At 62.7% G+C, this 114,327-nt stretch carries 109 protein-coding genes, 1 tRNA gene and 4 pseudogenes (2 of these 114 cut by a window edge); 72 read left to right on the top strand and 42 right to left on the bottom strand.

All coding sequences use genetic code 11. From position 1 onward, the window contains the following. Positions 1-186 carry the end of a MaoC/PaaZ C-terminal domain-containing protein gene (locus E5720_RS05685; protein WP_136169835.1) on the top strand. Its footprint begins 642 nt before the window's first position, so only the last 186 of its 828 coding nucleotides appear in the window; its start codon lies off the left edge, out of view; its stop codon occupies positions 184-186. Positions 187-196: 10 nt separating this feature from the next. Here the strand turns inward: E5720_RS05685 and E5720_RS05680 are convergent, their stop codons facing one another. Further along, complete coding sequence (locus E5720_RS05680) at positions 197-970, bottom strand: SDR family oxidoreductase (protein WP_136169834.1); 774 nt, start codon at positions 968-970, stop codon at positions 197-199. 121 nt (positions 971-1,091) lie between these two features. On the opposite strand from E5720_RS05680, the gene E5720_RS05675 reads away from it, so the two are divergent. Both E5720_RS05675 and E5720_RS05670 read left to right on the top strand, forming a co-directional pair. Further along, positions 1,092-1,853 (top strand): SDR family oxidoreductase, encoded by a 762-nt coding sequence (locus tag E5720_RS05675; RefSeq protein ID WP_136169833.1) that lies wholly within the window; start codon positions 1,092-1,094, stop codon positions 1,851-1,853. A gap of 105 nt (positions 1,854-1,958) precedes the next feature. Beyond that, on the top strand, positions 1,959-3,020 hold the full coding sequence (locus E5720_RS05670; protein WP_136169832.1) for a ferredoxin--NADP reductase: 1,062 nt from the start codon (positions 1,959-1,961) through the stop codon (positions 3,018-3,020). 75 nt (positions 3,021-3,095) lie between these two features. On the opposite strand, the gene E5720_RS05665 is transcribed toward E5720_RS05670, so the two are convergent. Further along, the gene (locus tag E5720_RS05665; protein ID WP_136169831.1) at positions 3,096-4,643 is read right to left on the bottom strand and encodes a FadD3 family acyl-CoA ligase; all 1,548 of its coding nucleotides are present in this window, start codon (positions 4,641-4,643) and stop codon (positions 3,096-3,098) included. A gap of 182 nt (positions 4,644-4,825) precedes the next feature. On the opposite strand from E5720_RS05665, the gene E5720_RS05660 reads away from it, so the two are divergent. Both E5720_RS05660 and E5720_RS05655 read left to right on the top strand, forming a co-directional pair. Further along, entirely contained in the window at positions 4,826-5,740 is a 915-nt protein-coding gene (locus E5720_RS05660; RefSeq protein ID WP_136169830.1) for an SDR family oxidoreductase, read from the top strand. A 61-nt stretch (positions 5,741-5,801) separates the two neighbouring features. Continuing rightward, the gene (locus E5720_RS05655; protein WP_136169829.1) at positions 5,802-7,013 is read left to right on the top strand and encodes an acetyl-CoA C-acetyltransferase; all 1,212 of its coding nucleotides are present in this window, start codon (positions 5,802-5,804) and stop codon (positions 7,011-7,013) included. 67 nt (positions 7,014-7,080) lie between these two features. On the opposite strand, the gene E5720_RS05650 is transcribed toward E5720_RS05655, so the two are convergent. From E5720_RS05650 to E5720_RS05635, 4 genes and pseudogenes are all read right to left on the bottom strand, one after another. Then, on the bottom strand, positions 7,081-8,004 hold the full coding sequence (locus tag E5720_RS05650; protein WP_136172470.1) for a vWA domain-containing protein: 924 nt from the start codon (positions 8,002-8,004) through the stop codon (positions 7,081-7,083). A 69-nt stretch (positions 8,005-8,073) separates the two neighbouring features. Beyond that, positions 8,074-9,033 carry a MoxR family ATPase gene (locus tag E5720_RS05645; protein ID WP_136169828.1) on the bottom strand — a complete coding sequence of 320 codons (960 nt, stop codon included), beginning with the start codon at positions 9,031-9,033 and terminating at the stop codon, positions 8,074-8,076. 9 nt (positions 9,034-9,042) lie between these two features. Further along, positions 9,043-9,864: a mycofactocin-coupled SDR family oxidoreductase gene (locus E5720_RS05640; protein ID WP_136172469.1), complete on the bottom strand. Its 822-nt coding sequence runs from the start codon at positions 9,862-9,864 to the stop codon at positions 9,043-9,045. A gap of 189 nt (positions 9,865-10,053) precedes the next feature. After that, positions 10,054-10,700 (bottom strand): annotated as a pseudogene (locus tag E5720_RS05635) (NAD(P)-binding domain-containing protein); the annotation flags it as partial. A gap of 61 nt (positions 10,701-10,761) precedes the next feature. Between E5720_RS05635 and E5720_RS05630 the strand changes: the two are divergent. The 4 genes from E5720_RS05630 (at position 10,762) to E5720_RS05615 (ending at position 14,416) form a co-directional block, all read left to right on the top strand. Then, a complete protein-coding gene (locus E5720_RS05630; protein WP_136169826.1) occupies positions 10,762-11,493 on the top strand; it encodes an enoyl-CoA hydratase in 732 nt (243 codons plus the stop codon). 35 nt (positions 11,494-11,528) lie between these two features. Next, positions 11,529-12,827 carry an ammonium transporter gene (locus E5720_RS05625; RefSeq protein WP_210730019.1) on the top strand — a complete coding sequence of 433 codons (1,299 nt, stop codon included), beginning with the start codon at positions 11,529-11,531 and terminating at the stop codon, positions 12,825-12,827. A 199-nt stretch (positions 12,828-13,026) separates the two neighbouring features. Continuing rightward, positions 13,027-13,695: a hypothetical protein gene (locus E5720_RS05620; protein ID WP_136169824.1), complete on the top strand. Its 669-nt coding sequence runs from the start codon at positions 13,027-13,029 to the stop codon at positions 13,693-13,695. Between the two features lie 124 nt (positions 13,696-13,819). After that, the gene (locus E5720_RS05615; protein ID WP_247596294.1) at positions 13,820-14,416 is read left to right on the top strand and encodes an FHA domain-containing protein; all 597 of its coding nucleotides are present in this window, start codon (positions 13,820-13,822) and stop codon (positions 14,414-14,416) included. On the opposite strand, the gene E5720_RS05610 is transcribed toward E5720_RS05615, so the two are convergent. Next, positions 14,399-15,337 (bottom strand): alpha/beta fold hydrolase, encoded by a 939-nt coding sequence (locus E5720_RS05610; RefSeq protein WP_136169823.1) that lies wholly within the window; start codon positions 15,335-15,337, stop codon positions 14,399-14,401. The two genes, E5720_RS05615 and E5720_RS05610, sit on opposite strands and share 18 nt — an antisense overlap. A gap of 208 nt (positions 15,338-15,545) precedes the next feature. Between E5720_RS05610 and shbA the strand changes: the two genes are divergently transcribed. After that, positions 15,546-16,142 carry an RNA polymerase sigma factor ShbA gene (gene shbA / locus E5720_RS05605; RefSeq protein ID WP_348769846.1) on the top strand — a complete coding sequence of 199 codons (597 nt, stop codon included), beginning with the start codon at positions 15,546-15,548 and terminating at the stop codon, positions 16,140-16,142. A gap of 129 nt (positions 16,143-16,271) precedes the next feature. On the opposite strand, the gene htpG is transcribed toward shbA, so the two are convergent. Continuing rightward, on the bottom strand, positions 16,272-18,209 hold the full coding sequence (gene htpG / locus E5720_RS05600; RefSeq protein WP_136169822.1) for a molecular chaperone HtpG: 1,938 nt from the start codon (positions 18,207-18,209) through the stop codon (positions 16,272-16,274). A gap of 123 nt (positions 18,210-18,332) precedes the next feature. On the opposite strand from htpG, the gene E5720_RS05595 reads away from it, so the two are divergent. From E5720_RS05595 to E5720_RS05525, 15 genes are all read left to right on the top strand, one after another. Then, the gene (locus tag E5720_RS05595) at positions 18,333-19,433 is read left to right on the top strand and encodes an MBL fold metallo-hydrolase (protein ID WP_136169821.1); all 1,101 of its coding nucleotides are present in this window, start codon (positions 18,333-18,335) and stop codon (positions 19,431-19,433) included. A 64-nt stretch (positions 19,434-19,497) separates the two neighbouring features. Continuing rightward, complete coding sequence (locus E5720_RS05590; RefSeq protein ID WP_136169820.1) at positions 19,498-21,918, top strand: HAD-IC family P-type ATPase; 2,421 nt, start codon at positions 19,498-19,500, stop codon at positions 21,916-21,918. Between the two features lie 35 nt (positions 21,919-21,953). Continuing rightward, positions 21,954-22,142, top strand: a complete 189-nt coding sequence (locus tag E5720_RS05585) for an antitoxin (protein WP_136169819.1) — start codon at positions 21,954-21,956, stop codon at positions 22,140-22,142. 34 nt (positions 22,143-22,176) lie between these two features. After that, positions 22,177-23,814 carry a Na+/H+ antiporter gene (locus E5720_RS05580; RefSeq protein ID WP_136169818.1) on the top strand — a complete coding sequence of 546 codons (1,638 nt, stop codon included), beginning with the start codon at positions 22,177-22,179 and terminating at the stop codon, positions 23,812-23,814. Then, the gene (locus E5720_RS05575; protein WP_136169817.1) at positions 23,815-25,002 is read left to right on the top strand and encodes a lipase family protein; all 1,188 of its coding nucleotides are present in this window, start codon (positions 23,815-23,817) and stop codon (positions 25,000-25,002) included. It begins immediately after the preceding gene. Positions 25,003-25,005: 3 nt separating this feature from the next. After that, positions 25,006-25,401, top strand: a complete 396-nt coding sequence (locus E5720_RS05570; protein ID WP_136169816.1) for an MmcQ/YjbR family DNA-binding protein — start codon at positions 25,006-25,008, stop codon at positions 25,399-25,401. Positions 25,402-25,412: 11 nt separating this feature from the next. Next, positions 25,413-26,582 carry a histidine kinase gene (locus tag E5720_RS05565; RefSeq protein ID WP_168708410.1) on the top strand — a complete coding sequence of 390 codons (1,170 nt, stop codon included), beginning with the start codon at positions 25,413-25,415 and terminating at the stop codon, positions 26,580-26,582. A gap of 28 nt (positions 26,583-26,610) precedes the next feature. Then, on the top strand, positions 26,611-27,480 hold the full coding sequence (locus E5720_RS05560) for a LytTR family DNA-binding domain-containing protein (protein WP_136169814.1): 870 nt from the start codon (positions 26,611-26,613) through the stop codon (positions 27,478-27,480). After that, the gene (locus E5720_RS05555) at positions 27,477-27,842 is read left to right on the top strand and encodes a DUF485 domain-containing protein (RefSeq protein WP_136169813.1); all 366 of its coding nucleotides are present in this window, start codon (positions 27,477-27,479) and stop codon (positions 27,840-27,842) included. The genes E5720_RS05560 and E5720_RS05555 overlap by 4 nt, the downstream gene beginning before the upstream one ends. Next, the gene (locus tag E5720_RS05550; protein WP_136169812.1) at positions 27,779-29,578 is read left to right on the top strand and encodes a cation acetate symporter; all 1,800 of its coding nucleotides are present in this window, start codon (positions 27,779-27,781) and stop codon (positions 29,576-29,578) included. Before E5720_RS05555 ends, E5720_RS05550 begins: the two co-directional genes overlap by 64 nt. Before the next feature lie 209 nt (positions 29,579-29,787). Next, positions 29,788-30,087 (top strand): DUF485 domain-containing protein, encoded by a 300-nt coding sequence (locus tag E5720_RS05545; protein WP_136172466.1) that lies wholly within the window; start codon positions 29,788-29,790, stop codon positions 30,085-30,087. Continuing rightward, positions 30,084-31,715, top strand: coding sequence for a cation acetate symporter (locus E5720_RS05540; protein ID WP_136169811.1), 1,632 nt, complete (start codon positions 30,084-30,086; stop codon positions 31,713-31,715). The genes E5720_RS05545 and E5720_RS05540 overlap by 4 nt, the downstream gene beginning before the upstream one ends. 80 nt (positions 31,716-31,795) lie before the next feature. Then, on the top strand, positions 31,796-32,230 hold the full coding sequence (locus E5720_RS05535; protein WP_136169810.1) for an SRPBCC family protein: 435 nt from the start codon (positions 31,796-31,798) through the stop codon (positions 32,228-32,230). A 157-nt stretch (positions 32,231-32,387) separates the two neighbouring features. After that, complete coding sequence (locus tag E5720_RS05530) at positions 32,388-33,968, top strand: VWA domain-containing protein (protein ID WP_136172465.1); 1,581 nt, start codon at positions 32,388-32,390, stop codon at positions 33,966-33,968. A 98-nt stretch (positions 33,969-34,066) separates the two neighbouring features. Beyond that, the gene (locus E5720_RS05525) at positions 34,067-35,716 is read left to right on the top strand and encodes a VWA domain-containing protein (RefSeq protein WP_136169809.1); all 1,650 of its coding nucleotides are present in this window, start codon (positions 34,067-34,069) and stop codon (positions 35,714-35,716) included. A 14-nt stretch (positions 35,717-35,730) separates the two neighbouring features. Here E5720_RS05525 and E5720_RS05520 read toward each other — a convergent pair whose 3' ends face one another. Next, complete coding sequence (locus tag E5720_RS05520; protein WP_136169808.1) at positions 35,731-36,465, bottom strand: energy-coupling factor transporter transmembrane protein EcfT; 735 nt, start codon at positions 36,463-36,465, stop codon at positions 35,731-35,733. Further along, entirely contained in the window at positions 36,462-38,489 is a 2,028-nt protein-coding gene (locus E5720_RS05515) for an ABC transporter ATP-binding protein (RefSeq protein ID WP_247596179.1), read from the bottom strand. The genes E5720_RS05520 and E5720_RS05515 overlap by 4 nt, the downstream gene beginning before the upstream one ends. A 63-nt stretch (positions 38,490-38,552) precedes the next feature. Between E5720_RS05515 and E5720_RS05510 the strand changes: the two genes are divergently transcribed. After that, on the top strand, positions 38,553-39,005 hold the full coding sequence (locus E5720_RS05510) for a GNAT family N-acetyltransferase (RefSeq protein WP_136169807.1): 453 nt from the start codon (positions 38,553-38,555) through the stop codon (positions 39,003-39,005). A 66-nt stretch (positions 39,006-39,071) separates the two neighbouring features. On the opposite strand, the gene E5720_RS05505 is transcribed toward E5720_RS05510, so the two are convergent. Beyond that, a complete protein-coding gene (locus E5720_RS05505) occupies positions 39,072-40,469 on the bottom strand; it encodes a DEAD/DEAH box helicase (RefSeq protein WP_136169806.1) in 1,398 nt (465 codons plus the stop codon). Positions 40,470-40,725: 256 nt separating this feature from the next. Beyond that, positions 40,726-42,039, bottom strand: a complete 1,314-nt coding sequence (locus E5720_RS05500; protein ID WP_136169805.1) for an HNH endonuclease signature motif containing protein — start codon at positions 42,037-42,039, stop codon at positions 40,726-40,728. Between the two features lie 299 nt (positions 42,040-42,338). On the opposite strand from E5720_RS05500, the pseudogene E5720_RS05495 reads away from it, so the two are divergent. Together E5720_RS05495 and E5720_RS22340 are read left to right on the top strand one after the other, a co-directional pair. Continuing rightward, a pseudogene (locus E5720_RS05495) lies at positions 42,339-42,822 on the top strand (ATP-dependent Clp protease proteolytic subunit). Positions 42,823-42,856: 34 nt separating this feature from the next. Then, positions 42,857-42,994, top strand: a complete 138-nt coding sequence (locus E5720_RS22340) for a hypothetical protein (protein WP_348769863.1) — start codon at positions 42,857-42,859, stop codon at positions 42,992-42,994. Here the strand turns inward: E5720_RS22340 and E5720_RS05490 are convergent. From E5720_RS05490 to E5720_RS05470, 5 genes and pseudogenes are all read right to left on the bottom strand, one after another. Then, positions 42,947-43,093: pseudogene (locus E5720_RS05490) on the bottom strand (helix-turn-helix transcriptional regulator); the annotation flags it as partial. The gene E5720_RS22340 and the pseudogene E5720_RS05490 overlap by 48 nt on opposite strands. A gap of 146 nt (positions 43,094-43,239) precedes the next feature. Then, a tRNA-Arg gene (locus E5720_RS05485) sits at positions 43,240-43,315 on the bottom strand. Positions 43,316-43,349: 34 nt separating this feature from the next. Then, on the bottom strand, positions 43,350-45,824 hold the full coding sequence (locus tag E5720_RS05480) for an ABC transporter permease (RefSeq protein WP_136169804.1): 2,475 nt from the start codon (positions 45,822-45,824) through the stop codon (positions 43,350-43,352). Next, on the bottom strand, positions 45,821-46,519 hold the full coding sequence (locus E5720_RS05475) for an ABC transporter ATP-binding protein (RefSeq protein ID WP_136172463.1): 699 nt from the start codon (positions 46,517-46,519) through the stop codon (positions 45,821-45,823). Before E5720_RS05475 ends, E5720_RS05480 begins: the two co-directional genes overlap by 4 nt. 223 nt (positions 46,520-46,742) lie before the next feature. Then, positions 46,743-47,975: a helix-turn-helix domain-containing protein gene (locus E5720_RS05470; RefSeq protein WP_136169803.1), complete on the bottom strand. Its 1,233-nt coding sequence runs from the start codon at positions 47,973-47,975 to the stop codon at positions 46,743-46,745. Between the two features lie 352 nt (positions 47,976-48,327). On the opposite strand from E5720_RS05470, the gene E5720_RS05465 reads away from it, so the two are divergent. Together E5720_RS05465 and E5720_RS05460 are read left to right on the top strand one after the other, a co-directional pair. Continuing rightward, positions 48,328-49,215, top strand: coding sequence for an acyl-ACP desaturase (locus tag E5720_RS05465; RefSeq protein ID WP_136169802.1), 888 nt, complete (start codon positions 48,328-48,330; stop codon positions 49,213-49,215). Positions 49,216-49,378: 163 nt separating this feature from the next. Continuing rightward, the gene (locus E5720_RS05460) at positions 49,379-50,245 is read left to right on the top strand and encodes a universal stress protein (protein ID WP_136169801.1); all 867 of its coding nucleotides are present in this window, start codon (positions 49,379-49,381) and stop codon (positions 50,243-50,245) included. Here the strand turns inward: E5720_RS05460 and E5720_RS05455 are convergent. The 3 genes from E5720_RS05455 to E5720_RS05445 all read right to left on the bottom strand — a co-directional run bounded on the left by E5720_RS05455 (position 50,242) and on the right by E5720_RS05445 (position 51,936). Further along, on the bottom strand, positions 50,242-50,568 hold the full coding sequence (locus tag E5720_RS05455; protein ID WP_136169800.1) for a cupin domain-containing protein: 327 nt from the start codon (positions 50,566-50,568) through the stop codon (positions 50,242-50,244). The two genes, E5720_RS05460 and E5720_RS05455, sit on opposite strands and share 4 nt — an antisense overlap. A gap of 73 nt (positions 50,569-50,641) precedes the next feature. Next, a complete protein-coding gene (locus E5720_RS05450; protein ID WP_136169799.1) occupies positions 50,642-51,136 on the bottom strand; it encodes a dihydrofolate reductase in 495 nt (164 codons plus the stop codon). Beyond that, on the bottom strand, positions 51,136-51,936 hold the full coding sequence (locus E5720_RS05445) for a thymidylate synthase (protein ID WP_136169798.1): 801 nt from the start codon (positions 51,934-51,936) through the stop codon (positions 51,136-51,138). Before E5720_RS05445 ends, E5720_RS05450 begins: the two co-directional genes overlap by 1 nt. Positions 51,937-51,965: 29 nt before the next feature. On the opposite strand from E5720_RS05445, the gene E5720_RS05440 reads away from it, so the two are divergent. After that, complete coding sequence (locus E5720_RS05440) at positions 51,966-52,832, top strand: DNA-formamidopyrimidine glycosylase family protein (protein WP_136169797.1); 867 nt, start codon at positions 51,966-51,968, stop codon at positions 52,830-52,832. Here E5720_RS05440 and E5720_RS05435 read toward each other — a convergent pair. Next, on the bottom strand, positions 52,825-54,378 hold the full coding sequence (locus E5720_RS05435; protein ID WP_136169796.1) for a carboxylesterase/lipase family protein: 1,554 nt from the start codon (positions 54,376-54,378) through the stop codon (positions 52,825-52,827). The two genes, E5720_RS05440 and E5720_RS05435, sit on opposite strands and share 8 nt — an antisense overlap. Before the next feature lie 54 nt (positions 54,379-54,432). Between E5720_RS05435 and E5720_RS05430 the strand changes: the two genes are divergently transcribed. The 4 genes from E5720_RS05430 to E5720_RS05415 all read left to right on the top strand — a co-directional run bounded on the left by E5720_RS05430 (position 54,433) and on the right by E5720_RS05415 (position 58,175). Next, entirely contained in the window at positions 54,433-54,999 is a 567-nt protein-coding gene (locus E5720_RS05430; protein ID WP_136169795.1) for a molybdenum cofactor biosysynthesis protein, read from the top strand. A gap of 61 nt (positions 55,000-55,060) precedes the next feature. Next, complete coding sequence (locus E5720_RS05425; protein WP_136169794.1) at positions 55,061-56,254, top strand: CoA transferase; 1,194 nt, start codon at positions 55,061-55,063, stop codon at positions 56,252-56,254. Next, positions 56,254-57,189, top strand: coding sequence for a hydroxymethylglutaryl-CoA lyase (locus E5720_RS05420; RefSeq protein WP_136169793.1), 936 nt, complete (start codon positions 56,254-56,256; stop codon positions 57,187-57,189). The genes E5720_RS05425 and E5720_RS05420 overlap by 1 nt, the downstream gene beginning before the upstream one ends. Further along, positions 57,186-58,175, top strand: a complete 990-nt coding sequence (locus E5720_RS05415) for a D-glycerate dehydrogenase (RefSeq protein WP_136169792.1) — start codon at positions 57,186-57,188, stop codon at positions 58,173-58,175. Before E5720_RS05420 ends, E5720_RS05415 begins: the two co-directional genes overlap by 4 nt. A gap of 19 nt (positions 58,176-58,194) precedes the next feature. On the opposite strand, the gene E5720_RS05410 is transcribed toward E5720_RS05415, so the two are convergent. Further along, entirely contained in the window at positions 58,195-58,794 is a 600-nt protein-coding gene (locus tag E5720_RS05410; RefSeq protein WP_168708286.1) for a TMEM175 family protein, read from the bottom strand. Positions 58,795-58,879: 85 nt separating this feature from the next. Here E5720_RS05410 and E5720_RS05405 point away from each other — a divergent pair, with 85 nt between their 5' ends. After that, positions 58,880-60,283 carry an APC family permease gene (locus E5720_RS05405; RefSeq protein ID WP_136169790.1) on the top strand — a complete coding sequence of 468 codons (1,404 nt, stop codon included), beginning with the start codon at positions 58,880-58,882 and terminating at the stop codon, positions 60,281-60,283. Between the two features lie 3 nt (positions 60,284-60,286). Here E5720_RS05405 and E5720_RS05400 read toward each other — a convergent pair whose 3' ends face one another. Beyond that, on the bottom strand, positions 60,287-61,723 hold the full coding sequence (locus tag E5720_RS05400) for an NAD(P)/FAD-dependent oxidoreductase (protein WP_136169789.1): 1,437 nt from the start codon (positions 61,721-61,723) through the stop codon (positions 60,287-60,289). A 29-nt stretch (positions 61,724-61,752) separates the two neighbouring features. Between E5720_RS05400 and E5720_RS05395 the strand changes: the two genes are divergently transcribed. Next, positions 61,753-62,514 carry an SDR family oxidoreductase gene (locus tag E5720_RS05395; RefSeq protein WP_136169788.1) on the top strand — a complete coding sequence of 254 codons (762 nt, stop codon included), beginning with the start codon at positions 61,753-61,755 and terminating at the stop codon, positions 62,512-62,514. A gap of 55 nt (positions 62,515-62,569) precedes the next feature. On the opposite strand, the gene E5720_RS05390 is transcribed toward E5720_RS05395, so the two are convergent. Both E5720_RS05390 and E5720_RS05385 read right to left on the bottom strand, forming a co-directional pair. Then, on the bottom strand, positions 62,570-63,793 hold the full coding sequence (locus tag E5720_RS05390; protein WP_136169787.1) for a hypothetical protein: 1,224 nt from the start codon (positions 63,791-63,793) through the stop codon (positions 62,570-62,572). Beyond that, the gene (locus tag E5720_RS05385; RefSeq protein WP_136169786.1) at positions 63,790-64,554 is read right to left on the bottom strand and encodes a crotonase/enoyl-CoA hydratase family protein; all 765 of its coding nucleotides are present in this window, start codon (positions 64,552-64,554) and stop codon (positions 63,790-63,792) included. Before E5720_RS05385 ends, E5720_RS05390 begins: the two co-directional genes overlap by 4 nt. Before the next feature lie 60 nt (positions 64,555-64,614). Between E5720_RS05385 and E5720_RS05380 the strand changes: the two genes are divergently transcribed. Together E5720_RS05380 and E5720_RS05375 are read left to right on the top strand one after the other, a co-directional pair. Then, positions 64,615-65,226: a TetR/AcrR family transcriptional regulator gene (locus tag E5720_RS05380; RefSeq protein WP_136169785.1), complete on the top strand. Its 612-nt coding sequence runs from the start codon at positions 64,615-64,617 to the stop codon at positions 65,224-65,226. Then, positions 65,216-66,847 carry an acyl-CoA dehydrogenase family protein gene (locus E5720_RS05375; protein ID WP_136169784.1) on the top strand — a complete coding sequence of 544 codons (1,632 nt, stop codon included), beginning with the start codon at positions 65,216-65,218 and terminating at the stop codon, positions 66,845-66,847. Before E5720_RS05380 ends, E5720_RS05375 begins: the two co-directional genes overlap by 11 nt. 99 nt (positions 66,848-66,946) lie before the next feature. On the opposite strand, the gene E5720_RS05370 is transcribed toward E5720_RS05375, so the two are convergent. Next, positions 66,947-67,915: a hypothetical protein gene (locus tag E5720_RS05370; RefSeq protein ID WP_247596178.1), complete on the bottom strand. Its 969-nt coding sequence runs from the start codon at positions 67,913-67,915 to the stop codon at positions 66,947-66,949. Between the two features lie 121 nt (positions 67,916-68,036). Continuing rightward, the gene (gene pgi / locus E5720_RS05365) at positions 68,037-69,686 is read right to left on the bottom strand and encodes a glucose-6-phosphate isomerase (RefSeq protein WP_136169783.1); all 1,650 of its coding nucleotides are present in this window, start codon (positions 69,684-69,686) and stop codon (positions 68,037-68,039) included. An 80-nt stretch (positions 69,687-69,766) separates the two neighbouring features. Here pgi and E5720_RS05360 point away from each other — a divergent pair, with 80 nt between their 5' ends. After that, complete coding sequence (locus E5720_RS05360) at positions 69,767-71,218, top strand: NAD-dependent succinate-semialdehyde dehydrogenase (protein WP_136169782.1); 1,452 nt, start codon at positions 69,767-69,769, stop codon at positions 71,216-71,218. 67 nt (positions 71,219-71,285) lie between these two features. On the opposite strand, the gene E5720_RS05355 is transcribed toward E5720_RS05360, so the two are convergent. Continuing rightward, the gene (locus E5720_RS05355) at positions 71,286-71,600 is read right to left on the bottom strand and encodes a chorismate mutase (RefSeq protein WP_247596293.1); all 315 of its coding nucleotides are present in this window, start codon (positions 71,598-71,600) and stop codon (positions 71,286-71,288) included. 308 nt (positions 71,601-71,908) lie between these two features. Here E5720_RS05355 and pcrA point away from each other — a divergent pair, with 308 nt between their 5' ends. Next, the gene (pcrA, locus tag E5720_RS05350) at positions 71,909-74,383 is read left to right on the top strand and encodes a DNA helicase PcrA (protein WP_136169781.1); all 2,475 of its coding nucleotides are present in this window, start codon (positions 71,909-71,911) and stop codon (positions 74,381-74,383) included. 109 nt (positions 74,384-74,492) lie between these two features. Here the strand turns inward: pcrA and E5720_RS05345 are convergent, their stop codons facing one another. Beyond that, a complete protein-coding gene (locus E5720_RS05345) occupies positions 74,493-75,518 on the bottom strand; it encodes a M23 family metallopeptidase (RefSeq protein ID WP_136169780.1) in 1,026 nt (341 codons plus the stop codon). A gap of 245 nt (positions 75,519-75,763) precedes the next feature. Between E5720_RS05345 and E5720_RS05340 the strand changes: the two genes are divergently transcribed. The 9 genes from E5720_RS05340 (at position 75,764) to E5720_RS05300 (ending at position 88,486) form a co-directional block, all read left to right on the top strand. After that, positions 75,764-77,602 carry a hypothetical protein gene (locus E5720_RS05340; protein ID WP_136169779.1) on the top strand — a complete coding sequence of 613 codons (1,839 nt, stop codon included), beginning with the start codon at positions 75,764-75,766 and terminating at the stop codon, positions 77,600-77,602. A gap of 145 nt (positions 77,603-77,747) precedes the next feature. Beyond that, a complete protein-coding gene (gene sucC / locus E5720_RS05335) occupies positions 77,748-78,911 on the top strand; it encodes an ADP-forming succinate--CoA ligase subunit beta (RefSeq protein WP_136169778.1) in 1,164 nt (387 codons plus the stop codon). Positions 78,912-78,919: 8 nt separating this feature from the next. Then, on the top strand, positions 78,920-79,831 hold the full coding sequence (gene sucD, locus E5720_RS05330; protein WP_084347777.1) for a succinate--CoA ligase subunit alpha: 912 nt from the start codon (positions 78,920-78,922) through the stop codon (positions 79,829-79,831). Between the two features lie 491 nt (positions 79,832-80,322). Next, positions 80,323-81,249, top strand: a complete 927-nt coding sequence (locus tag E5720_RS05325; RefSeq protein WP_247596177.1) for a DUF5336 domain-containing protein — start codon at positions 80,323-80,325, stop codon at positions 81,247-81,249. 57 nt (positions 81,250-81,306) lie between these two features. Next, entirely contained in the window at positions 81,307-82,836 is a 1,530-nt protein-coding gene (locus E5720_RS05320; RefSeq protein ID WP_247596176.1) for a DUF6350 family protein, read from the top strand. Between the two features lie 37 nt (positions 82,837-82,873). Next, positions 82,874-83,515, top strand: coding sequence for a phosphoribosylglycinamide formyltransferase (gene purN, locus E5720_RS05315; RefSeq protein ID WP_136169776.1), 642 nt, complete (start codon positions 82,874-82,876; stop codon positions 83,513-83,515). After that, positions 83,512-85,065 carry a bifunctional phosphoribosylaminoimidazolecarboxamide formyltransferase/IMP cyclohydrolase gene (purH, locus tag E5720_RS05310; protein ID WP_136169775.1) on the top strand — a complete coding sequence of 518 codons (1,554 nt, stop codon included), beginning with the start codon at positions 83,512-83,514 and terminating at the stop codon, positions 85,063-85,065. Before purN ends, purH begins: the two co-directional genes overlap by 4 nt. An 86-nt stretch (positions 85,066-85,151) precedes the next feature. Beyond that, positions 85,152-86,537 carry a sigma 54-interacting transcriptional regulator gene (locus E5720_RS05305; RefSeq protein ID WP_247596175.1) on the top strand — a complete coding sequence of 462 codons (1,386 nt, stop codon included), beginning with the start codon at positions 85,152-85,154 and terminating at the stop codon, positions 86,535-86,537. Then, positions 86,537-88,486: a VWA domain-containing protein gene (locus E5720_RS05300; RefSeq protein ID WP_136169774.1), complete on the top strand. Its 1,950-nt coding sequence runs from the start codon at positions 86,537-86,539 to the stop codon at positions 88,484-88,486. Before E5720_RS05305 ends, E5720_RS05300 begins: the two co-directional genes overlap by 1 nt. Positions 88,487-88,510: 24 nt before the next feature. On the opposite strand, the gene E5720_RS05295 is transcribed toward E5720_RS05300, so the two are convergent. The 5 genes and pseudogenes from E5720_RS05295 to rpmB form a co-directional block, all read right to left on the bottom strand. Next, entirely contained in the window at positions 88,511-88,978 is a 468-nt protein-coding gene (locus E5720_RS05295) for a hypothetical protein (protein WP_136169773.1), read from the bottom strand. A 57-nt stretch (positions 88,979-89,035) separates the two neighbouring features. Next, entirely contained in the window at positions 89,036-89,959 is a 924-nt protein-coding gene (locus E5720_RS05290; protein WP_136169772.1) for an AEC family transporter, read from the bottom strand. 111 nt (positions 89,960-90,070) lie between these two features. Continuing rightward, the gene (gene rpsR, locus E5720_RS05285; protein ID WP_084347795.1) at positions 90,071-90,325 is read right to left on the bottom strand and encodes a 30S ribosomal protein S18; all 255 of its coding nucleotides are present in this window, start codon (positions 90,323-90,325) and stop codon (positions 90,071-90,073) included. A 14-nt stretch (positions 90,326-90,339) separates the two neighbouring features. Continuing rightward, positions 90,340-90,519, bottom strand: a pseudogene (locus tag E5720_RS05280) (30S ribosomal protein S14); the annotation flags it as partial. A gap of 44 nt (positions 90,520-90,563) precedes the next feature. Then, the gene (gene rpmB / locus E5720_RS05275) at positions 90,564-90,800 is read right to left on the bottom strand and encodes a 50S ribosomal protein L28 (protein ID WP_136169770.1); all 237 of its coding nucleotides are present in this window, start codon (positions 90,798-90,800) and stop codon (positions 90,564-90,566) included. Positions 90,801-90,876: 76 nt separating this feature from the next. Here rpmB and E5720_RS05270 point away from each other — a divergent pair, with 76 nt between their 5' ends. The 6 genes from E5720_RS05270 to E5720_RS05245 are packed head-to-tail and all read left to right on the top strand — an operon-like array spanning position 90,877 to position 95,331. Next, positions 90,877-92,169, top strand: a complete 1,293-nt coding sequence (locus E5720_RS05270; RefSeq protein WP_136169769.1) for a GTP-binding protein — start codon at positions 90,877-90,879, stop codon at positions 92,167-92,169. Then, positions 92,166-92,426 carry a type B 50S ribosomal protein L31 gene (locus E5720_RS05265; RefSeq protein WP_136169768.1) on the top strand — a complete coding sequence of 87 codons (261 nt, stop codon included), beginning with the start codon at positions 92,166-92,168 and terminating at the stop codon, positions 92,424-92,426. The genes E5720_RS05270 and E5720_RS05265 overlap by 4 nt, the downstream gene beginning before the upstream one ends. A 3-nt stretch (positions 92,427-92,429) precedes the next feature. Beyond that, complete coding sequence (gene rpmF, locus E5720_RS05260; RefSeq protein ID WP_136169767.1) at positions 92,430-92,597, top strand: 50S ribosomal protein L32; 168 nt, start codon at positions 92,430-92,432, stop codon at positions 92,595-92,597. Positions 92,598-92,616: 19 nt separating this feature from the next. Then, positions 92,617-93,681 (top strand): VIT1/CCC1 family protein, encoded by a 1,065-nt coding sequence (locus tag E5720_RS05255; RefSeq protein ID WP_136169766.1) that lies wholly within the window; start codon positions 92,617-92,619, stop codon positions 93,679-93,681. A gap of 40 nt (positions 93,682-93,721) precedes the next feature. Continuing rightward, positions 93,722-94,867, top strand: coding sequence for a lipase family protein (locus E5720_RS05250; protein ID WP_136169765.1), 1,146 nt, complete (start codon positions 93,722-93,724; stop codon positions 94,865-94,867). Between the two features lie 26 nt (positions 94,868-94,893). Next, complete coding sequence (locus tag E5720_RS05245) at positions 94,894-95,331, top strand: VOC family protein (RefSeq protein ID WP_136169764.1); 438 nt, start codon at positions 94,894-94,896, stop codon at positions 95,329-95,331. Positions 95,332-95,362: 31 nt separating this feature from the next. On the opposite strand, the gene E5720_RS05240 is transcribed toward E5720_RS05245, so the two are convergent. The 3 genes from E5720_RS05240 to E5720_RS05230 form a co-directional block, all read right to left on the bottom strand. Continuing rightward, a complete protein-coding gene (locus tag E5720_RS05240; protein ID WP_136169763.1) occupies positions 95,363-95,740 on the bottom strand; it encodes a hypothetical protein in 378 nt (125 codons plus the stop codon). Between the two features lie 15 nt (positions 95,741-95,755). Then, positions 95,756-96,292, bottom strand: coding sequence for a DUF3558 domain-containing protein (locus E5720_RS05235; protein WP_168708285.1), 537 nt, complete (start codon positions 96,290-96,292; stop codon positions 95,756-95,758). Between the two features lie 194 nt (positions 96,293-96,486). Then, the gene (locus E5720_RS05230) at positions 96,487-97,338 is read right to left on the bottom strand and encodes an SDR family oxidoreductase (protein WP_136169761.1); all 852 of its coding nucleotides are present in this window, start codon (positions 97,336-97,338) and stop codon (positions 96,487-96,489) included. 544 nt (positions 97,339-97,882) lie between these two features. Here E5720_RS05230 and E5720_RS05225 point away from each other — a divergent pair. The 4 genes from E5720_RS05225 to E5720_RS05210 all read left to right on the top strand — a co-directional run bounded on the left by E5720_RS05225 (position 97,883) and on the right by E5720_RS05210 (position 100,838). After that, entirely contained in the window at positions 97,883-98,791 is a 909-nt protein-coding gene (locus E5720_RS05225) for an NAD(P)-dependent oxidoreductase (protein ID WP_136169760.1), read from the top strand. A 115-nt stretch (positions 98,792-98,906) separates the two neighbouring features. Next, the gene (locus E5720_RS05220; protein ID WP_247596174.1) at positions 98,907-99,302 is read left to right on the top strand and encodes a nuclear transport factor 2 family protein; all 396 of its coding nucleotides are present in this window, start codon (positions 98,907-98,909) and stop codon (positions 99,300-99,302) included. A gap of 112 nt (positions 99,303-99,414) precedes the next feature. Then, positions 99,415-99,945, top strand: a complete 531-nt coding sequence (locus E5720_RS05215) for a nuclear transport factor 2 family protein (RefSeq protein WP_136169758.1) — start codon at positions 99,415-99,417, stop codon at positions 99,943-99,945. Further along, positions 99,942-100,838, top strand: a complete 897-nt coding sequence (locus tag E5720_RS05210; RefSeq protein WP_136169757.1) for an LLM class F420-dependent oxidoreductase — start codon at positions 99,942-99,944, stop codon at positions 100,836-100,838. Before E5720_RS05215 ends, E5720_RS05210 begins: the two co-directional genes overlap by 4 nt. A gap of 72 nt (positions 100,839-100,910) precedes the next feature. Here E5720_RS05210 and E5720_RS05205 read toward each other — a convergent pair whose 3' ends face one another. Then, on the bottom strand, positions 100,911-101,927 hold the full coding sequence (locus E5720_RS05205; protein ID WP_136169756.1) for a magnesium and cobalt transport protein CorA: 1,017 nt from the start codon (positions 101,925-101,927) through the stop codon (positions 100,911-100,913). 86 nt (positions 101,928-102,013) lie between these two features. Here E5720_RS05205 and E5720_RS05200 point away from each other — a divergent pair, with 86 nt between their 5' ends. The 8 genes from E5720_RS05200 to E5720_RS05165 all read left to right on the top strand — a co-directional run bounded on the left by E5720_RS05200 (position 102,014) and on the right by E5720_RS05165 (position 109,013). After that, positions 102,014-102,631 (top strand): trimeric intracellular cation channel family protein, encoded by a 618-nt coding sequence (locus E5720_RS05200; protein ID WP_136172458.1) that lies wholly within the window; start codon positions 102,014-102,016, stop codon positions 102,629-102,631. A gap of 55 nt (positions 102,632-102,686) precedes the next feature. After that, complete coding sequence (locus E5720_RS05195; protein WP_136169755.1) at positions 102,687-103,373, top strand: response regulator transcription factor; 687 nt, start codon at positions 102,687-102,689, stop codon at positions 103,371-103,373. Beyond that, on the top strand, positions 103,373-104,827 hold the full coding sequence (locus tag E5720_RS05190; protein ID WP_136169754.1) for a HAMP domain-containing sensor histidine kinase: 1,455 nt from the start codon (positions 103,373-103,375) through the stop codon (positions 104,825-104,827). The genes E5720_RS05195 and E5720_RS05190 overlap by 1 nt, the downstream gene beginning before the upstream one ends. Before the next feature lie 142 nt (positions 104,828-104,969). Further along, positions 104,970-106,403 (top strand): trypsin-like peptidase domain-containing protein, encoded by a 1,434-nt coding sequence (locus E5720_RS05185; RefSeq protein ID WP_136169753.1) that lies wholly within the window; start codon positions 104,970-104,972, stop codon positions 106,401-106,403. A gap of 89 nt (positions 106,404-106,492) precedes the next feature. After that, complete coding sequence (locus tag E5720_RS05180; protein ID WP_210729960.1) at positions 106,493-106,990, top strand: molybdenum cofactor synthesis domain-containing protein; 498 nt, start codon at positions 106,493-106,495, stop codon at positions 106,988-106,990. A 17-nt stretch (positions 106,991-107,007) separates the two neighbouring features. Continuing rightward, positions 107,008-107,187 (top strand): hypothetical protein, encoded by a 180-nt coding sequence (locus E5720_RS21935; RefSeq protein WP_136169752.1) that lies wholly within the window; start codon positions 107,008-107,010, stop codon positions 107,185-107,187. 552 nt (positions 107,188-107,739) lie between these two features. After that, positions 107,740-108,411 carry an MspA family porin gene (locus E5720_RS05170; RefSeq protein WP_136169751.1) on the top strand — a complete coding sequence of 224 codons (672 nt, stop codon included), beginning with the start codon at positions 107,740-107,742 and terminating at the stop codon, positions 108,409-108,411. A gap of 206 nt (positions 108,412-108,617) precedes the next feature. Next, positions 108,618-109,013 carry a hypothetical protein gene (locus tag E5720_RS05165; protein ID WP_247596173.1) on the top strand — a complete coding sequence of 132 codons (396 nt, stop codon included), beginning with the start codon at positions 108,618-108,620 and terminating at the stop codon, positions 109,011-109,013. Between the two features lie 318 nt (positions 109,014-109,331). Here E5720_RS05165 and mscL read toward each other — a convergent pair whose 3' ends face one another. Further along, a complete protein-coding gene (mscL, locus tag E5720_RS05160; protein ID WP_136169749.1) occupies positions 109,332-109,808 on the bottom strand; it encodes a large conductance mechanosensitive channel protein MscL in 477 nt (158 codons plus the stop codon). 255 nt (positions 109,809-110,063) lie between these two features. On the opposite strand from mscL, the gene E5720_RS05155 reads away from it, so the two are divergent. From E5720_RS05155 to E5720_RS05145, 3 genes are all read left to right on the top strand, one after another. Beyond that, on the top strand, positions 110,064-110,732 hold the full coding sequence (locus E5720_RS05155; protein WP_136169748.1) for an MspA family porin: 669 nt from the start codon (positions 110,064-110,066) through the stop codon (positions 110,730-110,732). 41 nt (positions 110,733-110,773) lie between these two features. Continuing rightward, positions 110,774-111,499 (top strand): MspA family porin, encoded by a 726-nt coding sequence (locus E5720_RS05150; RefSeq protein WP_136169747.1) that lies wholly within the window; start codon positions 110,774-110,776, stop codon positions 111,497-111,499. 82 nt (positions 111,500-111,581) lie between these two features. Then, a complete protein-coding gene (locus E5720_RS05145; RefSeq protein WP_136169746.1) occupies positions 111,582-112,136 on the top strand; it encodes a hypothetical protein in 555 nt (184 codons plus the stop codon). Here E5720_RS05145 and E5720_RS05140 read toward each other — a convergent pair. The 3 genes from E5720_RS05140 to E5720_RS05130 form a co-directional block, all read right to left on the bottom strand. Further along, a complete protein-coding gene (locus E5720_RS05140) occupies positions 112,108-112,770 on the bottom strand; it encodes an SAF domain-containing protein (protein WP_136169745.1) in 663 nt (220 codons plus the stop codon). The genes E5720_RS05145 and E5720_RS05140 overlap by 29 nt on opposite strands. 90 nt (positions 112,771-112,860) lie before the next feature. After that, positions 112,861-113,202 carry an FmdB family zinc ribbon protein gene (locus E5720_RS05135; protein WP_136169744.1) on the bottom strand — a complete coding sequence of 114 codons (342 nt, stop codon included), beginning with the start codon at positions 113,200-113,202 and terminating at the stop codon, positions 112,861-112,863. A gap of 171 nt (positions 113,203-113,373) precedes the next feature. Further along, a complete protein-coding gene (locus E5720_RS05130) occupies positions 113,374-113,952 on the bottom strand; it encodes a 5-formyltetrahydrofolate cyclo-ligase (protein WP_210729959.1) in 579 nt (192 codons plus the stop codon). A gap of 110 nt (positions 113,953-114,062) precedes the next feature. Between E5720_RS05130 and E5720_RS05125 the strand changes: the two genes are divergently transcribed. Further along, positions 114,063-114,327, top strand: partial view of a UTP--glucose-1-phosphate uridylyltransferase gene (locus E5720_RS05125; protein ID WP_136169743.1) — the beginning only. The gene runs 698 nt beyond the window's last position; 265 of the gene's 963 nt are visible here — the first part of the coding sequence; the start codon lies at positions 114,063-114,065; its stop codon lies beyond the right edge, outside the window.

Raw genomic sequence — 114,327 nt, 5'->3', positions numbered from 1 at the left:
AGCAGGCTCGGAGTCCATCCGGCTGACCTCGCCAGCGTGAGCGGACGCTTCGCAGCCCCGCTGTTCCCCGGTGACTCACCGGACTTGCTCTCGTGGGACGAGTCCGACGGCACCGCCTTCGAGTTGGTCCGCGACGGGCAGCCGGTCATCGCCGGAGCCCGTGCGCGGTTCCACTCGGGAGAATGAGCGACCGAGATCAGGGATGGGTTGCCAGGTAACGAGCGGGGTATTCGCCTCCTCCGTGCACGGCGAGGTCGGCACCGTTGACGTAAGACGCCCACTCGCTGGAGAGGAACAAGCACGCTCCGGCGATGTCTGCGGGAACGGCCATCCGGCCGATCGGAAGGGTACGAACTACAGCCGCACCGCCATCGTCGCCGTACACCGCGGCGGCGCTGTCGGTGCGGATCAGACCGGTCGTGATGTGGTTGATCCGCACTTTCGGGGCCCACTCCAACGCAAGGGCCTTGGTGAGCACCAGAAGACCGGCTTTGGCTGCACTGTAAGCAGCGGTTCCGGGTTGCGGATCGTGTGCGGACACGCTACCGATGTTGACGATCGAGCCACCTTCGGGTTGCGTCTGCATCACCGCGTTGGCGGCCTGCGACACATTGAAAGGTGCGAGAAGATTCAATGCCACGATCTTCTCGACGAATCGTGGTGAGACGGTTGCAGCATCGGCGTCCGGTGAGCCGCCCGCGTTGTTCACCAGCACGTCGAGTCGGCCGTGGGCTGCGAGAGCATCCTCGATCAATCCGGCGGCGTCGGCCGGGTCGCGGACGTCCGTTGCACGGAATTTCGCACTGCGTCCGTCGAAGCTCGGCAACGTCTCGGGGACTGTGCGGCCGCAGACCATTACGTCAGCACCGGCCGCCAAGAACGCGGTGGCGATTTCGAAGCCGATACCTTTGGTGCCGCCGGTGACGACGATGCTGCGATGGGAGAAGTCGAATGCTCTGGGGGTTGTCACAGTAAATCCTTTTTCGATGATGGTGGAATCGGTGAAATGCCGATTGTTGAAGAGAACACATCCGGTTATGGTCGGCAGACAAGCAGTCCGAAGAATTCAATTCTAGATATCAGGAGTGAAAATGGGAAAGCTCGACGGCAAGGTTGCACTCATCACGGGTGCGGGTCAAGGTATCGGCCAAGGTATCGCACTTGCGTTGGCAAAGGAAGGCGCGTCCATTGCCGTTGCCGGCCGCACCGAAAGCAAACTGCACGACACCTGCGCAATGCTGACCGAAATCGGAGTTCGTAGCGAAGCAGTCGTCTGCAATGTGAAAGATCGAGCGGACATCGTTGCCGCTGTGGAACAGACCGTGAGTGCTCTTGGGTCAGTGGACATCCTGGTGAACAACGCCAACGACTGCAAGCCCGGACCGATATTGTCGATTGTCGACGAAGAGTACGAAAGATCTTTTGCATCGGGGCCCCTGGCAGCCCTGCGCTTGATGCAACTGTGTCATCCACACATGAAGGCGCGTGGGGGCGGCGTGATCATCAATATGGTGACAGCGGCGTCGGTGCGCTGGGACGCGAGTAACTACGGTGCCTACGCTTCGATCAAAGAGGGAATGCGCTCGCTCACCCGGTCCGCTGCCTGCGAATGGGGCGAGGACCGAATCCGCGTTCTGGCAGTGGCCCCGCACGCGAAGACCCCGGCCCTGGAACGATGGATGGGCAAGAATCCAGAGGAAGCAGCCGAGTTCGTCGAGAGTATTCCGCTCGGACGGGTCGGCGATCCGGAAGCAGATATCGGCCGCGCCGTGGTGTTCCTCGTCAGCGATGATGCCGGCTATCTCACCGGAGCCACGATTCCTCTCGACGGCGGACAGTCGCGCTGGGGATGATTTCTCTTCCGGCCGAGTCTCGCACAGCGGGAGCGGCCGGAACAGAACTCGAGGCGAAAGTATAGTCAGCCTGGATATTTTTCGCATCGGAAAGGGCACAACGCGATGACATTGGTCGAGGCGCCGCGCAGTACACGGTCGGTGGTGGTGACAGTTGCTGCCGTAGTAGAGGAGACCGCGGACGCGCGCTCGTTGGTCTTCGACGTACCTACCGACAGTCGGGAGCGCTTGAAGTACAAGCCGGGCCAGTTTCTGACGTTGCGGATTCCGAGTGAGCGCGAAGGCTCGGTGGCGCGTTGCTATTCGTTGGCGAGTTCGCCGTTCACCGACGAACACCTCAAGGTGACGGTCAAACGCACCGACGGTGGCTTCGGTTCGAACTGGCTGTGCGACAACGTCGCTGTCGGGGATCGCATCGAAGTGCTGCCTCCGGCTGGGGTGTTCACCGTGGTGGACCTCGACGAAGACGTCGCGCTCTTCGCAGCAGGCAGTGGCATCACCCCGGTGATGTCGATCCTGAAATCGATTCTCGACCAGGGCAATGGCAAGGTTGCGCTGCTCTACGCCAATCGTGACGAGAACTCGGTCATCTTCGCTACGGAGCTACGAGAGTTGGCCGCCGAATTCGACGATCGACTGACCATCGTCCACTGGCTGGAATCTGTGCAGGGGCGACCCACCATCGGCCAACTGGCAACGCTGTCGCAGCATTGGATCGACAGACACGCATATATCTGTGGGCCCAAGCCGTTCATGGATGCCATCCACGGGTCGCTGACATCCGCCGGTGCGTCGCGAAGCAAGATCCACACGGAAATTTTCGTCTCACTGACCGGAGACCCTTTTGCGCCGGTGATCGAAGATCTGAGCGCACTCGACGCTACCGACGCGCCCGCACCTGCGTCGGTAGAGGTCGAGATCGACGGTGAATCTCACGAGATGACCTGGCCTCGTAGCTCGACGCTCGTCGACGTGATGTTGTCCAAGAATCTCGACGTTCCGTATTCGTGCCGAGAGGGCGAATGCGGTTCGTGCGCCTGCCGTGTCCTCGACGGTGAAGTAGAGATGGCGAATTCTTCCATACTCGATCCTGCCGACATCGAAGAGGGATACATTCTCGCCTGCCAAGCACGCCCGGTGAGTGACAGGCTGAAAATCGAATTCTGAGTGTGAATCGAAAAGACCGGGACGGTGGCAATTGCCACCGTCCCGGTCTTTTCGATTCACACTCCTGCTATTCGGTCACGACTTCTTCTCGCGCAATTCGTTTTTCAGCACTTTGCCCGACGCATTCCGAGGCAGAGCTCCCGTGAACTGCACCGACCGGGGTGCTTTGAAGCCGGCTAGCTTGTCCTTGCAGAAGGAGACGATCGCCTCCTCGGACAGATCGGTGCCTGGCCCCAGGACGACGTAGGCGCGGCCGACCTCGCCCATCCGCTCGTCGGGTACACCGATCACAGCTGCCTCGTACACCCCGGGAAGTCGCAGCAACATCGCTTCGATTTCGGCCGGGTAGACGTTGAATCCGCCGCTGATGTACATGTCTTTGAGGCGGTCGGTTATGTCGAGATAACCGCGGTCGTCGAGGACCCCGACGTCGCCGGTATGCAGCCATCCATCCGAGTCGATGGTCTTGGCCGTCGCCTCGGGATCGTCCAGATAACCGAGCATCACGTTGGGGCCACGCAAGAGGATCTCGTTCTGGTCCCCGATTCGGATTTCGAAACCTGCGGTGGCGCGTCCCGACGAGGTGGACACGGTGACCGGGTCGTCGTCGATGCGACACATCGTCGCCACTACCGCTTCGGTCTGGCCGTAGGCGGTGAGGACGGCATCGAAGGACAGTTCGGTCTGCATCCGTTCGACCAGAGCCACCGGGACCGGGGCCGCACCCGTGACGGCAATTCGAAGGTTGGACATGTCGTAGTGGGCACGCCGCGGGTGATCGAGAATGCTCTGGTAGATCGTCGGCGCACCGGGGAGGACGCTGATTCGCTGCTCGGACACGATGGCCATCACGGCCTCCACATCGAACACTGCCATCGGTATCACTGTGGCCCCGGCGAGTAGCGCGGTGACGAAACCTGCCTTGTATCCGAAGCTGTGAAAGAACGGATTGATGATCAGGTAGTTGTCTTCTGCGGTGAGTGCGGCGTTCTCGGTCCAGGACTGCGCCACTGACATGAGTTGACGGTGCGCGCTCAGCACGCCTTTGCTGCGACCTGTGGTGCCCGAAGTGAACAAAATATCGGAGACGGATTCGGCGTCGACCGCTGCGCTGCGCACGTCGGCCTCTGCATGGGACGCGGCGGTACCGATATCGAAGAATTCGTCCCAGTCGGTGACACCGGGTTTCGGCTGATCGGTGCCGCTCAGTGGGATTCGCACGACGAGCGGTACCTGCAACTCGGGTGCAGCCTCGCGCAGTCGATCGAGTCGATCGGTACCGAGAAAGTCACCGACCACTACGAGGGCCGCGGCGTGCACACGTTCGATGATGTCGGCGGCCTCGGTGCCGGTATAGCGGGTGTTGATGGGAACGACGACGCCGCCTGCCCAATGGGTACCGAGCGCTGCCACGATCCAGTGGTAGGTATTCGGCGACCAGATCGCAACGCGCGCACCTGCTTCGACCCCAGCGGCAATGAGCGAGGAAGCGAATGCTTCTACCTGCTCGTGCAGCTGGGCGAAGGTCAGGCTGACAGCGCCGTCGATGATCGCGAGACGGTCGGGATGGGTCTGGGCGGCGCGAGTGAGCGCTGCCGGTGTCGTGCTCGGTCCTTCGATCATTCGGCTCCTAACCTAACGCTTGCTTGGCAGATTATCCTATGGAGGAGGCTCAGCGTATTTCGTTGCCGAATGGCAGATTGAACAACCAAGCACTTGCTTGGTACGCTAACACGGCAATCATGAGAGCTGTCGGCAGCTCGACCGATCGACTTCCACGTCAGCAACGTCAAGGAGACATACACGTGAATGACATGCTCGAGGGACGCGTTGTAATCGTGACCGGAGCCGGCCGCGGTTTGGGGCGCGCACACGCTTTGGCTTTCGCGGCCGCAGGCGCCAAAGTTGTCGTCAACGATTTCGACCCAGGCAAAGATGGACGTCCGACCGGGGAGAGCCCGGCTGAGCAGGTCGTCGAAACCATTCGGGCCGCGGGCGGTGAAGCTGTGGTCAACGGAGACGACATTGCCGACTGGGACGGTGCCGAGCGGCTCGTGAACACGGCACTCGATGGCTTCGGACGTCTCGACGTTCTTGTCAACAACGGTGGATTTCTGCGTGACCGCATGCTCGCGACGATGAGCGAAGAAGAGTGGGATGCGGTCATCCGAGTGCATCTCAAAGGACACTTCGCACCGATGCGTCATGCCAGCACCTATTGGCGCGCACAGGCGAAGGCAGGCAATGCCGTCGATGCGCGCATCATCAACACCAGTTCGGGTGCAGGCCTGCTGGGCAGCATCGGACAGGGGAACTACGCGGCGGCCAAAGCCGGAATCGCGACGCTCACCATCCAGGCCGCAGCCGAGTTCGCTCGGTACGGAATCACTGTCAACGCGATCGCACCCGCTGCGCGTACGCGCATGACCGTCGGTGCGGGAGGCGCGATGGCAGAGACCATGGCGGCGCCTGAGGAAGGCTTCGACGCGATGGCGCCGGAGAACGTCTCTCCCTTGGTCGTGTGGCTGGGCAGCGCAGCTTCCGCTCATGTCACCGGAAGGGTCTTCGAGGTCGAGGGCGGCAAAGTGTCTCTCGCGGACGGTTGGCGCCACGGGACCGTCATCGACAAGGGTGCCCGTTGGGATCCGCAGGAACTCGGACCGGTCGTCGACGAGCTGATCGGTGGCGCCGTACCGCCGACACCCGTGTACGGAGCCTGAACGCTCGCACTGCCTTTGCTCATCCATCGATTTCGACTCAACCCACTTTCAGGAGCCCCACGTGCCCGAAGCTGTCATCGTCTCTGCCGCCCGTTCACCGATCGGGCGCGCACGCAAGGGATCACTCAAGGATCTTCGCGCCGATGATCTCGCCGCCACCATCATTCATGCTGCACTGGACAAAATCCCGGCGTTCGATCCGCGGGAACTGACCGACATCATGATCGGTTGTGCACAGCCCGCAGGCGAGCAGGGCTACGGCCTCGCTCGCGTGATTTCCGTCCTTCTCGGTTACGACACCGTGCCCGGTACCACGGTGCAGCGGTACTGCGCCTCCAGCCTTCAGACCACTCGGATGGCGTTCCATGCCATTCGTGCCGGCGAGGGCGACGCCTTCATTTCCGGTGGTGTGGAAATGGTCTCGCGTTTCGGACTGGGTAAGTCCGACGGAATGCCCGATACCAAGAACAGCAAGTTTGCTGCACCCGCAGAGCGCGCTGCAGCGCAGGCAGGCAGCACGTGGACGGATCCACGCGAGGAAGGGCTTGTCCCCGATGTCTACCTCGCAATGGGCGAGACCGCGGAAAACGTTGCAGGCCTTCGTTCCATCAGCCGTCGTGAGCAGGACGAGTACGCCGCGCTCAGCCAGGCACGCGCGCAGGAGTCCATCGCTTCCGGATTCTTCGATCGTGAAATCACCCCCGTCCAGACTCCGGACGGACAAACGGTTTCTCGCGACGACGGCCCCCGCGCCGGTGTCGACGTCGATTCGCTGTCGACGCTCAAGCCGGTCTTCCGACCGGATGGAACAGTCACAGCAGGCAACTGCTGCCCGGTCAACGACGGCGCAGCGGCCCTGGTCATCATGTCCGAGCAGCGCGCCAAGGACCTCGGGATCGAGCCGCTCGCGCGCATCCTGTCGACTTCGGTTTCCGGAATATCTCCCGAAATCATGGGCTTGAGCCCGGTGGAAGCTACCCGTCGGGCGGTCGCTTCGGCAGGGTTGAACGTCAGCGATGTCGACCTGTTCGAGATCAACGAAGCCTTTGCTGCACAGGTCATTCCCAGCTACCGCGACTTGGGAGTCGACGTCGATCGGGTGAACGTGCACGGCGGTGCTATTGCACTCGGGCATCCGTTCGGTATGACCGGAGCCCGGATGACGGCGACGCTGCTCAACGCACTCTCCTGGGGTGACAAGGAGATCGGCGTCGAGACCATGTGCGCGGCCGGTGGCCAGGGCATGGCGATGGTGGTTCAGCGCCTGAAGTGATTTACGGCCGTAGGGTGCCCGCCGGTTGCTTTGGCCCAGAGAGGTCAGGGTGGCGGGCGCCGTGCGGTCAACGCTCGAACAGTGCGCTCAATGCAGGGCCGACGTCGCGGTAAGTGCGGATGACTTTGATACGGCCGCGCCCGAGGCGAGCGAGGTCGTGGCCGAGGTCGACGTCGTTCTCACCAGAGGTGTCGAGCAGGACGTCCAGGCGCGGAATCCTCGCCGCGGTGGGGCGCGGATCGGGACCGGCGTTGTGCACGCAGTCGGAAAGTAGAAGCACTCTCGAGTCCGGTGAGGACACCGTCCGTAGCAGCCCGGCCGCGGTGTCGAGCGCGAACTGGACGTTGGTCAGACCGCGGGCCGGAATCCGCAGGACGGTATCGAGGATTCCGAGGGGCGTCATCGGGTCGCCGAAACGCGTGAGAACGGCCGCATCGGACCAGAATGCGACCACGGCAAGGTTGTCGCGATTCAGTTCACCTGCGAGTGCGCCCACGGTCGCCGCGGCCGTCCGCACTCGTTCGCCCTTCATCGATCCGGAGATGTCGACGACGAGAACGACGGACCGCTTGGTGTGCAGGCGTTCTCGTACCACGATGTCGTCGTCCTCCGGCATCGGAATGGCAGCGAGCACATCGAGCGTGCGGTCGAGGTCGATCTCATCGCTGCTGCCCCGGTAGCGGAGCGAAGTCAGTTCACCGACCCCGCGTCGAGCATGAGTGTCGCGACGGGGACGTCGAACAGCCAAGCGAGCAGCGATCTTTCGAGCGCGTGCTCGGGCCGCGGCGTCCGAAGCCGACTCTTGCGCGGTGGCGTCTGCGAGTGCGATCACCTCGGCAGTTTCCTCGGTGAGCCCCGGCGCCGACGGGTTGTTCTCCCCGGCCGTCTTCCCTTGCCCGGGACGTCCGTCGGCGATCAGTTCCGCACCGGCCCCACCGCCGGGACGGAACAGTGACGGCGACTCGGTAAGTTGTTTCGGCTTGCGCCGCAACGGCTTCAACGCACCGCCGGTGCCTCGGTTTCCGGGCCTACGGACCGGTGAGTCGGCAGTGAGGGCTCTTCAACCGGGTGCCGCTGCGGCGGGGCGGAGCAAAAAGTGGTCCTCCCAGATGGAGCGCAGAATCATCTCCGGTGTCGCCTCGGAAGTCTCGTCGACGTGGATGCGTCCGGACAGTGCGAGAAGGAGCGCGTCGAGCATCACCTGCTGGTAGCTCGCCGGTAGATCACGAGGGGGCTCGACGTCGGTACTCGCGGGGAGTTCGACGGAGCGGAGCAGAGCCAACTGCTGCGCGATCAAGGTCAGATCGATCGCGCCGCGCACACTGCTGCCCTGCGTGATGTCCTCGTGTTCGCGCGTGGCTCGGGTGATCGCCACCGAATCTGCGATCAGGCGTGGGGAGTCGGATTCGGTTCGTAGGCCTACGATTCCACGTTCCGCCTCGGCATCCTGGTACCCGATAGCGAGTCTGCACATCCGGTCGTGCACGCTCGTCGACAATCGCGTGGTGCCGACGTTGTCGTAGGGATTCATCGATGCGATCAAACGGAACGTCGGGAGGGCGTGCACGGTGCCGACACGCGGGATGGCGATGCGTCGCTCTGCCATTGCGGTGAGCAGCGTGTTCAAGGTGTCTTCCGGTGCGCGGTTGAACTCCTCGATGTAGAGAAATCCACCGGTGCGCATGGCCTCGACAAGCGGCCCAGGCACGAAGTTGTCCTCGCTGTAGTCCTCGCGAAGAACTCGGGCAGGGTTGTGGTGGCCCACGATTCGGGCGGGGGTCAGGTCCGCGTTGCCCTCGACGAACAGTAGCGGGATGTTCCACTCGGCGGTGATCGCGCCGAGCAGAGTGCTCTTGCTGGTGCCGGGCGGACCCTCGATCAGGAGGTCCCGCCCGGCTGCAACTGCGGCCAACAGCAGATCGAGTTCGTGCTCTCGCCCGACGAGGCGCGCCGCGATCCGGCGGCGAATCTCGACGATCGACAACGGAGCGAGCTGGGTCTTACCGTCGAGCTGTGCCATGGGTTCTCGCTACTTCGCCAGGTATCCGGCATCGATGGGCAGTGTGACGCCCGTGACGTAGCGGGCCTCGTCCGAGACGAGCCAGGCAATGGCGTTGCTGATATCGATGGACTCGATCATCGGGACGGGCAGGAGATTGCCTGCCAGGGCAATGGCCTCGGGGTTGGTGACGAGATAGTTCTGCATGGCCTCGTTGAGCACCATCGGGGTGCCCACGCCCGTCGGATGCACACTGTTGACTCGAATGGAGTACTGCGCCAGCCAACTGGTGAACGTACGCATCAGCCCGACGAGGGCGTGCTTGCTTGCCGCGTAACCGTCGGCCGCTCCCGATCCGGTGCCGCCTGCACCGGACAGGCCCTGGGTGGAACTCGTCAGGACGATGGATCCGCCCTGACCCTTCTCGATCATGGAAGGTACACCCGCGTGGACGGTGTTCCACGTGCCGAACAGGTTGACCTCGACGACGTCTCGGAAGGTCTTGACGTGATCCGGGTTCACGGCGCCCAGGGGTGCGATACCGGCATTGGCGAGAATGATGTCGATCGGACCCAATTCGGCGACCGCCCCGTCGACGATGGTCTTCAGCGCGTCGTAGTCGCGGACGTCGACTTCCTTGGCGATGATCCGCCGGTCGAGTGCCTCGACCTCCTTGACGGTCTGCGCGAGATCTTCCGGTGTTGCCAGGGGGTAGGGGACCGTATCGATCTGTGCGCAGATGTCGACGGCGATGATGTCGGCACCTTCTTGCGCGAGCTTGATGGCGTGGCTACGGCCTTGGCCGCGCGCCGCACCGGTGATGAAGGCTACTTTCCCGTCGAGCTTTCCCATGATCGAGCTTCCTCGTTGTCTATCGGTGAAATCAGTTCGAGTGCAGAACGCTTCGCCGAAGTGGACGAGGGCGTTGTGCAGCACGATGTCCGTGTCGGACACACGCTCGAAGGTATATGACACCGAGTGCAGAAGTGGCTGGATTGCTTGAAATTTCTAACTACTGTTCAGTGCGTCGAGTAACTCGGTTACCGCGGCCCGCCGGGCCTCGGGTCCGAAGTTCGCCTCGCGAAGTTCGCCTCGCGACGCGTGACCCATGTCGTGCTGGTGACCTGAGAAATCTCGTCGAGCAGCTGGACGGCCGAGATGCCACCGCCGACGACGATGACGTGTTCGCCGGCCGTTCGAAAATCCTTCGTATGCAATTGCCGGCCGGTGAACAACTCGGCGCCCCGATAGTGCGGGATGAACGGTTTCTCCCACGTGCCGGTGACATTGATCAATCCTCGTGCCGACAGAACTGTCTCACCGGCTTCGATGCGGAAGCGTGGTCCGCGGTCGCAGACGACGTTCACCGTGACCGGCCGTCGCACCCTAAGGTCGAACTTGTCCTCGTAGGCGCGGTAGTAGCGGGGCACGGCCTCGGCTGCCACGACGGACTCGGGATTCTCGCCCGTCAACGTGTCGGCGAACTCCGTGCCGGGCAGACCGTGGATCCTGTTGACGGTGCTCAGCGTCAACGAAGGCCAGCGGTACTGCCAGGCTCCGCCTGGTGCCGGATACCGGTCGAGCATCACGAAGTCTTCTTCGGCCTGCCGCCCTGCCCGATGCAGGTGGTACCCGGCCGACAGCCCGGCCTGTCCTGCGCCGATCACGGCAATATCCGTTTCGATCACATCGACCAGTAGATCAGCCCGCGCAGCATCACTGTCGCTGCAGCTGGGTAACGTCTAGGCCATGATCGGACAGACTCGTGACGGCGACGTCGTCACACTCGAACTCCAGCGACCGGAACGCCGCAACGCGCTCAATTCTGCACTGTGTGTGGCCCTGCGCGAGGGAATCGAAAATGCCGTCGCCGGCGACGCCCGGGTAATCGTCATCACGGGTCAGGGCTCGAGCTTCTGTGCAGGCGCAGATCTCAGTGGTGACGCGTTCGCGAGCGACTTCCCCGAGACCCTGAACACGCTTCTGCATACGGTGCAGAATGTCCCGATCCCGGTCATCGCCGCGGTCAACGGTCCAGCGGTCGGTGCCGGTACTCAGCTCGCCATCGCAAGCGATCTTCGGGTCGTCGCGGACGGGGCTTACTTCGAGATCCCGTCGACCCGCCTGGGTATCGCGGTGAACAACTGGACCATCAAGCGGCTCTCCTCGCTCGCAGGCGGTTCGGTCGCGCGGACGATTCTCCTCGGTGGCGAACGTCTGCACGCAGAACAGGCACATCACAGCGGACTCGCCAACAAACGCGGCGGAACGGACGTCGCGCAGCAGTGGGCGCAGTCGATCACCGAGCTTGCGCCGCTAGCATTGCGGCACCTCAAGCTCGTCTTCAACGACGACGGTGCGCACGACGAGCCGAAGCCCGAGCAGTGGGAAGCGTTCGGCGCCGCGTGGAAGAGCGAAGACTTGCGTGAAGCCCGGCTTGCACGCAAAGAGAAGCGTCCGCCGAAGTTCCTCGGTAAGTGATCACCGGGGCGCCCGACACGGGCGATACCGCATGGATGCTGGCGTGCACTGCTCTCGTTCTGTTGATGACGCCCGGTCTTGCGTTCTTCTACGGCGGGATGGTTCGCGCGAAGAGCGTTCTGAACATGATGATGATGAGCCTGTCCGCAATCGCTGTCGTCTGGGTGCTCTGGTTGGCCTTTGGATACTCGATGGTGTTCGGCGAGAATGTGATCGATGGCTGGATCGGTAACCCGCTGACCTTCGCCGGTTTCGACGGCTTGCTCGGTGGGGTCTATACCTCGGCAGCAGGTTCGATATCGATCCCGTTGGTCGGCACGATTCCTGCGCTCGTATTCGCGGCGTTTCAAGCCGGGTTCGCGATGGTTACCGTGGCGCTGATCTCCGGGGCTGTCGCGGACCGTATGCGCTTCATTCCGTGGGTCCTGTTCGCCGCACTCTGGGCTACCTTCGTGTACTTCCCGGTCGCGCACTGGGTGTTCTCCATCGACGGCCTCGTCTCCCGGACGGGTGGGTGGATATCGAACAGGCTGGGTGCAATCGACTTTGCCGGAGGCACCGCCGTCGAAATCAACGCGGGCATGGCAGGGTTGGTTCTCGCCCTCGTGGTGGGAAATCGCCGCGGATGGCCGCGAGAGGCCATGCGGCCACACAATCTCCCTGCCGTCATGCTCGGTGCGGGCCTGCTGTGGTTCGGGTGGTTCGGATTCAATGCCGGTTCGGCATTCGCCGCCGACGGTGTGGCTGCAGTAGCACTCGTCAATACTCTCGGCGCAGGTGCGATGTCGATGGCAGCGTGGCTGGTGGTGGAAAAGATTCGTGACGGACGGGCTACATCGTTCGGTGCCGCCTCCGGCGCTGTCGCGGGGCTCGTTGCCATCACGCCCTCGTGTACTGCAGTGTCCCCAATCGGTGCGGCGGGCATCGGCATCGTCGCCGGTGCGCTCTGTGCGATGGCGATCGGACTCAAATACAGGTTCGGCTACGACGATTCTCTCGACGTCGTCGGCGTGCACCTAGTCGGCGGGATCGTCGGAACCCTGATGATCGGTCTGCTCGCCAGTTCCGAGATGCCCGCGGGCGTGGACGGATTGCTGTACGGCGGCGGATTCCACCAACTGTGGGTGCAGTTCGTCGCAGTGATCGCGGTCATGTCCTATACCGGCACTGTCACCGCCGTCATCGCCCTCGGACTGCGCAAGTTCATGGGTGTCCGGGCCGATGCACAGCACGAGGCCGACGGTCTCGACGAGCATGAACATGCGGAGTCGGCATACGACTTCGCCGTCGGCCACGGCGGATCCAATGGGCCGGGTTTGTTCGGCAAGAAGTAAATGAACCAACCAGTCCCTCTCGCCGGGGTGGCACCACGAGATCCTTTCTGTCCCATTAGCGTAGAGGTGGAGAGTTGTTCATCTTCTGGCACGAAGTAGTACATCCTCGTGCCGCATTCCGGTCCCCATACGTCCCGTAGCTTTTTCGCCGAGCCCAGAGTTCCTGGGCAGGAAGCCAGAGCATCGGAAGACGAGGGACATGAAGCTCACACGATTCGCGGCAACATCTGCGTTGGTCATTGCAGCGATGACGACCGCTATGGGAACGTCCTACGCAGATCCGGCGCCCGCCCCGGCTCCCGTGGGTTGGAACGTCAGCCAGAGCGGCAATCAGGTAATCGTCGATACCTCGGCAGGAAGCCTCAGTAATGAGAACAACCACCTCGTCGTTCGTGACGCCGATGGCGCGCTGGTCGATTCGGTGCCGCTTGCCCTTGCATTCGACGGCTTCTCCCATCCCGTCGCCGCCGATATCGACGGCAACCATGCCGTTCTGACGGCCGACGTCTCACCGGTTTCCGCGACGCCGGTCTCCACGCAGCTTCCCGGACTGCAGCAGGTGGATCTGCCTGCTGCAGTCTCCGGGGTCAAGGACAACCTGAGTTTGACCGCCTCCGTCGGCGGGTTCCTCGGCGCTGCAACAGGTATCGTCGGTGGCTGCCTCCTCGGTGCTCTCGCTGCCGGAACAGTCTCCGCCCCGGCGCTCCTGCTGTTCGGGTTCGCACCTTTGGCCGGCTGTGTCGGCGGCGCGCTGCTTCTCGGATCGACAGCGTCTCTCGCGGGAACCGCTATCGGTGGCCTCGGTGCCCTCGCAGCGAACGCAGGCCCGTTCATCACCCTCCTCAACGCTCCGCCCGCCAAGAAATAGATTTCTTTCCTGAACGGCCCGCTCCCGAATGTTGGGGGCGGGCCGTTCGGCGTGCGTATGCTTTTCACGAACGTCCTGGTAAGGAGCGGAGGGAGGTGTGGTGAGCACCGAAGATAATGCGCGCCTGCAGTACGAAGGGTCCGACGGCGTGCGACACGAGGTGATCCTCTCGCCCGAGCGCGTCCGACTCACCGTCGGACGCTCCCCGCAGGCCGATATCGCGTTCGAAACCGATCACGAGGTCTCACGGCTTCATGCGGCCATCGAACGGATGGGAACGCACTGGACTCTCGTCGACGACGGACTGTCCAGGAACGGCACCTACCTGAACGGGGACCGGCTCACCGGCAGGAGAAGTCTGCGGCAGGGGGACACGATCCGCGTCGGTGGATCGACTCTGACCTTCCACGATTACTCCGGACTACGTGACGAGGCCACTCGCATCTCCGCGGACCTCCCCAAAGCGAAGACACTGACCGACACTCAACGTGCCGTGCTCGTCGCGTTGTGCAGGCCTTACAAACACAACGCGACGTTTGCAAACCCGTCGTCGAATCAGCAGATAGCAGCGGAAATCTTCCTGAGCATCGATGCGGTCAAGACTCACCTGCGCGTGTTGTTCGCCAAGTTCGGGGTCGAGGACTTACCGCAGAATCAGAAGCGGGTCAGGCTCGCCGAACGTGCCCTGCAGAGCGGTGGCATCTCACAACGCGATCTGTAGGGCGGCACCGGTAGTGGTTGCGGCGGTCTCCGCTGCCACGACGAGAGTACGGATCGCGTCGGCTACTTCTGCTGCGCGTTCGAGGATCACCATGTGCCCGGCGTTCTCGATACTCACCATTCGGGCGGCGGGCAGTAGGGCTGCAATGACATGCGAGTGGCGGATGGGCGTCATCAAGTCCTCGGACCCACACAGCACGAAGGTCGGTACGACGGCCAGGGCAGCGAGGCTGTTTCTCTCGTCGAAGTCGTGCAGTGAACCGAGGAATCCTGCCATCGTGACGACGGAGGTGTCGTTGAGCATCGCTGTCGCCAGTGCGACGACCCGTGGTCTGACGCGGCGGGATCCGCACCCGGCGGCCCGGACGATGGGGGCGCACACCCCCCGGCTCATGCGCTTGGTGATCCCCATGATCGACGGGGCACGTCGAACCGCGGACTGGAACATCGCGAGCAGCGGATGTGCGAGGCAGACGCCGAGGCCCTCCTCGGCCAACCCCGAGGATGCGGTGGCGACCAATCCAACGCCCACCAGGCGTTCGCCTACTTCGCCGAGGTGCTGACGGGCGTAGGACATCGTGGTCATTCCGCCCATCGAGTGCCCGACGATCACGTATCTGCCGGTCGGGACCACTGCTCGTACCACTGCTCCGAGGTCGCGGCCGAGAGTGTCTATCGTGTAGGACTCGGCGTCGGCGGACCCGGACGCACCATGCCCGCGGTGGTCGTAGAAGACCATCCGAACGTCTGCTCCCCATGACTGCTCGAGTTCGTCTCGGACGTCGAACCAGGATTCCATCCGTAGGCAGTGACCGTGCACGAACACCACTGTCAGGTCGGCATCGAGGCGTCCGCTCTCGTGTACGGCCAGCGTGGTGCCGTCGTCTGTGACGACTGTGCTGCGCCTGCGCTGCTCGTTCATGGGGGACTCCGATGTCTTCGATGGTCTCTACAGGTGATTCGCGGGAACCCCCACGTGTGTTACCTACATCACTGTGCCGCGGCGCTCGAGGCTTCGGAACGCACCTGAGAGGGGGTAGGTCCGCACCCCAGGGGTCACGATTTTCACCCTCGGGTGGGTATCGACCAAACCATCGACCGCACAGGATCGAACTACATACAGGCGCAGGGTGAGCAGGGAGGACGAGGCGATGACCGATGTCGACGTCGCAGAGTTGCTCGAGGCGCAGGTGGTGCTGGCGGTAGCCGGAGACCGCGTAGCGCTCGGCAAGGTGCTCGAACTGGTGCAGCCGCGCCTGAAGCGTTACTGCGCGGTACGGTTGGGCAATCTGGATGTCTCGGCCGACGACGTCGTGCAGGACGTATGCCTGGCGTTGGTGACTGCCGTTCCCAAATATCGCGACATGGGGCGGCCCTTCATGGCGTTCGTGTTCGGGATCGCGGCACACAAACTGGCCGACGCGGGTCGAAGAACAGCGGTTCGGCGGGCCTACTCGCTCGAAACGGTCACCGATGAATTGGTGTCCGAGGAAACGCCCGAGGACCGCGTTCTGGAAACCGAATTGCAGAGTCACGCGCAGGCGTTGATGGACACCCTGTCGCCGCAGCATCGAAAAATCATTCTGATGCGCGTCGTGTGGGGAATGACGGCCCCGGAGACAGGCCGCGCCCTGAATATGACCGCCGGGGCGGTTCGGGTGGCGCAGCACCGAGCGCTGAACAATCTGCGGTCGGAGTTGACCAATTTTTCTCTACTGTGCGCGTGAACGTGTATCGCCGGGGTAAGTGAACACCTTTTTTATCGAGTGAACCCCCAAGCTCTTCCGAGATCAAGGGGGTTCACTCGAGAAAAATAGTGCGCGGTCAGCGCGACAGCGGCACACTCACCGAGCCGACTAGACCGTCCGCGTCAACCGATCGGCAAGCAAGCGCGAGAACTTGGCAGGATCCTTGAGTTCGGTGCCCTCAGCGAGTAATGCTGTCGCATAAAGCAACTCGGCTGTCTCTGCAAGGGTCGGGTCCTCGCTGCGATCCTCACGCGCCTTCTTCAGACCCGTCACCAGATCGTGAACCGGGTTGAGTTCGAGGATGCGCTTGGACGGCGGAAGGAACTGTCCCGACGCCTTGTACATCTTCTCGAGTTGCGGCGAGAAGCTGAACTCGTCGCCGACGACACAGGCCGGTGAAGTGGTCAGACGTGAAGAGAGGCGAACCTCTTTCACCTCGTCACCGAGAGTCTCGGTCATCCACGTCAGTAGGTCGGCGAAGTCCTTGTCCTGCTCTTCGCGCTGGGCCTCGGCCTCCTTTTTCTCCTCCTCGGTGTCCAGGTCGACCTCGCCCTTGGAGATCGACTGGAACTCCTTGCCGTCGAAGTCGGGGACGTTTCCGACCCACACTTCGTCGACCGAGTCGGTCAGCAACAGCACTTCGAGGCCGCGCGCTTTGAAGGCCTCCATGTGTGGGGAGCTTTCGATCTGCGAACGGGATTCGCCCGTCATGTAGTAGATCTGCTCCTGGCCGTCCTTCATGCGGTCGACGTACTCTGCCAGCGTCGTGACGCCGTCCTCGGAGTTCGTGGAAGCGAAAGATGAAATGCCCAAGAGGGTTTCGCGGTTGTCGTTGTCCGAGATCAGGCCTTCCTTGATCGCGCGACCGAACTGTGACCAGAAGGTCTTGTACTTCTCGGGCTGCTCGGCCTGCATTTCCTTGATCGTCGCGAGCACCTTACGGGTGAGGCGACGACGGATCGCGCGAATCTGCCTGTCCTGCTGCAGGATTTCGCGGGAGACGTTGAGCGAGAGATCGGCTGCGTCGACGACACCGCGAACGAAACGCAGGTACTCGGGCATCAACTCTTCGCAGTCGTCCATGATGAAGACGCGCTTGACGTACAGATGTACGCCGGTCTTGCCCTCGCGCATGAACAGGTCGAACGGTGCCTGCGACGGAATGAACAGCAGCGCTTGGTATTCGAAGGTACCCTCGGCCTTGAATGGGATGACCTCGAGTGGCTCGTCCCAGGCGTGGCTCACATGCTTGTAGAACTCCTTGTACTCCTCTTCGGACACTTCGTCCTTGGAGCGGGTCCACAGCGCCTTCTGGGAGTTGACGGTTTCCGTCTCGATCGTGACGGTCTCTTCGCCACCCTCGCCGTTCTCGTCCTTCGGACTCGTGACCCTCTTCTCCACGTCGATGCGGATGGGCCAGGCGATGAAGTCGGAGTACTTCTTGACGAGTTCCTTGACCTTGCGCTCGTCTGCGTAGTCGTGGAGATGGTCCTCCTCGTCGGCAGGCTTGAGGTGCAGAGTCACCGAGCTGCCCTGAGGTGCGTCCTCGACGTCGCTGATCTCGTAGGTGCCCTCGCCGGTGGACTCCCACTTGGTTGCCGTGGCCTCGCCTGCCCGACGCGTCAGCAGTGTCACCTTCTCGGCGACCATGAACGTGGAGTAGAAGCCGATTCCGAACTGCCCGATCAGCTCTTCGGAGGCAGCTGCGTCCTTGGCTTCCTTGAGCTTCTTGCGTACTTCTGCGGTGCCCGACTTGGCGAGCGTGCCGATGAGGTCGATGACCTCAGCGCGCGACATGCCGATGCCGTTGTCGCGGATGGTGAGTGTGCGTGCCTCTTTGTCGATGTCGAGCTCGATGTGTAGATCGGAGACGTCGACGTCGAGGTCTTTGTTCTGATATGACTCGAGGCGCAGCTTGTCGAGTGCATCGGAGGAGTTGGAAATCAGCTCGCGTAGAAAGCTGTCCTTGTTGGAGTAGATGGAGTGAACCATCAAGTCGAGGAGTTGTCGCGTCTCCGCCTGAAATTCCCGCTGTTCCGTGGTCATGGGTAAGTGAGATCTCCTTCTAGGGCAAACGGTAAGCAAATATTCTAGTGCAAGGCTACGTCTGCGCGCATCTGGCGAGCTGGCCGCACCTCGCGCGAAGCGCGGCTGACCTACTGTGGTGCGGTGACGAAGAAAACGATAGTGCCGATCGCGCTCGCGGCTGCCGGTGCGGCCTGGCTGACCAGGGCTGCCTGGGGTTTGCCGGCGCAACTGGGAGCCGGGACCGCCAAGATCGCCCCGTATGCCGCGGGGTCCTCGCGATATCGTGACCGACGTTTCCACAACTCCGAGCCGAGTTCGAGCTTCACCGGAGGTGGCGACGAGTCGATCCTGCGGTCGCTGATGCGCGGTCGTTCGCAGGGGCGGCCGAGCCGTCCGGTTCCGCTCGCCCCGTTGATCGCGCCCGTCGATGCCGGCGATATCGCAGTGACCTGGTACGGCCATTCGAGCGTCCTCATCGAGGTCGACGGGGTCCGTGTGTTGGCCGATCCAGTGTGGAGCAACCGGGTATCTCCGTCCACGGTCGTCGGACCCGCGCGATTGCATCCGAGCCCTGCGCCGCTCGACGCGTTACCACGTGTCGACGTGATCGTCATTTCCCACGATCATTACGACCATCTCGACAAGGCGACCGTGCAGCAGCTCGCGGGCCTGCACGATGCACCGTTCGTCGTACCGCTCGGGATCGGTGCTCACCTTCTTCGGTGGCAAATTCCTCAGGACCGAATCATCGAGCTGGATTGGGACGAGCAGATCGAGGTCGCCGGGCTGACGATCACGTGCACCGAGGCGCGGCACTTCTCCGGACGTGGGCTCAGGCGGGATCTGACGCAGTGGGCGTCGTGGGCCTTCGCCGGCGCCTCGCACCGCGTCTTCTTCGGCGGCGACACCGGATACACCACCAAATTCGCCGAGATCGGTGCCAAGTACGGCCCGTTCGATCTCACGTTGTTACCGGTCGGGGCCTACGACCCACGCTGGGCGGACATTCACATGAATCCCGAGGAAGCGGTGCGCGCTCACGGAGACCTCGGCGGCGACGTTCTCGTCCCGGTGCATTGGGCGACATTCAATTTGGCGTTCCATCCGTGGTCGGAGCCGATCGTCCGATTGACCGCGGCAGCCGAGCAGTCGGACGTGAAGGTTGCGGTACCGATGCCTGGCCAACGGGTAGACCTCGCGCGGGGGTCGGTCGACGACCGTTGGTGGGCTCGGCTGGGCTGATCGACGGCCCAGTCTTACTTCTCGACGGCCCAGTCTTACTTCTCGACGGCCTAGTCTTACTGCCATGTCGATCGAAACGGACGCGCAGCGCGAGAACGGACTCACCGAAGCAGAGGTGGCGACACTTCGATCCGAGGGCAAGTCCAACGACGTCCCGGCCCGCGCGAGCCGGTCTGTCAAGGAAATCGTTCGTGGCAACGTCTTCACCCGCATCAACGCGATTTTGGGTGTTCTGCTGGCCATCGTGCTGTCGACGGGTTCGATCATCGACGGCATGTTCGGGCTGCTGATCGTCGCGAACAGTGGCATCGGCATCATTCAGGAGATTCGGGCCAAGAGAACTCTCGACGCGCTTGCGATCGTCGGGCAGAGCAAACCGGTCGTCAGGCGTGATGGTCGGTCCAGGGAAGTCGCGCCGGACGAGGTGGTGCTCGGTGACATCATCGAGCTGGGTTCGGGTGATCAGATCGTCGTGGACGGGGTGGCGATCGAATCGGACAGTCTCGAGATCGACGAATCGCTGTTGACCGGAGAGGCCGACACCATTCACAAGCAGGTCGACGGCGAGGTGTTGTCGGGGAGTTTCGTCGTCGCTGGGAGTGGTGCCTATCGGGCGACGAAGGTCGGTCACGATGCTTATGCCGCCAAGCTTGCCGACGAGGCGAGCAAGTTCACGCTCGTACATTCCGAACTGCGTAGCGGCATCGACAAGATTTTGAAATTCATCACCTATCTGATGATTCCGGCGGGCGCCCTGATCATCTACAACCAGTTGTTCTCGAGCGGACAGTCTCTCGGACCTGCGCTGAACGGCATGGTCGCGGCGTTGGTTCCGATGGTTCCCGAGGGTCTGGTGCTGATGACCTCGATCGCCTTCGCCGTCGGAGTGGTCCGACTCGGCCGGCGGCAATGTCTTGTGCAGGAACTGCCCGCGATCGAGGGTCTAGCGCGCGTGGATGTGGTGTGCGCCGACAAGACAGGAACGCTCACCGAGAACGGTATGCGGCTGGCGGAACTGCGGGTCGTCGATCCCGGTGATGCCGAGGTCCTGCCGCCGGTTCTCGCGGCGCTGGCGAAGGACGATCCTCGGCCGAACGCGAGCGTGCTCGCCATTGCCGAGGCGTACCCCGACGCTCCCGGTTGGACGCAGACCGCGGTGGCTCCGTTTTCCTCGGCAAAGAAATGGAGCGGATTGTCTTACGGCGACAAGGGGAATTGGCTGCTCGGCGCGCCGGATGTCCTGCTCGACCCGCAATCGGACACCGCGCGGGCCGCCGAGGAAGCCGGATCGGCCGGCCTGCGGGTCCTGTTGTTGGCGAGCAGCAACCTCCCCGTCGACGACCCCTCCGCCCCGGGCGAGGTGACGCCCCGCGCCTTGATCGTTCTCGAGCAGAAGGTGCGCACGGATGCCCGTGAAACACTCGAATTCTTCGCAAGCCAGTCCGTTGCCGTCAAGGTCATCTCCGGTGACAATGCGGTCTCGGTCGGGGCTGTCGCCAGTTCGCTCGGTCTGACAAGTTCGCCGATCGATGGACGCGATCTGCCGGAGAATTCGGAAGAGTTGGCCGACACCGTCGAGAATTCGACGACTTTCGGACGGGTGCGGCCGGATCAGAAACGAGCGATGGTCGGCGCGCTGCAGTCGCGCGGGCACACCGTCGCGATGACCGGTGACGGAGTCAACGACGTACTCGCCCTCAAGGATGCCGACATCGGTGTGGCTATGGGTTCGGGTAGCGCGGCAACTCGTGCCGTCGCGCAGATCGTGTTGTTGGACAACAAGTTCGCGACACTGCCGTATGTGGTCGGTGAAGGTCGCCGGGTGATCGGCAACATCGAGCGCGTATCGAACTTGTTTCTGACCAAGACCGTCTACTCGGTGTTGCTGGCGTTCCTCATCGGGCTGACCGGGGTGTTGTCGCAGATCTTCCACTTCGAACCGATTCCGTATCCGTTCCTCCCGCGGCACGTGACCATTGCGGCCTGGTTCACGATCGGTATTCCGGCATTCGTTCTCTCTCTTGCGCCCAACAACGAGCGTGCCCGAACCGGCTTCGTATCCCGTGTGATGCGTTTGGCGATTCCCTCTGGAGTGATCGTCGGTGTCGCAACGTTCGTGTCGTATCTACTCGCCTACCAGGGCGCCGACGCCACCGAAGCGCAAACCATCCAGGCGAGTACGACAGCATTGATCACCTTGATCATGATCGCGTTATGGGTGCTCGCGGTCGTCGCCAGACCGTACGTGTGGTGGAAGATCGCGCTGCTCGCGGGATCGGTAGTCGGCTACCTACTGCTGTTCACCATTCCGTTCTGCCGCACGTTCTTCAAGCTCGACCCGTCGAACGTCGCTATGACCACGTCGGCGATCGTCATCGGGGCCGTGGGTATCGTCGCGGTCGAGGCCGCCTGGTGGATCAGTGCCGCTCTGCACGGTGAAAAGCGTCGACTGTTCGGTGCCATGCCGGTGGGCGGAGCGACGTAGTCTTGTTGCCTATCCACGTACGAAAAGGAGCGGTCATGAGTTTTGCAGATTCGATGAAGGGCCTTATCGAAAAGGGGCAGAAAGCTGCCGCCGAGAACTCGGACAAGATCGAGCAGGCCGTGGACAAAGCTGGAGACTTCGTCGACAAGAAGACCGGCGGAAAGTACGCCGACCAGATCGACAAGGTCCAGGACGCCGCAAAGAACGCCATTCCGGACAAGTAATGGATTCGCGCTCGGTGGACGGCACAATCTAGCTGTGGACGGACCCATCCTGCTTCTCGTCGTCATCGCCGCTGTTGCCGTCGCTGGGTTCGCCAAGCGTCTCGACCTCCAGGTTCCGCTGGTTCTGGTCGCAGTGGGGTCCGTTGCATCGTTCATCCCGGGCGTGCCGCACGTGACGCTCGCACCGCAACTGATCCTCGGCGTCGTACTGCCGCCGTTGCTGTATTCGGCGGCACTGAACTTCTCGTTCGTCAGTTTCCGTAAGAACCTTGCGCACATTCTGCGGCTCGGGATCGTGATGGTTCTCGTCACGACCTTTGCCGTCGGTTACTTCGCCAACTGGCTGGTGCCGGAATTCACGCTCGGAGCGGCGCTCGTGCTGGGGGCAGTCGTCGCCCCGCCCGATGCCGTGGCTGCCATCGCGGTGGGCCGTAAGCTCGGGCTGCCGTCCCGGATGATGGCGATTCTCACCGGGGAAAGCCTCGTCAACGATGCCGCAGCGTTGACGCTGTTCACCTTGGCGGTCGCCTCGGTGACCGGGCAACGCATCGCCATCGACTCACCGGTCCTGTTCTTCGCATACGAGATCGTCGGTGGTGTCCTCGTCGGCCTCGTTCTTGCAGGCATAGTGCGGTTCGTCCGGTCTCGGATTCAGGACTCGGCGCTCGAGACCGTCCTCGGGCTCGTGCTTCCCTTTGCGGCGTATCTGGCCGCCGAGGAGATTCACGCCTCGGGTGTGTTGGCCGTCGTCACAGCTGGTTTCGTGTTGGGCCGCGTGACGGCCGATGTCGCGGTGACAACCAGAATTCAGGAACGTCAGGTGTGGCCGACGCTCGACCTTCTGCTCGAGGCGTTCGTGTTCGCCTACATGGGTTTGCAACTGAAGTTCGTCATCGAGGACGTTCGAGCGGACGGCCTGCCGGTGCTGCATATCTTCGCGTATGCGCTCGTGATTCTCGCCTTCGTCATCGCCGTGCGTCCAGGGTGGATATTTCTCAACACCGGTCGCCGGATCCTGGTGCAAAAATTGGTGCGCAAGAACAAACCCGAGAACTCCGACGCGCCCGGCCTGACGTGGCGCCAAAACCTCGTCCTGTCGTGGGCCGGGATGCGCGGCGTGGTGACACTTGCTGCGGCGGCCGGTGTTCCGCTCGTCACGGACGCAGGAGATCCGTTCCCCGGGCGTGGAGTCATCCAAGCCGTTGCCTTCGTCGTCGCGGTCGGCACCTTGCTGATCCAAGGGTTGACGCTTCCGCATCTGATTCGTCGCTTGGACGTTGCCGACCCACTCGAGCAGCAGCAGCACGACGAGCAGTGGGCTCTCGCGAGGGCCATCTCCCGCACATCGGCCGAAAAGTACATGACAGCCGCTGCGCGCGAGGGCCTTCCGGGTGTGAGTGCAGAATCCGTCGATGCCGTTCTCGAACGAGTGCGAAGATCAGTCCGCGCCCGAATGGACGCCGACGAAACCGAGGACCATGAGGAACGGGCAGCCGCTGCAGGGGCACTGTTCGACGCGCTTCGCCGAAACGTTCTGGTGGCGCAGCGTGCCGCCCTTGTCCAAGCGCGAGACTCCGGCGAACTCGACGACGAGGTTCTTCGAGACGTCCTCGACGGTCTCGACGTCGAAGAGGCTGCCGCCGAGGCTCGCATCGATCGTAGGAACAGGTAGATGCGTAAGACGATAATGGCGGCCTTTTCGGCGCTGACTCTCTCGGTGCTGACCCTGACGGCCTGCGCTCAGCCCCGAGCGGTGACACTCCCACCCGCTCCCGCTCCCGCTGCGCCCGTAGGCGCCGAGCGCGGTTCGATCGTCTCATCGGTCGAGATGGGGCATACCGATTTTGCGGTCCGCGTCCTCGGTGCCACCGCCACCCGCGTCGTGTATCGGTCGACATCGGGAACAGGTGATACCGGCACCGAGGTGTCGGGAGTGGTGTTCGTGCCGAAAGGGGCACCACCTGCAGGCGGTTGGCCGATCGTGTCCGTCGGGCACGGCACGACCGGGGTCACGGACGAGTGCGCGCCCTCGCTCTACCCGAACCTGTTGGGCACCATCGGCACGGTAACGCCGTTCCTCGAACGCGGCATGGTGGTCACGGTGACCGATTACGAAGGCCTCGGGACGCCGGGGGAGCATCCCTATCTCGATCCCGATGCAGCGGCCCAAAACATCGTCGATGCCGTCCGAGCAGCACGCAATGTCGTGCCCGATGCCGGAAACAGGTGGGGTGCCGTCGGCAACTCGCAAGGTGGACAAGCGGTGTGGGCCGCTGCCGAGCGCACGGACTACGGCGACGGTCTCGATCTCGTCGGCAGTGCTGCGCTGTCGCCTGCGCTCGATCTCGCCCCGATGTTCGATATCGGCGCGTCGAACACTCTCGCTCGAATGCTGTTGGTCCCTTTTCTGGTGGACGGGCTCCGCTCACGACAGCCGGACGTTTCCGACTCGGACTACATCAGCGGCGCCCTGGTGACAGATCGGCGGGCCCTGACGGCGTGCACGGACCTGCTCGGTTTTCAGAAGGCGGAAGCAGCAACGCGATTGATGCCGGGCGACGCTGAGCCCACTACCGAGGCCGCACGTATCACGATGGTCGACTGGCTGCGCTCGGTAGCACTGCCACGAACCCCGACTGCGGTCCCGCTGTTGGTCGTCGTCGGCGAGCAGGATCAACTGATCGACCCGAAATGGACACAGGACGCCGTCACCCAGGCATGCTCGATGGGTGACGTCGTCGAACTTCGTCGATCGCCGGACCAGGGTCATTCCGATGAAGGCGCGACGAACGACGCAGTGGAGTGGCTCAGCGCTCGTTTCGCGGGCCAACCCGCAAGCGATACCTGCCAGGGAGGCTGAAGGATGCTCGATCGACCGACACCAGAGGCCGCCGAGCCACTGCTGATGTTGCGCGCGCTGTGCATGGCGCTGCCGGAGGCGACCGAACGCGTCAGTCACGGCGAGCCTGCATGGTTCGTCCGTAAGTCACCGCAATTCGTCATGTTCGCCGACCATCATCACGACGACCGCATCGGGTTCGTGGCCGCAGCACCTGCAGGGGCACAACAGGATTGGATCGCTCGTGATGGGATTCGATTCTACGATCCACCGTACGTCGGCGGTCGCGGCTGGATCGGGGTGTACCTCGACGTCGAACAGGACTGGGAGCAGATCGCCGATATCGTCGAGGATGCTTACCGCACCGTCGCGCCGAGAACGCTCGTCACCCAACTCGATGCGGAGCGGCAACCGGAGTGAGTTCTGCGCTCATGTGGTTCGCCGTGATCGTGGCGTTCGCAGTCGTCGCCATCGCCGTGATCAGCCTGCGCGGACGCCGCGCACTGACGACGCCGGAGGAGCGGGCAGTCCATTCCACGTTGCACACTGCCTCACTCGCGGCACGGCCACTTCGGCAGGGACTGGGCCCGGAATCCGCAGCTGAGGCTGCCCCTCATCTACGTGCACTGACCGGGACCGACGCACTCGGGGTGAGCGATTCGGACGGCGAACTGTTGACCTGGAACGGTCCCTACGACGAGCTGTCGGAGCTCTTTCGCCAAGCTGCTCGACGCGCGATCGACGGTGAGCGTCGGGTGCTGCTGGCGTATCCGCTGGGTGGGGACCATGCGGTACGCGCGCTGATCGCCCAGCCCTTGCTCATCGAGGACGTCGGAGTGGTCGGTGTTCTCGGTGCTGTGACGACGAAGGTGCCGGGGCCCGGCACGCTGGGCGCTATAGCCGAGGTCGCGCGCTATGCGTGTGGCCAGATCGAACTCGCCGAGCTCGACGCATCCCGCGCCAGGTTGGATCGTGCCGAGGTACGGGCACTGCGAGCGCAGATCAGCCCACATTTCATCTACAACGCCCTCGGCACCATCGCCTCGTTCGTGCGAACGGATCCGGATCGGGCACGTGAACTGGTACTCGAGTTCGCCGACTTCACGCGATACTCGTTCCGCACCGCAGGAGAGTTCACCGTCCTCGCCGACGAGTTGCGCAACATCGACCGGTATCTGACGCTCGAACGGGCGCGCTTCGGCGATGCGCTCCAGGTGACCCTGCAGGTAGCTCCCGAGGTGCTGGGCGTCGCGCTGCCGTTCCTGGCACTGCAGCCGCTCGTGGAGAACGCCGTACGGCACGGGCTCGCCGGACACCCCGGCGGCGGCAGCATCACGATCGTGGCGGCCGACGAGGGCACCGACTGTTTGATCAGCGTCGAGGACGACGGTGTCGGGATGGATCCGGAACTGCTGCGTGCAGGCTTTCCGAGCACCGACTCCGACGGGTCGACCCACGCTCACGTCGGGCTGTCGAACGTCGACGATAGGTTGCGTGCTGCTTTCGGCAACGACTACGGCCTCGTCGTGGACACCGCGCCGGGATCGGGTACGAAGGTGAGCATGCGGGTGCCGAAATTCAAAGCAGGTATTCGAGCGTGACCTCCATCTGGCAACATGAGCGGCGCCCATGACTACGACCCCCGACGCCCCGGCTCATCCCCGTCTGACTGTGCTCGCAGTCGACGATGAGAAACCTGCGCTCGATGAGATTGCATACCTGTTGAACAGGCAGGATGTCGTCGGCCAGGTCTACACGGCTTCGGACGCAACCACGGCTCTGCGACGGCTACAGCAGCAACCGGGCCCGTCCTCACCCGTCGTCGATGCTGTATTTCTCGATATCAACATGCCGGGTCTCGATGGCTTGGAGCTCGCTGGAATTCTCGCGAACTTTGCTCGGCCACCTGCTGTGGTGTTCGTGACGGCACACGAGAACCGTGCAGTTGCTGCGTTCGATCTCGGCGCCGTGGACTATCTGCTCAAACCCTTGCGCGAGGAGCGGCTCGCCGAGTCGTTGCGCAGGATCGTCGCTGCGGGTCGACGCACCGACGGTCGGGAGTCTGTGGGGAGCGACGAGGTCATTCCCGTGGAACTCGGCGGCACCACGACACTGGTGCAGCGCTCGTCCGTCGGGTGGGTCGAGGCGGAGGGCGACTATGCCAGGCTGCACACCACCGGGGGGTCGCACCTCGTTCGGATTCCGATCTCGACGCTCGAAAGCCGTTGGGCCGACATCGGATTTTTGCGGGTGCACCGTTCCTACCTCGTGTCCTTGGCATTGGTGACGGGCATCAAAAGCGTCGGATCGGGCCTGGTGGTTTGCCTACGAGCACAAGGCGAGCTTGCTGCCGCCGAGCTGCCGGTGAGCCGCAGACATGCCCGCGAGCTGAAGGACCGTCTTGTTCGCGGGCCGCTACAGGCATGGTCCAAACCGGCCGGGCCCAAACAGTCTTGGTCCAATCAGTCTTGGTCCAACCAGTCTTGGTCCAACCCATGACGGATGCGAAACCCGCGCGGCAGCGCGTGATCCTCGCGCAACGGCGTGGGGCAAGAATAGTGCGCACCCGCGTCGAAGTGCAGGAACAGACCGAAGTGGGCGACGCGATGGTGAGAAGCCTCGTGCGCGCGCAGTTGTGGTTGTCGATCCGATCGGCCGCACTGGCGTTGGGTGTACTGTTCGCGATTCCGCTTGTCGGACTGTTGGTTCCAGCATTCGCCGATGCAGTGGTGTTCGGGATACGACTGCCGTGGTTGGTACTCGGCGTGCTGATCTACCCATTGCTTCTCGGTGTGGGATGGATCTACGTTCGCCAGGCGGAGCGCAACGAACACGAGTTCACCGATCTCGTGGACGACTAGCCGTGGCAGTGCCGTGGGTAACGGTGGCGGCGTTGTTGGCCGCCGCCGTCGCTACCGTCGCGATCGGAATCTACGGCGTCCGATTGGCCCGTACCACCTCCGATTTCCTTGTCGCGTCACGTACCGTCGGGCCGCGGTGGAACGCCGCGGCGATCTCGGGGGAGTACCTTTCCGCGGCCTCGTTCCTCGGAGTCGCCGGGCTCATCGCCAAATACGGCGCCGACGCGCTGTGGTATCCGATCGGCTTCACCGCCGGCTACCTCGGCCTGCTGTTGTTCGTCGCCGCACCGCTACGACGAAGTGGCGCATACACCGTTCCCGACTTTGCCGAATTCAGGCTGGGATCACTGTGGCTCCGCAAGCTCGCGATGGTCGTCGTCGTCGTCATCTGCGCGCTCTATCTGGTTCCACAGTTCCAAGGCGCGGGGTTGACGCTGAACATTCTCCTCGGCGTACCCGGATGGGTCGGCGCAGCGTTGGTCGGTGTCATCGTCATCGCGAATGTGGTGGGCGGCGGCATGCGCTCGATCACCTTCGTGCAAGCGTTCCAGTACTGGCTCAAGCTGACTGCTGTTGCCGTCCCCGCCGTTGTCCTGGCATTACACTTCTACGGCGACGATCGCGTGGTGGGGAGTTCGGCCCCGCCGACGGTCGACCGCGAGACCACCGTCGAGATCAGCACAGATGTTCTGGTGCAGGTGGATTCACGCATCGAGGTGACCGTGTACGGCACTGTCGACGACGAACCGGTGGGCGGCAGGATTGTCCTCGACGGCGGCACCCACGAACTGGGTGAGGGGACATCGCTGATTCTCGACGCGGATTCTCCGGTGCCGGTGGTCGCAGGTGCGCCGACGATCGATCGCGAATGGGCTTCGCCCGGTTGGGGTCTCGGTGGAACGCATCCGATGTATCAGGTCTATTCGCTGATACTCGCGACGTTCCTCGGCACCCTGGGTCTACCGCACGTGTTGGTGCGGTTCTACACCAACCCCGACGGGCGTGCGGCCCGGCTGACCTCGCTCGCCGTGCTCGGCCTTCTGAGCATCTTCTACCTGTTTCCCACGCTGCTCGGAGTGTTCGCGCGCCTGTACGTGCCCCAACTGCTGATCACCGGCGCTTCCGATGCGGCGGTGCTGTTGTTGCCGGGGTCGGTGCTGTCCGGGGTGGGCGGGCAACTGCTCGCTGCCCTCGTCGCGGCCGGTGCGATCGCCGCATTCCTGTCCACGTCCTCGGGCCTGTTGGTAAGCATCGCCGGGGTGCTGAGCACCGACGTTCTGCGGGGCAGGGTCCGAGACTTCCGCATCGCTGCGATTCTCGCGGGGGTGGTCCCGCTGGTTCTGTCCCTCGGGCTGGTCTCGCTCGACTTGTCCAGGACGGTGGGTCTGGTCTTCGCCGTCGCCGCGTCGACGCTGTGTCCGCTGCTCGTGCTCGGTATCTGGTGGCGCGGCCTGACTCCGGCCGGGGCGGCGTCAGGACTGATCGGCGGCGGCGTCCTATCGCTCGGCGCCGCGTCGTTGTCGGTGTTCGGCATTCCCGATCGATTGTGGGGCGGTTGGGCCACTGCGATTCTGGGCTACCCGGCCGCGGTCAGCGTGCCGATCGCGTTCGCTCTGATGATCGTGGTGAGCAAGGTGACGTCTTCGTCGATTCCGGCCGACGTCGGCCGAATCTTCACCAGGCTTCATGCACCCGAACGTCTCGGCGTCGGTCGCGATCGTGAGCAGGAGTTGTGAGTCCGTTCGCCGTTTCCACGCGACCGTTCGGCGCACAACCCGACAGCTGAACGTGTGATCGCCACCACTGCATCATTTTGTGAGCTGGCTCTCCTACCGTTGCCTCTGAAGATGTGAGTCACAGCCCGTGACGAGCTAGATGAGGAGCTGACAAGGTGACACGACCGGATACTTCACCGCCGCCACCGGATGCGCAGGCATTCATCGACATGCAGGCGAGTCCGGAGTTTCAGGAGCTACGACGTAGATTGCGCAGCTTCGTCTTTCCGATGACGGCGTTCTTTCTCCTCTGGTACCTCGTGTACGTCTTGCTCAGCACCTACGCGACAGGCTTCATGTCCACTCTCGTATGGGGAAACATCAACATCGGCCTGTTGCTCGGTCTCGGACAGTTCGTCACCACCTTCGCGATCACCGGCATCTACGTGAGATTCGCGAACCGTGAACTCGACCCACGCGCGCTGGCCCTGCGTACCGAGATGGAAGCCTCCCAGGAGTTGAAGCGATGAATCTCGCGCAAGCAGCAGACACGACAGTCGGCGAGCCGATAGTCAACATCTCCATTTTCGTGGCCTTCGTGCTCATCACGATGGTCGTCGTCATCCGGGCCAGCAAGAAGAACACCACGGCGTCGGAGTTCTTCACCGCAGGCGGTGGATTCTCCGGACCGCAGAACGGTATCGCGATTGCCGGTGACTACCTTTCTGCCGCAAGCTTCCTCGGTATCGCAGGCGCGATCGCCGTCTATGGGTACGACGGCTTTCTGTATTCCATCGGCTTCCTCGTCGCGTGGCTCGTCGCCTTGCTGCTGGTCGCCGAATTGCTCAGGAACACAGGCAAATTCACGATGGCAGACGTCTTGAGCTTCCGGTTGCGGCAGGGGCCGGTGCGTACGGCTGCTGCACTGTCGACGCTGACGGTCTCGCTGTTCTATCTGCTGGCGCAGATGGCAGGCGCGGGCGGTCTCGTTGCCCTCCTTCTCGATATCTCCGACCGCACCGGTCAGTCGATCGTCATCGCGATCGTCGGTGTGCTGATGATTGCGTACGTCCTCATCGGCGGAATGAAGGGCACGACGTGGGTGCAGATCATCAAGGCGGTGCTCCTGATCGTCGGCGCCGCATTCATGACCGTTCTCGTGCTGGCGAAGTTCGGACTCAACTTCTCCGAGCTCATCGGTAGTGCGCAGACCATGGTGTCCGGATCCGCCGACAGCGCAGTAGCAGCACGCGACATCATCGAACCGGGCGCGCAGTACGGCGGCAGTGCCACCTCCAAGCTCAACTTCCTCTCGCTCGGTATCGCACTGGTTCTCGGAACCGCAGGTCTACCGCACGTTCTGATGCGGTTCTACACCGTGCCTACCGCGAAAGAAGCTCGACGCAGTGTCGTGTGGGCGATCGCCCTCATTGGTGCCTTCTACCTGTTCACCCTCGTCCTCGGTTACGGTGCTGCCGCGATCGTCGGACCCGACCGGATCCTCGCGTCGGCAGGTGGCCAGAACTCCGCTGCACCACTGCTCGCCTTCGAACTCGGTGGCGTCATTCTCCTCGGCGTCATCTCGGCAGTAGCGTTCGCGACGATCCTTGCCGTCGTCGCAGGATTGACGATCACCGCGTCGGCATCCTTCGCCCACGACATCTACGCCAGCGTCATCAAGAAGGGCAACGTCGACGAGAAGAAGCAGGTCAAGGTTTCGCGCATCACGGCCGTCGTCATCGGTGTCATCGCCATCGGCCTCGGAATTCTTGCCAACGGTCAGAACATCGCATTCCTCGTGGCACTGGCATTCGCCGTCGCGGCGGCAGCGAACCTTCCGACCATCCTGTACTCGTTGTTCTGGCGTCGGTTCAACACCACCGGCGCACTGTTCAGCATGTACGGCGGTTTGATCTCGACCATCGTCCTGATCGTCTTCTCGCCTGCAGTGTCCGGCTCGAAGACCTCGATGATTCCCGGGTCGGATTTCGCCTGGTTCCCGCTGTCGAACCCGGGCATCGTATCGATCCCACTCGCGTTCATCCTCGGCATCGTCGGCACATTGATTTCGAAGGATTCGGAAAGTAAGGCGAAGCAGGCCGAGATGGAGGTCCGTTCCTTGACCGGCATCGGCGCAGAGAAGGCCTCAGCCCACTGACCTTGGGTTTTACCAATCGAGACGCCCGTGTATGTGCTCCTCACACGGGCGTCTCGACGTGTCCGGCTACGATCCGTGCTGTGGCCAAGCTCAAAGTGACCGCCGACGTCCCCCTCGACCCGGCACAAACGTGGACGCATGCGTCCGATCTCTCCGACTACGACAAGTGGCTTTCGATTCACGAGGCGTGGCGCGGTGACCTACCCGCCGAGCTCGCCGTCGGCACCACTCTGGACTCGGTCGCCAGCGTCAAAGGCATGCGAAATCGGGTGCGCTGGACCATCGAAAGCTACGACCCGCCGAACAAGCTGAAGCTGAAGGGCAACGGCAAAGGCGGCGTCAAGATCGCACTCGTGCTATCGGTGAGCGCTGCCCGAAACGGCGGATCGCAGTTGACTCTCGACATCGATCTCGGCGGCACACCCCTGTTCGGTCCCATCGGCTCCGTTGTCGCACGAGCTCTCAAAGGGGACATCGAGAACTCGTTGAAGACCTTCGAGTCGCTCTACGCATAACGCGTGCAGGTCAAAGCCGCGATACGCTTCGGCGAGCCGCGCAGTGGGGGTCTGATCGGAGGCTCCAGCTCATACGGAGAGGTTCTTCACAATGCCCGGTAGACACAGTTCAGCGAAACATAGTGCCGCTAGCTCGGCCACCAACTCGACGGGATTGGTGAAGTACGGCGTCCTCGCTGTCGTACTCCTGGTGATCGTCGGTGTCGGCGTCTTCGCCGCGCAGAAAGCATTCGGATCCGGATGCAAGGATCCATCCACCTACACCCTTGCTGCCGACCCGGCGATCGCGAGCGTCGTGAAGGGCATCGTCGACGACACGTCGGCCGAGGATCTCGGTTGCGCAAACATCGAGGTGACGGCCACCGACTCGGGAGAGGCATCCGCTGCCGTGTCCAAAGGCGTGGATGTCCCCTCGCTGTGGATACCGGATTCGGCACTCTGGGTGGGTAAGACAGTCCGGGCGACCGGTTCGCTCGTCGATGTCGCCAGTCAGTCCGTCGCGAGCTCGCCTGCGGTGATCGCCGCTCGCCGAGACGAGGTGCCGTTCTTCGACACCTGGCTCACCGCGCTACAACTCAAAAGTCTCCGGATCGGAAATCCGTTGACCAACACCATTTCCGATGCTGCGATCCTCGGTGCTCTCGCCGAGGCCGGTGCAGACGCCGCCACTGTCGACTCCGTATCCGCTGCCCTGGTCCCGATCGCGCAGGCGCAGGCTTCGACGAGAGGCGAAGCAGATCCGGTTGTTCGCCTCGACGAGATGTCGGCCGATGGTGGAGTTTCCGTCGTCTCCGAACAGACGCTGGTGGACTACGAGAAGTCGACCGGCACCGAGCTCGGCGCCACGACACCGCCGCCGGGTAGCTTCTTCCTCAATTACCCACTCGCCGTCACCGAACCCGCCGGTGACTCTCACGAGAGCGCCAAGACCGTCGGACTCGCCGTCGCCGATGCACTTGGCTCCTCTTCCGGCCTGGCAGCGCTGTCCGACGCGGGCTTCCGTCCACCGGACAACACGCCTCTCAGCGACGGCCGCGGTGTCGGAAAGATCCTGACGTTGACCATCGCCGACCAGCAGACCGCCGAGGCGACGTTGCGGCAATATCAAGTGCTGGCCCTGCCGTCGCGAACTCTGGTGATGGAGGACGTTTCCGGTTCGATGGCCTACGGTGCCGGCGCGGACACGCGCATCGGATTGACCGTTCAAGCCAGCGAAACGGGAAGCAAGCTGTTCCCCAACAATGCGGCGATGGGGCTGTGGGCATTCTCGATCGGCCTCGGCGGCGGCAGCCAGGACTACAAGGAATTGGTTCCGATTCGCCGTCTCGACGAAGACGTGAACGGGACCTCGCAACGCAACCTCGTCGTCCAGCAGATCGCCACCCTCCCGGGTCTCGTCGGCGGGGGTACTGGCCTGTACGACACGACTCTCGCCGCATTCCGCAAGGTCAAAGAGGGATACGACCCCGACTACATCAACAGCGTGATCATCCTGACCGACGGTTCCAACGAGGATCCCGGCAGCGTCGGACTCGAGGAATTGCTGTCCACACTCCGTTCGGAACAGGATCCGACGAAGCCGGTCATCATCGTCACCATCGGAATCACGGACGACGCCGACGCTGGAGTTCTTCAACAGATCTCTTCGGCCACCGGCGGTACAAGCTTTTTGGCTCGAAATCCAGCAGAAATTCCGAATGTATTCGTGAATGCTCTCAAAAGTCGATCAGGTCGCTGATTTTTGGGCTTTTTTGGGGTAAGCGTCTCCATATGTCGCATTTTGGTGCATGATGCAGGTCGCTGCTAAATAGCTGACCAATGGGGGAGTGCGCGGAAATGTCTGGGCGTCACGGAACAGGAACTCGGAGCACTCCGGCTGCAAAATTGGCTGCGGTTGTGTTGGTCGCGGTTGTGGTCGTCGTGGGCGGGTACTTCGGAGTCCAGGCCGTACGCGCGACGGTGGCAGGTTGCGATTCCACGGGCCAGGTATCTCTGGCCGTGGACCCGACCATCGAGACGGTGGTGACCGAGGTGTTGACCCGGTCCAGCGAACTCGAACGAGGTTGTACCGATTTCGAGGTCCGCGCCGAGGCGCCGACCGATACCGCAACGGAGCTTGCCGGTGCCGATGGCAGCCGGCCAGACCTGTGGATTCCCGATTCGACGCTCTGGTTGCTCAAGACTCTCCGCTCGACGGGGGCGCTACCGGAAGTTGCGAAGTCCTCGGTCGCCAAAACTCTGCCGGTCGTGGTTACGAGTCTGGGCGAACCATTTGCGGCACAGAATTGGCTGCAGGTTCTGCAGACCCCGCAACAGCGAATTGGAGATCCACTCAACAGCAGCGTCTCGATCGCCTCGATACTTGGAGCGCTGGCCGAATCGGAGGTCGCGATCTCCGATCCGAAGGCAGTGTCGGCAGCCCTTGTTCCTATGGCACAGGATTATGGGCGAATCGCAGATACGCCACACGGTACGACCGACCTGGTAGCGCAGGTCGCTGCCGAGGGGGGCAGTAGTGTCGCCACCGAACAGAGCGTGGTGGCCTACAACAAGGCCAACCCGCAGGCGCCTCTGCTCGCATCGGTCCCGCCGACCGGCAGCTACTTTTTGGACTACCCGCTCGCCGTGACCGCAGCAATGGGACCGGACTACGACGCTGCGAAGAAGGCAGGGGCTGCCCTGGCCTCGCTGCTGGCGAACTCGACGACAGTCGATGCGCTGCTCGACGCAGGTTTTCGGCAGGCCAGTGGAACTCCGTTGACCGACGGCACCGGTGTCGGGTCGGCCGCGGCCCTCGAACTGAAGAATCCATTGTCCATCGAGTCGACTCTGCGGGATTGGTCGGTGCTGGCCCTGCCACTGCGGACAATTGTGGTCGAAGACGTGTCCGGGTCGATGGCAGCCAAGTCGGGTGACTCGACCCGCATCGCACTGACCGTGGAGGCCAGTCTCGGCGGTAACGCACTGTTCAATTCGCAAGCAGAGATGGGCTTGTGGGCGTTCTCGATCGGCCTCGGTGGAGGTAGTCAGGATTATCGCGAACTGGTCCCGATAGGACCTCAAAGCAACGTCGTCAACGGTCTTCCTCAACGTGAAGCGATCCTGGCCTCCATCCGGACGCTACCGTCGTTGGTCGGCGGGGGCACTGGTCTCTACGACACGACGCTCGCTGCCTTCCGCAATGTCAAAGCAGGCTACAACCCCAACTTCGTCAACAGCGTCATTCTCTTGACCGACGGTGCCAACGAAGATGCGGGTAGCCCTAGCCTCGACGATCTGCTCGCCACCCTCCAACGCGAGCAGGATCCGGTTCGGCCCGTGGTCATCGTTACCGTCGGTATCACAACTGATGCGGATCCTGTTGCTTTGCAGAAGATTTCCGCGGCAACCGGCGGAACGAGCTATATCGCCGAAGACCCGCGCGACATCCCCGACGTATTCGTCAAAGCACTCAACAGTCGAACCCAACGCATCGGCGGGGAATAGTCGGACCGCTCTGCTCAGAACGCGAACGTGACCACCACGGCTGCGGCGCAGCTGAGCAGGATGACAGCGAAGGCGATGACGTCGGGCAGTTGCGGTCGGCTGGGGTAGGCGGTAATTTGTCCAGCGCCTCCGCGGGCAGTAATTGCCTCGCCCATTTCCGTGGCCCGTCGGATGGCAATGGACATCGTTGCCGTGATGAGGTCGACGATCGAATTGTCCGCGACGCTGTTGAGAACAGATTTGGGGCGCAGGCGTCGGGCAGCGATCATGACGCGCATTTCCTCGATCAGCAACGGAAGTGAACGTAGGCACAATGCGACGGTCGCGGCCCATTCGTCGACCGGCAATCTCAGCTTCTTCAGCGGCGTTCCGAGAATGGAGACGGCGGGTGCGATATCGCTCATCGACGTCGTCCAACCGATCATCAGTGACGCTCCGAGTAGCACGAATGCGAACACCATTGCCCGCAGAAACAGCAGCACCGCCGAGAACCCCAACGGGGCGTTGATGAGTGCGCCGATCAGGAAGAGAACCCAGATCAACTTCGGCGGGCGGGGTATGGCGGTAGGCGGCACGCGCGCGATGATCGCGGTGACTACCAGTAGGCCGACGACGATCCCGAGGGCGGGCCACGATGGCGCGATCAGCAGTGTGATGCTGATCAGCACCACCGACATCAGCTTCGTGCCCGCCCAGAGCCGGTGGATCGGCGAGTGTCGCGGAACTTGGCGCAGTACAACAGTTGTCACGATGGCACTCCGCGGGTTGTCGTTTCGGACGTGATGCGCCCGCCGGCAAGGGTGATCGTTCGGTCGCACACGCTGTCGATACCGTCGATGTCGTGCGAAATGACTATTATCGCGATTCCCTGACGTCGTAGTTGACCGAGCACACCGATGATGTCGGTTCGTCCCGGCGGATCGAGTCCGGCGAGCGGTTCGTCGAGAACGAGCACCCGAGGCTTGTTCACTACGAGTCCGGCGATGACGACTCGACGCATCTGTCCGCCGCTGAGTGAATCGATCTCTCGACCTGCGAGCAGTCGATCCAAGCCGACCGCGTCCATTGCGCGAGAGACATGCACGGAACCTACTTCTGGGCCCCCGGCAGCCGCGATGTCCTCTGCGACCGTGCGGCGCTGAAGTTGTAACCGTGAGTGTTGAAAAGCCAAACCTACGACACCGATTTTGTCCGACACCGGAGAACCTTCGAAATCTGCGGTCCCGGTCGACGGCTTGGTCAGTCCGGCGAGAATCCATGCGAGCGTGGACTTTCCGGATCCGTTGCCGCCCAGGACAAGTAGCCCGTCCCCTGCATGCACAGTCAGGTCGATTCCGGTGAGCGCCAACTGCGACCACGGTGTGCGCCTGTTGTAGGTGTGCCCGACGCCGCGGAGAGTCATGATCGGTGGTCCGGCACGAAAATGGGTAGTCGCCCGGTCGAGGAACGCCGTACGCATCCATTCGGCGCTGTGCTGCACCTGTGTCCCGCCGTGGAGATGTACGACGCGATCGGCCGCGGCCGTTTCCAACTCTTGGTGGGTCACGAGTACGACGGACATCCGGTGTCGAGTGGGGAGATCGGCCAGCAGCGCCACCAGGCTCGCTCGGCCTGCGGCGTCGACCATCGTGGTTGCTTCGTCGGCGATCAGTAATGCGGGGCGCCGCGCCAGTGCAGCCGCGACCGCCAACCGTTGCATTTCACCGCCAGACAGAGTCGAGGTGTCGCGTGCGCCCATTCCGCCCAGACCCACTTCGGTCAGCAACGCATCGATATCGGTTTCGGCGTCTGCGGGAAGACCCCACACGACGTCGTCGCCGACGCGGCTACCGAGGATCTGACTCTCCGGACGCTGCAGAACCACAGCCGTTCCGCCTGCCAGGCCTAAACCGGCGACACCGGGACGGTCCACGGTCCCGGTGGTGGGTGTACGCCCCGCGAGGATTCGAGTCAGCGTCGACTTTCCGGACCCATTGTGTCCGACCACGGCGACGAACTCCCCGAAATCGATGGTGAGGTCGAGGCCCTGCAAGGCGGCGGTGCGGGAGCCGTCGTAGCTGAACCCGACGTTGTTCAAGCGGACAGGAAGCGGTGCGACCACTCCGTCGACCGCGGCAGGTAGATGATCAGCGACGGGGATCGTCGAGAGACGGTCGAGAATTGCTCCGAGGATCAGCCACGTGAAGAACACGCCGACCACGATGCTGAATATCGCGGTGCCGAGTATCCACCACCACCAGTTGTCCAGCACGGCACCGACACCCGAGCGCAACGTGTCCGCCGCCGGGATCAGAATTTCGGTCCTCGACATCAGTCGGGCGACACCCTCGATGGTGTTCTCGATAGTTTTCAGAAACAACTCACGCAGTGGCGCCAACACGAACAACACGGCCACCGTCACCAAACCGATGGCCGGCCCGACGACAGCTGAGGTGACAAGTACCCGGAACAGCCCATGACCGAGACGTTTGGCTCGGCCGACCATCCCGCCGAGAAGAGCAGCCGTGGCCACGGTGATCGCCGTCGACCACCCGGCCGCAACGAACGCGACGAGAGTCCCGGCCACAGCTGCCGAGACGAGCACCCGAGTGCGATGGCGTTGCGCGACGACAGCCATCGGAACAGCAGCTACGATCTGTAACGCGGTGGCCAGCGGAACCACCATCGCAACCACCGAGAGAGCGACTGCAAAGCTGCTCATCACGGCGGCCGTCGCTAGTTCGACAGGCGTCAGCGCAGTCGACGTGCGGTTTTCGGTGCGGCTTTCGGTCACCGGTCCAGTGTGCCAGCATCGTCCTTGCACTCACGCCAGTAGGAATCAGAGAGGCATAGCGGAGTGATCACGGTGGAAGAAGAAGGCTGGGATACCCCGGCCGGGGCACAATTGCGGGCCGCTCAGCGGGCGGAGTTGGATTCTCGGTACGGAAACAGCAGCCACGAACCAGGGATGCCACCATCCGGGGAGGACATGCTGGTGTTCGTCGTCGCGCGAGACGACTCATCGGTGGGCATCGGGTGTGGTGGACTTCGGTTACTTGCCGGTGATGAGGCTGAGATCAAACGGATGTACGTCATTCCCGCCGAACGAGGTCGCGGTACATCGGCCGCCATCCTGCGCAAGCTCGAAGAGAGCGCACGAGCTCACGGTATCCACACTCTCAAGTTGGAAACCGGATCGCGTCAACTGGACGCAGTGAGGTTCTTCGAGCGGGAGGGCTACACCAGGATCGAGCCCTTCGGCCCGTACGTCGGTGCGCTGACCTCGATCTGTTACGCCCGCACGCTGTAACGACAAGTCCGAAAACGACTGTGCGCGCGCAACCATCGGTTGCGCGCGCACAGTTCTTATTTGGATCTAGCGAGTACGGCTCGCGGCAGGCCCTGCGGGACGACGACTACGTCCGCCGCCGCCGCCGGCTGCGTGCTGGCGTGCTGCGCCGCCTTGGCTGCCCTGGCCCTGACCGCCACCGCCGCTGCGACGCGGAGCGCCGCCGCTGCGAGGGTTGCTGCTGCGTGAGCCCCCATTACCGCGTGGACTGCCCTGACGAGGCTGCTGAACAGCCTTGACTGGTACGGGCTCGACATACCGAGCCTGCTCGCCGACGAGTTCGGACACCTGAGGTGAGTCGGCCGTGACGCGGACCGGGGTCACCTTGATGTTGGCCTTGCGCAAGAGGATTGCGGTGTCCTTGCGCTGCTCCGGGAGAACGACCGTCACGACATCTCCGGCGCTTCCCGCGCGAGCGGTGCGGCCCGAGCGGTGCAGGTATGCCTTGTGCTCGGCAGGCGGATCCACGTGCACGACGAGCTGAACGTCATCGACGTGCACACCGCGAGCGGCGACGTCGGTGGCGACGAGTACGCGCGCCGAACCCGAGGAGAATGCGAGTAGGTTGCGGTCACGCGCGCCCTGAGAGAGGTTGCCGTGCAAGTCGACCGACGGGATTCCAGCTTCGGTGAGCTGCTTGGCGAGCTTGCGGGCCTGATGCTTGGTTCGCATGAACAGGATGCGACGTCCGGTGCCCGAAGCCAGTTGCTGCACGAGCTTCTTCTTGGATTCGACACCGTCGACCTCGAAGACGCTGTGCGTCATGGCTTCTACGTGTGAGTCGACTTCGTCGACGGAGTGCGTCACCTGGTCGGTGAGGAACCGCTTGACGAGCTTGTCGACGCCGTTGTCTAGCGTCGCCGAGAACAGGAGACGCTGACCCTTCGGTGGGGTAGCCGCCAGAATTCGAGTGACGACCGGAAGGAACCCGAGGTCGGCCATGTGGTCGGCTTCGTCGAGAACGGTGATCTGCACGCCGTCGAGTGAGACGTGGCGCTGCTTCATCAGGTCTTCGAGCCTGCCCGGGCAGGCGACGACAATATCGACGCCACCCTTGAGGGCGGATACCTGACGGTTCTGCGAGACGCCACCGAAAATGGTGGTGACGCTGAGCTTGTACGCCGCGGCCAACGGTTCTATTGCGGCGGCGATCTGTGTCGCCAGCTCACGGGTGGGGGCAAGGATCAGTCCGCGTGGGCGGCCTGGCTTGCGGTTGCCTGGGAGCTGTCCAGCGAGGCGGGCAACCATGGGGATAGAGAAAGCGAGTGTCTTGCCACTGCCCGTCTTTCCGCGGCCGAGAACGTCGCGTCCTACGAGAGTGTCGGGGAGTGTGTCCGCCTGGATAGGGAAGGCGTCGACCTTGCCCTGGCTGGAGAGAACTTCGGCGAGCGCGTTCGGAACGCCGAGTGAAGCAAAGGTAGTCATAACGATGTGATGCGCCTTTCGGGCAAGGTGTTGCACCACGGGCTGTACGCCCGACAAGTGCAAAGGGGTGGCGAGACTGCCGGTGGGCAGTTTCGATCGCCGTAAGAAAAGCCTGTGCGCGGTGCACATGGACTACGCGGCCGGGGCCGGGCGGAAGTAGAAGCATTCCACGACGTCTGACGTGCAGCTACGCGCGTCGGTGACCAGTGTAACCGGTGCCGCTGTCGTTTCCTTCCCGGAGTGACCCATCAGGCATCTACGCCGCGGAGAGGTCGATCACCAACTCTTGCTCGATGAACGACGGGTAGCTGATGACCACGGGCATCGGCGGTGCTGTCGAGCTGTACTCGTGCCCGGTCGGTGTGGTCATGTCGTAGATGTGGATGACGCCGGGCTTCCGTGCTTTTCGAGGTTCGGCACTCCACCCGTCTGCTTCCTTGGCGTGATTGCATGCGGCGCACAAGCCTGCACCGTTGTTCGCGCTGGTGTCGCCCCCGCGTGCGTAGGACCGAATGTGGTCGTGGTGACGAATCGGTGCGTCGCACCACGGTGTTCGGCACGTTCGATCACGCAGGTCGATCAATCGGGCCAGCGCTGTTGGGAAGATTCGAGCTTTCGATTCCATCGCGGTGAGCGCGCCGGTCGAGGGGGTGGCATACACCCTGCGGAGCTCGACCCGTGTGGTGTCCGCACACGCAGTGCCTACCAACTTGCGGGCGATGACTGCGGGAATCTCGCCGTATCCCTGCAGGTGAGCGGGGTCGGTGCTGTCGGCGAGAAGAGTCGTGTCGGCGATCACGAGGTTGACCGACACCGGTGCGCCCGCGCCCGCTGATGTCGTTCCGGTGATGCGCTCGTATGCCAGATCGGCCATGATCTGGTCCCTGGTTCGGCTTTCTCCGCCGGCGTTGACGATCGAGTCGGCGTCACGTCGGAGGGTCGCCCACATGCAGACCGCGCGATCCATCGATGTCACCGTGGTGAATTGGCACATGAAGTCCGGTTGTGGCCGAGTACTGGTGCGGCGCGCCGAGAACGCCTTTTCGAAGCGCTTCACTACCGACGCGGGATCGAGTTCAGCGGCCATCGCGCGGGCCCTCGCGGCGATGGCGTCATCACCGAGTCCATTCAGGATGTGCCCGTCCGCACACAGCCGTCTATCGATGACCTGCCGGTCCTCGACCGTCAAACATGCTGTCTCTCTAGCGATCAGGATGGCGCGATACTCGTTCAGCTCACCGCCGCGTAGGCGGTCGAGCGTGTGCGGCATCTCGTGCACGAGTGATCGTGCCAACCCGAGGAAGGTGGCACCCTTGTTCGGGGACACGCGCCGCGCGAGTCCGATCTGCGAGGCGAGGCCTGCCCTCCACTGCGCCTTGGGTTTTCCGAGCGCCTTCCGTTGCTCGCTGATCGAGACGGCGACGGCATCGGTGGCCACTGCCTGGGCTGCTGCGCACGCGCAGGTTGCGGTCTCCAGAGCGGTGATCAGGTCGATTCCGGTGGCCGCGTCGGGCACGGGTTTCAGCTCGTTCAGTCGCGCCACGAACTCCAGTACCTCGGATACCTGCATGAGATCCCCCAATCTCGAACGTATGTTCGACAATATCGAACCCCAGTCGTATCCGCAAGCCCCACTGGAGTTGTCGACCTGCACCCCGCTGCTATGAGCGGATGGGCGTCGAAAATCTCTGCTCTCGGCAGAGACATTGGGGTGCAACAGTTCTCGTGAGCAATAGTGGAGCCATGACCGACTCGACACCGCGAATGTTCTCCTCCGACCTCCGCCGACAACTTTTGCACCAAAGCTCCGCAGGCATCGGCGGTTCGGCAGTCGAAGTGGAGCATGCAGGTCGGGGTGGGGGTGCAGTGATGAGCTCGTACACCAATCCCAATGTCATCACACGAGATTCACGCGGCGAACGAGTCGTCGATGTCTATTCGCACCTACTCAGCGAACGCATCGTGTACGTCGGAACCGGCATCGATGCGGGTGTTGCGAATGCACTGATCGCGCAGTTCATCGGATCTCCGGTTGCAACTACATGTATCGGTCAGGCCGTCGCGGCGGGGGCAGTCCTGCTTGCCGCAGGTTCGCCGGGACGTCGAGCTGCATTGACCCACAGTCGGGTGGTCTTGCATCAACCGGCAGCGCAAGGTCGCGGCACCATCCCCGACCTCATCCTGGCAGCCGCCGAGGTGGTGCGTGTGCGGTCGGAGATGGAGGGCAATACTCGCCGAGCACACCGGCCGAGACGTAGCGAAGCTCCGGCATGACACCGACCGAGACTTGGTGCCGACTGCGTCGGCAGCTCTCGACTACGGAATCGTCGACCAGGTTCTGAAGAACCGCTGAGCGGCGAGCATGCTGACGCCACCCGGGTGAGGTCATGGTGCGCGAGGCCTACGATCTCGGCAATCTCGGCGATCTCGGCAATGGACGTCTGCAGCGCACCGACGACGGCAGCGAGGATCTCGCTCGGCGGATCCTTGCGGCCACGTTGTACTTCGGAAAGGTACTGCGGTGAAATTCCGGCGCGCGTCGCGGTGTCGGACAATGTGTCGCCTCGGGACTGTCGGCGTTTGCGTAGTCGACGGCCCACCACCTCGCGCCACAACGGTTCCATTGCCGTCGTCCGGCTGGGCGGCTTCGCGGTGTCGTAGTGCGCGGCGGCCGGCGCGATTGAATGCTGATGACCTCAGCCATGGGCCGAACCCTAGCGCTGGTCCGGAACGGGTGCGCGCAATTCTGTTCAGAGCGGAGGAAGAGATTTGGTGCCCTCGGCAGGATTCGAACCTGCGACCTACCCTTTAGGAGAGGGTTGCTCTATCCCCTGAGCTACGAAGGCGAGTTGTGCACGTGCGAGTGTACAACTCGCCTTGTCAGTCGGCGGCAATCGCGTCGACGATTGTCGAACGTGCAGCGTGGAGGGCTGGGGGTGCCGATCCGATGAGGGAGAGGACGAGTGCGACGAGTCCGTAGATGACCACGGTCGGCCCGATGGAGTAGGGGATGAAGATTCCGGTGCTCGCGCCGAGGATGAGGGTGCTGAGGTACTGCAGGGCGGCGCCGATTCCGATGCCGAGGATGCCGCCGACGATCCCGACGGCGACTGCCTCCGCTATGACCATCCGTGCGAGTGTGCTGCGGCGCCCGCCCATGGCGCGCAGGACGCCGAGTTCGCGTCGGCGTTCGAGGACGGACAGTGTCAGTGTGTTCAGCAGTGCTACGGCGGCGACGAGTGCGACGATCCATTGGAGCGCGACGGCCAGTGCCCCTGCTTGTGCGATGGACCCACTGGCTCCGGCCAGTGCTTCCTCGCCCGAGTACACGTACACCTCGGGCGGCAGGGTGGAGTCGAGTTCGCCGAGTACGGTGGCGGCGTCGCCGTCGACGGCGACTTCGAGGTAGGTCGCGCCGGGGCGGTCGAACCATTGCTGCATCGATTGCAGCGAGATGGCCATTGTTCCGCCTGCCGCGTTGAGGTAGTCGACCAGCGCGAGAACTTCGACTTCTCGGATGCCTGTCGGGGTGGGGAGCTCGATGATACTTCCAGCCGAAAGGCCTTGTGCTTCACCGAGTGTGCGCGAAATCGCGACACCGTCACCGCGTAACACCGCAGCGCGAACGTCGTCGTCGAGGACGGACAGGGTGACGGCATTGCTGCCCTCGCCGACGGCTTGGATGGAGACGAATTCTTCGCCGAGCGTGGCGTAGGCCCATTGGCCTTCGACCACGTTCTGTACCCCTGGGGTGTCGCGGACACGTTGCACCACTGCAGGATCCAAGGTGGAGCCCGCGGGAACCACCGAGCTGGGGGTGAGCGAAACGTAGATGTCGGTGCGTCCGAGAGAGGACAGTGAATCTGTCGCTGCGGAGGTCAAATTGTCCAGGGCTCCCGACACGCCGACGCTGACTCCGACGGCGACGACGATGGTCATCACCGTCGCCCAGATCCGTCGCGGTGCGCGTTCGACGGTGGCCGTCGCGAGTCGGCCTGCGCCGCCCCAGCGGCGGGGGAGTGCGGCGACGGCGTCGACGATGAGATCGGTTCCGCTGACGCAGAGAGCTACGACGCCGACCAGGAACAGTGCACCTGCGGCGAGGGTGAGCTGCCCTTCGATGGTGGACGCGAGGACGACGGCTCCGACGACACCGAGCACTCCGAGTGCTGCCGCTCCTACCGTGACGGACCTTCGTCTGCCGGCGTCGGTCTCCGAGCCCCCGACGGCGAGTGCTTCCACCGGCGAGATTCGGTACACCTGAACTGCGGCGAGCGCGGAGGCGCCGACGCAGGCCAGGATGCAGGCGATGATCGCTACGGGGATGGCGTAGCCCGGCAGCACGTATTCGATGCGAGTGTCGATTTCTTGTACTAGAAAGGGCGGCAGACTGCTGATGGCGATGCGGCCCATGAAAATTCCCAGTGGAGTGCCGATTGCCCCGCCGATCAATCCGACGAGGGCTGCTTCACCGAGGAGGTCGCGGACAATGGTCGATCGCCTGCCGCCGAGTGAGCGCAACACCGAGATGGTGGGTCGGCGTTTGGCTATTGCCATGTTCATGACGTTGAACACGAGAAAGCCCGCGACGACGAAGGCGATGAGCGAGACCATCAACGTCGCGTTGCGTGTCAGGCTGATCGCCGCGTCCGCTCGATCGGCTCGGAAGTCTGGATCCATCACCGCGACGCGGCCGGCGACGGCGTCGGTCACTGCTTCCTCGACGCCTTGATTCGAACCGTCGATCACGAAGATGGAGTCGATTTTTCCTGCGCGATCGGTGAGCGTCTGCGCCAAGTTCAGTGGTGCGAGAACAAACATTCCGCCGCCGATTCGCTGCGACCCTGCACCGGAGACCACACCGGCGACGGTCAACGGTGTCCCGCCGACGTCGAAACTATCGCCTTCCCGCAATCCCGTCGAGGGTCCGACGAGCACTGCTCCCGGTTTGGCGAATTCGGTGACCGATCCGGAGACTGCGGATTGCAGATCGGAGTCCAGTGCCGTGATCGAGGAGTCGACGCCGATGACGGTGATCTTCCCGATCCCGGTCACGAGTTCGCTGCGGAGCATGGGAACGGCCGCGTCGACGCCCGGTACTGCACGAACCACCTCGAGTTCGGACTGGGAGAACCCACTGTCGGTGACGCCGATGACCTCGAGGTCCGCGTTACCGGCAATGGAGGCGGTGAGCCGTTCGACCGATCCGGTGAGCGAACCGTATGTTCCGAGCACTGCGATGAGCAGTCCTGCGGCGACGGCGACGACGGCCGCTGAGACGAGCGATCGAACCCAGTGCGTGCGCAGATCTCGAAGCCCGAAGACTCGGAATCGGCTGAGAGCGGTTTCGATCACAGTTCGGAACCCGACAGGACGTCGGTGTCGATCCGGCCGTCGAGCATGCTGATGACCCGGTCGGTATTGCGAGCGGCTTCGAGATCGTGCGTCGCCATGACGACGGCTCGGGTGCCGTCGCTGTCGTGGGCTATGTCGGCGAGGATGTTCAGAACGGTCTGCGAGGTCTTGGAATCGAGGTTGCCGGTCGGTTCGTCGGCGATCAGCAGCGCCGGATTCATGACGAGAGCTCGGGCTATGGCGATGCGTTGAATCTGTCCACCGGACAGTTGCGCGGGCCGGTGCTCGGCGCGATCGGCCATGCCGACCATGTCGAGCAGGCGGAGTGCATCGGCTTTTGCCTTACGTATGGGCATTCCGTCGAGAAGTTTGGGGACGGCGACGTTTTCCCATGCCGACATCGTCGGGAGCAGATTGAAGAACTGGAACACGAAGCCGACTTTGTGCCGTCGAAAGTCCGATTGCTCGTTGTCGCTCAACCGGGTGATGTCGACGCCGTCGAAGATGACCGATCCCGAGTCGGGTACGTCGAGGGCGCCGAGCATATGCAACAAGGTGCTCTTCCCTGCGCCGGAGGGAGCGACGAGCGAGACGAACTGTCCACCCTCGATCGTGAGATCTACGCCGTCGAGGGCTCGAACCGGTTGATCTCCGGCCGAGTACTGCTTGACGACGCGGTCGAGGCGAAGCGACAGTGCTGCCATGTTCATGGCTCCCGTTCCAAAAAGGAGAACCGCCCACACAGGTGCGGGCGGTTCTCGTGTAGTGACAGCGTCCGCCAGTGCGCCTCTCGGCAAGAGGCCGCTCGAAGCGGCAATGTTGTTGGTACCCGGGGCATGGATCGAACGCTGTCGAAGTGTTCAACCACAACCCTGGAGCAACTATTCCTTCACTGTTACTACCCTGGGCGGGGGCTTTCTAAGCAGCACCCTGAGATGCTTCGAGTCGGCGTGCGACCAGCGCAGCTTGCAGGTGGCGGATGCCAGAGGGCCGGGTCGGATCGAAACCGGTGAGCTGAGCGATGCGCTTGAGTCGATAGTCGACCGTATTGGTGTGTAGATGTAGCTGCCTCGCCGATCGCTGTCGGTTGAGGTCGTGCGAAATATGGATCTCGAGCGTCTCGAGCAACTCCGGCGAAGAGTCGAGTGGTTCCAGGATTTGGCGAAGGTGACGGCGGCCCGGACCTGGCCGGGTGAGCTGGTATTCGAGGACCAGATCGTCCATTCGGTACAGCCCCGAAGGTCGGTGAAGTTGATGCGCGAGCGCAAGAAGTTCATGGACCTGGTCGGCCGCTGTGGGGATGTCGGTCATGGCAGCCTGCTCGGCTGTCACGGTGACGGGCACTTCGGCGGCGGTGCTGATGCGATGGACCAGAGCTTCGACCCATTCTTCGTCGTGGACACCGGGGATGAGCACGGTGCCGCCCTCGGTGCTCAGCATCGACAGCGGAGTGCGGCCGCATATCGTTGCCAATTCGGCTTGAACGCGTCGTAGCTTGCGACGGGCCGCGACTGTCTTCTGGATCGCCGGGTCGTTCTCGTCCGGGTGCGGGGGGACTGAGATCGCGAGTACGAGGTAGCTCTCGGCTAGTTCTATGCCGGACTGTCGCGCAATTGCGACGGCGTTGTGGCCGCTGAGTAGTGAGGAGACCAATGTGTGTGCAGCTGTGTGGTGTTCGCTGGCGACTGCTTGGAGTTCCTCGACATAGCTTTTGGACGCCGCGATGGATACTTTCTCCGACAGCAGTACGAACATCCTGGCTGCCTCGATCAGGTTGCTGGTGTCACCTTCGCCTGCGCGCTTGGATACGAGATTCCAGCCGATCTGAATACCCTCGTGGTAGACGGTGAGCACTGATTCGAGTGGAACGCCCTCGCGTGCCCACTGGCTCGCCTTGGCTCGCAGTTGGGCAAGATCGCTCTCGTTGGGAGGTCGACGTTCGTCGAGCATCTGGACCGCGATGCTGATGCATTTGACGGTGAATTCGGTGACGTCGCCGTGCAACTGCTCGCCGGGCAGTGAACCGCAGGGAGTGTTGGCGGCGAAGTGGCCGACGAGTTGGCGCGCCACGGCACGGAAATCGCGAAGCGGAGCGGACGCGAGCTCGCCTGCGACCATTATTCCGAGACTCTTCGTGTTGTGAACGGTCACAGATCAGCCCTTCGGGTAGGAACTTCAGCGCTGGAGGGAACAGGATTTCTCACAGGTTTTATAGTGCAAACTTGAATGTTTTTTACTCGACCTATGACATATAACCACTTTTTGCATACTTCAGGTTTGTTTTTGGGCTACTAACGGACTTGATCATAGGATGTTATGAACGCGTTATCCAGGGTTTGAAAGAAAGAATTTGTGAAGGCTCTCAACTTCATGTCCCGTAGCTTGCGACATGGCCTAAACAATCGGTATCTGGTTCACAACAAGGTGGTCGGCCGCTTAACGTCGACGGACGGCCGTTCTGTCGGCTTGAAGACACGAGCGAGCGTGCGATCGAGGGGTGTGGATGGTCAGCGGAGCGGTGAGTCAACTGGTATTGCTTCGAGAGCTGGAACCCGTGATCGGAGCGAATCTGCACAGGCACTTGGCTGCAGCGACCACCTGGGACCCGGCGGAGTATGTCGATCCCGAGAGGTACTGGCGTCAGCGCCGATCCACCCTGACCGAAACCGCCAAGGCAGCGCTGGTCACCGCGCTACTCACGCACAGTAGTACTGCGCTCGATCACCGCGAAGTGTATGGGACGAGTACCGCTCGCAACACGTGGTCCAGGTGGATGTGCGAGTGGAACGGTGAGAAGAAGCGTCACGCCGAGGCGATCCATCGATACCTGGTGGCGACGCAAAGCGTAGATCCGGTTGCGTTGGACCGAGCGCGTTTTCAGTGCATGACCGTGGGGATCGAGTCCGCGATGGAAGGGCAACACCTGCTGCGGTCGATCGTTCACGCCACGGTCGACGTCATGGCCACCATGGTCAGTCATCGAAACACCGCGGCCGAGTGCAACGATCAGGTGGCTACGAAACTTCTGGGCCGCATCGTCGCGGACCAGCAACTGCACTTGGATTTTCTTCGCGATGCAGCGTCTGCCGCGCTCGATATCGCACCTACCCAGATGGCGAAGGCCATCACCGAGGTCATCCTCAACTTTCGGATGCCGGGCACCGGCATGCCAGGTTTCGAACGCAGCGCGATGCTTGTCTCACGCAACGGGATCTATGATCTGCGACGTCATCTCGACGAAGTGTTGTTGCCGATCCTGAGGCACTGGCGAATTTTCGATCGTGTCGATCTCGACCGGGGCGCGGGAAGCAGGGCGATTCTCTCGGACTTCCTCGACGACTTGGAGAACCAGGCGGAAGTGATCGAGGCTCAAAAGCTCCGTGCATCGTAGGGGCGACGTACGAGGAAATAGCTCCCCGGGGGGTCTGTGGGAAAAGTAGCCTCTCTCCGGTTTCGATGATGGAACCGGAGAGAGGCACCTTTTGTTGCCCCCCGTCAGGACCGCATGTCGTCTATCCTGGTCCGACATCTGATCCTTTACCGGAGGTTCGCACGTGAACAGACCCCGAACCATTGTCGTCGGCATCGACGGATCGGAATCGGCGGACCGTGCGGCGATCTGGGCCGCCCATTCGGCCGTCGCCAGGAATGCGGTGTTGCGCATAGTCACCGCCATCGCACCGCATCTTTCACCTACGACGCGAGACCCTGGCGAAACAGCGCACGCAGTAGCCGGCTCACGACTCGATGCCGCCCGCATCCTCGCCCGTGAGTCGGTCGAAGGTGCCCCTCTCGACATCGTCGTCGAAGCGCGCGAGGGCAACACAGTCGACGTTCTGCTCGACGAGTCGTCCAGAAGCGACCTCGTGGTCCTCGGTGCGCGCGGGCTCGGCGAGTCGGATTCAGGGGTACTCGGATCGGTAGCGGTCGCGCTCAGCGCGCATTGCACCGGCCCGGTCGTCGTGGTCCGTGGGCGGTCCATGGATGGTCTACCGCCGGCTCAGGGGCCGGTAGTGGTTGGAGTCGACGGCTCGGAAATCAATCAGCTTGCGATCGTTGCCGCGTTCGACGAAGCAGCGCAACGTGGTTCGGCGTTGATAGCGGTGCACGTCTGGTCCGATGTCAGCCTCTCGCACGGCACAGGTGTACCGCAGGACTGGGATGTCATCTCCGCCTCCGAGCAAGCAGTGCTCGCGGAAAGTCTTGCAGGCTGGCAGGAGAAGTACCCGGACGTCGAGGTGCGGCGCGTCGTCGCACAGGATCGTCCGGTGCGCGTGCTCAGTCAGTTGTCCGAGCAGGCTGCGCTGATCGTGGTCGGCAGTCGTGGACGAGGCGGATTCACCGGCATGTTGCTCGGATCCACCAGCTACGCGTTGATCCAGACTGCCGACTGCCCGGTGATGGTGGTTCGCGGCTCCTAGATGGCGACGGTCAGGAGAAACGCGACGTCTTCGACAGCCTCGACGCTGTGCCTCGCGTCCGGGACGACCAGGAGATCGCCGGCGGAGCCCTTCCATGACTTCTCGCCGCTGACAAGCTTGAGCTGACCGCTGAGGACGATCACGGTCGATTCTCCGGACAGGTCGTGCTCGCCGAGCTTGGTACCTGCGACGAGGGCTACCACTGTCTGACGGAGGTGGCGCTGATGACCGCCGTAAACGGTTTGTGAACTTCTGCCACTGGATGTGCCGACGGCGAGCTTCAACTGTTGTCGGGCAAGGGCGGTGAGTGACTTCTTGTCCATGCGCTCAGTATGACCTACGAGCAGCTTCGGTCAGAGTGGTCTGCTCGAATGACTGTGCAGATCAAGTACTTTGTTAAGCCTTGCCGTACTGAACGTGGCGATATCGGATGCCTTCGTTCCGGCTGATCAACCATTGTCCGGTAAGTGCCGACCACTCACCGGTGACCTCCGGCGCCGAGGTGTCGCCGTCGATATCGAGGTCGATTTCGGTGACCTGCAACTCCGTCGCCAACGGCATTGCCGCTCGGTATATCTCACCGCCGCCGATGATCCAGGCGGGGTCGCCGTCGGTGAGACTCAGCGCAGCTTCGACGCTGGAGACGACCTGAGCGCCTCGCGCCTGCCAGTCCGGGTTGCGCGTGACAACGACGTTCCGACGGCCAGGCAGCGGACGGAACTTCGGCGGAAGCGAATCCCAAGTCTTCCGCCCCATGATCACCGCATGATCAGCGGTGATCTGTTTGAAATGTGCAAGATCCTCCGGTACTCGCCAGGGGATGGAGTTGCCGTCGCCGATGGTTCCGCCAGTGGTCTGTGCCCAGATCATTCCGATATGACGAGGGGACATCAGACTGCCACCGGCGCTTTGATGGCTGGGTGGTGCTCGTACCCGACGACCTCGACATCTTCGAAGGTGTAATCGAAGATCGAATCACGTTGTGCGAGATTCAGCTTCGGGTATGCGTACGGCTCGCGGGTCAACTGCTCGGCGACCTGCTCGCAGTGATTGTCGTAGATGTGGCAGTCCCCGCCCGTCCAGACGAAGTCACCGACCTCGAGGCCGACCTGCGCCGCCACCATGTGCGTCAACAACGCATAGCTCGCAATGTTGAACGGAACGCCCAGAAACAGATCGGCACTGCGTTGATACAGCTGGCAGGACAGCTTGCCGTCTGCAACGTAGAACTGGAAGAACGCATGGCACGGCGGCAACGCCATCTGCGCTATCTCGCCGACGTTCCACGCCGAGACGATCATGCGTCGTGAATCCGGGTTGGTGCGGAGGGTCTCCATCACCTGGGAGATCTGATCGATGTGCTCGCCCGACGGCGTCGGCCACGATCGCCACTGCACGCCGTAGACGGGGCCGAGTTCACCGTCCGGGGCCGCCCACTCGTCCCAGATACTGACACCGTGCTCGCGCAACCACTCGACATTGGACTCGCCGCGCAGAAACCACAGTAATTCGTAGACGATCGACTTCAGGTGCACCCGTTTGGTGGTGATCAGCGGAAAGCCTTCGCTGAGATCGAAACGCATCTGGTGCCCGAAGATGCTCGTGGTACCCGTTCCGGTGCGGTCCGATTTGGCGGTGCCGGAATCGAGAACGTGGCGGAGCAGGTCCTCGTACGGCGTTGGAACCTTCACGGTCGACAGTGTAGGCGCATACTGGATCGATGCCTGAGCTGCCCGAGGTGGAAGCGCTCGCCGGGTTCCTGCGCGCACACGCGGTAGGGGCCGTCATCGGCCGGATCGACATCGCCGCGCTGAGCGTCCTCAAGACATTCGATCCGCCCGTCACCGATCTGCAGGGGCGTGATGTCACCGATGCCGCCCGTTTCGGCAAACACCTCGGGTTGCAGGCAGGCGACCTGTGGTTGATCACCCACCTCTCCCGTGGTGGCTGGCTGCGCTGGACCGACAAGCCGAGCGCCACGCCGCCGAAGCCGGGCAAAGGCCCGCTTGCACTTCGGGTCCACTTCTTCACTCCCGAAGGCCTGACGCCAGCGATTGACTTGACCGAGGCAGGCACCAAGAAGCGCATGGCGGTGTGGGTCGTCCACGATCCGCGCGAAGTTCCGGGCATCGCCCGCCTCGGTCCCGACGCGATGGACGTGACCGAACCCGAGTTCGCCGAGATTCTCGGCGGCACCACCGCGCGGCTGAAGACTGCCCTGGTGGATCAGTCGCTCATCGCCGGGATCGGAAACGCATATTCCGACGAGATCCTGCACGTGGCGAAACTGTCCCCGTTCGCCTCGGCCGGCAAACTCGACGCCGAAGCAGTGTTCGTGCTGTACCGGTCGATGCGTGAAGTGCTCGCCGACGCTGTGGCCCGCTCCGCCGGGCAGGACGCCGCACGACTCAAGGGCGAGAAGCGGTCCGGGATGGCTGTGCATGCCCGAACTGGTTTGCCGTGTCCGGTGTGCGGCGACCCGGTCCGCGAGGTCTCCTACGCGGAGCGATCGTTCCAGTACTGCGCGACCTGTCAGACGGGCGGCAAGATTCTTGCCGACCGCCGGATGTCGCGGCTTCTCAAGTAGCGGCGCTGAACGGCTCGGTCATCCCGCTGGCATATCCGCGGTAGCCCTCCCATGCGAGCCGACGGTCGCGTCGAGGATCGCGCTGCACGCGTGTGCGGACATCGAAGATCATCGTTTCGCGCGTGGCCTCGGAGTACTCGGGCCATGAGTCGAGCGGCGCGCCGGTCCTTGCGAAGTGCAGCCACTGCGACTGCACTTGCTCGGTGACGGCAGCCCAGGCCGAGCGGCCTCCGGGAATCGTCATCATCTTTCCGACCATCGTGTCGTTGAGCCCGAATACCGCGGACATCTCGAATCCGTGCGTCGCGTCGAGCCCGAGCCACCGCATGACTCTCGGCGCGTAGTCGAAGCGGTAGCTGTAGGTCGATGAATACTTCGAATGCGCTTCGGCAACCTCCAACGAAGGCTTCCAGAAAGTGAAGTCCCCGCCCAGATCGATTGCGGCGTCGGCGTCGGGATAACCGGGGTAGCCCTCGATGACTGCGGCTTTCGCCGTCGGATCGGTAAGGGCGAACAGCTTGTCGATGCGTTCGGGGTTGGTGGGCAGTGCATCGAGAATCTTGGGAAACAGTGTCGCCTCGCGGCTGTTCGTACCGATGATCAGCGGCACTCGATGTGCAGTGCCGTCGGCATAGGCTTCCAGCGGATTCCGCGGCAGGAAATCCCCGTCGACGACCGGGCCGAACGGGTGCAGGCCGGGAGTCTGCTCGATGACCTTCCTGGCCAATCTGTTTCCGGCACGGCCGAATTCTGTGACATCGGCCGAGTCCAGTGTCTGCGCGGCATGCGCGGCGTCACCGCCGAGGAAACCGAGGAAGTCCTTCGCCCACTGTGTTGCGCGCTCGTGCGTCGCGACGAGCCCCGGCACCGAACTCTCCGCAATGGCCTGCCTGAACAACCCTTTGGCTGCAGGTGTCGCAAGCAGAGTCGTGACGGCGTTGCCGCCCGCCGATTCGCCGAAGATCGTCACGTTGTCGGGGTCACCGCCGAACCTGTCGATGTTGCGCTGGACCCATTCGAGCGCCGCCACTTGATCGCGCAAGCCGAGGTTCGAATCGAACTGCCGCTCGGACGTCGAGAATTGGGTCATATCCAAGTAGCCGAGGGACCCGAGACGGTAGTTGATCGACACATAGACGATGCCGTCGCTCTCGCGTAGCGACCGTCGAACCAACGACCCACCGACGTACAACGGTGTCGCGGAGCTGCCGAGGGTATAAGCACCGCCGTGAACGAACACCATGACCGGCCGAGGCTTGGCGCTCGCTGCAGCGGGGGCCAGCACATTGAGGTTGAGGCAATCCTCGCTCACCGGCTGGTACTTGGTGATGGAGAGCCTGGTGTAGAACTTGCTCTGTACGGACGCGTTGCCCCAGTCGGTCGCGTCTCGAACGCCCTCCCACGCGACGGTCGGCTGCGGCGCACGCAGGCGCAGCGGTCCGACGGGCGGCGCCGCGTACGGGATGCCGCGCCAGGTGAGAAGGTCCCCCAGTGACTTGCCTTGGATGACGCCGTCCACCGTGGACACTCTGGTATTCGCTGACATACACCGAGTGTACAAATGTAACGTTACCGAGGGGTAGGAGTGGAGAATAGGGGCATGGTTTTTCACTACCGCGCCGAGATCGTGCAACTTCTCGTATCTCCCGCCCATGCGTACTTCGGTCGTTCGAAGGACGGCCCGGCGGCGGACGTGTCCACCGAGCTGGTCGACCGTGTCGAGATCGTCGCGAACAAGGGCATCCGCGGAGATCGCTTCTTCGGGGTGAAAGCGCACACCGAGGCCGCGGTGACGTTTCTTGCCGCGGAGGCGTGGGAGGCGGCCGGTGACGTGCTCGGGACGGACATGCCCGATCCGTCCGTGGCCAGACGCAATGTGGTGATACGCGGCGTCGAACTCGATCCGCTGCGTGGCATCGAATTCGAACTCGACTCGGGCTACGGCAAGGTGGCATTCCGCGGCGGTAGGCCCGCGCATCCGTGTTCATGGATGGATTCGATGGTGATCGCCGGCGCCCGGAAAGCATTGATCGGCCGCGGCGGCTTGCGGACCGAACCGCTGAACGACGGGGTCCTGCGTGTGGGTCCGGTGACCCTGCACTCCCCGGTGGAATTGGATGCGGCAAAGGCGTCGTCGCAGGTGAAGCGAGCCCAGCCGCTGCGATAGATTCCTCGGGGGAGTCATCTTCGGACCCACACGTGAATTCGCGTTCGACGGAAGGGAAGACATGTTGCCGCTCAGTGGTGTTCGCGTCCTCGAGCTCGGAAACTACATTGCGGCACCCACCGCGGCCAGGATGCTGGCCGACTTCGGGGCCGAGGTCATCAAAGTCGAGCGCCCTGGGACGGGCGACGAGATACGTAACTGGCGGCTCTACTCCGGAACGACCTCGATGCTCTATCGGACGATCAACCGGAACAAGAAGTCGATAGTGCTCGATCTCCGCACCGAGCAAGGGCGTCGGGATGTCATCGACTTGGCGGAGAAATGCGACATCGTGTTGGAGAACTTTCGGCCGGGCACGCTCGAGAAGTGGGGGCTCTCGCCCGAAGTGCTCAGTGCGAAGAATCCAGAGTTGATCATTACCCGCATTTCGGCGTTCGGGCAGACCGGTCCGATGTCCGATCGTCCAGGTTTTGCGGCAGTCGCCGAGGCCTACGGCGGATTTCGGAATCTCGTGGGCGACGCCGATCGGCCGCCGGTCCGCGTCGGAGTCTCCATCGGTGACTCCATCGCCGGGCTGTACGCGGCGTTCGGGTGCGTCATGGCGCTGTTTCAGCGACAGAATGCGAAGTCGGCATTGTCGTTGTCGGAGCGGTCCATCGACGTTGCACTCAACGAATCGATTCTGTCCATGATGGAATCGCTCATCCCCGACTACCTCGCCTACGGCGTCGAACGTGGCCGGGTCGGTGGCCGGATGGAAGGTATCGCGCCGTCGAATGCTTACCCCTGCAACGATGGTCATTCGATCATCATCGCGGGCAACGGCGATGCGATCTTTGCGCGCTATATGGCCACGATCGACCGCCCCGACCTCGGCGCCGATCCGGAGCTGTCCACGAATGCCGGCCGTTGGAGCAGGCGCGAGGAGTTGGACGCCGCCATCTCGGATTGGACCGGGCTGCATTCGCGCGAGGACGCATTGAGGATTCTCGACGCGGCTGGTGTGCCGTCCGGCCCGATCTACACTGCAGCGGACGTCGTCGCCGACGAGCAATACAAGGCGCGCAACATGATTCAGAACTTCGTGGTGGACACCGGTGAAGCCGAACCGGCCGAGGTGGGATTCGTCGGAATCGTGCCCGTGATCGGTGACAAATCGATCCCTATCCGTTCGGTCGGGCCGGACCTCGGCGAGCACACCAGGGAAGTGCTCTCGACCCTTCTCGGTAGGACCGAAGAAGAGATGGGACTCTGATGTACCAGTTCGCTCCTTCTGCGCAGCTGCGCGATGTCACGATGCGAGATGGGCTCCAGCTCACCGGCAAGATGCTCTCCACCGACCGAAAGCTGGAGGTGATCCGGAAGCTACTCGCTCTCGGGGTGCCCGAACTCGAGATCGGATCGTTGGCGCGGGGCGACAAAGTGCCACCCATGGCCAACACCCTCGAGGTGGTCGCCGAGCTCACCGTCGAGGAACTTGCTTCCTGCTGGGTATGGGTGGCTACGCCGCGCCACGTCGAGAAGGCCGAGGCAGCAGGAGCCCGCAACTTTCAATACTGCTTCTCGGCATCCGACGCACATAACGAAGCGAACATCGGACGCAGCACCGAAGTCTCACTGGCGGCCATGCCGGACGCGATCGACATCGCGCGATCGGTCGGCGGGCAGATCGAACTGTGCATCGCCACTTCCTTCACCTGTCCGTTCGAAGGGCCGGTATCGGAGGATCGAGTGCTCGATATCGCCCGCGACGAGCGAACCGACGGCGCAACGGACATCGTCATCTGCGACACCCTGGGGCAGGCAGTGCCCGCCCAGGTAGGTTCGCTGATTTCACGTGTCGCTGCAGAGACTCCGCAGCGGCGCATCGTCTTTCACGGACACGACACATGGGGTCTCGGGGTCGCGAACACGCTCGCGGCTATCTCCGCGGGAGCCACACTTGTCGACGGCTCACTCGGAGGGCTGGGCGGTTGCCCGTTCGCTCCGGGTGCCAGCGGCAACACCTCGAGTGAAGACATACTGTTTGCGACCAGACCGGACTGGCTGACTCCCGCTACCCTCGCAGCCATGGTGGAGATATCGGAACAGCTGCTGATCGATCTCGGAGAACCCATGCGTTCCAAGACAGTTCAGGGTGCACGATCGCGTCAGCCCGGTCATGCTTCCGCGTTCGAGTGGGTCATATGAGAAAAATCTTGGTCACCGCACCGATTCCCGCACCAGGGATGGACATTCTCGCCGCGGCCGGCGAGGTGGAACTGCTCACCGTCGACCACGACGGGTTGGCCGAACGCTGCGCCTCGGGGGAGTACAGCGTCGTGGTGTCACAGCTGCATGATCGGTTCGACCGCGAACTACTCGCCTCGGCGAACATCACCGGTATCTCCAACTACGCGGTCGGGTACGACAACATCGATGTTGCATCGGCAACGGAGCACGGTATCACCGTCGCCAATACTCCCGGGGTGCTGACGGATTCGACAGCGGACATTGCGCTACTACTGATGCTGTCGACGGCCAGGCGTGTGATCGAGGCAGACAACTTCGTTCGATCCGGCGCATTCACCGGATGGGAGCCAGAGCTGATGCTCGGCTCCGACGTGTCCGGACGGGTGCTCGGTCTCGCCGGCTTCGGCCGCATCGCGCGCGCTACGGCCCGTCGGGCCCTCGGTTTCGGCATGACGGTCCAGTTCTGTCCACGCCCGCCGTCCGACCGCGAGGTGACCGACGACGAGCTGGGAGAGTTCGCCGGCCGTGTCCAGCACGTAGCGTGGGAAGAGCTGGTGACGACGAGTGACTTTCTGTCGCTGCATGTTCCGCTCGCCGCCGACACACATCACCTCGTCGATGCGTCGACGTTGCGGGCGATGAAGAACTCGTCGATCCTGATCAACACTGCTCGCGGACCCGTAGTCGACGAGATTGCACTGGTCACGGCACTGCGTGAAGGCGTCATCGGTGGCGCGGGACTCGACGTGTACGAGAACGAACCCAAGCTGGCACCCGGCCTTGCCGGATTGCCCAATGTAGTGCTCCTACCGCATGTCGGAAGTGCCACGGTATCGGTGCGATCGGAGATGGCGCGACTCTGTGCCGAGAATGCGGCGGCGATGGCCAACGGCGCCCCACCTCCGCACCCGGTGAACCCCGAGGCCTGGGTAGCGCACACCTAGGGAGCGCCGAAGGTTCGGGTCACTCCTCCGCCTTCGCGGTACGGCGGTCGACGAACCGGTCGATCGGCACTGTCAGTGCGAGCACGGTCAAAGACCACAGGCCAACCGGGGTGAAGGCAAGCCCGAACGCGATGAGGACGAGCACCAGTCCGATTGTCGCCGTGCGCAGGCCGTGCTCGGGTACAAGCCGGGTAATGCCGGGGGTGTGGGCGATGACGACCTGAAGCGCAAAAATTGCCATCATCGACACGGCGATGGTGCCCACGTAGGTGGCCGTCGCCCCGGCATCGAAACCGTTCTTCTCGGCGATCAATTTGGTCGGGAAGGGAAGAAAGACGATGGAGAGCAGCCAGAAGAAGTTGGCCAGGGCAAGGTTCGTCGTATAGCCGGTGACGTCGCGGAATACTCGATGGTGCGTCGTCCACAGCACGAAGATCACCGCGAAACTGAGAACGAATGCGAAGAGGTCGACGCGGTGGCTGGTGATGACCTCCCATGTCGAACTGCCGGAGTCCGGGCCGGCGATCTCCACCAGGGGTAGGACGAGCAGCGTCGCGGCGATCGCAACCACCGCGTCGCTCAAATCGACGAGCCGTTCGAGACCGCGTTGTGGTTGCATCCCGCCATTGTTCTCTGTGGCAGCGTAACTTCGCATTCATGGGTAACGAGAACCTGCGCGAGTTGTGGGCGAAGTACGGAGACGCATGAACGATCGGCGCACACTCACCACCGGTCGCGTGGTGTTCCTCGTAGTCGCAGCAGCAGCGCCGATGGCAGCCATGATCGGTAACGTTCCGCTGGCGCTCATTCGAGGTAACGGTGCGGGCCTGCCTGCCGCATTCGCAGTGAGCGGCATTGTGCTGCTGTGTTTCTCGGTCGGGTTCGCGGCGATGAGCCAGCAAGTGATCAACACGGGCGCGTTCTATACCTATGTAGGGCTTGCGCTCGGTAAACCGCCGGGTGTCGCAGCCGCGTACGTCGCGGTGGTCGCGTACACCTCGCTCGCTTGCGGACTGGCCGCAGCATTCGGATACTTCACCCACCTCGTGGTCCTCGATTCCGGCCTCGACGTGCCCTGGTGGGTCTTCACCGCCGTCGCCGTCGTCATCGTCGCGTGCCTCGGGTTTCGTAACGCCGATCTGTCGGCAAAGGTGCTCGGCACCTTGATGGTGGCCGAGTTCGCATTTCTGACGGTCTTCAATGTGCTGGTCGTTGGGCAGAAGGGTACGGCCGCCCTTCCCCTCGCGTCGTTCACGCCATCTCAGGTGTTCTCCGGATCGCTCGGGATCGCAATGATGTTCGCGTTCTCCAGTTTCATCGGTTTCGAGTCCGCGGCGCTGTACGGGGAGGAAACGAAGGATCCCCAACGCAGCATTCCGCGGGCAACGTACATCGCGGTGTCGACAATCGCCGTGTTCTACGTGCTCACCAGTTGGATCATCGTCGGCGCCGCGGGAGGAGTCGATGCGCCGGTGATGGCGCAGACCGAACTGGGGAACCTCCTGTTCACCCTGGCCAGGGAGTACGGCGGAACGATCCTCTACGACGGCACTGCAGTGCTGCTGTGTACCAGCGTCCTGGCGTCGTATCTGGCGGTACACAATGCCGCGAGTCGATACCTTTTTGCTCTCGGTCGTGAACGAGTACTACCAGAGGTTCTGGGGCGGTTCCATGCCGTACATTTCAGCCCGCACGTCGGCAGCGTGACGGTGACAGCTGTCAGTACCTTCGTACTTGTCGTATTCGCGGTCGTGGGCGCTGATCCGTATCTGGTGGTGGCAGCGGGCTCAATCGGTCTCGGCACATTGGGAATCATTGCCTTACAGGCGGCAGCAGCATTGTCGGTCGTGGTGTTCTTCTGGACGCGTCCGGACCGGTCGATGGTGCGCACGGTCATCGCTCCGGGGATCGGGTTCCTCGGCTTGACGACGGGATTGATTCTGGCTGGAACCCATTACAGCACCCTGACCGGATCCGATTCCGTTGTCGTCAACGCCATCCCGGTTGTCCTGATTCTGGTCGCGATCGCCGGTGTCCTCGTCGCGCTGAGAATCCGGAGTCGAGACGCAGAGGCCTATGCGGGTATTGCGGCCGCCTCGTTGCGCTGACGGCTACTCGCGGAGCGATTCGAGCAACCGCAGCCACACCTCACTGACGGTCGGGTAGGACGGGACCGCATGCCACAGGTCGTCCAGCGTCACCTTGCCGACAACGGCAACGGTTGCCGCATGGATCAATTCGCCCACACCTGCCCCGACGAAGGTTGCGCCGACGATGACGTCGGCCGCCTTGTCGACCACCAACTGTGCATGACCGCAATAGTCGTCCTGCTGCAGCGAAGACCCGGCGACGGCGATGTCCACGCCCAGAATCTCGACGTCGATGCCCGCCTCGCGGGCCCGCTTCTCGGTCTGCCCGACCGAAGCGACCTCGAGCGCAGTGAAGATCACCTGCGGGATCTGCCCGTGATCGGCGGTGGCAGCGAACCTCCTGCCGTGCAACGGTTTACCTTCGGCTCGTGCAGCAATGACATCACCGGCGATCCTGGCTTGGTACTTGCCCATATGTGTCAGTGGTGCGCGCCCATTGATATCCCCGGCGGCATACAGCCACTCTGTGCCTGCGACGGACAGGTGGTCATCGGTGTCAACGTACTTGCCATCCGCCATCCCGACGACGGAGAGCCCGAGGTTTCCACTTGCCGGGCGCCGTCCCGCCGCGACGAGAATCTCGTCCGCGGTGATTCTCTCGCCGTCGACCGTCAATTCGACTACTCCGCCGTGGATCTTGCCGACACCGGTGGCCCGCGCATCGGGACGCGACACGCTCGTCAACTCCGCATCGAAGCGAATCTTCGCGCCTCGCGCACGAAGTGCGTCGGCCACGAGGTCACTGGCAAACGGCTCGCCGGACGCAAGCAGGGCCGACCCGCGGACGATCATGGTCACCTCGGCGCCGAAGGACAGTAGCCACGTAGCGCTCTCGCATGCCACGACACCGCCACCGATGATGGCAACTCGGGAGGGAACCTCGTGCATGTTGGTGGCGTCGCGAGATATCCACGGTAACGCGTCGCGCAGCCCGGGGGTATTCGGGACCGATGCCGTAGTTCCCGTCGCGAGAACGACAGCGTGTCGGGCCGTCAGCGTCCGACCACCGACGTCGACCGTCTTGGTGCCGGTAAGGCGGCCGCTTCCGCGGATGATCGAGATTCCAGCGGATTCGGCCCATTCGACCTGGGAAGAATCGTCGAGAGAGTGAGTGAACGTTTCCCGACGCGCCAGCACGGCCTCCACGTCGAGGGATCGGTCACCGATCAACTCTTCGACGCCCGGCATGTTTCGGGCAGTGTCGAAGACCTCGCCGGAACGCAGCAGCGCTTTGCTGGGCATGCAGGCCCAGTACGAGCACTCGCCGCCGACGAGTTCGTGCTCGACGATGACTGCGGTGCGATCACTGCCGGCGATGGCATAACTTGCTGCGTTCTCACCGACCGGCCCGCCGCCGATCACGATGACATCGAACTCGTCAGTGCTCTTTTCGGTCATCACACCAGCGTGGCATAGGGTCGGCGGTCATGACAGGGAAGACGAGGAAGAAGATCCTGATCACCGGTGCCAGTTCGGGGCTAGGTGAGGAGATGGCCCGGCGGTTCGCAGCCACCGGCAGAGATCTCGCACTGTGCGCGCGCCGAGTCGACAGACTTGACGCGTTGCGCGAGGAACTCATCGCCGCCAACCCCGGAATCAAGGTTGCCGTTCGTGTACTCGACGTCACCGATCACGAGGCCGTCGTCCGCGTATTCGGCGAGTTGAGGAACGAACTTTCAGGTCTCGACCGCGTCATCGTCAATGCCGGTCTCGGTAAAGGCGCGAAGATTGGATCAGGACGCGCGGACGCCAACCTCGCAACCGCACGCACCAACTTCGTCGGTGCACTGTCGCAGTCCGAGGCCGCCCTCGAAATCTTTCGCGCACAGAAGTACGGTCATCTCGTACTCGTCTCGTCCATCAGCGCGGACCGCGGTCTTCCCGGTGCGAAGGCCGTGTACTCGGCAAGCAAGGCCGGAGTTGCCGCCCTCGGTGAAGCGTTGGCCACCGAACTCGCCAAGACGGACATCGTCGTCACGACGCTCTTGCCCGGATTCATTGCCACGGACATGTCCTCGAAGGCCGGCGACAACTCCGCTCTGACAGCAACTCTCGACGAGGGTGTCAGCGCGATGGTCGACGCTATCGAGAAAGAAACACGTCGCGCTGCGTTGCCCGGGCTGAAGTGGCAGGGCATCGATATCGCTCTGCGCTTCCTGCCGAACAAGATTTCCAACCGATTGGTGTGACCTACCGCAGGTAGTGCTCGGCCTGCTCGGCAGTGTCACTTCTATCGGTTCACTTCTATCGCCACGATCGGGCAGTGAGTTGCCGATGCGTCAACACCGCATGCGCGTGATCGGCCAAAGTTTCGGAGGACGAAATCAACGCAGGATCGGTGCCGACGAGCGACAAAGTCGACGTCCCGTTCAGCGTCGAGAGGTATGCGGACAGGATCGTGGTGGTGCGCGCCGACCGGGAGTGAGGGTGAAGCGCCCGCGTCGCCACGGTACTCGCGCGAAGGCTGCCGATGGCACCGACCGAATCGGGTAGGTCGCCGATGTTGGAGCACAGGGCCGCCGCGTTCCCCGGCGCCGAGGTGAGCGCCGCTGCAGCCCGCTCGGGCAGCAGCTGCACCATTTCGGCTGGGAACCCGCTCGGCGCACCTGCGGGGGTGGTGAACGCACGCTTGCAGGCGTTCTTGATCTCCGCGAGTGAATCGGTGCGTGAGATGTGAACCGTGGCCATTCCGATTCCATTGGCGCCCGGTGTGTTCGAGCGGAACGGGACATCGATCGACACCGGTTCGTGCTGCCCGAGCGTGACCATGATCTCGGTGACGACGGAAATGAACTCCGAATTGCTCAGACGCGCGTCGATATCGAATACCGCAGTGGTGACGGACACTTCGTGCGGGATCGCCCCGGACGAAGCTCGGACGAAGTCTCGAAGTTCGCTCCGAGCACGCCGACTGAGCAGCAGGCCGACAAGGGCTACAGCAGCAGCTTTGAAGACACGCCAGGCCAGTGCGGCGGCGTCACAGACATCGGAGATCGGGCGCGCATGCGCTTCCGGCGGGACGATTCCGGTAAAAGCCATCCTCGCCGCCTCGATCAGACCGGCAGCATCGGCGACGACGTGCGAGCACACCAATGACAGGACGGTTCCGCCGTTGTCGGTCGATCGTGCCGAGAGCCGCCAGCTGGGGCCGGCTTCCGGATCGAGGTCGCATTCACCCTGCGCATCTGCCCAATCGAGTACCTCCGACGCGGCCAGGGGAGTGGCGTCGTACTCGAGCGGTAGTGAGTCGGTGCTCGGTGCCCAGCGCCGTCGAGCACCGGGCACGGCCGGGGTGACGACCCGGCGGCCGAGTGGCCCCAACGACAGGTTCGAGTGGATTGCCGACAGTTCGACGTGATCGACGGCTTCCTCGCTGCGCCACACTCCCTGGAGCACGATAGGAATGCCGAAGCCTCGATGGGTGCGCAGAAAGATGTCGTCTATGACGGAGAGCCGGGCTGAGATCACGGGTTCGGCACGCCGTGCCTTCCTGCTCCCGACGCGAACTTTTCGGCACCGGCGAGGGCATCGGCCGCCATGGAGATGGCCCCGTGTCGGAATTCGTTGACGATGGCGTCTTCTTCGCTCTTACCGTCCTGCTCCAGCAGTGACATTCGATCCTGACGAAGGCAGGTCTGCGGAAGTGTGCTGAGTTGCGCGGCGAGAGCCTCGGCTTCCGCCCGCGCACGCCCCGTCGGGACCACTCGGTTCGCCAGGCCTATCGCGAGTGCTTCCTCCGCGTCGACGGCACGGCCGGTCAGGATCAGATCCATCGCGCGTGAGGCGCCGATCAGCCTCGGCAATCGCACGGTGCCGCCGTCGATGAGTGGTACGCCCCAGCGTCGGCAAAAGACCCCGAATGTACTGTTCTGCTCCACAATTCGTAGGTCGCACCACAAGGCGAGTTCCAGTCCACCCGCGACGGCGAAGCCGGAGACCGCGGCGATGACCGGTTTTGACAACCGCATCCGCGTCGGGCCCATCGGGCCGTCGCCGTGTTCGGTGGCGTGATTCGATCTTTCGGTGCCCACCGCTTTCAGGTCGGCTCCCGAGCAGAACGTGCCGCCCTCGCCCCACAGCACCGCGACGGCTGCGTCTTCGTCGGCGTCGAACTCCTCGAAGGCCGCGACGAGTAGGGCGGCTGTAGGCCCATCCACCGCGTTGCGGGATTCCGGTCGTGACAGCACGATGGTGGTTACCGGCCCGGAGCGCACGATCGAAACTGACATGTCTAGACCGTACTCGAGAGGTCTTGCGTGAAGCACTGAATCGGTGCTTCAATCCTTCACATGCCGTACCGCCGCACCACGGCCGTGCAAGCCAGACTCGACGCCGGACGCGCCGCACTCTTCGCGTCCGCCATCGACGTGCTCTCCGCGCAGGGCTACAAGGGCCTCTCGATCGCCTCGGTCGCCGCCGCGGCGGGAGTCTCCGCAGGCAGCGTGTACACCCACTTCGCCAGTAAATCCGACCTCGTCGTGGCGATATTTCGTGAAGTATGCAGCCGCGAGGTCGCCGCCGTCGCGGAGGCCGGCTCCACCGGCACGGTCATCGAACGAGTCACCGCGATCGTCGAGACCTTCGCCGGGCGCGCCCTGAAAAATCGCACCATGGCCTACGCCCTGCTCGCAGAACCCGTCGATCGCGCAGTCGACGCCGAACGGCTCGTCTTCCGCAGGAGCTTCACCGACGCTATCGCCTGCGCAGTCGATGCAGGTATCGCGGCGGGAGACATTCCGGAACAGAACGCCGACCTCGCGGCGGCGGGACTGGTCGGTGCCGTCGGCGAAGTTCTCGTCGGCCCACTCGGTCCGGATAGTAAGTCGACCGCCGAGTCCGACGTGGTGCCCGATCTCGTTGCATTCGCCCTGCGCTCGTTAGGAGTTCGCCTTGACCGCTGAATTTCCCGTCACCCACACCGTGTTCAACCAGGTGCCCGATCTGGTGCCGTACGACACCTCGAACGACGCGACCCTCCTCGAAGGACTCCACCGCGAGGGAGGGGAGTGGGCGTTGAGCGAGCTTCGCGAACTCGGGAATCTCGCAGGCAGTGTCGAAGTGCAGGAATGGGGTCGGCTCGCCAACGAGAACCCTCCCGTCCTGCGCACCCACGACCGCTACGGCAACCGCGTCGACGAAGTGGAGTTCCATCCGCACTGGCACGACCTGATGTCGGTCGCGGTGGCCAACGGACTGCACGCGACGCCATGGCGGTGCGATCGTTCGGGCGCCCACGTTGCCCGCGCCGCCAAGTTCTATGCCTGGGGTCAAGCAGAGGCAGGCCACATGTGTCCGATCTCCATGACATACGCGGCGGTGCCTGCACTACGCCACAACCCAGCGCTGGCCGAAATGTACGAGCCTCTGCTTGCATCGACCCACTACGATTTCGGCCTTCGCGTTCCCACTACCAAGCAGGGGCTCATCGCCGGAATGTCGATGACCGAAAAACAAGGCGGGTCCGACGTCCGAGCCAACACCACCACGGCCACTCCGTCCTCGGACGGAACATTCGCCATCGTCGGACACAAATGGTTCACCTCCGCGCCGATGTCCGACATGTTCCTCACGTTGGCGCACACACCCGGTGGACTCTCGTGCTTTCTGCTCCCTCGGGTACTGCCCGACGGAACCCGCAATCGGATGGTGCTCCAACGCCTCAAGGACAAACTTGGCAACAAGTCCAATGCCTCGGGCGAACTCGAATACCAGGGCGCCACGGGGTGGCTCGTCGGCGAAGAAGGACGCGGCGTCCAGACCATCATCGAGATGGTCAACATGACCCGCCTCGACTGCGTCATCGGCTCGGCGTCCGGGATACGTAACGCAACCGTCCGCGCGGTGCATCACGCCCGACACCGTTCCGCATTCGGTGTGCCGCTGATAGATCAGCCACTGATGCGCAATGTGTTGTCGGACTTGGTGATCGAATCAGAGGCGGCAACCGTGGCCATGATGCGATTGGCCGGAGCCACCGATCGCGCAGCACACGGTGATGCCGGTGAAGCCGAGTTGCGTCGAATCGCCCTGGCCGTCAGCAAGTATTGGGTCTGCAAGCGTGCACCCGCACATGCAGCCGAAGCTCTCGAATGCCTCGGCGGTAACGGTTACGTCGAAGAATCCGGGATGCCACGGCTCTTTCGCGAATCGCCGCTGATGTCGATCTGGGAGGGCTCAGGCAACGTCGCAGCGCTGGATTCGCTTCGCGCACTTGCCAAGCAGCCGGACAGCGTCGAAGCGTATTTCACCGAAGTGTCGTTGGCATCCGGATCGGACTCGCGACTCGACGACGCCATCTCACGCGTCGGTAAAGAACTCTCGGACCGTTCCGACATCGAATACCGCGCTCGACGCGTCGTCGAACTGATGGCACTCGTCTTCCAAGGATCGTTGCTCGTCCGCCACGGCGATCCGGCCGTCGCTGATGCTTTCTGCGCCAGCAGACTCGGTGAGGATTGGGGCGGTGCATTCGGAACACTGCCCACCGGAGTGGATACGCGGGCGGTGTTGGCTCGGGTGTAAGCGTGCGGGTGCTGGTTGCTGGGTCGGTTGGCGGGTTGCTGGGCCGAATTTACTCCCCTAGTTGGGATCCGAACCCCCTGCAGGAGGTTCGGATTCCGATTAGGGGAGTGGATCCGATCGGTACATACCAATCGGTGCGCCGTTTGCTGCTGCCCGACGAAAGGCGCCATGCAGACGCTCGACCAGGACGTCGGGCTTCGACAGATCTCGCCAGTCCCACCGAACGACGACCCATCCGAGGTCGTGCAGACGGTTTTGGCGGTTCTTTTCGTCGATGACGGCTCGCAGGGGATTCGACTCGTATTTACCCTCACCGTCGAACTCTCCGATCACGCCGTCGGGGAACATGAAGTCCACCCTGCCCACGAATGCCTCCGAGTCGTCGTGGACCCACTGGTTCAGCAAGGGGGTGGGCAAGCCAAGGTTGTGAATGAGCAGTCGACTCCTCGATTCGCCGACGCTTTCGCTGCGAGAGGACATCAGGCCCACGGCGTGGCGCGCATGGCCCACCCCAGTTCGTCCAGCGGCGGCGTCGACGGCTTCGGCCAACTCGAACGCGGTGGTCAGGCCACTGTGCAGTGCATGGTCACCGACACACACTGCCTGGTCGACGCCCTCGGCTCGTGCCAGGTCGACCACCGTCCGCGCAGCAACTGTCACCGGTACCCCGTCGATGATCATGCGATCGGAATCGAGCAGACGTGTCCCGTGCAGGGTGCGCCTTCTGCCGCGCTTGCTTGCGTAACTTCGTCCGATCGTCAGGCAAGCTTTGTCGAGAGCGACGCCCCACACCGGCATACCGTGCAACACCGCGGCCGACACGTGACTGAGCACAGCGTCCTCGGCCGAGTTCAACACCACAGCCTTGGCGAGCAGAAGATGCTGCTCGGAGGAGTCCAGTGTTCGGTACACCGCCGATCGCACGAAGTAGCCGCGACGAATCGACAACAGGGTTCGGTCGGCTCGACTGCGTCGTAGATCGTCGTCCGTGTAACCGGATGCGAGCGCGTCGGCGCGGGTGAACATGCCCGGTTGATCGAAGTCCATACCCAGTTGGACGTGGATCAAGGCCGTTTGGATTCATCTCGGGGCAAAATGCTCCCCGTACGGGGATCCGAACCCCCTGCAGGAGGTTCGGATCCCAACTAGGGGAGTAAATTGCGCCCGGACCGCCGCACTCCGGACGACGCTACTTCGCCCGACCCCGCTGATCGCGGTACCAACGTACGAGGGCGTCGGTGGAGGAATCGCGCTGCGGCGCCGGGGCGTCGACGTCGGTCAGGACTGGGGTCAGTTCGAGCGCCTGGGTTTTGCCGAGTTCGACGCCCCACTGGTCGAAGGGGTCGACGCCCCATACGACGCCCTCGACGAACACCTGATGCTCGTAGAGGGCGATGAGCTGACCCACGACGGACGGTGTCAGTTTCGGGGCGAGTATCGATGTCGTCGGCCGATTGCCGGGCATGACCTTGTGCGGTACGACGTCGGCCTCGGTGCCTTCGGCGGCGATCTCCTCGGCCGTTTTGCCGAATGCCAGCACCTGGGTCTGCGCGAAGTAGTTGCTCATCAGCAGGTCGTGCATGCTGCCGGTGCCGTCACGGGTGGGGAGGTCGTCGGTGGGCTCGGCGAATCCGATGAAGTCGGCGGGCACCAAACGTGTTCCCTGGTGTAGCAATTGATAGAACGCGTGCTGCCCGTTGGTACCGGGTTCGCCCCAGAAGATCTCACCGGTCGAGGTGGTGACAGGCGTGCCGTCGGCCTTGACGGACTTCCCGTTCGATTCCATCGTCAATTGTTGGAGGTAGGCGGGGAAGCGTGAGAGGTCGTTCGAATAAGGAAGTACTGCTCGGGTTTCCGAGCCGAAGAAGTTGGTGTACCAGAGCCCGATCAGTCCGAGGAGTACCGGAGCGTTCTGCTCGAGCGGCGCCGTACGGAAATGCTCGTCGATACGGTGGAATCCGTCGAGGAACTCCCCGAATGCTTCCTTTCCGACGGCAGCCATGACCGAGAGGCCGATTGCGGAGTCGACGGAGTATCGTCCGCCGACCCAGTCCCAGAACCCGAACATGTTGGCAGTATCGATGCCGAACTCGGCGACCCGTTCGGCGTTGGTGGAGACGGCGACGAAGTGCTTGGCGACGGCGTCCTCGCCGAGGGTCGCCGTCAGCCAGCGTCGTGCACCGGTGGCGTTGGTGAGGGTTTCGAGTGTCGAGAACGTCTTCGATGCGATGACGAACAACGTGGTCGCTGGATCGAGGTCGGCGAGCGCGGCAACCAGGTCCGCGGGATCGACGTTGGAGACGAAACGCGCTTCGATGCCTGCGTCCGCGTAGTGGCGCAACGCGCGGTAGACCATGACGGGTCCGAGATCGCTGCCGCCGATACCGATGTTGACGACGGTTCGGATTTTCTGGCCACTGGCCCCCACCCACTCGCCCGAGCGAACGCGATCGGTGAATTCACCCATCCGCGTCAGTACTTCGTGCACGTCGGCGACGATGTTCTGGCCGTCGACCTCGAGGGTTGCGTCGTCGGGTAGCCGCAGCGCGGTGTGGAGTACGGCGCGGTCTTCCGAGGTGTTGATGTGCTTGCCTGCGAACATGGCGTCGCGATGGCCTTCGACGTCGGCTGTCCGTGCGAGCTCTACGAGCAGAGAGAGTGTCTCGCGGTCGACGCGATGCTTGCTGTAGTCGATGTGGAGATCACCGGCGTCGAGGGTGAACTCGCGGCCACGATTCCGATCGGCGGCGAACAGATCGCGCAGATGGGTTTCGCAGATGGAGTGGTGGTGTGCCGTCAGGTTTTTCCAGGCCTCGGTGCCCGTGATGTCGCCGCTCATATTTGCCAACCCTAATGTGCGCCGTCGGGTTGCGCGCGTCATCCCGTTTGCAGAGGCCTGCTCGAGGGCACACTCGAGGTATGGACCACAGCACTCTCATCGAATCCATTCCAGCGAAGTTGTGGATCGGCGGCCACGCGGTCGACGCCGAGAACGGCGCGACTTTCGACGTCAACGATCCAGCTACCGGCAGGCCGTTCACGAAGGTGGCCGACGCCAGCCCTGCAGACGCGCTCCGGGCTCTCGACGCGGCAGCGAATGCGCAGAAGTCCTGGGCGGCTACTGCGCCCAGGGAGCGCGGTGAGTTGCTGCGCGCGGTGTTCGAGAAACTCACCGCGCGCGCCGATGATGTCGCGACGCTGATGACCCTCGAAATGGGGAAGGCGTTGGCCGAGTCGAAGGCCGAGATCAAGTACGGAGCCGAGTTCTTCCGCTGGTTCAGCGAGGAAGCTGTCCGTATCGGAGGCCGGTACACGCAGGCCCCGGCAGGCAACGGCCGAATAATGGTCAGCAAGGCGCCCGTGGGGCCGGTTCTTGCGATCACGCCGTGGAACTTTCCGCTCGCCATGGGCACCCGCAAGATCGGACCGGCTCTCGCTGCGGGATGCACGATAATCGTCAAGCCTGCCGGCGAGACACCGCTGACAATGCTCTTTCTCGCACAGTTGTTCGCCGAGGTGGGACTACCAGAGGGGGTTCTGTCGGTTCTGACGACGTCGAAGTCGAGTGCGGTCTCGACTCCGCTGCTCGAGGATCCGCGACTGCGCAAACTGACGTTCACCGGATCCACCGAGGTCGGCAAGAAACTGATCGAGCAATCGGCTGGGGGGCTGCTCCGAACGTCGATGGAGTTGGGCGGAAATGCACCGTTCGTGGTCTTCGACGACGCGGATGTCGACGCAGCCGTCGACGGCGCGATGCTCGCGAAACTACGTAACGGTGGCGAAGCCTGTACCGCAGCCAACCGCTTTCACGTGGCCAACAGTGTGCGAGCGGAATTCACCTCGAAGCTGGTTGCACGGATGAAGGACACGAAGCTCGGGCCAGGTATCGACCCGTCGACGACTCTGGGCCCACTGATCAACGCGGACCAGCTGAGCAAGGTTGTGGAACTGGTCGACGATGCGGTCGCAGCAGGTGCGACGGTGGCGCTAGGGGGCAAGGCATCCGGCGGTGAGGGGTACTTCTACCCGGCGACCGTGCTGACGGACGTGCCACCGACCGCACGAATTCTGGCGGAGGAAGTGTTCGGGCCGGTCGCGCCCATCGTGGGTTTCGACACCGAGCAGCAAGGTATCGACGCCGGGAATTCGACCGAGTTCGGCCTCGCCGCCTACATCTATACCGAGGATCTGGATCGGGCGCTGCGAGTTGCCGATGCCATCGAGAGTGGAATGGTCGGAGTCAACCGCGGAGTGATCTCGGACGCGGCTGCACCATTCGGTGGCGTCAAGGCCTCCGGATTCGGGCGAGAAGGTGGAAGTGAGGGGATCGAGGAGTATTTGGAGACCAAGTACATAGCCCTTCCCTGAGAAAGCACCGCCCTGAGAAGGATCTCGTTGTGCACGTGCGCCGTGCACAACGAGATTCTGGAGTTCTTTACCGGCCGAGCCGTCCGCGGCCGAGCCGGAGCAGGAGCATGGCGAGCGTGTGGCCTTCCTGGCCAAGGCTGCTGAAGCGGTCGAGCACCTTCATTTCGCGGCTGTGGACCATGCGCGGGCCGCCCGAAGCCATCCGAGTGCGTCCGATCAACTGCGATACCTCGCTCCGGCGCTGAATAGCAGCCAGGATCTCGGCGTCCAGGCGATCGATTTCTTGCCTCAACTCGTCGATCTCGGCTTCGGTGGTGGGCAACGCATTTTCGGAGTCGGTCTTCGTGGATGACATTTCTTCTCCTTGTGTCACATCATGGATCGTTACCGCGTCCGGCACCGTTACGTCTACGGAATCCGGGTGAATACCTGAATCGAACGAGCTGGGGGGTAGGTGCCCGACATGAAAGAACCCCGAGGCCCTCGTGGCGAGGGCCTCGGGGTGCAAGCACTTATCGGCCGCCCTCGCATTCGGTCGTTCTCACGACACGAAAGCTCGGACGCCGACGCACGGCAGTTTCGATCACTGATCCAGTTTGCCACTTGGACGGCCTCGTGGAAAGTCGGTTGTTCGTAACAATGACGGCAGTAGTTTTCCGTGTCGGTAGGCGCCGGTAACCTGAGACAGCGATGAACATGAATCTTGTAGCTGTACCCATTCCCGGTAGATCCAAGTCCGAAGCACTGCTGGAGGGTCTCAATCCACAGCAGCGCGAGGCCGTCATGCACACCGGGTCGCCCCTTCTGATCGTTGCGGGCGCGGGTTCGGGCAAGACTGCAGTCCTGACGCGCCGTATCGCATATCTGCTGGCCGAGCGCGGTGTCACCCCGGGGCAGGTGCTTGCCATCACGTTCACCAACAAGGCCGCAGCCGAGATGCGCGAACGAGTCGTCGGACTCGTCGGGCCGCGAGCGAACAACATGTGGGTATCGACGTTCCACTCGAGTTGCGTCCGAATACTCCGTAGCCAGGCGTCCCTACTGCCGGGGTTGAATTCCAACTTCTCGATCTACGACGCCGACGACTCTCGTCGCCTGCTGACGATGATCTCGAAGGATCTGCAGATCGACACGAAGAAGTTCTCGGCGCGTCTGCTCTCCACCTCGATCTCCAATCTGAAGAACGAGCTGATCAGCCCGGACGATGCAGCGTCGGATGCGGAGAAGGAACCGGTCGAGCTGCCCAAGCTCATCGCTCGGGTGTACGGCCACTATCAGCAGCGTCTGCGCGCTGCCAATGCGATGGATTTCGATGATTTGATCGGCGAGACAGTCGGGATGCTGCAGGCCTTTCCTCAGGTCGCGGAGTACTACCGGAGGCGGTTCAGGCACGTTCTCGTCGACGAGTACCAGGACACCAACCACGCCCAGTACATGCTGGTCCGAGAATTGGTCGGCACTCCGGACGCCGACGGCGCGCTGGAGGGCACCATCGAGCCGGGTGAGCTGTGCGTCGTGGGTGACGCGGATCAGTCGATCTATGCGTTCCGAGGGGCCACTATTCGCAACATCGTGGAGTTCGAGCGCGACTACCCCGACGCGCGCACGATTCTGCTCGAGCAGAACTACCGTTCGACCCAGAACATTCTCTCGGCCGCCAACTCGGTCATCTCCCGCAATACCGGTCGACGCGACAAGAAGCTGTGGACGGACACCGGTGAGGGTGAACTGATCGTCGGTTACGTAGCCGACAACGAGCACGACGAGGCCTCGTTCGTCGCATCGGAGATCGATCGTCTCGTGGACAACCACGATGTGCGCTACGACGAGGTGGCGGTCTTCTATCGCACCAACAATTCCTCGCGAGCACTCGAAGAAATCTTCATTCGGCTCGGATTGCCCTACAAGGTTGTCGGCGGTGTGCGCTTCTACGAGCGCAAGGAAGTCCGCGACATGGTGGCGTACCTACGTGTGCTGTCCAACGAGGACGACACCGTCAGCATGCGTCGTATCCTGAACACTCCACGCCGAGGAATCGGCGACCGGGCTGAGGCATGTGTCGCCGTGCACGCCGAGCAACGGGATATGAGCTTCTCGCGGGCATTGCGAGACGCAGCCGACGGGCGCGTCGCATTGCTGAACAGCCGGTCCCAGAAACTCATCGGCCAGTTTCTCGAGCTGCTAGACGAACTTCGCGCAGTTCTCACTACGACGGACGGCGATGGCAATGATGTCGTCGACATCGGCGACGTCGTCGAGGCAGTTCTCGACAGGACCGGATATCGGGCGGAACTCGAGGGAAGTAGCGACCCGCAGGATGGCGCCCGCCTCGACAACCTCAACGAACTGGTCAGTGTGGCCAGGGAATTCACCTCCGAGGCGCGCAATCTCGCCGCCGTCGCGGCCGAACTCGACGCCGAGGGCGTCACCGAAGCGGTGCCCGACGGTGAAGCGGATCCGGAGGAAGGATTGCCGGAACCTGGTTCGCTCGGGGCGTTCCTCGAACGTGTGTCTTTGGTAGCCGACACCGATCAGATTCCAGATTCCGGTACCGGTGTCGTCACGTTGATGACATTGCACACGGCCAAAGGGTTGGAGTTTCCTGTTGTCTTCGTGACCGGCTGGGAGGACGGGCAGTTCCCGCACATGCGGGCGCTCGGAGACCCGAACGAGCTGTCGGAGGAACGGCGCCTTGCCTACGTGGGAATCACCCGGGCTCGCCACCGGCTGTACGTGACCCGCGCGGTCATGCGCTCGGCGTGGGGGCAGCCGATCAACAATCCGGAATCACGCTTTCTGCAGGAGATTCCGCAAGAGCTGATCGAGTGGAAGCGTGAGGATCCGGGTGTCGGCGGTGGACGATCCATCGGCGGCGGGCGCACAAGGCAGGGCAGCTACGGCGGCGGGGGATTCGGTGGCGGCGGTTTCGGGGGCGGAAGGTCCCACGGTGGGGCCGCGAGTACACCGAGTTTCGGTTCCGCACGTGCGCGCAACAACACGTTGGTGTTGGCCGTAGGCGACCGCGTCAATCACGATAAGTACGGTCTCGGAACCGTCCTCGAACAGACCGGGAGCGGAACATCGGCGATGGTTCTCGTCGACTTCGGCACATCGGGACGAGTGAAGATGATGCTTATCGGTGGTGTGCCGATGACCAAGCTCTGAGAGGTGTCCACCGCCGGCTACACACGTTCACGAAAGGACGTGTGAGCTGGGGGAAGGTGCCGCGCAATTACGCACTAGAGGGTGCTGTGCGCGGGCAGAGAAGGTGGCGCTAGTCCCTTTCGGGGCCGAGGCCGATGCCTCGTGAGGCCAACCAGGGGAGCGGGTCGATCTTGTTCTCACCGGGCAAGTGGACCTCGAAGTGAAGGTGCGGGCCGGTGGAGAAACCGCGGTTTCCCATGGTGGCAATTTGATCGCCTGCCATGACCTGCTGGCCAACCGAGACCGTAGTGGTGTCTACGTGGCCGTACACGGTGATGGTGCCATCTGCGTGCTGGACGCGAACCCACATTCCGAAGCCGGAAGCAGGGCCCGCATCGATGACCTTGCCGTCGGCAACCGAGACGATCGGCGTTCCGATGGCGTTGGCGATATCGACGCCGGCGTGAAGGGTGCCCCAGCGGGCCCCGAAATTCGAGGTGTACGTGCCCACGGCCGGTAGGACGAACAGCGGGCGTCGGGCAGCGGCTTCGCGTGCGGCGCGCTCTTCGCTGAAACGCTGGCCCTTTGCCAACAAATTGCTGAACTGACTCAGGTCTACCGGGTTGGCGACGTTGAGGATCTGAGGAGCTTGAGAGGCTGCTGTGCTCGTGCTGTCGGCGGCGAACTGGGCTGCCTGCGGTACTGCCGTAGCGGCAATGCCGGGTGCGGCCGGCGCGGAACCTGCAGCGAGAGCTACTTCTTCGGAAGTGGGGGTGGCTGGCGCGTGATCGATAACAGCCTGGCCTGCGGCGACGATGGCCCCGGCAGCAACAGCGAGAACAGCTGCCCGGCCCTTGAGTGCGGTGGGCGGCGTCGGGATGCGGTGGGATCCGCCCCGGCGGGGTACTTCCAAGATCGGTGTAACGGATTCGGTGCCCGCGGCGCTATCGATGTCGACGGAGCTGTGCAGCTCGGCATCGTGGTAGCTCTCGGCGGGGCCGTAATTGCTGGCGAAGTAGTCGTAGGTCGGCGTCTCGAATTCGACGTTCTCGGTTCCCCAGCTGGTATCGGTCGAGTACACGGTGGGTGCACTCTCTGTCACAGCGGTCGGGGTGACGAATCGACTGGTGGTGAAGGACGCGCGGTGCTGCGACAAAACCTTCGACCTCCGTTTCGTGATCTGCTCGTTACTTAAGACTCCGCAGACGGTAACGAAACGATCGCGGGCGGCGCAAGTTTTCGGCTCAGACTGGGCCAATATGTGATGTGCCTCACAGTGCGAACAGGGGAAATGTCCCCACAGCACGGACCCCCGCTCCGTTACAACTACCCGAATGCTCGTTATCGAAACGCGGCCCGCGAAGTCCATGTAAATCGGCACCGGCAGATAACGTCGCTGTCGTGGCACCTATCTCCCCGACCGACCAGTCCGCAGATGTACTTCCTCGACGGATCGAGCCCGGCCGCGACGACGACAAGAGCGCGTTCGTTCCAGCAGTTGTCGCAGCGGCAGCCACCGTGGTTGCCGCGCTGTGCGGTGTCGCAGCCCTGTCGTTCGAGCCAGTCGTCACGCAGGATCGAGTATCCGCAGCTTCGGGAGAGGTGATCGGTGCGGGCGTCACTGTCGCTGCGCTCATTGCCCTTGCCCCAGTGGTTCTGGTGGCGGTGATGGCAGTAGCTGGTGTGATCTTGCGAAGCGCTGCGCTCACCGGCGCGGTGACGGCGGGTTACGGGGCGGTGTCGGCCGGTCTGGCAGTTCTCGACGTCGGACTCCTGATCGATCCGATCGACTCGAATCGGCTGGAGCTGTTTCGGCCCACCACTGCCGCCGCGCTGGAACCGGGCACCGGCGCCTATCTGGTGCTTGCCACTCACGTACTCGCAGCGCTGGGTGGGTCGTTCGGCTTGATCGCGGTGGGCCGAGCCTCGCTGTCCGACGGATACGGACATTCCGCCTACGCGGAGATGGTCAACCGGGCCTCGGCAATCCGTATCGGTGGGTGGTTGTCCGTACTTGCCGTAGTAGCTGCCGTTGTGGCGGCGGGATCGATGTTCGCTTCGCCCTATGACTCTTCCGACGCCATCGTGCTGGTCCCCGTCGTGATCGATTCCCCGATGACGACATCAGTGGGGTCAGGGATCGTCGCCCTAGCCGTCCTGATCGTGGCGGCTGCGGCGCTGGCGTCGATTTCTCCTACTGTCGCAGCCGGCGCTTTCGTGGGCGCCGGGCTCGGCATGCTCGGCGTCACGGGCTCGCGGGTGTTGGCCGGTGCGTCGAGTGGGCCGGGGGTCGACGCGGCGTCTGGATCGTGGGTCGGGGTTTCCGCATCGGCCTTGCTCGTGATGGTAGGAGTCGTGCTCTTCCCTGTGTCGAATCTCCGGGAGCAACGTGGCGCCTCTGCCGAAGTTCGACGCCCCACGCCTGTGGACTCGACGTCGGCAACAAACCGTTGGCATGTCGTTGCTGGAGTTGTGGGTTTCGCGGCAGGTGTCCTCATCGTCACAGGCGCACTCTTGCCGACCCTCTCCGTTCCGGATGGGCTGCCCAATCCGACGATCCTGGCCACGAGGGTCGCCGCCGTAGCGGGCTTCGTGTTGGTCCTGGCGTCCATCCCGATGTTCTTTTCGGTCTTGGCGGCACCGGTCCGTCCCGCGCTCGGTGTCCTGACGGTTGCCGCCGTGATGGGTGCGTCCGGTGTTCTGCAGTCGGTTGTCCTGGCCACAGACATCGACGGCATTGCCCTCGGCGTAGGCGGCGTTGCGACCGCACTGGGCACTATCGGTGCAGTGCTGTGTGGCGGATGTGTGCTTCTCGCCGGCAGCGCTGAGCGTGAGGATGTCGACACCTCGGACACGCGCATCGACGTCCGGTTCGGATCAGTGGCATGGCTCGGAGGGATGTTTTCTGCCGCAGGCCTGGCACTGCCGCTCTACCGTGGCACGGACGTCACCGCAGCGTGGTTCGGTATTTTTCCGTGGGGATGGGACGTCTGGGGGCAGGCATTTCTCGCCGTGGCCATCGTGGTCTCCGCCGTCGTCGCGTCACGGTCGAGGCCTGCGCGCGGCACCGCACTTCTCGTGGGCTGCGTGATCGCGATGATCATCTATTTGCTCGGGTGGCCGCTGACCAAGACACGCGCGCTCGAGCCGGTGATCGGCTCCGGAGTGATCGTCGGGGCGCTCGGAGCGCTCACTCTTGCTGTGGCCGCACTACTTTCGGCTCGTAGCCGTCTGCGGTGAGGCGCAGGGCACATGGCACCTGCCGGTGAGATAGACCACATACCATCCATGCGCCCGATGCGCCCGCGGGCTACCTGGATAAAGTCGATGCTCAGACCCGCTCACACCCTGGAGCGGGCGTCAACGTAGACGAGACGGTGAGCTGATGGATCTCTTCGAATACCAGGCGAAGGAATTGTTCGCCAAGCATGGCGTACCAACCTCCGCAGGTCGTGTCACGGACACGGTCGCCGGAGCAACAGAAATTGCCAAGGAAATCGGCAAGCCAGTAATGGTCAAGGCGCAGGTCAAGGTCGGCGGACGCGGCAAGGCCGGCGGCGTCAAGTACTCCAAGGACGTCGCAGCAGCCACCGAGAACGCAGAAGCGATTCTCGGACTCGACATCAAGGGCCATGTCGTCAAGAAGCTTCTCGTTGCAGAAGCATCCGACATCGCCGAGGAGTACTACATCTCCTTCCTGCTCGACCGCACCAACCGCACCTACCTCGCGATGTGTTCGGTCGAGGGTGGCGTGGAGATCGAGGTGACGGCGGTAGAGAACCCCGATGCACTCGCCAAGATTGCAGTCGATGCCGTCAAGGGCGTCGACCTCGCTTTTGCTCGTGAAATCGCTGAAAAGGGAAAGCTTCCCGCCGAGGTGCTCGACTCCGCCGCGGTGACCATCCAGAAGCTGTGGGAGGTCTTCATCAACGAAGATGCTCTCCTGGTCGAGGTCAACCCGCTGGTTCGCACCCCGGACGATGAGATCCTCGCCCTCGACGGCAAGGTCACGCTCGACGAGAACGCAAGCTTCCGTCAGGCCGGCCACGCGGACTTCGAGGACAAGGACGCTGCCGATCCCCTCGAGGCCAAGGCCAAGGAGAACGACCTCAACTACGTCAAGCTCGACGGACAGGTCGGCATCATCGGAAACGGTGCCGGACTGGTCATGTCGACCCTCGACGTCGTTGCATACGCAGGCGAGGCCCACGGTGGCGTCAAGCCCGCCAACTTCCTCGACATCGGTGGCGGCGCCTCGGCCGAGGTCATGGCTGCAGGCCTCGACGTCATCCTCGGTGACGAACAGGTCAAGAGCGTTTTCGTCAACGTCTTCGGTGGCATCACCTCCTGCGACGCGGTTGCCAACGGCATCGTCGGCGCGCTGAAGAAGCTCGGTGACGAGGCCAACAAGCCGCTGGTGGTTCGTCTCGACGGCAACAAGGTCGAAGAAGGACGCAAGATTCTCGCCGACGCCGCGCACCCGCTGGTGACGCTCGCCGAGACCATGGACGAGGGCGCCGACAAGGCCGCCGAGCTGGCTGCGAAGTAGAGGAAACCATGTCAATCTTTCTGAACAAGGACAACAAGGTCATCGTCCAGGGCATCACCGGCGGCGAGGGCACCAAGCACACCGCTCTGATGCTCAAGGCCGGCACCCAGGTCGTCGGTGGCGTCAACGCACGTAAGGCCGGAACCACGGTCAAGCACGTCGACAAAGACGGCAACGACATCGAACTTCCCGTCTTCGGCACCGTCGCCGAGGCAATCGAGAAGACCGGCGCGGACGTCTCCATCGCTTTCGTACCGCCGGCATTCGCCAAGGACGCCATCGTCGAAGCGATCGACGCGGAGATCCCGCTGCTCGTCGTCATCACCGAGGGCATCCCCGTGCAGGACTCCGCGTACGCGTGGGCCTACAACGTGGAGAAGGGCAAGAAGACCCGCATCATCGGACCGAACTGCCCCGGCATCATCACCCCCGGTGAAGCTCTCGTCGGCATCACGCCCGCCAACATCTCCGGCACCGGGCCCATCGGCCTCGTCTCGAAGTCCGGCACGCTGACCTACCAGATGATGTTCGAACTCCGTGACTTCGGCTTCTCGACGGCCATCGGCATCGGCGGAGACCCGGTCATCGGTACGACGCACATCGACGCCATCGAGGCGTTCGAGAACGATCCCGAGACCAAGATCATCGTCATGATCGGTGAAATCGGTGGCGACGCCGAAGAGCGCGCAGCCGATTACATCAAGGCCAACGTGACCAAGCCCGTCGTCGGCTACGTCGCAGGCTTCACCGCTCCCGAGGGCAAGACCATGGGCCACGCAGGCGCCATCGTCTCCGGCTCCTCGGGTACGGCTCAGGGCAAGAAGGACGCTCTCGAGGCTGCAGGCGTCAAGGTCGGCAAGACGCCGTCCGAGACCGCTGCACTTGCTCGCGAGATCCTCGAATCGCTCTCCGTCAAGTAGCTTTTACCTTCGGAAGGCCCGTCACCGTTGGTGGCGGGCCTTTCGTGTGCCCCCGCCCGCGTGCCCCCGCCCGCCGGCTTGAATGGCGCACTCGAGCCATCAGATCGTATGAATGGCGCATTGAAGCGATCGATTCGCCGGTCCCGCAAGGTCTTTGGGTCACGCCGATGTTGTGTCACCTGCGCTGCTCGACGCTGGGCGAGGTGTCGCACCGGGTCCGTAGACTAGCGTGGTCCGTGGACCCGATTTCGACGTAGAAACATGAGGTGAGTGTCATGACCTATCCGCCCGAGGGCCCAAACTCAGGTTCGCCCGGTTACGGAGCCGGCGGATACGGTAGCCAAGGCCCGTCCTACGGTGCGACCCCACAGGGTCCATCGCCACAGGGTCAGTCATCGCAGGGGCCCACTTCGCAGGGTCCGTCTCAGCAGACGCCTGGGCAGCAGTCGTACTCGCAACCAGGTCAGTACTCGCCGTCGCCTGCTTCGAATATGTCGCCTGCTTCGAATGTGCCGTTGCCGCTTCCACGGATTCTGACGCTGGTCGTAGCAGCACTCGGCGGGATCGGTTTTCTGGTCGGTCTGGCCGGCCAGTACTCGGCGTTCGACGTGTCCAGTAACTTCTTTCAGTTCGGCAACGGTGACCCCACTTCGATCGCGCTGCTGTTGGCCTCGGGTCTCGTGGCAGCGGTCGGATTGCTACCCAAGCAGTCGAGCACCATCGGAATCGCAGCAGCGTTGGCGGTTTCAGGGTGGCTGACGCTGGTATTCCAGTCCTTCAATATCGACTCGGGCGGAGGAATGGGTAGCTCGATCGGTCTGGGAACTGGCGCCATCATCGTGTTGGTACTCGGGTTCATTCAGTCCCTTGCTGCGATCGCCGCACTTCTGTTCGGTGCGGATGTTTTGAAAGTGCCTGCACCTAAGGCTGTTTCGTACGGCCAGCAGAATCAGTTCCAGGGCTATTCGTCAACTCAGGGTTACCGCCAGCCGGGTCAGCAGGCACCGAACTACGGTTATGGTCAGCCACAGCAGAGCTATGGAGGCCCGGTTCAGGGTGGTTACGTTCCACCGACCTACTCGGGACAGCCTGCACCCAATCAGCCTGCGCGCGGACAAAATCCGTCCGGCAGCCTCGGTTACCCGGTCGACCCGCAGCAGCAAGGTTCAAGCGGACCGACGGGCTCTGCCGATCAGGCTTCGCCGTACAGCCAGTACCAGTACGGCCAACCGCCCATGGGTTCTGCTGGATCGGGAGCGCCTCAGCACGCAGTCCCACCCGAGACGCAGGCAGTGCCGACGGATCAGCAGTCCGGAGGGTCATCCACGCCCACAGAGAGTGGCTCGACCGGTGGGCCCTCCTACAGTGAACCCACTCAGGCGTTCGGCACCACTCCCGCCAACGACGACGAGAAGTAGGGGATCTTCGGCGCGCCTGATCCATCGCCTCGCCCGATGGTGAAACCCTCATCCGTGATGAGCGCTCTACTGAATCACGAGAGACGGCGTACGCGGCACCAGACACAGCAGCGTCCACCGCTGCTGACTCCTGTCCAGTCCAGAATGTTGGTCCGGGTCGGCTTCCGGGTTCCGGCCCTCTTGATAGCAATACTTGCTTCGCTCGTTCTGGTCACGCTCGTCTCCGCCAACAGTGAGCTCACCGGGACGCTCGGCGCGATTGCCGGGATGTGGTTCGCCGTACATCAGGTGCCGTTGAGTATTTCCGGAACGGCCCTCGGCGTGTTTCCGTTGCTTCCGACGATTGTGCTCATGGTCGTCGTCGCCCGCGCCGTCCACCGGGTGTCCACGGAGTTCCCGACGCGTCGAGAATTGGGATCGATCTTCGCTGCCGCCGTACTCGGGCCACTGCTCGTCACCGCTGTTGCTTTGGCTGTTGCCACCGATGCCTCGGCCGCTATCGGTCTGTCGAGCCCGAATGCTTTTCACGCGTTTGCTTGGGTCGCCGGAGTTCATGCCATCGCTGCCGCGATCGGTGTGGTGATGGGAGGCTGGCAGTCGCTCGGATTGGCCCCGCGGGTACCGACTTGGGTGGGCGAGGTCGTGCGGCCGACGATGCGCGCCGCGATGGTCCTGATTGCAGGCGGTGCAGCTGTAACGCTCGCGGCGATGGTCGCGTCGTGGTCGACCATGGAGATGCTTCTCGCCGCCGGGAACGGATTCGTCGGCGTCCTCGGGCTCACCGTGCTCTCGATTCTCTATCTACCGAATGTGGTGCTCGGAACTTCTGCGGTGTCGGTTGGATCCGCGGCTCATGTCGGCGAAGCCTCGGTCAGCCTTTTCCACACTGCGGCCGGTCCACTTCCGCCGCTCCCCGTTCTTGCGGTTCTGCCGGAGGGCTCAGCGCAGACGACGTGGTTCTTGATGCTCGTGGTCCCGATCACCGCTGCTGTCATGCTCGGCCGCGATTGCGCACGTCGAACCGTCGACGTGCATTACGCAATGTCCTCCGTTTGGCTCGGAGGCGCGGCAGTGGGGATTCTCGCGGCAGTGGGCGGCTTCGCGGCAGGCGGAAACCTGGGGACGTTCGGCACCGTCGAAATCACGGCGTGGTCGTTCGGTTTGTTGACGTTCGCCTGGTTGGCGGTGGTCGGATCACTCGCTGCCGCACTCACTGCGTGGCGTGGGGGATCGAAGCACGAAGAATCGCTGCCCGAGAAAACTGTGCGCACAAGCGAGCAGCCTGTCCTGACGCCTCGTGCCCAGTCCGTCGATGCACAACAGCCCGTCGATGCCCAACAGCCCGCCGATACCCCACCCGTCGTCCATGAAGAACATGCGCTGGATGCCGAGATAATCGACGTGCCCGAGGCCGTCGACGTGCCTACGACTGCGCAGGAACCCGAGGAGGCTGCATCGGCAGCCGCAGACGTCGTCGAGGCAGAGGTCGTCGACTTGGCTGCGCCACCGACGTCGGACGTGGAGGAACCGGTCGAGGTGAAGTCCACAGAGGACCTGCCCGTCAAGCCTGCAGAGCGCAACGACTAGTCTTTGTGCTGGCCCGGATCGACGGGCAACCACGACGATTCTCAGGAGAACTGCGCTGACTGCCTCGCGTGAGCACCGAGCACGAGTCGTTGTCCTTGCTTCGGGCACCGGCTCGCTGTTGCAGTCGCTGATCGCAGCTGCTGCGGTGGACTCCTACCCAGCGCGCATCACCGCCGTCGGCGTCGACCGCGAGTGCGCCGCTGTAGAGCACGCACGCGCGGCTGACATCACCCACTTCCGTGTCGGGCTTCGTGATTACGCGGACCGCTTGCAGTGGGATGTGGCACTCACCGAATCCGTCGCGAAGCATCAGCCGGATCTCGTCGTCACCGCCGGATTCATGAAGATCCTGGGCCCGAGCTTCATCGATGCTTTCGCCGGGCGGATCATCAACACACACCCGGCGCTGCTGCCGTCCTTTCCCGGTGCACATGCTGTCCGGGACGCGATCGAATACGGCGTCAAGCTGACGGGGTCGACGGTGCATCTGGTCGACTCTGGTGTCGATACCGGGCCGATCTTGGCCCAAGAGGCCGTGGCAGTGCACGAAGGCGACAGTGAATCGTCGCTGCACGAGAGAATCAAAACTGTGGAACGACGGCTGCTGGTCGATGTGATCGCGGCCGTGGCCACCCGAGGTGTTGTCTCCGATGGACGAAAGGCTCAGATTAGGCGATGAGTGAACGTAAAGCAGTGCGGCGTGCGTTGGTCAGTGTTTACGACAAGACCGGACTGATCGAACTCGCGACCGGTTTGCACAACGCAGGCGTCGCCCTCGTGTCCACCGGTTCCACAGCGTCGAAGATCGCCGACGCGGGGATTCCGGTCACGAAGGTCGAGGATCTCACCGGCTTCCCCGAGACGCTCGACGGCCGGGTCAAGACCCTGCACCCACGCGTTCATGCCGGAGTGCTCGCGGACACGCGTCGGCCCGAGCATCTCGCGCAGCTCGAAGAGCTCGGTATCGAGGCGTTCGAGCTCGTCGTCGTCAATCTTTACCCGTTCACCGAGACTGTTCGTAGTGGCGCGAGCGAAGACGAATGTGTCGAGCAAATCGATATCGGTGGACCGTCGATGGTTCGCGCTGCGGCGAAGAATCATCCCTCGGTGGCCGTGGTTGTGGATCCGGCTCGGTACGAAGATGTTCTCGCTGCCGTATCCGGTGGCGGATTCACTCTCGCCGAACGCACTGCCCTTGCGGCGCAAGCGTTTGCACAGACTGCGTCGTACGACGTCGCAGTCGCATCGTGGATGAGCAGTGTCCTCGTGAGTGATCCCGAGTCGACATTCCCCGAGTGGATCGGTGGCACGTGGGACCGGTCGGCAGTGCTTCGGTACGGCGAGAATCCGCACCAGGCTGCTGCGCTGTACATCGACCCAGCGGGTGACGGCATTGCGCAGGCGAAGCAGTTGCACGGTAAGGAGATGTCGTACAACAACTTCACCGATGCCGACGCCGCGTGGCGGGCTGCGTTCGACCACTCTGCACCGACCGTTGCGATCGTCAAACATGCCAACCCGTGCGGTATCGCGTTGGGCGAGAACATCGCCGAGGCCCATCGCAAAGCGCACGCCTGTGATCCGGTCAGCGCATACGGCGGCGTCATCGCAGCCAACCGCGAGGTGACCGTCGAGATGGCGGAGCAGGTAGCGGAGATTTTCACCGAGGTCATCGTCGCGCCGTCGTACGCTGATGGTGCGTTGGGAGTTCTCCAGCGTAAGAAGAACATTCGTGTGCTCCTTACTACGCCGCCGTCGCCGGAGGGTATCGAGCTGAAGCCGATTTCGGGCGGCACGCTCCTGCAGCAGCGGGACGCGATCGACGCCGATGGGGACAATCCGGCCAACTGGACCCTCGCAGCCGGGGAGCCGGCCGACGAACAGACGCTGAAGGATCTCGAATTCGCTTGGCGTGCATGTAGAGCAGTCAAGTCCAACGCGATTCTTCTGGCGCACGACGGGGCTTCGGTCGGCGTCGGAATGGGCCAGGTCAATCGCGTCGATGCAGCTCATCTGGCGGTTCAGCGGGCAGGCGAACGCGTCGAAGGTTCGGTCGCGTCCTCGGATGCTTTCTTCCCGTTCCCCGACGGGTTGCAGGTCTTGCTGAGCGCAGGGGTGCGGGCTGTTGTACAGCCCGGCGGATCGGTACGCGACAACGAGGTCATCGCCGCCGCTCAGGATGCCGGTGTCACGTTGTATCTGACGGGTGCACGGCACTTCGCGCACTAGAGTTCGCAGTTGTGCATCCCCGCTCGTCGGGACACCCGAATCAGGGTGGGGGTGCACAAATGTGCGAACGCTCGTAACGTGGTGAAGTGACCTCTATCAAACCTGGCATGACCACCGTCGGCGAACTGCGCGCATCCGGACACGTACAGCGTTCGGTCAAGGAAGAACTCCGGGACAATCTGCTCGACGCCCTTCGCGAAGGGACGTCGGCGTGGCCGGGAATCGTCGGCTTCGACAGGACGGTTCTGCCACAGCTCGAGCGCGCCATCATTGCCGGCCATGACGTCGTCCTGCTCGGGGAGCGAGGGCAAGGCAAGACGCGCCTGCTGCGTACCTTGCACCTGTTGCTCGACGAGTGGTCGCCTGTGATCGAGGGTTCCGAACTGGGCGAGCATCCGTACGAGCCGATCACCCCGGCGAGTATCAGGAAGGCCGCCGAGTTCGGTGAGGCTCTGGGCATCGGTTGGCGCCACCGCAGCGAGCGGTATGCGGAGAAGTTGGCGACGCCCGATACTTCTGTTGCAGACCTCGTCGGCGACGTCGACCCGGTCAAGGTCGCCGAAGGCCGCAGCCTCGGTGATCCGGAGACCATCCACTTCGGGCTGGTTCCGCGAAGTCACCGCGGAATTGTCGCGATCAACGAACTCCCCGATCTCGCCGAGCGCATCCAGGTGTCGCTACTCAACGTCATGGAAGAGCGCGACATCCAGGTCCGCGGGTACACCCTCCGGCTACCCCTCGACGTCTTGCTCGTCGCGAGTGCGAACCCCGAGGACTACACCAATCGTGGTCGCATCATCACGCCGCTGAAGGACCGCTTCGGCGCCGAGATCCGCACGCATTACCCGATCGCGCTCGGCGACGAGGTCTCGGTCATCGAGCAGGAGGCGGAGCTGACAGCGACGGTTCCGTCGTATCTGCTCGAGGTTCTGGCGCGCTTCACCAGACTTCTGCGTGAGTCGCCGTCGATCGATCAGCGTTCGGGTGTGTCTGCGCGCTTCGCGATCGCGGCGGCCGAGACCATCTCGGCTGCGGCCATTCATCGAGCGGCCGTGCTCGGCGAGGCCGATGCGGTAGCGCGTCCGGTGGATTTGGGCACGATCATCGAGGTTCTGCGCGGCAAGGTCGAGTTCGAATCAGGGGAAGAGGGCCGCGAGGTCGAGGTGCTCGAGCATCTGCTGCGTCGTGCCACGGCCGATACCGTCCGTGAGCAACTCGGTGGAATCAATTTGGCCCCGTTGGTGACCGCGATCGAGCAGGGCGAGCCGGTGGTGACGGGTGACCGGATCACCGCCAAAGCGTTGCTCGGAGAGCTTCCCGATCTCGAGGTGCTCGACGAGGTTTCGGCTCGGCTCGATGCGTCTTCCGATGGCGAGCGGGCCGCGGCAACCGAGCTTGCACTCGAAGGGTTGTATTTGGCTCGCCGGATCGCCAAGGATCCCGACGAAGACGGTCAGACGGTGTACAGCTGATGTCGGCCAGCAGATACGGTCGATATCACGGAGGACCCGATCCGCTGGCTCCTCCGGTCGATCTGAGGGAAGCACTCGAATCGATCGGTAACGATGTCCTCGAGGGGGCATCTCCGCGTAGGGCTTTGCAAGAGATGTTGCGACGCGGTACGCAGAACATGCGTGGTCTCGACGATCTTGCGGCTCAGGCCAACCGTCGTCGTCGAGACATGTTGCGTAAGAACAATTTGGACGGCACCCTTCAGGAGGTTCGCGAGCTCCTCGACAAGGCTGTGCTCGAAGAACGCAAGACGCTCGCTCGCGCACTGGATGACGATGCGCGCTTCAAGGAGATGCAGATCGGCGATCTGTCACCGTCCACCGCGCAGGCAGTGCAGGAACTGGCGGACTACGACTGGCGCTCGTCGGAGTCGCGGGAGAACTACGAGAAGATCAAGGATCTGCTCGGTCGCGAGATGCTCGATCAACGTTTCGCCGGCATGAAGAAAGCGCTCGAAGGTGCCACCGATGAGGATCGGCAGGCGATCAGCGAGATGCTGAAAGATCTGAACGAGTTGCTCGACGCGCACAACAAGGGCGAGGACACGGACGCGCAGTTCGACGAGTTCATGAACAAGCATGGGCAGCACTTCCCGGAGAACCCACAGAACGTGGAAGAGCTTCTCGATTCGCTTGCGCAGCGAGCTGCGGCAGCTCAGCGCCTGAGAAACTCCCTCAGTCCGGAGCAACGCGCTGAGCTGGACGCGCTGGCGCAACAGGCATTCGGTGATTCGAGTCTGCTGAGCCAGCTGGACCAACTCGATCAGAACCTACAGGCGGCAAGGCCAGGTGAGGATTGGGACGGATCGCAGAACTTCCGCGGTGAGAACGGTATGGGCCTCGGCGATGGCACGGGTGCGCTGCAGGACATCGCTGACCTCGAGAATCTGGGAAACCAACTGTCGCAACAGTACAACGGTGCTGCGCTGGACGATATCGATGCGGAATCGCTCCTCAAACAGCTCGGCCCGGAAGCTGCAGCGGATGCGCGAATGCTGTCGGAACTCGAAAAGGCTTTGCAGCAGCAGGGTTTCATGGACAAGGGAGCCGACGGTCAGTGGCGGCTGTCACCGAAGGCGATGCGTCAGCTCGGACAGTCGGCGCTCCGTGATGTCGCAGGCAAGCTTTCCCGACGCGGTGGCGAGCGAGATACCCGCAAGGCGGGTGCGATGGGGGAGCCGACCGGGGCGTCGAGGGCATGGGAGTTCGGTGATACCGAGCCGTGGGACGTCACGCGCACGGTCAACAACGCGGTGTTGCGCACGGCAGCCCAAGGAGCGAGTTTTCCGGTGTCCTTGCAGGTCACGGACGTCGAGATCAGTGAGACCGAAACTCGAACGCAGGCGGCCGTCGCGCTGCTCGTCGATACTTCTTTCTCGATGGTGATGGACGGTCGGTGGGTGCCGATGAAGCGCACGGCGTTGGCGCTCGAGCATCTGGTGAGCACGCGGTTTCGGGGCGACGATCTACAGTTGATCGGGTTCGGGCGTCACGCGCAGAAGTTGACGGCGTCGGAGTTGGCAGGCTTGGACGGCGCCTACGATCAGGGCACGAACCTGCACCACGCCTTGCTGTTGGCGGGTCGGCATCTGCGACGTCATCCCAACGCGCAACCGGTGGTGCTGATCGTGACGGATGGTGAGCCCACGGCGCATTTGGAACCGGACGGGAATGCGTATTTCGACTATCCGCCGAGTCCGCGCACTCTGGGTCTCACAGTCCGGGAGTTGGACAATATTGCGAAACTCGGTGCGCAGGTGACTATTTTTCGCCTCGGTGACGATCCGGGGCTTGCGCGTGTCGTCGATCGGATGGCCGAACGGGTCGGTGGGCGAGTCATTGCGCCGGATCTGGATGGTCTCGGCGCAGCTGTGGTCAGTGACTATCTGAAGCGGCGTCGAAAGTCCTGAATCTTTGTCGGGCTTTTTCGCCTGTTATGCCGCGTTGACGACGGTGCGATCTCCGAGCGGGCTGTGCAGCGTCATCTGCATCGTGCCGTATACGGCCACCATGATGCAGGCTTTGTCTGCCGCTTCCTGGCGTGTGCCTGTTCTTAGCGCGATCACCACTTCGGTATCGGTTTCGGTGACCTTCGCGTCGGCGCCATAGCACTCGGGCGTACCGGTGACGAAGTGGATGGCGATGGTGTTGGGAGAGATCTGACTCCACGATTCGAACGGTGTCGGCGCCGCGCGAATCAGTTCGGGTGTCGATTCGAACATCGTCCCGACCTCTCCGACAGGGACCTCGACAGGAACAGGCGGGGAACTAGGGGAGCGCAATGGGTCGGTGGCGGCTGGACTGCTAGTGGTATCGACGTCGACGCGCCCTGCCGTCGTCGCCTCGCTCGCGCAGCCGACGAGCAGGATGCACAACAAAACTCCCGCAGCCAGAAACCTCATGCTTCCAAGGTAGCGCCGTGAGCTGAGTAGAACCTTTGGGTTGCGCAAGAGTTGTCCTCAGGCCAACAATGCCGTGACGAGTGCGATGGCAGGGATCGAGAGAAGCGTTGTCACGAAGGCTGTGTCCCTGGCCATGACGACGCCACGGTTGTATCGGCTGGCGAAGACGAACACGTTCTGCGCGGTGGGGAGAGCGGAGATGACGGTGATGGCGAAAAGCTCGTGTCCCTCCGCGCCGAGGAGCCGAGCCAACAGGTAGCCGAGGACGGGTTGCAGAATCATCTTCAAGCCGGTGGCGAGTGCTACGTCTCGCCGCGGACTGACGCCCTTCTGGAGTACTCGGGTCCCGTACAGCGACAGACCGAAGGCCAGCAGTGCACCGGGGACGGCGGTTCCCGCGACGAGTTCGAAGGGTTGCATCAGGGCTTCGGGCAGTTCGAGTCCGGTGATGGACAGGGCGAGGCCGAGTCCGCCGGCAAGCACGATCGGGTTTCTGAACGGCGCGATGAGGATGTTGCGCAGTGACGCCTTCTTGCCCATCGTCGAGATGTCGAGAATCGTGAGCGCAAGCGGCGAGTAGATCATGATCTGAAAGAGCAGGAGTGGGGCAACGAAAGTTGCGTCGCCGAGCACGTAGACGGCGATCGGGATTCCGAGGTTCGCGGCGTTGACATATGACGAGGCGAGGCCGCCGATCGTCGCTTCCGGGGTAGGTCGTTTCGACACCAGCTTGGCGATGAGCAGATAGATGGATCCGACCACCAGCGCGGACACCCCGGCGACTGCGAGGGTCGGCGAGAGAACGACCGCGAGATCCGACGTCGCCATCGTGACGAACAGCAGAGCCGGGGTCGCGACGAAGAAGACGAGTCGGCTCAGGACGAATTGGCCGTGGTCACCGAGAACCGCGAGCCGCGCCAGCATGTATCCCAGCGCGATGATGACGAAGATGACCGTGAAACCTTCGAGAACTCCGGACATGAAGGTTTCAGGGTCTCGATTCGGATCGGTAGTAGGGCGCCTCCAACTTTAGTGGCTCACGAGAAAGGCCACGCACCCGAAGGATGCGTGGCCTTTCTGAAAAGACTGTGATCAGCGGCTGGTGAACGGCAGCAAGGCCATCTCACGAGCGTTCTTCACTGCGACGGCGACCTGACGCTGCTGCTGCGGCGTGAGGCCGGTGACGCGACGGCTACGAATCTTGCCGCGGTCGGAAATGAACTGACGAAGAAGGTTGATGTCCTTGTAGTCCACCGTGGTGACCTTGGCGGCGTTCAACGGGTTCTTCTTGGGTCGACGGCCAACCTCTGCGCGGACCTTCTTCGACGGTGCTCTCTTGACTGCCATCTCTACCTTTTCCCTTACCAGCTCGACTTATGGACGCCATGCAGCTCCTCGCGGCGCGCGGGCTCGCACATGTCGATGCGTGAGAGTCCACACTTCCGCAGGTAACCGCGCGGAGGTCCATCCGCAGCGTCGCGATTGCGCAATCGTACCGGACTCGAAGCGCGCGGCAAACGCTGCAGTGCCACTCGCGTCTCCGTGCTCCCGGAATCGTGGCTGGAGGACTTGGTGATGATGGTCATCAGATCTTGTGCCCTCGGGTGCGGATCCGGGTGATGACGGCATCGATGCCGTCGCGGTCGATGGTCTTGATGCCCTTGGTGGACAGGGTCAGCGTGACGCGTCGGCCGAGGCTGGGGGCGTAGTACGTCTTCCGTTGGATGTTGGGGTCCCACCTTCTGCTGGTTCGGGCGTGTGAGTGTGAAACCGTCTTGCCGAATCCCGGCTTTCGCCCCGTCACTTGGCAATGCGCGGACATACGCGCCCCTCTCTATCGGTAATGAAAATCGTATTCGACAACTGGACGCGACGAATGTAGCGTGCCTTGGGACGCAATGACAATCATTGTCGAAGAGAGGGCCTCAGTGAATCTCCCCACGGACCGCCGCACACCGGTGGTTCTCGTGTCCGGCTGGACCGGAGCCATGGATGCGGTGGTGACCTCACTTCTCACCGAGGGAACCGTCACCGTGCGCCACGACCTCGACCGCGTACGCGAGGGTGTCGTGCGCAGAACCATCTATACGACGGGAGAGCAGCCGCGCGAGACGATCCTCGAACTCGCGCACGGATGCGTTTCCTGCACTCTGCGCCAAGACCTGCTGCCGCTGCTCCGCACACTCTCGAACCGCAGTTCCATCCACCGGATAGTGCTCGCCATGGACCCGGCTCTCGAACCAGCGGTGTTGTGCTGGGCGATCCGGCACATCGTCGTCGAAGGCATCGTCGGTCGGGTCGACGGACCGGCCTCGCGTGACGTCCGCATCGAAGCCGTCATCAATTGCCTCGATGCAGCCACGTGGCTCGACGACGCGACCGGCGACGATTCCCTCGCCGACCGGGGTGCGCCAGCCAGTCACGACGACGAGCGGACGCTTGCCCAGTTGGTAGTCGGGCAGGTCGAGTACGCCGACGCGCTCGTCGTCACGGCAGGCTTCGACGTCGAAAGCTGGGATCGGGGACCGCTCGCCGCAGTCCTGGCGCGGCTCGCGCCAGGCGCCCCCGTTGCGTGGATCGATGTCGATTCCATCGTCGACGGTGAAATGCTGCTCAGCGCAGTGCCTTTCGACGCGCGACGCGGTGCGGTGTCCGATGCGCACTCACCGCTGCTGCGAGGGCAGCCGCCACTCACCGAGGACTGTGGCGTTTCGCTCGTCGAGTTCACCGCATCACGTCCGTTCCACCCGGAGCGGCTCCACGAGGCCGTCGACGTACTGCTCGACGGCGTCGTCAGTGTCCGTGGGCGAGCCTGGGTGGCCACGCAACCGAACGAGGCTCTGTGGGTCGAATCCGCAGGCGGGGGCCTTCGCGTCGCAAGTGCGGGCAAGTGGCTGGCGGCGATGAACTCCAATGAACTGAACCGTGCCGACTTCACCAGACGTGCGATGGCCGCGCTGCGGTGGGACGAGGAGTTCGGTGATCGCGACACCTCTCTCGTGGTGCTGGTTCACACTGCCGATCCGTCGGAAATCGATCGAACACTGCGGTGGGCGCTGGTGTCCGACGACGAAATGCTGATGCGCGAGACGTGGATCACGTGGGCGGACCCATTCGGAAGCAGTCACGAAGATCCCTGCGACAGAATCCAATCCCCATATTCGGATGTCAACAGAGAGGCAACAGAATGAAGAAGAGTATCCACCCTGACTACCACCCGGTGGTGTTTCGGGACGCGGGAACGGGAACACAGTTCCTCACTCGCTCCACCATCACCTCCGCCCGCGATGTCGAGTGGGAGGACGGCGTCGTCTATCCGCTCGTGGTCGTCGACGTCACCAGCGAATCTCACCCGTTCTGGACCGGTGCCACGAGAATCATGGACACCCAGGGGCGCGTCGAGAAGTTCGAAAAGCGTTATGGACGTCGAACCAGGAAGGGTGCCTGAAACATGGCCGTGCCGAAACGAAAGATGTCACGCTCCAACACTCGCAATCGGCGGGCGCAGTGGAAGGCAGTGGTACCGGATCTTGTGACCGTGCGGGTAGACGGCACTAGTTTTCAGGTGCCGCGCAGGTTGGTCAAGGCAGTATCAACGGGTGTCTACGATCCGAGGTAGACGCCGGTAGGTTGACTCCATGGTCCAACCCGCCCCGTCAGCCAAAGACGTCGAACGGTGGCGACGCTACCTCGCCGACGAGTTGGCAGAGGCCGCTGTCTACCGCGATCTCGCTGAGCGTCGCAGCGGTGAGGAGCGAGAAATCCTTCTCGCTCTGGCCGAAGCCGAGGGTCGGCACGAGCGGCATTGGCGCACCTTGCTGGGCGATCGCGTCGGGACGCCACTGAGGGGCGACCTCCGCACGAGGCTGTTGGGGGTGCTCGCGCGGCGGTTCGGGTCGGTGTTCGTGCTGGCGTTGGCGCAGCGGGCAGAGTCCAGGTCACCGTATGCACTCGACGGCGACGCGACCGAAGCGATGATCGCGGACGAGCAGATTCATGCCGAAGTGGTCAGGGCTCTGGCCGCACGTGGGCGCAACAGGTTGTCGGGGACGTTCCGTGCAGCAGTGTTCGGCGCGAACGACGGGTTGGTGAGCAACCTCGCTTTGGTGCTGGGCATCAGCGGCAGCGGGGTCTCCAACCATATTGTCCTGCTGACGGGACTCGCCGGCCTGCTGGCAGGGGCGTTGTCGATGGGGGCAGGGGAGTACGTCTCGGTGCGCTCGCAGCGGGAACTGCTCGAAGCCTCGTCACCCGACCTGGGAGCGCGCGATGCATTGCACAACCTCGACGTCGACGCCAACGAATTGGCACTGGTCTATCGGGCACGTGGAATGAGCTCGGACGAGGCCGAGTCGAAAGCCTCGAAGGTGCTGCAGAGTATGACGGGGGACGACGACCTGGGTCCAGCGGCCGACACCCACGAATCCGTCGGCACGGGCGTCGGGGCTGCAATCGCGAGCTTCTGCTTCTTCGCATCGGGCGCGGTCATCCCAGTGTTGCCCTACCTCGTAGGAATGGAAGGCGTTGCAGCACTTGTGGTTGCGTCGGTACTGGTCGGAATTGCGTTGATCTGCACTGGTCTCGTCGTGGGCCTTCTCAGTGGCGGACCACCCGTCAAGCGAGCGCTGCGTCAATTGGCCATCGGTTACGGAGCCGCAGGCGCGACCTACCTGCTCGGAACTTTGTTCGGCGGGGGCGTCTGATTCGGTCGGAATCGCATTTTCTGACGCTAGAGTTCCTGCCATGCTCGCTGCCGTACGCCGTTTCGCCGCTGTCACAACAGTTGCCGTCCTGCTCGTCGCAGGGTCGGTCGCGTACGCCAGTGCAGAGGAGGTGAACAACTCGCCCGGCACCGTGGTCGCGGTAGAAGATCTTGCCTCGGAACTGTGGTTGCCGGGCGCAGGCGACGCCAAACGAATCACCTATTGGACTGTCGGATCCGACGGAGCGCCCGCGCTGAGCACCGGAGCATTCTTCGTGCCCGAGGGGAATGCGCCAGAAGGCGGCTGGCCCGTCATCGCCTGGGCCCACGGCACATCGGGTCTCGACGACAATTGCACACCGTCCCTCGTCGGCCCGCCCGATCCAGCGCGCGATCGGCAGTACCTCGGAACCTGGCTCGGGCAGGGATACGCGGTCGCCGCGACGGATTACGTCGGACTCGGAACCCCCGGCATCATGTCGTACCTCGACGGCAAACTCGAGGCGCACAACGTCGTCGATTCGGTGAAGGCCTCGAGAACTGTCGAGAAGTCACTGTCCAACAAGTGGGTCGTCGTCGGGCAGTCACAGGGCGGTGGTGCAGCGATCACCACCGCGCGCTACGCCTCCGAGTTCGGCGGCCCCGACCTCGATTACCGGGGAGGCGTCGGGACCGGGGTGCCGGCAAACATCGAACTTGCGCTTCTGCCCGCAGGCCCTGGCTTTCTTCCCATCGCCGTCGGTAAAGGCTTGACGACGTACCTGCTGTACATCCTTGCGGGGTTGCGTTCGGCTCATCCGGAGATCGACATCGACTCTTACCTGACGCCCCTCGGACGCGAGACCGTCGACCGAGCTCAGACACTCTGCGTCCTCGAAGCAGAGGAAGAGTTCGACGGCATTGTCAGCGGCGACTTGTTCTCTCGCCCGCTCAACGAGATACCGAACTTCTACGGACTGATCAACGACTACATGGGGGTTCCGTTCACAGGCTACGACCGACCGGTGTTCATCGCTCAAGGTCTCTACGACACGGATGTGCCTGCGCCGTCGGCACTTTCGTTGGTTGCGCAGATGATCGCCAACGGTCAGCCGGTAACGTTGCATACGTATCCCACCGACCACAGCGGCGCGATGCTCGCATCACAGGCAGACTCGATCCCGTTCGTCGCAGGGCTCTTTCGTTAGGTGCTCGGTGGTGTGAGACTGAGGGTATGGACCAGCGAATTCACTTCCTGACCCTCGCAACTCCCGACCTCGACGCTGCGCGCACGTTCTATTGCAACGGGCTCGGGTGGACGCCTCTGCTGGACGTGCCGGGCGACATCATCTTCTTCCAAACCGCACCCGGGTTGGTACTAGGACTGTTCGACGCCCAGAAGTTCGTCGAAGACATGGGACACAGCGGCGGCCCTGCTTCGGTGAGCGGCCTGACGCTCTCGCACAATGTCGACAACCCCGAGGCGGTCGACGCAGTTGTCTCAGCAGCCTTGGAAGCCGGTGCGACGCTGATCAAGTCACCTCGCCGCGCGGACTTCGGCGGATACCACGGACACTTCGCAGACCCCAACGGATTGATCTGGGAAATCTGTCACAACCCCGGCTGGCGCATCGACGACAACGGGAACGTCCGGTTGACCGAGGTGTCATAACGGGTTCGGGTCGGGGTTGGTGTTCGATCGGCTATCTGGGCCCGTCCTGGCCGATCACGGCAGCGTTCGAGTCATCGACATCAGCAGTCGCGTCGAAGAACTTCCGGAAGACCGCTTGCATTGCCATCACGACGTCGATGTGGCTTTGGAGGACGTCGACCAGGTTGTTTTGGCCACCGACGGCCTTCAACGAAAATTTCTTGGCCAGTGCAATGCCTGAGGGGAATTCGCCCATTCCTCGAACATTGCCGAGGAGAGCCGCTTTCTGTTTCTGAACCCTCAGTACGGACAGGTAATCTTCGCACGCATGATTGCAATCTCGGGCAGCAGTTGGTTCGAGAAACAATTGTCCGGCATCGGCGGCGGTCGCGAGGTCGCCCCAGTGCTGAAGTGGTGAATCGATGGCCATTGTGGTCCTTTGCAGTCAGACTGGTGCGGGGAGGTAGCTCTCTAGATCGGCTGCGTGGCTCAGGAGTATTGGACACGGGTGGGAATGTGGTGTCAGACCTCCCATGGCGTAGACGGAAAGCTGTACAAGGCCCTCCTCCGTGTCGATAGCTGCGTCACACCCGTCACCCTGGTCCACTCCGTTGTATCGGAATTGAATAGCTTTTCGGCTACCGATATCGACGTCTTCGATATCTAAATAGTCCGGGTTGCGACGGGCATCATCTATCGAATACTGCAAGGAAAACAAGATACTGAAGTAGTACCAAGCGTCACCTGCAGGTCCGGACCAGGTGCAGAGGGTCCACTCGTGGACATTGATTCCTTCGCCCCACCCGACTTGCTTTTCTTCCGGATCCAACCCTGTGGCCGCGATGGCGGAGTCGGGGATACTGCAGGGCTCGAATTGCTCGGTGATCCCTGGGACTCCTGCGATAGCTATGCCGTCTACAGGCTGGGCGCAGGCGCACAACATTGTGGCTACCGCCAGAACTGCCGGCCATCGGCGCTGCATCGGACCCCTATCCGTTGGACTCGTCGATAGGTTAGACGCGGGGTCGCGGGATTTGGTTCCGTCTTTCTGCATCTTCGTCGGATCGGCCGTATGGCTTCGAGGAACGTCGACCAGGCTGTCGGGGCCCAGTGAGCTTTGAGCAAGAACTTGCTTACCGCCGGCGCCGCGTTGCTAACGTTCGTGCCGCGTCCTGGCTAGCTTGCTGGCAACTGCCCTCGAAGTGCGCGGTCGATGCTGTCATCCCCGCAGATACTCCTCGCAAGGATTTCAAGGTCGGCGGCGCGACGAAGGTGACTGCCGCCCTCAACTGGAAGCACGACCCCGGTGACCCAGCCAGATTCCGGACCGGCAAGGTAGCGCACAGCTTCGACGATATCGTCGACGGTACCCATTCGCGTAAGAGGCTTCTCCCGCAACACTTTTTCCCGCTGCTTTTCATCCGAGGCAATGAGGCCTGGTTTCGCGGCCTTCGTCGGTACGAGCCCTGGTCTCACCGCGTTGACTCGGACTTCGAGCGCGCCCAACTCGTCAGCTGCCACTCGCACCAGCGCTTCGAGTGCTGCTTTGGCGATGGAGTAGGACCCCATAAAGGGAAATGAGTAGCCACCAGCGGTCGAGGACAGGCAAATTATCGAGCCACCGCCGTGCGACACCATCGCGGCTGCGCTGTGCCGAATCGCCAGTAGCGAGGTGAGAACATTGCGTTCGAAGTCCGAGCTGAGGACTTCGCTCTCCAGACTCATTACGGGTGCCACCGTGCCACCGCCGACAGTGCACACGCAAATACGTAACGGGGTCTGGTCCGCAACCGCCACCGCTCTGGCCACGTCCTGCTCATCGGCAGAGTCACCCACGACCCAGTTCACGGGCGGAGCATCTTTCACGGCAGACGACACTGACTCAGCAACGCTTTTCAGTGTCAATTCTGTCCGCCCCATCAGAGTTACAGCCGCCCCATCTCGAGCTAGGCGTAACGCGATCCCGGCCCCGAAACCTCCAGCACCGCCCGTAATCAAAGCTCCAGAGCCAGCAAGCGTCTTAGCCATGATTCTCAACCTTCCGATACGTGAGCGAACATAACAAGGACGGTGCGGATAATAGGTATCTAAAAAATATGATTCTTACTCGACGGACGCTGGCGCAAATGCGAGCCGAAGAATTCTTTACTCTACTCGGTGAGTATCGAACCCGATATTTTATCTTTAGGACCTTTTCTTTTGCGCTCAGTTCGTCGCAGGTACTGATTGATGTGGCTCAGCAAGATATTGGGTAGAAATCGTTAATTGATCTCTTCCCTGCACATCCGAAATGTACCGTGAAGAAGTGGGAATGAGTCGCGTAAATTTTGTACCACATTCGATGGTATGGCGCAAATAGTCAGGAGCATCATCGCGATGATAGGCCCTTTCGCATTGCGAGCACCGCGAATTCTCGTGCGGGCCGAGTCGCTGTCTCGCTGAACGGGAGTCAGCCGATGTTCGACGCCCAGGCGTGATTGGTTTCGCGAGTGAAGGGTCCTCCAGGGCAAGGATGGTTGGTGGCATCGCACAACAGTCCCGATCGTCAGGGTTGGAAAAAGTAGGGAGAGAAATGAAGACGTTGGTAGTCGGCGGCACCGGCATGATCGGTACTCATATCGCCGCAGTTCTGCGTGAGCAGGGAAACGACATCACGGTAGCCGCGCGTACCGCACCGAAGCCGGGTTCTCTCGCATCGGAGTTCCCAGTGATGCTCGGTGACTACAGTGCCGGCACCTTCTCGCTTCAGGATCTCGCACCCTTCGAGGCTGTGGTTTTCGCGGCCGGCAACGACATCAGACACATCCCCCGGGGCATCGACACTGCCGACTTCTGGGAGAAGACGCAGAGTGGCGGCGTGCCCCGGTTTGTCGCGCTCGCCAAGAAGGCTGGCGTCCGCCGCCTGGTTCAGATCGGCAGCTATTACCACCAGGTCCTTCCGAAGCTGGTCGAGTCCAATGAATATGTTGCGGCCAGGTGTCTTGCTGACGAGGGCTCACGAGCGCTGGCAGACGCGGATTTTACCGTGTCGACGCTCAACCCACCGTCGATACTCGGAGCCAATCCGGGGGGCACCATGTCGGGTTTGGGTAAAGTTCTGGCCTGGAGCGCGGGAAATTTGCCGGACATCCCCAACTTCGCCCCTGCCGGCGGAACCAACTACATGTCCGCACGGTCCCTCGCGGAAGCCGTTCGGGGCGCACTTCAGCACGGTGAATCGAAGGCATATCTCATCGGCGACGTAAATCTGACGTTCCGCGAGTACTTTCAGACGATCTTCGACGCCGCGGGCAGTGAGATCCAGCTCGAGGAGCGGGATGAGGAACACCCCCTTCTGCCGGATGCGTTCATTGTGCAGGGCCGCGGCAACACAATCTCCTACGAGACTGATGCCGTCGAGACTGCGACCCTGGGCTACACCCAGGGCGATGTCAAACGGGTGATCAGCGAACTAGTCGCGGCCACCAAAGCTCGAGGCTGACTGCGGAAGTAGACATGCGGATCTTTACCTTTGAAGAATAGGACTGATCGAAATTACTATAGAAATTGTCGATTACATCGCTTTGTCCGACCTGGTCAATCGATACGCTTCACTTGTGGACAGCCGATCTTTCTCCGACGTAGCCAGCCTGTTCGCAGAGGACGGCGAGCTGATCGTTCCCGAGCCGCCGAGCAGCATGGCGCCGGTGAAGAGACTTTTCGGTAGGGAAAGTATCAAAAGCGAATTATCTCGGTTGATCGACTTCGAGTTGACATTCCATGAACTGGTCGGAACGGTATTCGAATTGGGCGACAGCCCGGAATATGCATACGGAAAAATTAAATGCGTTGCGCATCATGTCATGCGGAAGGGGTCGGAAAACACCGATTTGATGTGGCATCTGCACTATAGCGACAGCTACCGTAAAATCGACAATAAATGGCATCTTGCGCGACGCGAAATATGCATCGATATGATCGATGTTCGGTCCATCAAACGAGTGAGATCATAATCTTCCTTGGAACGGCCGAGGGTGCTGGATCGATCGGCTGGCCCCGCCGCGCGAAACCACACAGCGGGATTCACGGTGGTGAACGGTGCCGCCTTCGCTACCGTCGGTCGGTATGAATGTTCAACGTAGCGAGTGGTCCGATCGCCAACAGATCCACGATGTCGTGTTGCGGTACTGCCGCGGGATCGACCGGCTGGATTTCGATCTCGTCCGGTCTGCCTACCACGTGGACGCCATCGACCACCACACCGGTTTCGAGGGCACGCGTGAGGATTACATCGCCTGGGTCGAACCCAAGTTGAGGGCTCGGCGCGGTGGGACGATGCATATCCTCGGCAATCATCTGGTTGAACTGCTCGGCGATAGTGCGATCAGCGAGACGTACGGGACGTCGGTTCACTGGGGCGAACCTGCCGACGATTCCCGGGTGAATTTCACCAGCGGGGTGCGATTCATCGACCACTTCACTTGGAGAGACGGCCGGTGGGCTATCGCCGAGCGGTGGGCTGTGCGGGAATGGACCCGATCGGATGCCGGCCGGCTGATGCCCCAAGAGGGTGCGGGACCCTCTGGAAGCAGGGACGGGGACGATCCGTTGATTCGGCTTCAGCGAACGCTACACGCAACGGAGGCCGAGGCATGAAGGTAGGAATCAGCTCGCCGATCGTGGCGTTGGCAGGCCATCGTCCCGCATGGGAGGCCGCCGCCGGTACTGCCGAGCTCGTCCAGGTCGCTCAGGCCGCCGATCGACTCGGGTACGAGTACATGACGTGTGGTGACCATGTGGCCGTACCGCCTGGGCTCCCGCGCGGCGAACGCTTCTACGACCCCCTGGCGACCTTCTCGTTCCTGGCGGGGCAGACGCGCCGACTCCGGTTCATGCCGTACGTGTTGGTTTTGCCCTTCTACCACCCGTTGGAGATCGCCAAGCGGTACGGGACACTCGACCATCTCAGCGATGGGCGATTGATCCTCGCGTTCGGAGTGGGGAATCTGAAAGAGGAATTCGACATGCTCGGAGTCCCCTTCGAGGACCGCGGGCCGCGAGCCGACGATGCCCTCCGGGCACTGCGGGCAGCGTTGTCCGGCAGACAGGTGTCGTACGACGGTCCGTACTACTCGTTCCAGGATATGGTGGTCGACCCACACGCCGCTCAGTCTCGGGTACCGATGTGGATCGGTGGACACAGCGAGCGCGCCTTGCGCCGCGCGGTGACCCTTGCCGACGGTTGGGCCCCGGCTCCGCAAGCCTTCCGTGGACCGACTCCGGAACTGATGCGGCAGATGCTCGACCGGCACGACCTGCCGGAGGGTTTCGATGTCGTCTTCTCCCCGGGCGAACGCCTGGACCCGACCGAGGAGCCTGGCCTGGTAAATGAGGTCATCGCCACCGCAGAGAAGGCAGGGGCGACCCGGATCAACCTGACGGTTCGGCACGAATCGCTTGCCCATTACCTGGAGCAGCTCGAAGCATTCGCGGAGATTGCCGGCCTCGACATCCAGTTGGACCAGGCGGCGAATTCCAAGGGGCACTGAACAATTGTGGTTCTACCGGCTGTCCTGTCGGAAAGGTGGAGGGGCCCTGGGGCCTCAGCTTCTGAAAGAGAGCTACAGCCACTTCTGTCGCTTGAAGGTGACATACAGTGCGCTCGAGCAGAGGACCATCGCCAGTAGTGCAAGCGGGTATCCGATCTGCACGCTCAGTTCCGGCATGACCTCGAAGTTCATTCCGTAGATCGCGGCGATCAGTGATGGCGCGAACAGAATGGCGCCCCATGACGAGATCTTCTTCACTTGCTCGTTTTGTTCCAGGCTGACTTGCGTCATGGCGCGAATTTCATCGTTCTGCTGCTGGGCGACCATCGTCGAATTGACCGAGAGTGCGTTCTGCAGGTTCGACCGGAATGTTTCGACGCGTTCTGCGATCCGAACGCAGTGGTCGAGCACATCGCGCAGGTTGCGTTGGAGTTCGATGTCGACGTGGTACTTGTCCGAACCTTTGGCGAGGTGCTCGATCATCGTCACCAGTGGCCCGGTTGCGCGTTGGAACTCGGTGACCTCACGGGAGAGGGTGTAGATGCGTCGGGACACCGATTCGTCTCTCGAGAACAGTTGGTCCTCGATTTGGTCGATGTCGAGCTGGAGTCCCTCGACCACGGGCTCGTACTCGTCGACGACTTGGTCGAGGATGGCGTAGAGCACAGCCTCGGTACCTTGGCGGAGCAGTGCGGGTGTTTTCTCTAGTCGTTCGCGCACCACTTTGAGGTCCGGTGATTCGGCGTGCCTGATGGTGATGACGAAGTCCGGACCCAGGAAGATGTGAAGTTCGCCGAATTCGACCTTCTCGGTTTCGTCGATGTACCGAGCAGGTCGAAGTACGACGAACAGTTGGTCGTCGTAACGTTCGAGTTTCGGACGCTGGTGTGCGGCGATGGCATCCTCGACGGCCAGGCGGTGGAGGCTGAATTCGTCAGCGACGGAGTCGATTTCGTCGACCCCCGGGCGGTACATGCCGATCCAGGCCATCCCTTTGCGTTGCCGCATCACCTCGTAGGTGATGTCGAGACTGGCCGGGTTGGCTGTCCTCTTGCCGTCGACGTACACGGCGTTGTCGACGATCGGCAACGTGAACCCAACCTTTCCTGTGGCGCTCCTCGAATGAACTCAGCGTGCCACAGCAGTGGTGAATGCGGCCATGGGACGCTTACCGGGTGCTCGTGGATGTGTTGGGTTATGTGGGAATCGCGGCGTTCGCGGCGTCGGGCGCTCTGATCGGTGTTCGTAAACGCCTCGATCTCTTCGGTGTGTGCGTCGTCGGAATCACGACGGGAGTCGGTGGCGGCATCATCCGCGATCTCCTGCTCGGGATCCACCCGCCGACGTCGCTCGATCAATGGCCGAATCTCACAGTCGCGCTCGCCACGTCGCTGGTGGTGTTCGTTGCGCATCCGGTCATCGATCGTGTCTGGAAAGGCGTTCTTCTCTTCGACGCGTTCGGCATGGGCTTGTTCGCGGCGACGGGTGCGACGATCGCGTTGGAGAGCGGGGGCAGTTCACTCGCAGCGTGTCTCATCGGTGTGACGACCGCGGTGGCGGGAGGCGTCATTCGGGACGTCCTGGTCAACGAGGTTCCGCTGCTGCTTCGGCGCGATCTGTATGCGGTGCCGGCACTGCTGGGTTCGGCGGCGGTTGCGGTGACGGAAGCGATCGGATGGACCGAGAATATCGGCCTGGTCATCGGCACGATCACGGCGACAGGGCTGCGCGTCCTCGCTTTGTGGCGACGGTGGAATCTGCCGATCGCCCGACGCTTGCCTGCCGAGGACTAGAACACAATGGGACCCTTCTCAGACATATCTCAGTCCTTCAGGACAAACTAGACGAATGCGCATTCTGGTTGTCGACGACGATCGAGCGGTCCGTGACTCGCTCAGGAGATCCCTCACCTTCAACGGTTACACCGTCGACATTGCTGTCGACGGTCTGGACGCACTCGAGAAGATTGCCGCGGAACGCCCTGATGCGCTGGTACTGGACGTGATGATGCCTCGTCTCGACGGTCTCGAAGTCTGCCGACGTCTGCGCAGTGTCGGCGACGACTTACCGATTCTGGTGCTCACTGCCCGTGACTCGGTGTCCGAGCGCGTGGCCGGTCTGGACGCCGGGGCCGACGACTATCTGCCCAAGCCGTTCGCGCTCGAGGAATTGTTGGCTCGACTGCGTGCGCTGCTTCGACGCACTGCGATGGAAGCCGACGGCGAATCGGAGGCAATGGAGTTCGCTGACCTGTCGCTGGATCCGGTCACCCGAGAGGTGACGCGAGGGGAGCGGTCGATCAGCCTCACGCGTACCGAGTTCTCGCTCATGGAAATGTTGATCATGAACCCGCGTCGAGTGCTGACGCGCAGTCGAATCCTCGAAGAGGTGTGGGGATACGACTTCCCGACGTCGGGGAACGCTCTCGAGGTGTACGTCGGCTATCTGCGACGCAAGACCGAAGCAGAGGGGGAGTCTCGGCTGATTCATACGGTCCGAGGAGTCGGTTACGTGCTCCGCGAGACGCCTCCGTAATGGTTGCTCCCTTCGGGCGTCGGCCGCCCGCGCGGGCGGTGTCGGACCCGTCGGCGATGCGTCCTCCGATGCCGTTGACGCGGACGGTGTCGTTGCGTTGGCGGGTGACGTTGTTGGCCGCGTCGGTGGTCGCTATCGCTGTGGCGGTGATGGCGATTGCGGCTTACGCCGTCGTGTCGCGAGCGTTGTACGGTGACGTCGACAACCAGCTTCGTAGCCGGGCAGATGCGTTGATCAACAGCAATCTGGTGACGTTCGACCCCCGCTACGTTGCCGGTGCAACGCTTTACAGCACCGACGTCTCGGTTGCGCTGATCTATCCCGATCTCACCAAATATGTGCCGCCGGGTTCCATGGTGCCGATCGGAGCCGCAGAAGTTGCTGTCGCCGAGGGTAAGAGTGATCTTTCGTTGCGGACGGTCGACGGGCAACGGGTGCTCAGCCAGCGCACGCAGGACGGCAGCACAATTGTCATTGCGCAACGGCTTTCACCCACCGGTGAGGTACTGGATCGACTCGCGTGGGTTCTGCTGTTCGTGGGTGGTGGCGGTGTCGCACTTGCGGCGGGCGCTGGAATGGCTGTGGGCCGCACCGGTTTACGCCCGATTGCGCGGTTGACCGCAGCCGCCGAACGCGTCGCCCGTACCGATGATCTGACGCCGATTCCGGTCACCGGCGACGACGAATTGGCTCGTCTCACCGAGAGTTTCAACACGATGCTCCGCGCCTTGGCGGAATCGAGAGGCCGTCAGAGTCGACTCGTCGCCGATGCCGGTCACGAACTCCGTACCCCGTTGACCTCGCTTCGCACCAACATGGAATTGCTGATCGCCGCGGGCCGCCCCGGCGCCCCGTCGATTCCGGACGAGGACATGGCCGAGTTGCGCACCGACGTCGTCGCGCAGATTCAAGAATTGTCCACACTCGTTGGAGATCTCGTCGACCTTGCCCGTGAAGACACACCTGAGACGGTATTCGAGCGCGTGGATCTTGCCGATGCCGTCGCCCGCAGTCTCGAGCGTGTACGACGGCGTCGCAACGAAATCGCCTTCGTCGCGACCCTCGAGCCGTGGTTCGTCTACGGGGATCAGGCCGGGTTGTCGCGAGCGGTGCTCAATGTTCTCGACAACGCTGCCAAGTGGAGTCCTGCAGGCGGTGAGGTTCGCGTGGTGATGCGCAAGATCGGTGAGGGGCTCATGGAACTCACCGTCGACGACGGCGGGCCGGGGATTCCCGAGGAGGATCGCGAGCTCGTGTTCGATCGCTTCTACAGATCGACTGCGTCGAGGTCGATGCCAGGGTCCGGGCTGGGGCTTGCGATAGTTCGGCAAGTTGTGGTCAAACACGGCGGCACCATCGGTGTGGAGGTGTCCGAACGTGGGGGTGCGCTGATTCGAATCGTGTTGCCGGGTGAGGTGGATCCGCACATCGTGCCTACGGCTTCGGATATCTGACTTTCTCGTTCCGGATTGGATTCAGAGAGTCTCGGGAAATCAATAGGTACATCTCAGCACGCTCTCAGAAGTAACCGGCATTGTTACCGATAACAACGCGGGCGACCTCTACCGAGGTTTCTACTGAAAGAAGTACTCACTGATGACCGACGATCGCACAGACTCAGGGCAGAACCCCGAGCGTCCAGCGGCTGAGCATCCCACTGCGCAGAGCCCCTCGGATCAGCACTCCACCCAGCAGTTTCCTCCGCAGCAACCTCCATATGGCCAACAGCAGGCCGCCGGGCAGTACGGGAGCCCGTCATACGGTCAGAATCCGTACCCCCAGCAGGGGTACGGCTACAACCAACACGCTGCACCGCAGCATCATGAGGCGGCAACCCAGGCGCCTGCAGCGCTCAAGGCCCGGCCCGGCCGAACCACTCTCGTCGCCGGAGCTATCGCGCTGGTTCTGGTCGGCGGCGGAATCGGTGGCGCGGTAGGGGCAATGGCTACCAACAACGCCAACGGCACTGGCACCGTGTCCAATTCGCTCAACTCCAGTGCCACTGCGGCGCAGCCTGCCGCCAACTTCCCCGACGGCTCGGTCCAGGCCGTGGCGACCAAGGTTCTCCCGAGCGTCGTGCAGATTCAGGTCAAGGGCAGCCAAGCAGAGGGGGAGGGCTCCGGCGTCATCTTGTCTTCGGACGGACTCATCCTCACCAACAATCACGTCGCGACCGGTGCGGGAGCCAACGGCAAACTGAGCGTTGCTTTCTCGGACGGGTCGATTGCAGACGCCAAGATCGTGGGCGCGGATGCGGTGTCGGACATGGCTGTCATCAAGGCAGAAGGCAAGACAGGCCTGACGCCCATCGAACTCGGCTCTTCGTCGAATCTCCAAGTAGGGCAGCAGGTTGTGGCAATCGGTTCACCGCTTGGGCTCGCCGGAACTGTGACGACAGGCATCGTGTCCGCGCTGAACCGCCCGGTGTCGACCAGTGGTGAGTCCGGTAACCAGAACTCGGTGATCGATGCCATCCAGACCGATGCCGCCATCAACCCCGGTAACTCGGGTGGCGCACTGGTCAATACCGACGGTCAGCTGATCGGCATCAACACCGCCATCGCCTCGCTCGGCGGAAGTCAGTCCTCTGGTGCACAGAGCGGATCGATCGGACTCGGCTTCGCGATCCCGGTCGATCAGGCCAAGCGCATCGCCGACGAGCTGAGCAAGACCGGTAAGGCGACGCAGGCCATGATCGGCGTGCAGGTTCCCTCGAAGGACGACGCGAACGGTGCGACGGTAGTGGAAGTGACCGCGGGCGGGCCGGCTGCCGCGGCGGGCATACCCAAGGGAGCTGTCATCACCAAGGTCGACGATCGAGTGATTTCCAGTGGTGACGCCCTCATCGCGGCCGTGCGCTCGCACGCCCCCGGTGATTCGGTGAAGATCACGTACAGCGAAGGCGGGAAGGACAAGACCGTCGACGTAACCCTCGGAACCGCCGAGCCGCAGACCGCCGCCGTCCAGGCGCCGCCGGAATCGGAGTCGCAGTCACCGCTGCAGATCCCCGGATTCCCCGGTGGCCGCTGATGTTGTCCGATACCGATCTCTTGGCGACAGTTGCAACGATTTACGCACAGCGTGAGACCGAACAGCGCGCTACTACTACGGTAAGCACTATGGAAATAGAGGCACCTCTGGCTGGACGGGCGTTGGTCGTGATCGTGGACGATCGGACCGCAAACAGCAGCGAACAGGACTCGACCGGCCCATTGGTCACAGAGTTGCTCACCGAAGCAGGATTCTTGGTCGACGGCGTGGTTGCCGTGACGTCGGATGAGGTCGATGTGCGCAATGCGCTCAATACCGCTGTCATCGGTGGCGTCGATCTTGTCGTATCGATCGGCGGGACCGGAGTTTCGCCGCGAGATGTGACGCCGGATGTCACTGCCGAGGTTTTGGACAGAGAGATTCCGGGCATCAGCGAGGCTCTTAGATCGTCCGGGATAGCGGCGGGCACTCTCGACGCCGGTCTGTCCCGTGGGCTCGTCGGAGTTTCCGGCAGCACGTTGGTGGTCAATCTCGCGTCCTCGAGGGCCGCGATCCGTGACGGCATGGCGACGTTGACCCCGTTGGCGAAACAGGTCATCGCCGACCTTTCCGTCCTGGACGCCTGAGTAGGCGGCCTCCATCTATGGCCGAGCACAAAAACGACATGCACGACGACGAGAGCCGAGCCCGAATCGAACGGGCTCGGCTCGCTCGTATCTTCGGGGACGTCCTCCCCGAGACGACAAGTGATGAACGGACGGGCTCAGAGGACACGAGATCGGACGAGTGGTTCGATCGGGAGCGTCCGCCACACCACTTTTGATGTGATCTAAGACACGTTTTTCGCGTCGCATCGAACAAGTGTTCATTCGTTGTTTACGTGTTTTTAGCACTGTTTGTCAGCCCGAAATGGGTGTCGCGCTTCCGATCACGATGATTCCAAACCCCGCATTCGGGGCGTTCGGCATCGGTGTGAGCCTTGTTACTTGAGTGTCTGCCCACTTCAAACCATGTGCGGTCTTCGGTGAGGTTTGTGACGGGTCGGCCACGGGCGTCAGCAATGTGATCCGCGTTACTCGTCAGTATGTTGTCAAACTCGTTCACCTGCCCGAAACACATCACGAATGGGACACCTCCGACGTGAATTCGTAGGGATTGTCACGATCCGGCAACTCCTCTAATGTTCCCCTCAGCTTCCAACTTCAAGGACGTGGACTTACACGTTCGACGCTCTTGGGTCGGAACTGACAAAGAACGCGATCCGAGGATCGAAGTTCTGCTCGGGGATTCTCGGCAATGCTGCCGTCGTGAACCGAGGGTGAAAGCCACAAGCTTCCCGTGCGACTGTGCTGGGACTGAACATGATGAGGAAAAAATGACGGAGATCCAGAAGTCGCGGCGTAGCCGTGGGTTCAAGTCCATGAGCGTTGCAGTTGCAGCAGGCGCTTCGGTTATCGGCCTGGTACTCGGTACCGGTACCGCTTCCGCAGCAGTCGACAGCACCAACACGGTCGTCGACGCCAACGGAAACACCATCACCGTGTCGCTGTCCGACACCTTCATCAACAGCGTGTCGCCGCTCGACGGCAACCCGCTCACCCGTGAGTGGTTCGCCAACGGCACCGCCGGCTGGACCGTTACCGGACCTGACGCCGCAGACTTCGACGGCACCGTGGCCATCGGCTACCAGGTCGGCTACCCTGCCAGCCTCGGCGGCAAGATCACGTTCGATTACAAGACGCCGTCACTCGGTGCCACTATCTCCCAGTCCGGTCCTTCAGTGACCGTCGGCGACATCGTCCCCCGGGTCGGCTTCTCGGCTGATATCGCTCCCGGACCTGGCATCGTCGACGCTACCGCTGCTTCGGGCAGTGTCCAGGGCACCGAGGGTGACGCCGAAGGCGCTTCGGGCACCATTCAGATCGCCAACGCTCACGGCACCGCGACCGGCATCCTCGGCAACGTTCGCGTTCGCCCGTATGTCTCGGTCACCAGCTCCACCGGTGACGTTGCTGTCACCTACGGTGTCCCGTGGACCTTCAACTGATCTCGATCGGTTGATCGAAAGCTTCACACCCCAGCGCTGATGCGCTGAACCCGATCGGGCCCGTCCGGAGTTATTCCGGACGGGCCCGATTTGTTCGTCCCCAACTTCCTCTGAATGCGTGCACCGAACCCGGCGGGCTCCGGTGCACGAGAAACGGCTGATAATTAATGCGCTTCACTTTCATTCCCGTCGTAGCTTTTGCCGGCATGGTTGCTCTAGTCGGTTGCGGCAGTGGCGAATCGGCGGACAGCTCGGCCTCGGGCGCGAACGCCGATGTCTGCGCACAGTTCAAATCTGCGCACGACGAACTGACGACACTCGCCACAACCGGCCCCGGCGTCGGCGGGGACCCCGTCCAGTGGACCGCGGACAAAGACGCGGCGCTCGCCAAGATCTCCCCCCTCGCCGATCAGGCCGAGGGGGAGGTGAAGACGAACATCGAAGCGCTTGTCTCGGCGCTGCCGAAGGATTCGCTCGAACTCACCGAGGCCGACAGCGCCTCGGGTCAGGCATTCGTCGACAACTCGGAGGCGGTGGCAGCATCGTGCGGCAACGACGGTACGACGGTCACTTTGGCTGAGTTTCCATTACAAAAGTTCTGATCCTGGAGTGAACCGGGGAATTGTCACGCTTCTATGTGATTCGCATTGCACTTACTCCGTTTAGTTTCCCGTTCATCATCGTCGGGTCTAGGAGTGCACATGCTCGAGAAGAGCATGTGTGTAATCGGCTTCGTGGGTTGCGGGTTGGTGGGATTCGGGCGGTAGCTCACGCGACTGTGAGGTCTTGTACCAAAGGAGTTTCGAAATCTCACTATCCGAGGGATGGCGGTACAACCTCTCGGATGGTTCAGGTAGGCCGAAGGCCCGTTTCTGCTGAGGGGATCAGCAGAAACGGGCCTTCTGGGCTTGGGGGTACGCCTATTTGCTGTGCAACCCGCCGCCCGAATCATCGGCATCGGCTATTGCCTCGCCGCTGCCACCGGTGTCATCCGCGGGTGTCGAAAGCCTGCGGCCGACGTCGGTTCCACCGGCCAGCATGTCTCGAATCTGAACGAGGACGTCTACGTCGCTGAGTTCCTTGTCGGGCTCGCTGACGAACCGCTTCTTGGCGGTGGTCACCGGCAGGACGAGTACGAAATACACCACTGCAGCGAGGATGATGAAGTTGATGACCGCCGTGATCACGGCGCCTACATTGACGAATGTCTCAGGGCTCGAGGTGATTTTGAATCCCCACCCGTATTCGTTGGAACCGCCGAGGGCCGCGATGAGCGGGTTGACGATGTTGGTCGTGAACGCGGTGACGATGGCGGTGAACGCAGCTCCGACGACCACCGCGACGGCCAGATCGACGACATTTCCGCGGAGCAGGAAGTCCTTGAATCCCTTGAGCATATTTCTCCTCGAGTCCAGTCGAGCCGATGGACGGCATAGCACTATTGGAAAAAGGGTAACGGAATGAGGGACGTTCAGGGCATAACTTGGCTGGTCCTTCGATTGTCGTCTCTATAACGGTCTTGTAAAATTTGATTCCGTTTGTTCATGACGGCATGCCGAATGTCCAGTACCCTTCCCGAGGAAACGCCTCGCTTCATGTGAGGGCGGTCGGATCTCGAAGTCTTTTCAAGTTGACGCTGCATGAGGGGAACCATGAACGAGTCTCGCTTTTCCGCGCTGCGCAGGTTCGGCAGGCTGGCCGCGCTCGGTGCCGTGGCATCCGTCGCTATCGGACTGCTGTCCACCGGTGCCGCCAACGCAGAAACTTTCGTCCCATTGGCCAACGGCGAGAAGGTAGTCGGCCCCTACAAGATTGCGCACTTCGACGAGTCCGCAAAGGTTGCGCCTCAAATTGCTTTCAACGGACTGAACCGAAACGCGTGGGCCACCGGCACGGCCCTGTCCGAGGTCCCCGAAGGCTCGACCGGAACATTGAAGACCGGTTACCTGGTTGGCTGCCAGCTCGATATGACCGACCTCGAATTCGGGTTGAATTTCGATGCCGGAATCGAGGGTGGCAACACCAACATCATCACTCTGTTTCCCATCCCGTTCTTGATCGGCGGAGAAGGCAATACCGAGAACAAGATCGGTGGCGGCGCCGACTTCGACATTCCGTTGCAGGACCGCGAAGTCGCCGCGATCGAAATAGCATCCAAGGATGTGTTGGGACCGACTACGGCAATCCAGTACCAGGACGTCGCGATCTCGGTCCAGAACTGCGGAGGATTCGCCCAGGCGCGGTCCTACACGACACTCGAGCTCACCGGAAACTACCGATACAAGGGAACTCTGTACGGCCAGCCGTTCAGCCTCGGCTGAGACTTTCGAAACTTCGCAGGACCTAGAGGGGAACAGACACAGTGAAGAACAGCAGAACTGTTGCTGCGCGCATCGCAGCACTCGGGGCAGTCGGAGCCCTCGCAATCGGATTCTGGTCGGCAGGTGCAGCGAGCGCGGATACTTTCGTACCGTTGCCTGACAACGAGATCAGCAAGACTCTCATCGACGGAACAGTGGTGACCGTCAAGGGCTTCGGCCAGAGTGGGCTCATCTCTCCGTCCATGGGCGCAACGCCGACACAGCGCAACGTATGGGTGACGGGCAACTACACCGTCGAGACCTCCAACCCCGGTGGCGGCAAGATCGAACCAGGCTTCCTCGTCGGATGCCAAGTCGATTTTGCAGCAGGCATCGGCGGCGGGGTAGGCGCCACGTTCGGTCAGGGCAATACCATTTCGCTCGAACCGGGTAACTTGAGTTCGCTGAAGATCGACCGGACGCAGCCGAACACCTACGAGATCGGCGCGGGCCTCAACCTGGAGCTCGCGCCGGGACAGCTCAACGACGTCAAGCTGGTCGCCGACGAGACAAATGCGAAGATCGATGGCATCACCGTTGCGACCGAAACGGACAACGACTTCCCGTTCGAAGGCAACGGAGGCGGATTCACTTTCGCCGACGAAACCTTGAGCGTGTCCGGTTGCGCAGGCTTCGCAGAGGCCCGCTCGTACGTGGATGTCACCATCGAGAACGATGCAGTTACCTCGACCGTCACTCTCTGGGGACAGCCCTTCAGCATCGGTTGATGCGAGGGATCAAGATCTCACGAGTTTCTGTGATCTGTCTCAGGAGTCGATGCGCAAACTCGTGGCGGGATACGATGCCGCTATGAGTCGTCACAGAGTCGCTGCTTGTGCGCCTTCGAGCGACTGGATCGAAGGCGTACTGGGCAAGCGGCACCGGTTGTCCGAGTTCTACGATCCGGCCGCCACGCGCGCAGACCAATCTGACCTGCTCTGGATGTTTTCCAAAGCAGGTGACGTCGAGGACACTGCGTACCGTGCAGACGCGCAACGAAACCTTGCGACGTCCGCGGCTTCACGTGTGCTCCGGGAAGTCTTCGCGGAATTCGATTCCTACGTCCTGAGCCTGACCGAGCAGCGCACCATCGAGCATCGACCTTTGCGCTCGGAGGACAGTCTGCACAGCGATGTCTTCCTCGAGAGCCACGGCCGTGAGAGCAACTCGGACACCTTCGGCGTCAAAATCGTCTTCACCGATCGGATCGGCGCACTGGTATTCACCACTTTCGCGACCTACGCCGGTCACCTCGATGCCCGCTCGGCAGACGTCGACGACACAGCGGCGTCGGATATGAAGGATCCGCCGTCGGAAGGCATGCACGGGCTCACCGTCAGTGAAACGTCACGGTCAGTGAGCTGACCAAGGACGCGGCGGCCACAGCCGTCGCATCCTCAGGTGACATCGCCACAAGCACCACTCGGTCACTGCTGCGCTGACGCGCGTCCTTCTCCGAAATCAGAACGACGACGGAATCCGTCGTCAATATACGCGCGCTCTGTTCACCGCCGTCCCCGTCGGCATGGACAGTCAGCACATCGACGATGTCGCCCTCCCGTAAGAGATCTGTGACCGCGGCGTCGGTCAGCCGGACGGGCACGATTCGGGCGTCGGCGGAACCGAGAGCTGCCCCAGCCAACCGCGGAGTGAGGAGTCGAACATCGGTGAGAGGCTCACCGGCACGGATCGGGCCTGCCACGGTGTGGGCCGTGGCGTCGTCGACATCAGTGATCGCGCCCTCAGGGACAGTTCCAGGCTCGTAACCGGTAACTCGGATGTCCTCGAGCCCGAGTGGCCGCCCCGGAGCCAGGTCGCGGGCCGCAACGACAATCTGTACTCGATCTGTCGCGGCGGCATCCCTGACGAACAGCACAGCCGCCAGGAAGGCAAGGGCCCCGGCGGCCACGCGGCGGACAAGGACAGTACGAGTCCAGCCAGGCCGAACAAGGAGTCGATCCAACATCGTGGAGTCGAGACGGGAACGTCGCTGTGGCATGAAAGTCACCGTAACGACGGAAAGTGTGCATCAACAGAGAAACAGGCCTCGGCTGTGGATAACGCCGAGGCCTGTGGACAACTAAGAAAACTACGAGGTTGCTGCTGCTTTCGACGGTGTCGAAGAGGAGGTGCTCGGCGTCGAAGACGCGCTGCTCGAGCTGGATTCCTTGGCCTTCGTATCCGTCTTCGCCGGTGCCGAATCGCTCTTGTCGCTCTTCGATCCGCCCGCGCTTTCGCTGGCGGTGCTCGCTCCGCTACGACTGTCGGTCCGGTAGAACCCGGTTCCCTTGAAAACGATTCCGACCGAGTTGAACAGCTTCCGCAACTTGCCGCTGCACTGAGGGCACACGGTCAGTGAGTCCTCGCTGAACGACTGCACAATGTCGAACCGGTTCTCGCACTCGGTGCAGGCGTATGAATAGGTGGGCATCGATGTTCCTCCGCGCTGGTCCACTGGTCAACTGCTCGACTGGTCACCATGGAGATTTCGCCATTGCTAGTCGAGACCGCTGGTGTGCCGAAAAAACTGCTGGAACTTCTCCGAGAAGGAGAGAGCATTAGCACTCTACAGTCATGACTGCCAACGCTGCCATTCAGGCAGCTATTCCCGATTCAAGGCAATGAGACCCCCGGAAGGCGTCAGGGCGTGCGAAGCGCGTCGATCATGCGGTTCCTCGGGTAGCTCGTCCACCAGCTCCGAGTCGCGAACGACAGCGACGACGGGGATCCCCGGAGGCACCAGATCGAGTGTTCGATCATAGAAGCCGGCACCCCGACCCAACCTGACCCCGCGCCGATCGACGGCCAACGCGGGCACGAACACCACATCGCACGTAGCGACTCGCGCGGGAGGCAGTAGCGGTCCGGTCGGTTCGGACAGGCCGTAGGAAGCAGCCTTCAGGTTCTCACGCCCTGTGAACTCTGCCCACTGCAACGGCCCTGGCTCCCTGGCCACAGGGACCAGGACGATCGGGGATCGAAGGCGAAGCGCGTCGAGCATGTCGAGCGACCCAGGTTCGCTTCCCACCGGGATATATGCGGCAACAACGGACGCGCCACGCACCGAATCTGCTGCGGCATGACAGAGTTTCAGCGACTCGTCTTCACGTGTGAGCGCACTCGAGGCCCGACGAGAGGCTAGGACGCGTAGGCGCCACTCTTTCTTCGAGATCGGTTTCACAGTATTACCAGCAGCATCGTCTCTAGCAGCATGGGTCGAGCTTAGGCACCTCGGGAACAGTCGGCAGGCGCGGAGCGAGATCCGCGGTGACCATGGATAAGGTGGGCAGCATGACAGAAGCCGCAGCAGGCGCTCCGACAACGCGTGTCGGGCATCAAGGGCACTTCCGGACAGCGATCGTTCCGGCCGCCGGCATGGGGACACGCTTCTTGCCTGCCACCAAGACCGTCCCCAAGGAACTGCTTCCGGTCGTCGATACACCAGGAATCGAACTCGTTGCAGGTGAAGCGGCCGATTCCGGCGCCGAGCGTCTCGTGATCGTCACCTCGCCAGGCAAGGACGGTGTCGTCGCGCACTTCGTCGAGGATCTCGTTC

The organism is Rhodococcus sp. PAMC28707, from assembly GCF_004795915.1.
GTDB lineage: Bacteria > Actinomycetota > Actinomycetes > Mycobacteriales > Mycobacteriaceae > Rhodococcoides.
This window is presented reverse-complemented; position numbering and strand designations above follow the sequence as displayed.

What these genes read in the sequence shown, in the direction of transcription:
- htpG (WP_136169822.1), bottom strand. Translation starts at nt 18,209, where the DNA reads ATGACCACGGAACAGCGGGAATTTCAGGCGGAGACGCGACAACTCCTC.
- E5720_RS05380 (WP_136169785.1), top strand. Translation starts at nt 64,615, where the DNA reads ATGCCGTACCGCCGCACCACGGCCGTGCAAGCCAGACTCGACGCCGGA.
- E5720_RS05575 (WP_136169817.1), top strand. Translation starts at nt 23,815, where the DNA reads ATGCGTAAGACGATAATGGCGGCCTTTTCGGCGCTGACTCTCTCGGTG.
- E5720_RS05505 (WP_136169806.1), bottom strand. Translation starts at nt 40,469, where the DNA reads ATGACTACCTTTGCTTCACTCGGCGTTCCGAACGCGCTCGCCGAAGTT.
- E5720_RS05440 (WP_136169797.1), top strand. Translation starts at nt 51,966, where the DNA reads ATGCCTGAGCTGCCCGAGGTGGAAGCGCTCGCCGGGTTCCTGCGCGCA.
- sucC (WP_136169778.1), top strand. Translation starts at nt 77,748, where the DNA reads ATGGATCTCTTCGAATACCAGGCGAAGGAATTGTTCGCCAAGCATGGC.
- E5720_RS05395 (WP_136169788.1), top strand. Translation starts at nt 61,753, where the DNA reads ATGACAGGGAAGACGAGGAAGAAGATCCTGATCACCGGTGCCAGTTCG.
- E5720_RS05210 (WP_136169757.1), top strand. Translation starts at nt 99,942, where the DNA reads ATGAAGGTAGGAATCAGCTCGCCGATCGTGGCGTTGGCAGGCCATCGT.
- E5720_RS05545 (WP_136172466.1), top strand. Translation starts at nt 29,788, where the DNA reads ATGCAGGCGAGTCCGGAGTTTCAGGAGCTACGACGTAGATTGCGCAGC.
- E5720_RS05620 (WP_136169824.1), top strand. Translation starts at nt 13,027, where the DNA reads ATGAAGCTCACACGATTCGCGGCAACATCTGCGTTGGTCATTGCAGCG.
- E5720_RS05450 (WP_136169799.1), bottom strand. Translation starts at nt 51,136, where the DNA reads ATGTCCCCTCGTCATATCGGAATGATCTGGGCACAGACCACTGGCGGA.
- E5720_RS05190 (WP_136169754.1), top strand. Translation starts at nt 103,373, where the DNA reads ATGGTTGCTCCCTTCGGGCGTCGGCCGCCCGCGCGGGCGGTGTCGGAC.
- E5720_RS05360 (WP_136169782.1), top strand. Translation starts at nt 69,767, where the DNA reads ATGGACCACAGCACTCTCATCGAATCCATTCCAGCGAAGTTGTGGATC.
- pcrA (WP_136169781.1), top strand. Translation starts at nt 71,909, where the DNA reads ATGAACATGAATCTTGTAGCTGTACCCATTCCCGGTAGATCCAAGTCC.
- E5720_RS05155 (WP_136169748.1), top strand. Translation starts at nt 110,064, where the DNA reads ATGAACGAGTCTCGCTTTTCCGCGCTGCGCAGGTTCGGCAGGCTGGCC.
- E5720_RS05555 (WP_136169813.1), top strand. Translation starts at nt 27,477, where the DNA reads ATGACGGATGCGAAACCCGCGCGGCAGCGCGTGATCCTCGCGCAACGG.
- rpsR (WP_084347795.1), bottom strand. Translation starts at nt 90,325, where the DNA reads ATGGCAGTCAAGAGAGCACCGTCGAAGAAGGTCCGCGCAGAGGTTGGC.
- E5720_RS05550 (WP_136169812.1), top strand. Translation starts at nt 27,779, where the DNA reads ATGGATCTACGTTCGCCAGGCGGAGCGCAACGAACACGAGTTCACCGA.
- E5720_RS05145 (WP_136169746.1), top strand. Translation starts at nt 111,582, where the DNA reads ATGAGTCGTCACAGAGTCGCTGCTTGTGCGCCTTCGAGCGACTGGATC.
- E5720_RS05590 (WP_136169820.1), top strand. Translation starts at nt 19,498, where the DNA reads ATGTCGATCGAAACGGACGCGCAGCGCGAGAACGGACTCACCGAAGCA.
- E5720_RS05185 (WP_136169753.1), top strand. Translation starts at nt 104,970, where the DNA reads ATGACCGACGATCGCACAGACTCAGGGCAGAACCCCGAGCGTCCAGCG.
- E5720_RS05625 (WP_210730019.1), top strand. Translation starts at nt 11,529, where the DNA reads ATGCTGGCGTGCACTGCTCTCGTTCTGTTGATGACGCCCGGTCTTGCG.
- E5720_RS05415 (WP_136169792.1), top strand. Translation starts at nt 57,186, where the DNA reads ATGAGAAAAATCTTGGTCACCGCACCGATTCCCGCACCAGGGATGGAC.
- E5720_RS05300 (WP_136169774.1), top strand. Translation starts at nt 86,537, where the DNA reads ATGTCGGCCAGCAGATACGGTCGATATCACGGAGGACCCGATCCGCTG.
- E5720_RS05265 (WP_136169768.1), top strand. Translation starts at nt 92,166, where the DNA reads ATGAAGAAGAGTATCCACCCTGACTACCACCCGGTGGTGTTTCGGGAC.
- E5720_RS05540 (WP_136169811.1), top strand. Translation starts at nt 30,084, where the DNA reads ATGAATCTCGCGCAAGCAGCAGACACGACAGTCGGCGAGCCGATAGTC.
- E5720_RS05525 (WP_136169809.1), top strand. Translation starts at nt 34,067, where the DNA reads ATGTCTGGGCGTCACGGAACAGGAACTCGGAGCACTCCGGCTGCAAAA.
- E5720_RS05235 (WP_168708285.1), bottom strand. Translation starts at nt 96,292, where the DNA reads ATGCAGCGCCGATGGCCGGCAGTTCTGGCGGTAGCCACAATGTTGTGC.
- E5720_RS05630 (WP_136169826.1), top strand. Translation starts at nt 10,762, where the DNA reads ATGATCGGACAGACTCGTGACGGCGACGTCGTCACACTCGAACTCCAG.
- E5720_RS05565 (WP_168708410.1), top strand. Translation starts at nt 25,413, where the DNA reads ATGTGGTTCGCCGTGATCGTGGCGTTCGCAGTCGTCGCCATCGCCGTG.
- mscL (WP_136169749.1), bottom strand. Translation starts at nt 109,808, where the DNA reads ATGCTCAAGGGATTCAAGGACTTCCTGCTCCGCGGAAATGTCGTCGAT.
- E5720_RS05640 (WP_136172469.1), bottom strand. Translation starts at nt 9,864, where the DNA reads ATGGGAAAGCTCGACGGGAAAGTAGCCTTCATCACCGGTGCGGCGCGC.
- sucD (WP_084347777.1), top strand. Translation starts at nt 78,920, where the DNA reads ATGTCAATCTTTCTGAACAAGGACAACAAGGTCATCGTCCAGGGCATC.
- E5720_RS05420 (WP_136169793.1), top strand. Translation starts at nt 56,254, where the DNA reads ATGTACCAGTTCGCTCCTTCTGCGCAGCTGCGCGATGTCACGATGCGA.
- E5720_RS05425 (WP_136169794.1), top strand. Translation starts at nt 55,061, where the DNA reads ATGTTGCCGCTCAGTGGTGTTCGCGTCCTCGAGCTCGGAAACTACATT.
- E5720_RS05165 (WP_247596173.1), top strand. Translation starts at nt 108,618, where the DNA reads ATGGTTGCTCTAGTCGGTTGCGGCAGTGGCGAATCGGCGGACAGCTCG.
- E5720_RS05215 (WP_136169758.1), top strand. Translation starts at nt 99,415, where the DNA reads ATGAATGTTCAACGTAGCGAGTGGTCCGATCGCCAACAGATCCACGAT.
- purH (WP_136169775.1), top strand. Translation starts at nt 83,512, where the DNA reads ATGAGTGAACGTAAAGCAGTGCGGCGTGCGTTGGTCAGTGTTTACGAC.
- E5720_RS05135 (WP_136169744.1), bottom strand. Translation starts at nt 113,202, where the DNA reads ATGCCCACCTATTCATACGCCTGCACCGAGTGCGAGAACCGGTTCGAC.
- rpmB (WP_136169770.1), bottom strand. Translation starts at nt 90,800, where the DNA reads ATGTCCGCGCATTGCCAAGTGACGGGGCGAAAGCCGGGATTCGGCAAG.
- E5720_RS05430 (WP_136169795.1), top strand. Translation starts at nt 54,433, where the DNA reads ATGGTTTTTCACTACCGCGCCGAGATCGTGCAACTTCTCGTATCTCCC.
- E5720_RS05405 (WP_136169790.1), top strand. Translation starts at nt 58,880, where the DNA reads ATGAACGATCGGCGCACACTCACCACCGGTCGCGTGGTGTTCCTCGTA.
- E5720_RS05140 (WP_136169745.1), bottom strand. Translation starts at nt 112,770, where the DNA reads ATGCCACAGCGACGTTCCCGTCTCGACTCCACGATGTTGGATCGACTC.
- E5720_RS05270 (WP_136169769.1), top strand. Translation starts at nt 90,877, where the DNA reads ATGACAATCATTGTCGAAGAGAGGGCCTCAGTGAATCTCCCCACGGAC.
- E5720_RS05170 (WP_136169751.1), top strand. Translation starts at nt 107,740, where the DNA reads ATGACGGAGATCCAGAAGTCGCGGCGTAGCCGTGGGTTCAAGTCCATG.
- E5720_RS05435 (WP_136169796.1), bottom strand. Translation starts at nt 54,378, where the DNA reads ATGTCAGCGAATACCAGAGTGTCCACGGTGGACGGCGTCATCCAAGGC.
- pgi (WP_136169783.1), bottom strand. Translation starts at nt 69,686, where the DNA reads ATGAGCGGCGACATCACGGGCACCGAGGCCTGGAAAAACCTGACGGCA.
- E5720_RS05670 (WP_136169832.1), top strand. Translation starts at nt 1,959, where the DNA reads ATGACATTGGTCGAGGCGCCGCGCAGTACACGGTCGGTGGTGGTGACA.
- E5720_RS05240 (WP_136169763.1), bottom strand. Translation starts at nt 95,740, where the DNA reads ATGGCCATCGATTCACCACTTCAGCACTGGGGCGACCTCGCGACCGCC.
- E5720_RS05385 (WP_136169786.1), bottom strand. Translation starts at nt 64,554, where the DNA reads ATGTCAGTTTCGATCGTGCGCTCCGGGCCGGTAACCACCATCGTGCTG.
- E5720_RS05400 (WP_136169789.1), bottom strand. Translation starts at nt 61,723, where the DNA reads ATGACCGAAAAGAGCACTGACGAGTTCGATGTCATCGTGATCGGCGGC.
- E5720_RS05570 (WP_136169816.1), top strand. Translation starts at nt 25,006, where the DNA reads ATGCTCGATCGACCGACACCAGAGGCCGCCGAGCCACTGCTGATGTTG.
- E5720_RS21935 (WP_136169752.1), top strand. Translation starts at nt 107,008, where the DNA reads ATGGCCGAGCACAAAAACGACATGCACGACGACGAGAGCCGAGCCCGA.
- E5720_RS05255 (WP_136169766.1), top strand. Translation starts at nt 92,617, where the DNA reads ATGGTCCAACCCGCCCCGTCAGCCAAAGACGTCGAACGGTGGCGACGC.
- E5720_RS05560 (WP_136169814.1), top strand. Translation starts at nt 26,611, where the DNA reads ATGACTACGACCCCCGACGCCCCGGCTCATCCCCGTCTGACTGTGCTC.
- E5720_RS05250 (WP_136169765.1), top strand. Translation starts at nt 93,722, where the DNA reads ATGCTCGCTGCCGTACGCCGTTTCGCCGCTGTCACAACAGTTGCCGTC.
- E5720_RS05455 (WP_136169800.1), bottom strand. Translation starts at nt 50,568, where the DNA reads ATGGACAAGAAGTCACTCACCGCCCTTGCCCGACAACAGTTGAAGCTC.
- E5720_RS05290 (WP_136169772.1), bottom strand. Translation starts at nt 89,959, where the DNA reads ATGTCCGGAGTTCTCGAAGGTTTCACGGTCATCTTCGTCATCATCGCG.
- E5720_RS05465 (WP_136169802.1), top strand. Translation starts at nt 48,328, where the DNA reads ATGGTCAGCGGAGCGGTGAGTCAACTGGTATTGCTTCGAGAGCTGGAA.
- E5720_RS05180 (WP_210729960.1), top strand. Translation starts at nt 106,493, where the DNA reads ATGGAAATAGAGGCACCTCTGGCTGGACGGGCGTTGGTCGTGATCGTG.
- E5720_RS05675 (WP_136169833.1), top strand. Translation starts at nt 1,092, where the DNA reads ATGGGAAAGCTCGACGGCAAGGTTGCACTCATCACGGGTGCGGGTCAA.
- E5720_RS05195 (WP_136169755.1), top strand. Translation starts at nt 102,687, where the DNA reads ATGCGCATTCTGGTTGTCGACGACGATCGAGCGGTCCGTGACTCGCTC.
- E5720_RS05410 (WP_168708286.1), bottom strand. Translation starts at nt 58,794, where the DNA reads ATGCAACCACAACGCGGTCTCGAACGGCTCGTCGATTTGAGCGACGCG.
- E5720_RS05295 (WP_136169773.1), bottom strand. Translation starts at nt 88,978, where the DNA reads ATGAGGTTTCTGGCTGCGGGAGTTTTGTTGTGCATCCTGCTCGTCGGC.
- E5720_RS05230 (WP_136169761.1), bottom strand. Translation starts at nt 97,338, where the DNA reads ATGGCTAAGACGCTTGCTGGCTCTGGAGCTTTGATTACGGGCGGTGCT.
- E5720_RS05610 (WP_136169823.1), bottom strand. Translation starts at nt 15,337, where the DNA reads ATGAACGAGCAGCGCAGGCGCAGCACAGTCGTCACAGACGACGGCACC.
- E5720_RS05665 (WP_136169831.1), bottom strand. Translation starts at nt 4,643, where the DNA reads ATGATCGAAGGACCGAGCACGACACCGGCAGCGCTCACTCGCGCCGCC.
- E5720_RS22340 (WP_348769863.1), top strand. Translation starts at nt 42,857, where the DNA reads ATGGTGCGCGAGGCCTACGATCTCGGCAATCTCGGCGATCTCGGCAAT.
- E5720_RS05245 (WP_136169764.1), top strand. Translation starts at nt 94,894, where the DNA reads ATGGACCAGCGAATTCACTTCCTGACCCTCGCAACTCCCGACCTCGAC.
- rpmF (WP_136169767.1), top strand. Translation starts at nt 92,430, where the DNA reads ATGGCCGTGCCGAAACGAAAGATGTCACGCTCCAACACTCGCAATCGG.
- E5720_RS05585 (WP_136169819.1), top strand. Translation starts at nt 21,954, where the DNA reads ATGAGTTTTGCAGATTCGATGAAGGGCCTTATCGAAAAGGGGCAGAAA.
- E5720_RS05500 (WP_136169805.1), bottom strand. Translation starts at nt 42,039, where the DNA reads ATGCAGGTATCCGAGGTACTGGAGTTCGTGGCGCGACTGAACGAGCTG.
- E5720_RS05225 (WP_136169760.1), top strand. Translation starts at nt 97,883, where the DNA reads ATGAAGACGTTGGTAGTCGGCGGCACCGGCATGATCGGTACTCATATC.
- E5720_RS05325 (WP_247596177.1), top strand. Translation starts at nt 80,323, where the DNA reads ATGTCGCCTGCTTCGAATGTGCCGTTGCCGCTTCCACGGATTCTGACG.
- E5720_RS05320 (WP_247596176.1), top strand. Translation starts at nt 81,307, where the DNA reads ATGAGCGCTCTACTGAATCACGAGAGACGGCGTACGCGGCACCAGACA.
- E5720_RS05645 (WP_136169828.1), bottom strand. Translation starts at nt 9,033, where the DNA reads ATGGCACAGCTCGACGGTAAGACCCAGCTCGCTCCGTTGTCGATCGTC.